Source organism: Pseudomonas sp. Irchel s3f10, assembly GCF_900187515.1.
Taxonomy (GTDB): domain Bacteria; phylum Pseudomonadota; class Gammaproteobacteria; order Pseudomonadales; family Pseudomonadaceae; genus Aquipseudomonas; species Aquipseudomonas tensinigenes.
Genome location: NZ_FYDZ01000001.1, coordinates 281,347 through 395,524 on the forward strand (window position 1 = coordinate 281,347; position 114,178 = coordinate 395,524).

102 protein-coding genes and 1 pseudogene (1 of these 103 cut by a window edge) are annotated in these 114,178 nt (G+C 60.1%); 46 read left to right on the forward strand and 57 right to left on the reverse strand.

The window, feature by feature from the left end; all coding sequences use genetic code 11:
- On the reverse strand, positions 1-176 hold the start of the coding sequence (locus tag CKW17_RS01325; RefSeq protein ID WP_095118360.1) for an Hcp family type VI secretion system effector. Its footprint begins 325 nt before the window's first position; 176 of the gene's 501 nt are visible here — the first part of the coding sequence; its start codon is at positions 174-176; its stop codon lies off the left edge, out of view.
- A gap of 261 nt (positions 177-437) precedes the next feature.
- Positions 438-869 (reverse strand): hypothetical protein, encoded by a 432-nt coding sequence (locus tag CKW17_RS01330; RefSeq protein ID WP_095118361.1) that lies wholly within the window; start codon positions 867-869, stop codon positions 438-440.
- A gap of 166 nt (positions 870-1,035) precedes the next feature.
- On the opposite strand from CKW17_RS01330, the gene CKW17_RS01335 reads away from it, so the two are divergent.
- The 4 genes from CKW17_RS01335 (at position 1,036) to CKW17_RS01350 (ending at position 3,743) form a co-directional block, all read left to right on the forward strand.
- Complete coding sequence (locus CKW17_RS01335; protein WP_095118362.1) at positions 1,036-1,425, forward strand: hypothetical protein; 390 nt, start codon at positions 1,036-1,038, stop codon at positions 1,423-1,425.
- A 15-nt stretch (positions 1,426-1,440) separates the two neighbouring features.
- Positions 1,441-1,863 carry an HD domain-containing protein gene (locus tag CKW17_RS01340; RefSeq protein ID WP_095118363.1) on the forward strand — a complete coding sequence of 141 codons (423 nt, stop codon included), beginning with the start codon at positions 1,441-1,443 and terminating at the stop codon, positions 1,861-1,863.
- Between the two features lie 129 nt (positions 1,864-1,992).
- On the forward strand, positions 1,993-3,012 hold the full coding sequence (locus tag CKW17_RS01345) for an AbrB family transcriptional regulator (protein ID WP_095118364.1): 1,020 nt from the start codon (positions 1,993-1,995) through the stop codon (positions 3,010-3,012).
- Positions 3,013-3,296: 284 nt separating this feature from the next.
- Positions 3,297-3,743, forward strand: coding sequence for a YMGG-like glycine zipper-containing protein (locus CKW17_RS01350; protein WP_095118365.1), 447 nt, complete (start codon positions 3,297-3,299; stop codon positions 3,741-3,743).
- On the opposite strand, the gene CKW17_RS01355 is transcribed toward CKW17_RS01350, so the two are convergent.
- From CKW17_RS01355 to CKW17_RS01365, 3 genes are read right to left on the reverse strand one after another with little or no spacing between them, the layout of a single operon-like run.
- Entirely contained in the window at positions 3,728-4,753 is a 1,026-nt protein-coding gene (locus CKW17_RS01355) for a DUF2955 domain-containing protein (RefSeq protein ID WP_095118366.1), read from the reverse strand. The two genes, CKW17_RS01350 and CKW17_RS01355, sit on opposite strands and share 16 nt — an antisense overlap.
- A complete protein-coding gene (locus CKW17_RS01360; protein WP_095118367.1) occupies positions 4,743-5,867 on the reverse strand; it encodes an HlyD family secretion protein in 1,125 nt (374 codons plus the stop codon). The genes CKW17_RS01355 and CKW17_RS01360 overlap by 11 nt, the downstream gene beginning before the upstream one ends.
- A complete protein-coding gene (locus CKW17_RS01365) occupies positions 5,860-7,413 on the reverse strand; it encodes an efflux transporter outer membrane subunit (RefSeq protein WP_256586176.1) in 1,554 nt (517 codons plus the stop codon). The genes CKW17_RS01360 and CKW17_RS01365 overlap by 8 nt, the downstream gene beginning before the upstream one ends.
- Before the next feature lie 121 nt (positions 7,414-7,534).
- On the opposite strand from CKW17_RS01365, the gene CKW17_RS01370 reads away from it, so the two are divergent.
- Positions 7,535-8,053, forward strand: coding sequence for a transporter suffix domain-containing protein (locus CKW17_RS01370; protein WP_016982834.1), 519 nt, complete (start codon positions 7,535-7,537; stop codon positions 8,051-8,053).
- A gap of 65 nt (positions 8,054-8,118) precedes the next feature.
- On the opposite strand, the gene CKW17_RS01375 is transcribed toward CKW17_RS01370, so the two are convergent.
- Positions 8,119-8,895, reverse strand: coding sequence for an NAD(P)H-dependent oxidoreductase (locus CKW17_RS01375; RefSeq protein WP_095118368.1), 777 nt, complete (start codon positions 8,893-8,895; stop codon positions 8,119-8,121).
- 85 nt (positions 8,896-8,980) lie between these two features.
- On the opposite strand from CKW17_RS01375, the gene CKW17_RS01380 reads away from it, so the two are divergent.
- Together CKW17_RS01380 and CKW17_RS01390 are read left to right on the forward strand one after the other, a co-directional pair.
- Positions 8,981-9,874 carry a LysR family transcriptional regulator gene (locus tag CKW17_RS01380; RefSeq protein ID WP_256586178.1) on the forward strand — a complete coding sequence of 298 codons (894 nt, stop codon included), beginning with the start codon at positions 8,981-8,983 and terminating at the stop codon, positions 9,872-9,874.
- A gap of 254 nt (positions 9,875-10,128) precedes the next feature.
- Positions 10,129-10,914, forward strand: coding sequence for a DeoR/GlpR family DNA-binding transcription regulator (locus CKW17_RS01390; protein WP_095118370.1), 786 nt, complete (start codon positions 10,129-10,131; stop codon positions 10,912-10,914).
- 174 nt (positions 10,915-11,088) lie between these two features.
- Here the strand turns inward: CKW17_RS01390 and CKW17_RS01400 are convergent, their stop codons facing one another.
- From CKW17_RS01400 to CKW17_RS01435, 8 genes are all read right to left on the reverse strand, one after another.
- Positions 11,089-12,372: an FAD-binding oxidoreductase gene (locus CKW17_RS01400; RefSeq protein WP_095118372.1), complete on the reverse strand. Its 1,284-nt coding sequence runs from the start codon at positions 12,370-12,372 to the stop codon at positions 11,089-11,091.
- 146 nt (positions 12,373-12,518) lie between these two features.
- Complete coding sequence (locus tag CKW17_RS01405) at positions 12,519-13,883, reverse strand: glutamine synthetase family protein (protein ID WP_095118373.1); 1,365 nt, start codon at positions 13,881-13,883, stop codon at positions 12,519-12,521.
- A gap of 408 nt (positions 13,884-14,291) precedes the next feature.
- A complete protein-coding gene (gene chrA / locus CKW17_RS01410) occupies positions 14,292-15,635 on the reverse strand; it encodes a chromate efflux transporter (protein ID WP_095118374.1) in 1,344 nt (447 codons plus the stop codon).
- Between the two features lie 314 nt (positions 15,636-15,949).
- Entirely contained in the window at positions 15,950-16,411 is a 462-nt protein-coding gene (moaE, locus tag CKW17_RS01415; RefSeq protein ID WP_095118375.1) for a molybdopterin synthase catalytic subunit MoaE, read from the reverse strand.
- Between the two features lie 3 nt (positions 16,412-16,414).
- A complete protein-coding gene (locus CKW17_RS01420) occupies positions 16,415-16,666 on the reverse strand; it encodes a MoaD/ThiS family protein (RefSeq protein ID WP_095118376.1) in 252 nt (83 codons plus the stop codon).
- The gene (moaC, locus tag CKW17_RS01425) at positions 16,663-17,148 is read right to left on the reverse strand and encodes a cyclic pyranopterin monophosphate synthase MoaC (protein ID WP_007918944.1); all 486 of its coding nucleotides are present in this window, start codon (positions 17,146-17,148) and stop codon (positions 16,663-16,665) included. The genes CKW17_RS01420 and moaC overlap by 4 nt, the downstream gene beginning before the upstream one ends.
- Positions 17,145-17,990: a formate dehydrogenase accessory sulfurtransferase FdhD gene (fdhD, locus tag CKW17_RS01430; protein ID WP_095118377.1), complete on the reverse strand. Its 846-nt coding sequence runs from the start codon at positions 17,988-17,990 to the stop codon at positions 17,145-17,147. Before fdhD ends, moaC begins: the two co-directional genes overlap by 4 nt.
- Before the next feature lie 216 nt (positions 17,991-18,206).
- A complete protein-coding gene (locus tag CKW17_RS01435; protein ID WP_095118378.1) occupies positions 18,207-19,106 on the reverse strand; it encodes a LysR family transcriptional regulator in 900 nt (299 codons plus the stop codon).
- Between the two features lie 289 nt (positions 19,107-19,395).
- On the opposite strand from CKW17_RS01435, the gene moaB reads away from it, so the two are divergent.
- Both moaB and glp read left to right on the forward strand, forming a co-directional pair.
- Positions 19,396-19,935, forward strand: coding sequence for a molybdenum cofactor biosynthesis protein B (moaB, locus tag CKW17_RS01440; protein WP_095118379.1), 540 nt, complete (start codon positions 19,396-19,398; stop codon positions 19,933-19,935).
- Positions 19,932-21,137 (forward strand): gephyrin-like molybdotransferase Glp, encoded by a 1,206-nt coding sequence (gene glp, locus CKW17_RS01445; RefSeq protein ID WP_095118380.1) that lies wholly within the window; start codon positions 19,932-19,934, stop codon positions 21,135-21,137. Before moaB ends, glp begins: the two co-directional genes overlap by 4 nt.
- Before the next feature lie 404 nt (positions 21,138-21,541).
- Here glp and CKW17_RS01455 read toward each other — a convergent pair whose 3' ends face one another.
- Positions 21,542-22,438, reverse strand: coding sequence for a bestrophin family protein (locus CKW17_RS01455; RefSeq protein WP_095118381.1), 897 nt, complete (start codon positions 22,436-22,438; stop codon positions 21,542-21,544).
- 36 nt (positions 22,439-22,474) lie between these two features.
- Positions 22,475-23,473, reverse strand: a complete 999-nt coding sequence (gene moaA, locus CKW17_RS01460) for a GTP 3',8-cyclase MoaA (RefSeq protein WP_095118382.1) — start codon at positions 23,471-23,473, stop codon at positions 22,475-22,477.
- A gap of 354 nt (positions 23,474-23,827) precedes the next feature.
- Here moaA and CKW17_RS01465 point away from each other — a divergent pair, with 354 nt between their 5' ends.
- From CKW17_RS01465 to CKW17_RS01480, 4 genes are all read left to right on the forward strand, one after another.
- Positions 23,828-26,152 carry an FdhF/YdeP family oxidoreductase gene (locus CKW17_RS01465; RefSeq protein WP_095118383.1) on the forward strand — a complete coding sequence of 775 codons (2,325 nt, stop codon included), beginning with the start codon at positions 23,828-23,830 and terminating at the stop codon, positions 26,150-26,152.
- 106 nt (positions 26,153-26,258) lie between these two features.
- The gene (locus CKW17_RS01470; protein ID WP_095119010.1) at positions 26,259-27,662 is read left to right on the forward strand and encodes a cytochrome ubiquinol oxidase subunit I; all 1,404 of its coding nucleotides are present in this window, start codon (positions 26,259-26,261) and stop codon (positions 27,660-27,662) included.
- Between the two features lie 3 nt (positions 27,663-27,665).
- A complete protein-coding gene (gene cydB / locus CKW17_RS01475) occupies positions 27,666-28,682 on the forward strand; it encodes a cytochrome d ubiquinol oxidase subunit II (RefSeq protein ID WP_095118384.1) in 1,017 nt (338 codons plus the stop codon).
- Positions 28,669-28,824: a DUF2474 family protein gene (locus tag CKW17_RS01480; RefSeq protein WP_095118385.1), complete on the forward strand. Its 156-nt coding sequence runs from the start codon at positions 28,669-28,671 to the stop codon at positions 28,822-28,824. The genes cydB and CKW17_RS01480 overlap by 14 nt, the downstream gene beginning before the upstream one ends.
- 588 nt (positions 28,825-29,412) lie before the next feature.
- Here the strand turns inward: CKW17_RS01480 and CKW17_RS01485 are convergent.
- Positions 29,413-30,264: a CAP domain-containing protein gene (locus CKW17_RS01485; RefSeq protein WP_095118386.1), complete on the reverse strand. Its 852-nt coding sequence runs from the start codon at positions 30,262-30,264 to the stop codon at positions 29,413-29,415.
- Positions 30,265-30,463: 199 nt separating this feature from the next.
- Here CKW17_RS01485 and CKW17_RS01490 point away from each other — a divergent pair, with 199 nt between their 5' ends.
- Positions 30,464-31,084, forward strand: a complete 621-nt coding sequence (locus CKW17_RS01490; protein ID WP_095118387.1) for a cell wall hydrolase — start codon at positions 30,464-30,466, stop codon at positions 31,082-31,084.
- Here the strand turns inward: CKW17_RS01490 and CKW17_RS01495 are convergent.
- The gene (locus CKW17_RS01495; protein WP_095118388.1) at positions 31,081-31,968 is read right to left on the reverse strand and encodes a LysR family transcriptional regulator; all 888 of its coding nucleotides are present in this window, start codon (positions 31,966-31,968) and stop codon (positions 31,081-31,083) included. The two genes, CKW17_RS01490 and CKW17_RS01495, sit on opposite strands and share 4 nt — an antisense overlap.
- Before the next feature lie 103 nt (positions 31,969-32,071).
- On the opposite strand from CKW17_RS01495, the gene CKW17_RS01500 reads away from it, so the two are divergent.
- Positions 32,072-33,484, forward strand: a complete 1,413-nt coding sequence (locus CKW17_RS01500) for an MFS transporter (protein WP_095118389.1) — start codon at positions 32,072-32,074, stop codon at positions 33,482-33,484.
- 321 nt (positions 33,485-33,805) lie between these two features.
- Here the strand turns inward: CKW17_RS01500 and CKW17_RS01505 are convergent, their stop codons facing one another.
- The 4 genes from CKW17_RS01505 to CKW17_RS01520 all read right to left on the reverse strand — a co-directional run bounded on the left by CKW17_RS01505 (position 33,806) and on the right by CKW17_RS01520 (position 37,089).
- The gene (locus CKW17_RS01505) at positions 33,806-35,212 is read right to left on the reverse strand and encodes a heavy metal sensor histidine kinase (protein WP_095118390.1); all 1,407 of its coding nucleotides are present in this window, start codon (positions 35,210-35,212) and stop codon (positions 33,806-33,808) included.
- Positions 35,209-35,880 carry a heavy metal response regulator transcription factor gene (locus tag CKW17_RS01510; protein WP_016985270.1) on the reverse strand — a complete coding sequence of 224 codons (672 nt, stop codon included), beginning with the start codon at positions 35,878-35,880 and terminating at the stop codon, positions 35,209-35,211. The genes CKW17_RS01505 and CKW17_RS01510 overlap by 4 nt, the downstream gene beginning before the upstream one ends.
- A 9-nt stretch (positions 35,881-35,889) precedes the next feature.
- The gene (locus CKW17_RS01515; protein ID WP_095118391.1) at positions 35,890-36,147 is read right to left on the reverse strand and encodes a DUF2790 domain-containing protein; all 258 of its coding nucleotides are present in this window, start codon (positions 36,145-36,147) and stop codon (positions 35,890-35,892) included.
- 231 nt (positions 36,148-36,378) lie between these two features.
- Positions 36,379-37,089, reverse strand: coding sequence for a murein L,D-transpeptidase catalytic domain family protein (locus CKW17_RS01520; protein ID WP_095118392.1), 711 nt, complete (start codon positions 37,087-37,089; stop codon positions 36,379-36,381).
- 151 nt (positions 37,090-37,240) lie between these two features.
- On the opposite strand from CKW17_RS01520, the gene CKW17_RS01525 reads away from it, so the two are divergent.
- Positions 37,241-38,857, forward strand: a complete 1,617-nt coding sequence (locus CKW17_RS01525; RefSeq protein WP_095118393.1) for a murein L,D-transpeptidase — start codon at positions 37,241-37,243, stop codon at positions 38,855-38,857.
- 3 nt (positions 38,858-38,860) lie between these two features.
- On the opposite strand, the gene CKW17_RS01530 is transcribed toward CKW17_RS01525, so the two are convergent.
- From CKW17_RS01530 to CKW17_RS01545, 4 genes are all read right to left on the reverse strand, one after another.
- Positions 38,861-39,376 (reverse strand): DoxX family protein, encoded by a 516-nt coding sequence (locus CKW17_RS01530; RefSeq protein WP_095118394.1) that lies wholly within the window; start codon positions 39,374-39,376, stop codon positions 38,861-38,863.
- 352 nt (positions 39,377-39,728) lie between these two features.
- Complete coding sequence (locus tag CKW17_RS01535) at positions 39,729-40,358, reverse strand: DNA-3-methyladenine glycosylase (RefSeq protein WP_095118395.1); 630 nt, start codon at positions 40,356-40,358, stop codon at positions 39,729-39,731.
- Position 40,359: 1 nt separating this feature from the next.
- Entirely contained in the window at positions 40,360-41,157 is a 798-nt protein-coding gene (locus tag CKW17_RS01540) for an isocitrate lyase/phosphoenolpyruvate mutase family protein (RefSeq protein WP_095118396.1), read from the reverse strand.
- A 32-nt stretch (positions 41,158-41,189) separates the two neighbouring features.
- Entirely contained in the window at positions 41,190-42,272 is a 1,083-nt protein-coding gene (locus tag CKW17_RS01545) for a bifunctional transcriptional activator/DNA repair enzyme AdaA (RefSeq protein WP_095118397.1), read from the reverse strand.
- A 210-nt stretch (positions 42,273-42,482) separates the two neighbouring features.
- Between CKW17_RS01545 and CKW17_RS01550 the strand changes: the two genes are divergently transcribed.
- Complete coding sequence (locus tag CKW17_RS01550; RefSeq protein WP_095118398.1) at positions 42,483-42,896, forward strand: VOC family protein; 414 nt, start codon at positions 42,483-42,485, stop codon at positions 42,894-42,896.
- Here CKW17_RS01550 and CKW17_RS01555 read toward each other — a convergent pair.
- Positions 42,893-43,513, reverse strand: a complete 621-nt coding sequence (locus CKW17_RS01555) for a LysE family translocator (protein WP_095118399.1) — start codon at positions 43,511-43,513, stop codon at positions 42,893-42,895. The two genes, CKW17_RS01550 and CKW17_RS01555, sit on opposite strands and share 4 nt — an antisense overlap.
- Positions 43,514-43,788: 275 nt before the next feature.
- Here CKW17_RS01555 and CKW17_RS01560 point away from each other — a divergent pair, with 275 nt between their 5' ends.
- From CKW17_RS01560 to CKW17_RS01570, 3 genes are all read left to right on the forward strand, one after another.
- Positions 43,789-44,403 (forward strand): biliverdin-producing heme oxygenase, encoded by a 615-nt coding sequence (locus tag CKW17_RS01560; protein ID WP_095118400.1) that lies wholly within the window; start codon positions 43,789-43,791, stop codon positions 44,401-44,403.
- Entirely contained in the window at positions 44,400-46,637 is a 2,238-nt protein-coding gene (locus CKW17_RS01565) for an ATP-binding protein (RefSeq protein ID WP_095118401.1), read from the forward strand. The genes CKW17_RS01560 and CKW17_RS01565 overlap by 4 nt, the downstream gene beginning before the upstream one ends.
- Positions 46,638-46,834: 197 nt before the next feature.
- Entirely contained in the window at positions 46,835-47,422 is a 588-nt protein-coding gene (locus CKW17_RS01570) for a LysE family translocator (RefSeq protein WP_095118402.1), read from the forward strand.
- Positions 47,423-47,543: 121 nt separating this feature from the next.
- On the opposite strand, the gene CKW17_RS01575 is transcribed toward CKW17_RS01570, so the two are convergent.
- From CKW17_RS01575 to CKW17_RS01620, 10 genes and pseudogenes are all read right to left on the reverse strand, one after another.
- A complete protein-coding gene (locus tag CKW17_RS01575) occupies positions 47,544-47,852 on the reverse strand; it encodes an antibiotic biosynthesis monooxygenase (protein WP_095118403.1) in 309 nt (102 codons plus the stop codon).
- Positions 47,853-47,874: 22 nt separating this feature from the next.
- Positions 47,875-48,858, reverse strand: a complete 984-nt coding sequence (locus CKW17_RS01580) for a zinc-dependent alcohol dehydrogenase family protein (protein ID WP_095118404.1) — start codon at positions 48,856-48,858, stop codon at positions 47,875-47,877.
- 61 nt (positions 48,859-48,919) lie between these two features.
- On the reverse strand, positions 48,920-49,222 hold the full coding sequence (locus tag CKW17_RS01585; protein ID WP_077572353.1) for a helix-turn-helix transcriptional regulator: 303 nt from the start codon (positions 49,220-49,222) through the stop codon (positions 48,920-48,922).
- Between the two features lie 182 nt (positions 49,223-49,404).
- Positions 49,405-50,238, reverse strand: coding sequence for an AraC family transcriptional regulator (locus tag CKW17_RS01590; RefSeq protein ID WP_095118405.1), 834 nt, complete (start codon positions 50,236-50,238; stop codon positions 49,405-49,407).
- A gap of 35 nt (positions 50,239-50,273) precedes the next feature.
- The gene (locus tag CKW17_RS01595) at positions 50,274-50,777 is read right to left on the reverse strand and encodes a VOC family protein (RefSeq protein ID WP_095118406.1); all 504 of its coding nucleotides are present in this window, start codon (positions 50,775-50,777) and stop codon (positions 50,274-50,276) included.
- A gap of 93 nt (positions 50,778-50,870) precedes the next feature.
- The gene (locus tag CKW17_RS01600; protein WP_095118407.1) at positions 50,871-53,291 is read right to left on the reverse strand and encodes a TonB-dependent receptor; all 2,421 of its coding nucleotides are present in this window, start codon (positions 53,289-53,291) and stop codon (positions 50,871-50,873) included.
- 88 nt (positions 53,292-53,379) lie between these two features.
- Entirely contained in the window at positions 53,380-54,345 is a 966-nt protein-coding gene (locus tag CKW17_RS01605) for a FecR domain-containing protein (protein WP_095118408.1), read from the reverse strand.
- A 4-nt stretch (positions 54,346-54,349) separates the two neighbouring features.
- The gene (locus tag CKW17_RS01610) at positions 54,350-54,874 is read right to left on the reverse strand and encodes a sigma-70 family RNA polymerase sigma factor (protein WP_095118409.1); all 525 of its coding nucleotides are present in this window, start codon (positions 54,872-54,874) and stop codon (positions 54,350-54,352) included.
- A 417-nt stretch (positions 54,875-55,291) separates the two neighbouring features.
- Complete coding sequence (locus CKW17_RS01615; RefSeq protein WP_095118410.1) at positions 55,292-55,960, reverse strand: bifunctional 2-polyprenyl-6-hydroxyphenol methylase/3-demethylubiquinol 3-O-methyltransferase UbiG; 669 nt, start codon at positions 55,958-55,960, stop codon at positions 55,292-55,294.
- A gap of 228 nt (positions 55,961-56,188) precedes the next feature.
- Positions 56,189-56,543 (reverse strand): annotated as a pseudogene (locus CKW17_RS01620) (DUF6124 family protein).
- A gap of 553 nt (positions 56,544-57,096) precedes the next feature.
- Here CKW17_RS01620 and CKW17_RS30290 point away from each other — a divergent pair.
- From CKW17_RS30290 to CKW17_RS01630, 3 genes are read left to right on the forward strand one after another with little or no spacing between them, the layout of a single operon-like run.
- Complete coding sequence (locus CKW17_RS30290) at positions 57,097-57,243, forward strand: hypothetical protein (RefSeq protein WP_162835975.1); 147 nt, start codon at positions 57,097-57,099, stop codon at positions 57,241-57,243.
- A gap of 6 nt (positions 57,244-57,249) precedes the next feature.
- On the forward strand, positions 57,250-57,669 hold the full coding sequence (locus tag CKW17_RS01625; RefSeq protein ID WP_095118411.1) for a type II toxin-antitoxin system YafO family toxin: 420 nt from the start codon (positions 57,250-57,252) through the stop codon (positions 57,667-57,669).
- Positions 57,670-57,696: 27 nt separating this feature from the next.
- Positions 57,697-58,089, forward strand: coding sequence for a GFA family protein (locus CKW17_RS01630; protein WP_095118412.1), 393 nt, complete (start codon positions 57,697-57,699; stop codon positions 58,087-58,089).
- A 144-nt stretch (positions 58,090-58,233) separates the two neighbouring features.
- Here CKW17_RS01630 and CKW17_RS01635 read toward each other — a convergent pair whose 3' ends face one another.
- Complete coding sequence (locus CKW17_RS01635; protein ID WP_095118413.1) at positions 58,234-59,064, reverse strand: alpha/beta fold hydrolase; 831 nt, start codon at positions 59,062-59,064, stop codon at positions 58,234-58,236.
- A gap of 266 nt (positions 59,065-59,330) precedes the next feature.
- On the opposite strand from CKW17_RS01635, the gene CKW17_RS01640 reads away from it, so the two are divergent.
- The 5 genes from CKW17_RS01640 to CKW17_RS01660 all read left to right on the forward strand — a co-directional run bounded on the left by CKW17_RS01640 (position 59,331) and on the right by CKW17_RS01660 (position 66,855).
- Positions 59,331-59,786, forward strand: a complete 456-nt coding sequence (locus CKW17_RS01640; RefSeq protein WP_003224136.1) for a (2Fe-2S)-binding protein — start codon at positions 59,331-59,333, stop codon at positions 59,784-59,786.
- A 22-nt stretch (positions 59,787-59,808) separates the two neighbouring features.
- Entirely contained in the window at positions 59,809-61,971 is a 2,163-nt protein-coding gene (locus tag CKW17_RS01645; RefSeq protein ID WP_095118414.1) for a xanthine dehydrogenase family protein molybdopterin-binding subunit, read from the forward strand.
- Position 61,972: 1 nt separating this feature from the next.
- Positions 61,973-62,551: a hypothetical protein gene (locus CKW17_RS01650; RefSeq protein WP_095118415.1), complete on the forward strand. Its 579-nt coding sequence runs from the start codon at positions 61,973-61,975 to the stop codon at positions 62,549-62,551.
- A gap of 131 nt (positions 62,552-62,682) precedes the next feature.
- Positions 62,683-65,580, forward strand: a complete 2,898-nt coding sequence (locus tag CKW17_RS01655) for a hypothetical protein (protein ID WP_095118416.1) — start codon at positions 62,683-62,685, stop codon at positions 65,578-65,580.
- Positions 65,581-65,889: 309 nt separating this feature from the next.
- Positions 65,890-66,855, forward strand: coding sequence for a diguanylate cyclase (locus CKW17_RS01660; RefSeq protein ID WP_095118417.1), 966 nt, complete (start codon positions 65,890-65,892; stop codon positions 66,853-66,855).
- Between the two features lie 304 nt (positions 66,856-67,159).
- Here CKW17_RS01660 and fabI read toward each other — a convergent pair whose 3' ends face one another.
- The 8 genes from fabI to gloB all read right to left on the reverse strand — a co-directional run bounded on the left by fabI (position 67,160) and on the right by gloB (position 78,024).
- Positions 67,160-67,954, reverse strand: coding sequence for an enoyl-ACP reductase FabI (gene fabI, locus CKW17_RS01665; RefSeq protein WP_007910591.1), 795 nt, complete (start codon positions 67,952-67,954; stop codon positions 67,160-67,162).
- 19 nt (positions 67,955-67,973) lie between these two features.
- Entirely contained in the window at positions 67,974-69,584 is a 1,611-nt protein-coding gene (locus CKW17_RS01670) for an ABC transporter ATP-binding protein (protein ID WP_095118418.1), read from the reverse strand.
- Position 69,585: 1 nt separating this feature from the next.
- Positions 69,586-70,605: an ABC transporter permease gene (locus CKW17_RS01675; RefSeq protein ID WP_007910587.1), complete on the reverse strand. Its 1,020-nt coding sequence runs from the start codon at positions 70,603-70,605 to the stop codon at positions 69,586-69,588.
- A 1-nt stretch (position 70,606) separates the two neighbouring features.
- Entirely contained in the window at positions 70,607-71,680 is a 1,074-nt protein-coding gene (locus CKW17_RS01680; protein ID WP_007910584.1) for a microcin C ABC transporter permease YejB, read from the reverse strand.
- Between the two features lie 4 nt (positions 71,681-71,684).
- Positions 71,685-73,526 carry an extracellular solute-binding protein gene (locus tag CKW17_RS01685; RefSeq protein ID WP_095118419.1) on the reverse strand — a complete coding sequence of 614 codons (1,842 nt, stop codon included), beginning with the start codon at positions 73,524-73,526 and terminating at the stop codon, positions 71,685-71,687.
- The gene (locus tag CKW17_RS01690; RefSeq protein ID WP_095118420.1) at positions 73,523-75,355 is read right to left on the reverse strand and encodes an extracellular solute-binding protein; all 1,833 of its coding nucleotides are present in this window, start codon (positions 75,353-75,355) and stop codon (positions 73,523-73,525) included. The genes CKW17_RS01685 and CKW17_RS01690 overlap by 4 nt, the downstream gene beginning before the upstream one ends.
- A gap of 338 nt (positions 75,356-75,693) precedes the next feature.
- On the reverse strand, positions 75,694-77,157 hold the full coding sequence (locus tag CKW17_RS01695; RefSeq protein ID WP_007910577.1) for a transglycosylase SLT domain-containing protein: 1,464 nt from the start codon (positions 77,155-77,157) through the stop codon (positions 75,694-75,696).
- Between the two features lie 99 nt (positions 77,158-77,256).
- Positions 77,257-78,024, reverse strand: a complete 768-nt coding sequence (gene gloB, locus CKW17_RS01700; RefSeq protein ID WP_095119011.1) for a hydroxyacylglutathione hydrolase — start codon at positions 78,022-78,024, stop codon at positions 77,257-77,259.
- Between the two features lie 66 nt (positions 78,025-78,090).
- Between gloB and CKW17_RS01705 the strand changes: the two genes are divergently transcribed.
- From CKW17_RS01705 to CKW17_RS01725, 5 genes are all read left to right on the forward strand, one after another.
- A complete protein-coding gene (locus CKW17_RS01705; RefSeq protein ID WP_038366031.1) occupies positions 78,091-78,849 on the forward strand; it encodes a class I SAM-dependent methyltransferase in 759 nt (252 codons plus the stop codon).
- 90 nt (positions 78,850-78,939) lie between these two features.
- Positions 78,940-79,410: a ribonuclease HI gene (rnhA, locus tag CKW17_RS01710; protein ID WP_007910572.1), complete on the forward strand. Its 471-nt coding sequence runs from the start codon at positions 78,940-78,942 to the stop codon at positions 79,408-79,410.
- 203 nt (positions 79,411-79,613) lie between these two features.
- Positions 79,614-80,372 carry a DNA polymerase III subunit epsilon gene (dnaQ, locus tag CKW17_RS01715; RefSeq protein ID WP_095118421.1) on the forward strand — a complete coding sequence of 253 codons (759 nt, stop codon included), beginning with the start codon at positions 79,614-79,616 and terminating at the stop codon, positions 80,370-80,372.
- Positions 80,373-80,561: 189 nt separating this feature from the next.
- Positions 80,562-82,817: an Orn/Lys/Arg decarboxylase N-terminal domain-containing protein gene (locus tag CKW17_RS01720; RefSeq protein WP_095118422.1), complete on the forward strand. Its 2,256-nt coding sequence runs from the start codon at positions 80,562-80,564 to the stop codon at positions 82,815-82,817.
- 14 nt (positions 82,818-82,831) lie between these two features.
- Entirely contained in the window at positions 82,832-83,446 is a 615-nt protein-coding gene (locus CKW17_RS01725) for a GNAT family N-acetyltransferase (protein WP_095118423.1), read from the forward strand.
- Here CKW17_RS01725 and CKW17_RS01730 read toward each other — a convergent pair.
- Both CKW17_RS01730 and CKW17_RS01735 read right to left on the reverse strand, forming a co-directional pair.
- Entirely contained in the window at positions 83,412-84,305 is an 894-nt protein-coding gene (locus CKW17_RS01730) for a LysR substrate-binding domain-containing protein (protein WP_095118424.1), read from the reverse strand. The genes CKW17_RS01725 and CKW17_RS01730 overlap by 35 nt on opposite strands.
- 85 nt (positions 84,306-84,390) lie before the next feature.
- A complete protein-coding gene (locus CKW17_RS01735; protein ID WP_095118425.1) occupies positions 84,391-84,621 on the reverse strand; it encodes a hypothetical protein in 231 nt (76 codons plus the stop codon).
- Positions 84,622-84,805: 184 nt separating this feature from the next.
- Between CKW17_RS01735 and CKW17_RS01740 the strand changes: the two genes are divergently transcribed.
- Entirely contained in the window at positions 84,806-85,363 is a 558-nt protein-coding gene (locus tag CKW17_RS01740; protein ID WP_038366013.1) for an NADPH-dependent FMN reductase, read from the forward strand.
- 153 nt (positions 85,364-85,516) lie between these two features.
- Positions 85,517-86,800 (forward strand): arsenic transporter, encoded by a 1,284-nt coding sequence (locus tag CKW17_RS01745; RefSeq protein ID WP_095118426.1) that lies wholly within the window; start codon positions 85,517-85,519, stop codon positions 86,798-86,800.
- Between the two features lie 104 nt (positions 86,801-86,904).
- Here the strand turns inward: CKW17_RS01745 and CKW17_RS01750 are convergent, their stop codons facing one another.
- The gene (locus CKW17_RS01750) at positions 86,905-87,855 is read right to left on the reverse strand and encodes a DUF1853 family protein (protein WP_095118427.1); all 951 of its coding nucleotides are present in this window, start codon (positions 87,853-87,855) and stop codon (positions 86,905-86,907) included.
- 115 nt (positions 87,856-87,970) lie between these two features.
- Between CKW17_RS01750 and CKW17_RS01755 the strand changes: the two genes are divergently transcribed.
- The 6 genes from CKW17_RS01755 to pepN are packed head-to-tail and all read left to right on the forward strand — an operon-like array spanning position 87,971 to position 94,486.
- Positions 87,971-88,861: an NAD(+) kinase gene (locus tag CKW17_RS01755; RefSeq protein WP_003224174.1), complete on the forward strand. Its 891-nt coding sequence runs from the start codon at positions 87,971-87,973 to the stop codon at positions 88,859-88,861.
- Positions 88,861-89,832: a metallophosphoesterase gene (locus CKW17_RS01760; protein WP_007919225.1), complete on the forward strand. Its 972-nt coding sequence runs from the start codon at positions 88,861-88,863 to the stop codon at positions 89,830-89,832. The genes CKW17_RS01755 and CKW17_RS01760 overlap by 1 nt, the downstream gene beginning before the upstream one ends.
- On the forward strand, positions 89,829-90,698 hold the full coding sequence (locus CKW17_RS01765) for a rhomboid family intramembrane serine protease (RefSeq protein WP_095118428.1): 870 nt from the start codon (positions 89,829-89,831) through the stop codon (positions 90,696-90,698). The genes CKW17_RS01760 and CKW17_RS01765 overlap by 4 nt, the downstream gene beginning before the upstream one ends.
- Before the next feature lie 32 nt (positions 90,699-90,730).
- Positions 90,731-90,991 carry a YeaC family protein gene (locus CKW17_RS01770; RefSeq protein ID WP_007919229.1) on the forward strand — a complete coding sequence of 87 codons (261 nt, stop codon included), beginning with the start codon at positions 90,731-90,733 and terminating at the stop codon, positions 90,989-90,991.
- On the forward strand, positions 90,988-91,818 hold the full coding sequence (locus CKW17_RS01775) for a DUF2797 domain-containing protein (protein ID WP_095118429.1): 831 nt from the start codon (positions 90,988-90,990) through the stop codon (positions 91,816-91,818). Before CKW17_RS01770 ends, CKW17_RS01775 begins: the two co-directional genes overlap by 4 nt.
- A 10-nt stretch (positions 91,819-91,828) precedes the next feature.
- The gene (pepN, locus tag CKW17_RS01780; RefSeq protein ID WP_095118430.1) at positions 91,829-94,486 is read left to right on the forward strand and encodes an aminopeptidase N; all 2,658 of its coding nucleotides are present in this window, start codon (positions 91,829-91,831) and stop codon (positions 94,484-94,486) included.
- A gap of 283 nt (positions 94,487-94,769) precedes the next feature.
- Here the strand turns inward: pepN and katG are convergent, their stop codons facing one another.
- Complete coding sequence (katG, locus tag CKW17_RS01785; protein ID WP_095118431.1) at positions 94,770-97,040, reverse strand: catalase/peroxidase HPI; 2,271 nt, start codon at positions 97,038-97,040, stop codon at positions 94,770-94,772.
- 272 nt (positions 97,041-97,312) lie between these two features.
- Here katG and CKW17_RS01790 point away from each other — a divergent pair, with 272 nt between their 5' ends.
- A complete protein-coding gene (locus CKW17_RS01790) occupies positions 97,313-97,726 on the forward strand; it encodes a hypothetical protein (protein WP_095118432.1) in 414 nt (137 codons plus the stop codon).
- A gap of 68 nt (positions 97,727-97,794) precedes the next feature.
- Here CKW17_RS01790 and CKW17_RS01795 read toward each other — a convergent pair whose 3' ends face one another.
- The gene (locus CKW17_RS01795) at positions 97,795-100,005 is read right to left on the reverse strand and encodes an LTA synthase family protein (protein ID WP_095118433.1); all 2,211 of its coding nucleotides are present in this window, start codon (positions 100,003-100,005) and stop codon (positions 97,795-97,797) included.
- 418 nt (positions 100,006-100,423) lie between these two features.
- Between CKW17_RS01795 and CKW17_RS01800 the strand changes: the two genes are divergently transcribed.
- Both CKW17_RS01800 and CKW17_RS01805 read left to right on the forward strand, forming a co-directional pair.
- Positions 100,424-101,440: an ABC transporter substrate-binding protein gene (locus tag CKW17_RS01800; RefSeq protein ID WP_038365959.1), complete on the forward strand. Its 1,017-nt coding sequence runs from the start codon at positions 100,424-100,426 to the stop codon at positions 101,438-101,440.
- 116 nt (positions 101,441-101,556) lie between these two features.
- The gene (locus tag CKW17_RS01805) at positions 101,557-102,261 is read left to right on the forward strand and encodes a hypothetical protein (protein ID WP_095118434.1); all 705 of its coding nucleotides are present in this window, start codon (positions 101,557-101,559) and stop codon (positions 102,259-102,261) included.
- Between the two features lie 26 nt (positions 102,262-102,287).
- Here the strand turns inward: CKW17_RS01805 and CKW17_RS01810 are convergent, their stop codons facing one another.
- Both CKW17_RS01810 and CKW17_RS01815 read right to left on the reverse strand, forming a co-directional pair.
- On the reverse strand, positions 102,288-102,494 hold the full coding sequence (locus tag CKW17_RS01810; protein WP_095118435.1) for a helix-turn-helix transcriptional regulator: 207 nt from the start codon (positions 102,492-102,494) through the stop codon (positions 102,288-102,290).
- Complete coding sequence (locus tag CKW17_RS01815; RefSeq protein ID WP_095118436.1) at positions 102,491-102,865, reverse strand: hypothetical protein; 375 nt, start codon at positions 102,863-102,865, stop codon at positions 102,491-102,493. The genes CKW17_RS01810 and CKW17_RS01815 overlap by 4 nt, the downstream gene beginning before the upstream one ends.
- 234 nt (positions 102,866-103,099) lie before the next feature.
- On the opposite strand from CKW17_RS01815, the gene CKW17_RS01820 reads away from it, so the two are divergent.
- Positions 103,100-103,597, forward strand: a complete 498-nt coding sequence (locus tag CKW17_RS01820; RefSeq protein ID WP_095118437.1) for a hypothetical protein — start codon at positions 103,100-103,102, stop codon at positions 103,595-103,597.
- Between the two features lie 79 nt (positions 103,598-103,676).
- Here CKW17_RS01820 and CKW17_RS01825 read toward each other — a convergent pair whose 3' ends face one another.
- The 4 genes from CKW17_RS01825 to CKW17_RS01840 form a co-directional block, all read right to left on the reverse strand.
- Positions 103,677-104,156 carry a copper chaperone PCu(A)C gene (locus tag CKW17_RS01825; protein ID WP_095118438.1) on the reverse strand — a complete coding sequence of 160 codons (480 nt, stop codon included), beginning with the start codon at positions 104,154-104,156 and terminating at the stop codon, positions 103,677-103,679.
- Positions 104,156-104,761 carry an SCO family protein gene (locus CKW17_RS01830; protein WP_008079652.1) on the reverse strand — a complete coding sequence of 202 codons (606 nt, stop codon included), beginning with the start codon at positions 104,759-104,761 and terminating at the stop codon, positions 104,156-104,158. The genes CKW17_RS01825 and CKW17_RS01830 overlap by 1 nt, the downstream gene beginning before the upstream one ends.
- A gap of 157 nt (positions 104,762-104,918) precedes the next feature.
- Entirely contained in the window at positions 104,919-106,313 is a 1,395-nt protein-coding gene (locus CKW17_RS01835; protein ID WP_095118439.1) for an efflux transporter outer membrane subunit, read from the reverse strand.
- Positions 106,314-106,346: 33 nt separating this feature from the next.
- Positions 106,347-107,141 (reverse strand): helix-turn-helix transcriptional regulator, encoded by a 795-nt coding sequence (locus CKW17_RS01840; protein WP_095118440.1) that lies wholly within the window; start codon positions 107,139-107,141, stop codon positions 106,347-106,349.
- A 477-nt stretch (positions 107,142-107,618) separates the two neighbouring features.
- Between CKW17_RS01840 and CKW17_RS01845 the strand changes: the two genes are divergently transcribed.
- Positions 107,619-114,029: a non-ribosomal peptide synthetase gene (locus CKW17_RS01845; protein ID WP_095118441.1), complete on the forward strand. Its 6,411-nt coding sequence runs from the start codon at positions 107,619-107,621 to the stop codon at positions 114,027-114,029.
- The last annotated feature ends 149 nt before the right edge of the window (positions 114,030-114,178 follow it).

The following is a 114,178-nucleotide window of genomic DNA, read 5'->3' on the forward strand; positions in this document are numbered from 1 at the left end:
TCGGCGCCAACGCCACCGTCATTGCCGGTGGTCATGTTGTGTGAGTAGGCCAGCACCATGATTTCATCCTGATGGCCCAACTGGCATTTATTGCCGATTGAGCTAGTGTCGGAACATCCGGCGGAGATCAGCCCTTGTCGGTTTCCGGTAATGCTCATGTAACTGTGATTGGCCATGGATGCTCTGCTTTATTAGAAAATTGGTTTTGTCTGCAGAGTAACCGCCAACTAAGCCACGGCCGAGAGGCAGCATTTCAGAGTTCTTGAAACTCAGACACGTCTTACAGGAGCAGCGGAAGTCAGGAAGTGAATGTTCTGAAGTGCCAACAAAGTTACGACCGAAGGTAGCAGTGGTGGTTAATGGATAGCGCGCACTAAAAAGCCCGGTCTTTTGCCCCGGGCTTTCCTTTGCATATTGCCAACGCGGATATCAAACGTTTACTTGGTCGTCCAATGCCCACCGCCACTTTCACAATCAATCTTCGCCTGCCCCAGATTTTCCGCACCGTAGTAATACGTGGTGACCTGCGCGCCATCCTGAACATTCAACGCCTTGGCGTTTTTGTCCTTGCTGGTGGAGTGCGGGTTGGCCAGGGACTCCTGAGTGAGGGTGGCGATGCAGGTGGCTTGATAGTGGTCGTCGCACTGCTGGACCTTTTTCTTGACGGCGTTGACCATGTCTTTGCTTTCATTGCTGCACGACCAGTCGATGGAGTTGACGGGCATGCCCTCGTATTCGTAACAGCTATGGCCGGACACGGTGGGCACGGAGGCGCTGGAGGAGCGGGTCTCGACGTCGCAGCCTTCGGCCATGACGCAGGTGGGGATGACGCAGAAGGTGGCGAGCAGAAGCAGGAATCGAATGTTCATCGGGCTTTCCTCTTCGATGGCGCCGGTTCTGATCAATGATGGGGCGCTTATGGTTTCGAGATTGCGCAGGGGAAGGAGGTTCCATCAGGTTTTTGATTTGCGCTGTTCGCGTAGACTGCGAAACAATCGGATACATCTAGCGCCCCCAAGGATTGGAATATTGCCCATGATCGAGATCGGCGGTCGCAACAACGCCCCCACGCCACAGCACAACACCCACGACGTCTACTTCTTCAGCATCGACTTGACCCGAGCGGCGACGCCTTTTTGTTTCGAGCAATCGATTGGTGGCGGGCACGCCGAGCAGGGCGGTGCGCGCTGGTTGGCGCTGGATGAGCTGGAGGCCTGGCCCGGTGACTGGCGTGAGCATTTGAAGAAGTCTGACTGTGCCTGGGTCGCTGAGTTGATCGATGCACATCCTGGTGCGGATCAAGTGACATTGGTGTCGATGATTCTCCAGCGTCACTCCGCGCCCGCGAAGCCAGTCGGTCGCTTGAAGTCCATTGCCGCTTGGCTCAAACGCAATATCCACGTCGGCGGCCGGTATGGCGTTTAACCCGAGGAAACTTCTATGACTCAAACATTGGAACGCGCTATCGCCATCGCCGCAACCGCCCACGCCGGGCAGCTCGACAAGGGTGGTGCGCCGTACATTCTGCATCCGCTGAAAGTCATGCTGCGCATGAACACGCTGGAAGAACGCATCGTCGCCGTGCTGCACGATGTGGTCGAGGATTGTGGGATCAGCCTCGATGATTTGCGCAAAGAAGGTTTCAGCGAAGACGTGCTGACGGCGATTGAGTCGGTGACCAAAGTGCCCGGCGAATCCTATGAAGACTTCGTCGATCGCGCCGCACAGAACCCGATCGGTCGGGTGGTCAAGTTGGCGGATCTGGAAGAGAACAGCGACCTGTCGCGGATTGCCTCGCCGAGTTGGGAGGATCTTGAGCGGATCGAGAAGTATCGGCGCGCGATTGGACGGTTGCGCTCATAAAACTGCGCAATCCCCATGTAGGAGCTGCCGAAGGCTGCGATCTTTTGATCTTTTTAAGAGCAAGATCAAAAGATCGCAGCCTTCGGCAGCTCCTACAGGGGATCGAGCTTAATTGCCAGGAAGGCATCTATGAAACCCATTCTCTGTTTGTTGATCGCCGCCGGGTTTGGCGCGGTGTTGCAGTCCCTCGGCGTGCCTCACGGTTTGCTGTTGGGCTCGATTCTTGTCACTGCATTGGTCGCCACTAAATCAGGTTTCGCCCCCGTGACGCCTTATGGCCTGGGCTACATACAGGTGGCGCTGGGCATCGCCACGGGGCTGATGTTCGAAGCGTGGGACAGCGCGACGGCATCGGCCATGTTGCCCAGCCTTGGCGTATTGCTGCTGTGTTTGATCGTGCAGATTACGTTGGCCGCGCTGTGGCTGACGCGCGGGGCAGGGTGGAATCGCACTGATGCATTGTTGGCGGTATACCCGGGCGCATTGGCAGCGGTTTTCGATCTGCTGGAGTCAGAAAAGGCATCGAGCAAAGTCATCATCGTGCACTTGATGCGGCTGTTGCTGATCACCGTGTTGGTGAGCTTTTTGATTCCGGGACAGGCATCGGTGGCGGTGATTGAAAGCGCTCCGTTGACGACCGGGATGGCACTGACCGTGTTTGCGGTGATCGGCTTGAGTGTGGTGCTTGGACGCTTGCTGCTGGTGATCGGCGTACCGGCGCCGTTTATGCTCACGGCGATCATCATCACGGCGGTTTTTGTCAAAGCAGGATGGCTGCACAGCTTCCACATGCCGGATTGGAGTTTGAATCTGGCTTCACTGATTCTGGGTGTACGAATCGGCTCGCGATTTCAGGGATTGGGCGTCAAGGAGTTGGGCCGGCATGGTCGCACGGCGCTGGTTTCGGTCGGGTTGATGATCGTGGTCGCGGCGGCGTTTGCCGAAGTGGCGGCGCGGTTGTTGGACAGTGATCCGCTGTCGCTGTGGCTGGCGTATATGCCGGGGGCGATCGAAACGATTGCAATCGTCGCGTTCGCGGGAGGGCTGAATGTGGTGTTTATTCTGACCCATCATTTGGCGCGGATGGTGCTGCTGCATTTTGCTCCGGCGTTGTTGGTGCAGGTGCGGCGGGTGCGGGAAACTTCCTGATTTGGATTGTGTCAGCTCAATCGATCCCCCTCACCCCAGCCCTCTCCCGGAGGGAGAGGGAGCCGACCGTGGTGTTTTGCGCGATGCATCGACCTGAACGACCTTATTGATTATGGATTCACTACAAGGAATTTCACGTCGGCGTACTACTTGAATATCCCGCAATCAGTTCCCTCTCCCCCGGGAGAGGGCTAGGGTGAGGGGGGCGCTTGATTCAACACCATGAACTACACTCCCTCATTACCCCGCAACACCGCCAACCCCAGGCCCCGCCGGAGGTAACGATGAATCGCCTAACGCCCATCGCGCTGATGATCGCTGCCCTGTACATCACTCAAGCCAGCGCCGAATCCATCGTCCCGCTCAAAGGTCAGACCTCCCAGCAAACCCAGATCGACATCAACGACTGCCACTCCATCGCCTCGACTTCAACGACGTCCACACCGCAAACCGGCGGCCGTCTCAAGGGCGCCGCTGTCGGTGCCGCCGCCGGAGCCGCAGGTTCTGAAGTCCGCGGTCGTCAACACGACGAGGTTTACGACCGCGTCGACGATGATCGCAAGCAGGATTACCGACAGAACCGTGCGCAGCAAACCGCCGCGGCCGGTGCGGTAGTCGGTGGCTCTCGACAGCGGCAAGAGCGGCGCGCGCAGAGCAAAACCGATGCAGCGGCCAGTTCCAGTGCCTACACCGGGTGTTTGCAAGGACGCGGCTATCAGGTCACGCCTTGACGGCGAGTTCTGTGCCCGTGGAGCAGGTGCATCATCAAAACGCCGTAAAGCGTTACCAGGATAAACAGGGCCATGCGCACGGCAAATGCTGTGTAGACGTCTTTGCCTGCCGCGCTGTCCTGCACCGATTGGCCGAGCAGGATGATCATTGTTATCAGGGTGTTGAGCCAGAACCCCGGGCTGAATTGCGTCGGGCTGAGGCGATAGAGTTTGCGCGCCAGCCATAGCCCGATCAGCAACATCCACAGGAAGAACATCCACAAGTGCACGAAAAGGCTTAATCCGCACCACACCAGCACCGCCAATACGCCGGCGAGCAGGGTCGAACCGACCAGTTCGCGCCCCGCGTGATGAGTGTTTGTCGTGGAGCTTTGTTGGCCGAGGCTGACGGCTTTGAGGATGATCGGCATGTAGCTGGCCGGGTCGCTCAGGGCCAGCAAAAAGGTCGGCAGCACGATCAGCGTGGCGCGCAGGGCCACGCGCGGTACCTCGTCGGCGGGCATGGCGGGCGGCTTGGGTGGGACGGGGCTGTTTGCCGGTTCCGGGAATAATGCGTGGCTGACGCCAACCACCGCGACTGCCAGCAACAGGCCTTTGACCAACGCACCAATCACCGCTATCGCCAGATCGAATTCAGCGAACCCGGCGGCGGAGATCATGGTCATGCCGATCACCAGAAAGGTCACGATCAGCGGGTTGCCGCCGCGCAAACCAAAGCGGAACACCAGAAACAAACCGACGCCAATCAACAGCACGCCGCTCACCGGGTAGTAACGCAGCAGCGGCATCAGCAGCAGGCCGATGCTGGTGGTCAACGCGGCGACCAGCGCCAACACGATCGCGCCTTTCAGCGGTAACGGTCGGGGCAGGCTGGCCAGCAGCAGCACCGCCAACACCGGCGAGATAAACGCCAGCGGCAGCGCCAGCGCATAACTGGCGGCGGTGCACAGCGCCGTGCCGAACGCCAGGCGCAAGGCCCGTTGCGCTGGGACGCTGCGTTCAGTAGGCATACGACAGCCAGCTCATCAAGCCGACAAACAAACGGCCCAACGGATTGAGCGGATTGCCCTCGGTGGGAAAGGCCATGACTTCAGCCTGGCCGCCGGCACGGATCGCGCGACTGTCGATCAGGCGTTTCTTCGCCTCTGGCGTGAACTCGATGATCACCGGGAAACGCTGCGCCGGCCGTAACCAGTCGCGGCTGTTCTGAATGCTTGGCAGGGTGCCCGGCGCGGGTGTCTGGCCGACGCTGACGCCATAACCGACGCTGCGCACCCGCCCATCAAGTACTGCGCCGGGCAACGCGTCGAGGACGATGGCCACCGGCGTTCCGGGTTGCACACGGCCAAGGTTGTTTTCGGTGAGGTCGGCGCTGATCCATACGTCGTGGATGGCAATCAAGGTCATCACCGGGCTGCCGGCTGCAGTGAACAGGCCGACGTCGGTGCGCAGGTCAGTGATCAATCCGGCCGAACGCGCACCGATGCGGGTGTTGGCCAGGTCCAGTTCGGCCTTGGCCAGTGCCGAAGCGGCGCTGCGCAATTGCGCGTTGGTCTCGGTGTTGCCACCTTCCTGTTCCTGGGCGCGTTGCACCTCGGCACGGGCGGCGGCGACTTGGGCGACGGCTTGTTCGCGGTTGGCCCGAGACACTTCCAGCAAGCGTACGGAGACGGTGCCGGGATCCTGTTTGTACAGGCCCTCAAGACGTTGATTGTCCTGCCGCGCCTTGAGTTCGTTGGCTTGCGCGGCACGCAACGAAGCCTGCGCCGAGGCGATACCGGCGGTGCTGGCGCCGACTTGCCGACGGGTTGATTCCAGATCGGCTTTGGCGCGATCTACAGCGATTTGCAGCGGCTGCGGATCGAGTTCGAAGAGGATGTCACCCGCCTTTACGTCCTGATTGTTGCGCACGTTGACGCGGATCACCCGACCGGCGACTTCGGCAGCGACCGGAATCACGAAAGCGCTGACCCGCGCCTGCTGGGTGTAGGGCGTGTAGCGGTCGGCGAGCAGATACCAGGCCAGGCTCAGTACGATCAGCAACAGCACCCAGCGGATGCCTTTTTTTGCCGGATCGGGCTGGGCAGGCGCGGGGGCCGGGGCGGGTGGCGCGGCTTCAGTCATGACGGGTTACCTGCGATGGGAGGGGATACGCCGGTTGGGCGGGCGGCGCGTTGAGCAGGCCGCCCCAATCAGTGCGCTGTTGCATCTGTTGCCGGGTCGGCTCATCGACCTGCGGGGCATTGCTTTGCCAACCGCCACCAAGGGCTTTGTACAGCGCGATCAGGTTGCTCACGGCGTTGCTGCGGCTGACCAGATAGTTGTCCTGCAATTCCAGCAGTGCGCGTTGCGCATCGAGTACCCGCTGAAAGTCCGAATAGCCTTCGCGGTATTGCGTGTTGGCGAGCACCAGCGAGCGCCGCGCCGCACCTTCGGCTTCACGCAGAATGCGTTCGCGCTCCAACGCTTTACTCAGGCCGCTGGCGGCATCGTCAGCCTCGCGTGCGGCCTGGCGAACCTTATCGCGGTAGGCCTCGATCAGTTGCTGCAAACGCGCGTCCTGGACCCGCACGTTGTTGCGGATGCGCCCGTAATCGAAGATGTTCCAGCGCAGGCTCGGGCCGCCGATCAGGTCGAAGCTGCGCGGAGTGGCGCCGAGGGTATCGCTCGACCAGACGATGCTGCCGAGTAAGGTCAGCGACGGGTACAGATCGGTTTCGGCGACCCCGACCAGCGCCGATTGCGCGGCGACATTCAGTTCCGCCGCACGCACGTCCGGGCGGCGCAGCAGCAGGTTGGCCGGAACGTCCTGCAGTACGGCGCGATCGGTCAACGGGATCAGCCCGGTTTGCTCGGCCAGCAATGCTGCGCCACCGGGCGGCTGGCCAACCAGCACCGCCAGAGCGTTGCGCGTGCGCAACAGTTGATCCTCGAAGGCCGGAATGCTGCTCAGCGTGCCGAGGTATTGGGTCTTTGCCTGCTGCAGGTCGAGCTCGGCGCTCTGGCCGCTGTTGAAGAGTTTTTCGGTGATCTCGAAATTGCGTTTTTGCTGCACGGCGTTTTCCTGGGCAACGCGCAGTCGTGCCTCGGTGGTGCGCAGGGAGAAATAGGTGTCGGCGACTTGCGCGCGCAGGAGTACGAGGGCGTCCTCGTAGTTGGCCTGTGCGGCGAAATAGCTGGCGTCCGAGGATTCGATGGCGCGGCTGAAGCGGCCCCAGAAATCCAGCTCCCAACCGACATCGAACGCGGCGCTGTGCTGCCAGAAGTGCAGATCCTGTGGATTGCTGCCGCCCGACTGATGACGGTCGACATACAGGCTGTCGACCCCGACCTGTTGCAGCTGCGGGTAGCGACCGCTTTCGGCGACGCCCAGTTGGGCGCGGGCTTCGAGTACCCGCAGGCCGGCGATTTTCAGGCTGCTGTTATGTGCATCGGCGGCGGCGATCAGGCGGTCGAGTATCGGGTCGGCAAATACCTGCCACCACTGGCGCAGATCCGGTTGGGCAGCGCGTTCGCTGGCCTGCTCCAGTGCCGCGCTGTTCCACTGCTTGCTCCACGCTTCGCCCGGCGCCTGAAAGTCCGGTCCCAGGCGTACGCAGCTGCTGACACTCAAGGCGCCAAGCAACAACAGGTAACCGGGCCGCGTCAGCAGGGCTGTTGTTGAAGGCATTGCGTTATGTCCCTGACCCGCAAATATCAGTGGAGCATAGACGGCGAATTGCAAGTTGTTCAGGTGAATCTGCTGCTACGCTTTTCAGGCGTCTGCACCCCACCCAAACAGGTATAAAACCATGGAAACTGTCCAAGATCCGCTGACACCGACCCCCGCTGCCACCTGGCGCTTCAAGGTTGGCGTGGCGATCATTTGCCTGATGCTGGGCTCGTGGCTGATGGTGCCACTGGCCGCCGCCCTCGACGTGCCCGGTTCGAAAGTGGCGGCGCTGACCGGCGTGCTCTTTATCAGTAACAAGGTGCTGTTGCTGGTGGTCATCGCAGTGATGGGCAAGGCCGGGTTTGCCGAGCTCAAACGCACCATTGGCCGACATGTCTCGGGGATGCTTCCGACGCCTGTCGCCGAAGTCTCGCCGCTGCGGCATCGGGTGGGCGTAGTGATGTTTTGCCTGCCGTTGCTGTCGTCGTTTCTGGAACCGTATTTCGATAATTTCTGGCCGGGGTTGCGGCCCAATCTGTGGCAGATGCAGATGCTCGGGGATCTGATGTTCATCGGCAGCTTCTTTGTGCTGGGCGGCAATTTCTGGGACAAGGCCCATGCACTTTTTGTGCGTACGGCGAAGGTGGTGTCCGTTTGAACGTTGATTGCTAGAGCCATTGTGGCGGGGGGGATAAAACCCCTCACCACAAGGTAGGCGTGAGGTCAGCGGATGTGCGCGGCAAAGCCCACTAGATCCGGCGCAACGTGATCCTTGAGGGTCAACGCAGGAATGTCGTACTCCCCCGCGTTCTGCTGCCGAAATGCAATTGGCCGTGTACTCCATAACTCGTCCAGACGCTGGCCCAACGCCTCGGTCGTCTCGGTGAACCGCGCTTCATCCATCCGGCTGACACGATAGGTCAGGAAGGGCGGCAGCACGTCAAAACCAGGGTAGTAGAGAACGCCATGCTGGATCGGAAACAGCAGATCATCGATTGGCCCGTTGATCCCGCGCGGGGCGTAATGCGACTCCCAGCCACCGGTGGTGACCATCAACATCGCCCGTTTGCCTTTCATTTTGCCTTCGCCATAACGCTCGCCCCAGCGGCTGTCGGAGTGCTCGCCGACGCCGTAGGCAAAGCCGTAGGCATACACGCGATCGACCCAGCCTTTGAGAATCGCCGGCATGGTGAACCACCAGAGTGGAAACTGCAGGATCAGTGCATCAGCCCACAGCAGTTTTTCCTGTTCGCCAGCGATGTCGGCGGATTGAGTGCCTTCGGCGTAGGCGACCTTCGAGTCGAGGGAGGCGTGAAACGGCTTCGTCGCATCGCGTTGCGGGGCGTCATCGGCGTCAAGGGTGGCTTTCCAGTTCATCGCATAGAGATCGGAGACCTGCACGTTGTGGCCGGCGGCTTGCAGGCGCTGGACGGTAAAGTCGCGCAGCGCGCCGTTGAGGGATGTTGGTTCCGGGTGGGCGTAAACCAGTAATACGTTCATGTTGAAACTCCGTTGGCTGAGTGACAGCAGGATCGGCGTTCAACCGGTATATTGGAAATGAATGTCTGATATGTCTGGTATAGCCATGAATAATTTAAGACGGCTGGATATCAATCTTCTGTTGACCCTCGATGTGTTGCTGTCGGAGCACAACGTCACCCGCGCGGCCCAACGGTTGAATCTGTCGCAGCCTTCGGTGAGTGTGCATTTGGCCAAGCTGCGCGACATCTTCGGCGATCCGCTGCTGTTGCCCGGGCCGCGCGGCATGCGCCCGACGGCGCGCGCCGATGAGTTGCGTGAGCCGTTGCGCGAGGCACTGGAAGCGTTGGAGCGGGCGGTGGCGCCGGCCAGTGCGTTCGACCCGGCGCAGGCCACGCACACCTGGAAAATCGCCGCGACCGATTACGGCGAGTCGACGGTGGTGCTGCCGGCCCTGCGCGGTTTGCGCGAACAGGCGCCGGGCACGCGGCTGGCGGTGATCGATCTGACGCCGGCGCATTTGGTCAAACAGGCTGAGCAGGGCGTGTTCGATCTTGCGCTGCACATTAGCGAAGACGCGCCGCCGGAGTTGCACCGACGACCGTTGTTTACCGAGCGTTATGTGCTGGCCGGTCGAGTCGGGCATCCGGGATTAAAGTCTGCACCCACGCGCACAGAATTCTGCGCGCTGGAGCACGTGATGGTGTCGCGCGCGGGTGGGGGCTTTTTCGGGGTGACTGACCGGGCGCTGGCCGATATCGGGCTGATGCGCAAAGTGGTGCTGTCGGTGCCGCACTTTCTGATGGCTATGTCGGTGTTGGCCAGCACCGATCTGGTGGCGATGCTGCCGTCACGCCTGGTGCGTGGCAGCCCGGCATTGCAAGTGGTCGACGCGCCGCTGGAGGTGCCCGGTTACGAAATGGCGATGTTCTGGGGCGAACGCTCGCACCGCGATCCGGCGCACAAATGGCTGCGCGAGCATTTGCTGGCGTCGGTCTGAGACGTTGTCAGGCGTGGCCCAAGGCAATCGCAAACGACACGACGATCATGCACGCAAATGCAAAATTGAGATTCATGAGGTGTTCATCCTGAGCCTTTTAGAGTGGGGTCATTCTGAACAGGTTGAAAGCAAAGGAAAAATTCGCCTTATTGATTCCAGAGATCGAAACAATCGATACCCCGTCGGTTTGTGTTTGTTCGGGGCTTTCGCTACTCTCGCAAAACCTGCAACTACAAGCATAAACAGGCATAACCATGCACGATCACTCCGCGGCTGAACTGCCATCCCTGCGCCGGCAGAAAATCCTTTTACTGCTCGAACGCGACGGCAAAGTCATGGCGTCCGAGTTGAGCCAACACTTCGCGGTGTCCGAGGACACGATTCGCCGTGACCTGTCCGAACTGGACAATGCCGGGCTGGTGCAGCGCGTGCACGGCGGGGCTTTGCCGCGTCCGAAGGATTCCGGAAAGGATTACTTCACGCGGCTGGACGAGACGGATGAGGTCAAGATCCGTTTGGCGCAAAGAGCGGCGCAGGAGATTGAGGACGGGCAGATTGTGCTGTTCGATTCCGGCTCGACTACGCTACAAGTGGCGCGCTCGTTGCGTGCTGATATCAGCATCACGGCGGTGACCGCTTCGCCGATGACGGCGATTGCCTTGTCCGAATTCAAGGCAGTGAAAGTGATTCTCGCTGGCGGCCAGCTGAATCCACGGACGATGGCGGCGGGTGGGCATGAGGCGCTGCGTTTGCTCGCAGGGATCAGGGCGGATCTGGCGATTACCGGGGTCTGTGCGATTCATCCGGAGGTGGGGATCACCTCGCTGCATTTCGATGAAGTGCCGGTGAAGCAGGCGATGCTTGATGGCGCCGGGCGGGTGATTGCGGTGACTTCGGCGGACAAGTTGGGAGCGGTGGAACCGTTTGTGGTGGCGCCGTGTTCGCGCCTGCATACGCTGATTACCGAGCGGCATGTGGCGTCGGGGAGTGTCGAGGATTATCGGCGGTTGGGGATTGTGGTGGAGCAGTTGCCGGATTGAGGTTTTGTGGTGTGTTTGATGGCCTCATCGCGAGCAGGCTCGCTCCCACAATGGATCTTCAGTGAATCGATGACCCTGTAGGAGCTGCCGAAGGCTGCGATCTTTTGATTTTGATTTTTAAAAACAAGATCAAAAGATCGCAGCCTTCGGCAGCTCCTACAACTGGAGGGTGTGTCAGCGAAGTCGCTCAAGCATCTGGTAATACCACATCCCCGCCGCCAACAATGGATTGCCCAACAAATCCCCCATCGGCACGCGAATGTGCTGGCACTGGGCAAACGTATCGAACTGCTCCATCTGCCCGGTGATCGCCCGACTCATGATTTCGCCCATGATGTGTGTCGTCGCGATGCCGTGGCCCGAATAGCCCTGGCAATACCAGACGTTGTCCGAGAGCTTGCCCAGTTGCGGAATGCGGTTGATGACGATGCCCATCGCGCAGCTCCACTGGTAATCGATCTGCACACCTTTGAGCGCCGGAAAGGTCTGCTCAATGCACGGGCGCAGTTCGGCGGCGATGTCCCGTGAATCCTTGCCGCTGTAGTTGGCACCGCCGCCGAACAACAGGCGGCCGTCGGCGGTGAGGCGGTAGTAGTCGAGGACGAAGCGGCAGTCGTACACCGCGAGGTCTTCGGGGTTGATCTGTTTTGCCAGATCGCCCAGCGGCGCGGTGGTGACGATGCCGCCCATGGCCGGGAAAATCTTGCCCTTGAGCTGCCCCGGTTCGAGCTTGTGGTAGACGTCGCCGGCGAGCATCACCTGATTGGCATCGATCTGCCCGTGAGCCGTGCGCACACCGGGCGTAGCGCCGTGAATGATCTCCAGCACTTCGCTGTTTTCGAAGATCAATGCGCCCAGGCTTTCCGCCGCTAGGGCCTCGCCGATGCACAGGTTGAGCGGGTGTAGATGCATGTTGCGGGTATTCTTGATTGCGCCGTGGTAGAGGTCGCTTTGCAGCAGATCACGCACCTGACTGCGGTCCAGCAGGCTGACCTTATCACCCAGTCCGCGGCGCACGGCTTCTTCGTAATCGTTGCGCAGATCGGTCATGTGACTGGGCTTGTACGCGGCGTGTAAGTGGCCGTGTTTGAGGTCGCATTGAATGCCGTACTTCTCGACGCGTTGCTGGATGATTTCATGCCCGCGCCAGCGCAGGTGCCAGATGAAATCATCGACCTCATCGCCGAGTTTCGGGCGCATCTGTTTGCGCATCGCGCCGTCGCCGGAGAGGCTGCCGGTGACTTGTCCGCCGTTGCGCCCGGTGGCGCCCCAGCCGATCTTGTGGCTTTCGACGATGGCGACTCTCAGGCCTTTTTCGGCGAGTTCGACAGCGGTGGCAACGCCGGTGAAACCGCCGCCGATGATCACCACGTCGACAGTGTGCCGGCCTTGCAGGGTCGGGTAGTTGGTGTCCTGGTTTAGGGTCGCGGTGTAGTAGGAATTGCAGCGTTCGGTCATGTCAGTGTCCACACAAATTCTTCGGTTGTACGCGGTCCCTGTAGGAGTGAGCCTGCTCGCGATAGCGGTGTGTCATTCACAGATGATTTGACTGACATGGCCTCATCGCGAGCAGGCTCACTCCTACAGGGGGTAGTGGTGAGTCTTCAGGCCTCGGTGAGATACCAACGCCAATCCTGCTCACCCACCTCAGCCATGAACTGCCGGTACTCGGCACGTTTCACCGCCAGATACACCCCGAGAAATTCCTGCCCCAAGGAATCCCGTGCCCACACCGAATTCTCCAGCGCCTGCAGCGAGGTCAGCCAATCGGTCGGCAGTAACTCCTTCGCCTGCGCATAACCATTGCCTTCAACCGGCGCACCCGGATCAAGGTCTTCACGAATGCCGCGATGAATCCCGGCAAGGATCGCCGCCGCTGCCAGATACGGGTTGGCATCGGCGCCGCAGATGCGGTGTTCGATGTGCCGGGTGTTGGCCGGGCCGCCCGGGACGCGCAGGCTGACGGTGCGGTTGTCGACGCCCCAGGTCGGCGCCAGCGGTGCATAGCTGTTGGCCTGAAAGCGTCGATACGAGTTGGCGTTAGGGCAGAACAGCAGCAGCGAATCGAGCAAGGATGCGAGCATGCCGCCAATCGCCGTGCGCAGCAGCGGCGTGCCGGCCGGGTCTTCGGAGGCAAACAGATTGTGTCCCGCGCCATCGGCCAGACTGACATGCATGTGCATGCCGGTGCCGGCCAGATCATCGAACGGCTTGGCCATGAAGGTCGCCTGCATGCCGTGCTTGTGGGCGATGGCTTTGACCAGCCGTTTGTAACGCACGGCCTGGTCCATCGCCTCCAGCGCATCACCGTGTTCAAGGGTGATTTCCACCTGGCCCGGCGCGTATTCGGAAATCGCCGTGCGCGCCGGAATGCCGTGCAGTTTGCAGGCGCCGTAGAGGTCGGCGAGGAACGGTTCGATCTGTTCCAGCTCACGCAAACCGTACACCTGAGTGTGTCGCGGTCGACCACCGTCAGCGTCCAGCGCCGGTTGTGGGCGGCCGTTGTGGTCGCGTTTGGCGTCGAGCAGATAGAACTCCAGTTCGCAGGCCATCACTGGGTGATAACCCTCGGCCTTGAGGTCGTCGATGACCTTGATCAGCAGGTGGCGTGGGTCAGCGATGCTCGCCGGCATGCCCTCGGTCGGGTGCATGCTCACCTGCACGGCGGCGGTCGGAATCTGCCGCCATGGCAGGCGCACCAGGCTGCCTTCCAGCGGGTAGGCGCGGCAGTCGATATCGCCGACGTCCCAGACCAGACCGGAGTTCTCGACGTCTTCACCCTGCACGGTCAGACCGAGAATAGTGCTCGGCAGCGGCCGGCCGCTTTCGTACACAGCGAGCAGTTCTTCGCGGTGCAACAGCTTGCCGCGCGGCACGCCGTTGGCGTCGAGGATGAACAGTTCGACCATGTCGATATCGGGGTTCTGTTCAAGGAACAGGCGTGCGTCTTCGATGGCTGCGAATTTCATAATCAATCACTCACGATGGCGCCGCATAGGCGCGCAGATTCGGGCCGGACACGACGCAGCAATAGGCGTGGCTGTCCTGGCAGGGATATCAAGAAGCAGGGGGCTGTCGCGGTTCTTTAACGGACGCGATCAGACAGACCGGGCGATATCCGGCGGGCGTGCGGAGTGACGCAGCTTGGAACGGCGCAGGGCCATGGGGAGATTGACGATACGATTCATACGCCGCCCCTGTGAGATAGGGCGCGCAGAGTAGAGACGTTCAACGATTTTCGTTGTTGTGGTGACGTACTCATAACGCGTGTTTCCGTTGGCGGAAAACGTCGGTGGCGGGCTGACCCGCCGACCGGTGTGCCCGGATAGTAAGGGGGAATTCGCGGGCGTGTAAACGGGAGATTCGCAGGCCAGGGTTCAGCGCATCAGGTGAAAGCCCAGCCCGGCGAGGGCGCAAACGATCAACACACTGATCACACCGCGCTTGAAAACGAACAGCGCCAGCGCCGCTGCAACCGCCAACATCAGCGAAAACAGATCCAGCGCCCCGGTAAAACCGTTCGGCCACATTACGTGATAGGCGAAAAAACACGCCAGATTCACAATCACCCCGACCACGGCAGCGGTGATTGCCGTCAGCGGTGCGGTGAACTTCAGTTCGTTGTGCGTCGATTCCACCAATGGCCCGCCGGCCAGAATGAACAGAAACGAGGGCAGGAAGGTGAACCAGGTCACCAGGGTTGCTGCCAGCGCGCCGGCGGTAAACGCATGTTCGGGGCCGAACGTCGGTTGCATGTAGGCACCGACGAAACCGACAAACGCCACCACCATGATCAGCGGGCCGGGGGTGGTTTCGCCGAGGGCGAGGCCGTCGATCATCTGTGTTGGCGTCAACCAGGCGTAATGCCCGACGGCGCCCTGATAGACGTAAGGCAGCACCGCGTAAGCGCCACCAAAGGTAAGCAGCGCGGCTTTGGTGAAGAACCAGGCCATTTGCGTGAAGGTGCCGTCCCAGCCGAACAATGCTGTCAACAACGCCATCGGTAAACACCAGAGCACTGCGCCGATCAACCCCAGGCGCAGCAGCTTCGGCAGGCTGAAACGGGCGTGTTCCGGCGCCGGCGTATCGTCGTCGATCAACGCCGGACCGAAGGATTTTTCGCTGTTGCGCGCACCACCGTTGCTGAACCGCTGCGGGGCGAAACGTCCACCCAGGTAGCCGATCAGCGCGGCCCCGAGAACAATCAAAGGGAAGGGCACGTTGAAGGCGAAAATCGCCACGAACGACGCCCCGGCAATCGCCCACAGCCAAGCATTCTTCAAAGCACGCGAGCCGATGCGATGCGCGGCGTGCAGCACTATCGCGGTGATCGCCGGTTTGATCCCGTAAAACACCCCGGCCACCGCAGGTACATCACCGAAAGCGACGTACAGCCACGACAAGCCAATCAGAATGAACAACGACGGCAACACAAACAGCGCACCGGCGATGACACCGCCCCAAGTGCGATGCAGCAGCCAGCCGATGTAAGTCGCCAATTGCTGAGCTTCGGGGCCGGGCAGCAACATGCAGTAGTTGAGCGCGTGCAGAAAACGCTTTTCAGAGATCCAGCGCCGGCGCTCGACCAGCTCCTGATGCATGATCGCGATCTGCCCGGCCGGCCCGCCGAAACCGATGCAGCCGAGTTTCAGCCAGAAGCGCCAGGCCTGGCGCAGGGTGACGGGATCGGGGCGGGGCAGGTTGTTCGGCGCTGTGCTCAAGCGAGACTCCGGGCTGAATACTGGCGGAGTGGCTATCTAATCAGACTTTCAACCCTCACCCCAGCCCTCTCCCAGAGGGAGAGGGGGCCGACCGAGTTGTCTTGCGTTATCCATCGACCTGAAGGATTGAGTCGATTATGGATTTGATGGTCACCCGAAGGGGCTGATCGAGGTGTCTGCCGTTCTCCATGACCGGAAAGATCCCATCGATTATGGATTCACCACAACTCCTTCACGTCGGCGTACTTCTGCAATATCCCCCAATCAGTCCCCTCTCCCTCGGGGAGAGGGCTAGGGTGAGGGGCTTTTGCTTTTCAGGCATGCGCCAGACTCCAGCGCAACGCCGCATTTTGATCACTCTCCCGCGCCTCGACCCAATGCGCACCCTGCGCCGTGGTCTCACGCTTCCAGAACGGCGCGCGGGTCTTGAGCACGTCCATGATGAACGCGCAGGCCTCGAACGCCATGTGCCGATGCTTGCTGCTGACCCCGACAAACACGATCGGCTCACTCACCGCCAACGCGCCGACCCGATGCACAATCTCCACCCCCAACAGCGGCCAGCGCTCGCGGGCCTCCTCGGCGATCTGCTCGAGGGCTTTTTCGGTCATGCCCGGATAGTGCTCAAGAAACAGTTCACTCACACTCTGACCAATATTCAGATCACGCACATAACCAATGAAATTCACCACCGCGCCCACCCGTGGATTGCGCGCGTGCAGATCAGCAGTCAGTTCGCCGACATCAAAGCTTTTGTGCTGGACTCGAATAGCCATCGATCAACCCCCGGTCACAGGCGGAAAAAACGCGATTTCATCAAAATCCTCAATCACCTGACTCGGCTGACACAGCTCCTGATTCACCGCGCACATCAGGTTGCCGGCGCCGAGCACTTCACGCCACAGATCGCCGCGCTGCATGAGCATTTGCCGCACGTCTTCCACGCTGCCCAAAACCTCAGTCAGCGGAATCTTTTCACCGCCCAGATTCAACCGGTCACGGTAGCTGGCGAAGTAGTTGATCAGGATCATTGCGCGTCCTCCCATTGAAAGTGCCCCGAGCGTCCGCCCTGTTTGCTGAGCAGACGGATATCGCCAATAACCATCGCCCGGTCCACCGCTTTGCACATGTCGTAAATGGTCAGCGCAGCAACGCTGGCGGCGGTCAACGCTTCGAGTTCGACGCCGGTCTGGCCGGTGAGCCGGCAAGTGCTGGTGATCTGCACGCGATCCGGTTCGCAGGCCGTGAGTTCGACGTGAATCGAACTGAGCAGCAACGCATGACACAGCGGGATCAGCTCGTGGGTACGTTTGGCGGCCTGGATGCCGGCGATCCGCGCCACCGCGAAGACATCACCTTTCGGATGACCGTTGGCCTGAATCATCTGCAGGGTTTGCGGGCGCATCTGCACCCAGGCTTGCGCACTGGCTTCGCGGCGGGTCGCAGCTTTGTCGCTGACGTCGACCATGTTGGCGCGGCCCTGATCGTCGAGGTGGGTGAGGGTGTGGCTCATGCGGAAATCTCCTGGATCGGGCTGTAAATTCGTGGGGCGTTGCGGTGCGGCACATGGATCAGATTGAGTCGATGCTTGAGCGCCCAACGCACGGTCAACGCGGTAGGCGCGGACAGACTGACGAGGGTGCCGAGGCGTGCGCGCACGGCTTTGTGGATCAGTTCGAGGCTGCAACGGCTGGTGACCACGACGAAGCCTTCAGCCGCATCGATGGCGTCGATCTGCATCGCGCCGATCAGCTTGTCGAGGGCGTTGTGGCGGCCGATGTCTTCGCGGCACAGCAGCGCTTCACCGTCGGCGCCGAAGTACAGCGCGGCGTGCAGGGCGCCGCTGCTGCGCGCCAGTTGCTGGGACTGTTCGATGCGTTGGCGAATGCCGTCGAAATGCTCTGCTGGCGGCAGTGCCGACGGTTGCAGAATTTGCAGTTGCGGCAGCGCCTGCTCCAGCGCTTCGACGCCGCAGATACCGCAGCCGCTGGTGCCGGTCATTTGCCGACGATGATCCTTCAAGGCCCAGAACGCCCGGCTGGAAATCTGCACATCGGCCTGACAGGCCTGATCGAAATGCGTGAGGCGGATATCGTAGATCTCGTCGACGCTGTCGATGATCGCGTTGCTCAGGCTGAAGCCACGGATGAAGTCTTCGAGGTTGCCGGGCGAGACCATCATCACTGCCTGGCTCAGGCCGTTGTAGGTGATGGCGAGGGCGATTTCCGCGGCCAGCGCGGCGTGGGAGATGGCGGCGTCGGGCAGGTATTCGCGAAACGCCACCTGCGCCGGTTGCGGGGCGGGAGCGTTGGGTTCGCTGGTGGATTCTGTGATGGTTTCGACTTGGCAGAGCATCTTGAAAGTCCCGAGGCGCTGAAGAGTGTTCAGGCTACGGGGGCGTTAAAAATGCGTCCAATCGCTTGTTCCGATGTGGTGATTGTTTTGGTCGATCAATCAGGATTTGTATCGACTGTTCGGGCCTCTTCGCGAGCAAGCTCGCTCCCACAGGGGAATGCATTTCAATTGTGGGAGCGAGCTTGCTCGCGAAGGCGGTCTGACATCCAACATCAATTATTCAGCGGGAACTTCTACCCCAAACAACTTCCGCGCCTCGGCAAAACACTTCTCGGCAATCGCCGACCGCGGTTCGGTCTTGCGCATCACCAGCCCCAATGGCGCGAGCACGCTGGCATCCGGCAATTGCATGAACGACAGGTGCTCGATCGGCTCTTCCAGGCCACTGTCCAGCGGCATGATCGCGCAGCAGAAGCCTTGGTGAATCGCCTGCAACAGCTGATAGGTCGAATCGCTTTCCATGATCGGCTGCGGGCTGAGGCCACGGCTGCGGAAGCTCAAATCGATGGATTTACGGTAATGCATGCCGGCGGTGATCATCCCCAGCGGTAGCTCGGCGGCGTCTTCCCAGCTCATTTCCGAGCCTTCGAAATGAAAGTGGCGGTTGTCGTAGAGCAGGCCGACACGGGTTTCACCAATCTCGAAAAACTCGAAATAGTTCGGGTTGACGTGATCGAGGTAGCACACGCCCAAGTCCAGTTGGTTGTTGCCCAGACCGGCGATGATCTCGTCGGAGCTGAGCGACGACAGGCTGAATTTCAACTCCGGATAAGTGGCGGACAAACCCTGAATGTAATTGACCGGGTTGAAGCTGCTTAGCGGCACCAGACCCAGACGCAAACTACCGACCAGTTGCCCGCGACACGCCGCCGCTTCGGCGAACAGACCGTCGTGAGCTGCCAGCAAGGTGCGCGCCCAGGCCAGCACACGCTCGCCAGCCTGGGTGAAACCTTCAAAGCGCTGGCCACGGTTGACCAGCACCAGATCCAGCTCGTCTTCGAGATTGCGCAGGCGCATCGACAGCGTCGGCTGGGTGATGTGGCAGCGTGCGGCGGCCTGGCCGAAGTGTCGGGTTTCGTCCAGCGCGATCAGGAACTTGAGTTGTTTGATGTCCACGATGGCACCTGCTCGATGGGAAATTTTTGATTGAGTATTGACGCAGATGCGCAAGGCGCACGAAAAGTGCAGGGTGCGACGATCTCATCTGGACGGATATTCGTCCAATCGGAACTGTTTAAGGGCCAATCGATCAGCTCTATCAGGCCCGATTCTGCTGGCGTCTGGCGAGGTGAAAAGCACCGATAGAGCGGGTCGATAATGTGGTTGGCCAGAGTGATTAGACAGTACTGATAAGTGGCACTTAGGCTGCTCGGCAATGTTGATTGACTGCTGCCGGAGAACTGCCATGAGCGCCAAAGCCGATGCCCTGTTTGTCCCCCTGAATATTGCCGTGCTGACGGTCAGCGATACGCGCGATTACGCCAGCGATACGTCCGGCCAGTTGCTGGTCAGTCGGTTGCTGGAGGCTGGTCATACGCTGAGCGAGCGCAACTTGCTGAAGGACGATCTGTACAAGATCCGCGCTCAGGTAGCGAACTGGATCGCCGACGAAGGCATTCAGGTGGTGCTGATCACTGGCGGCACGGGTTTCACCGGTCGCGACAGCACGCCGGAAGCGGTGGCTTGCTTGTTTGATAAGCAGATTGACGGCTTCGGCGAGTTGTTCCGGGCGATTTCGATTTTGGATATCGGTACGTCCACCGTGCAAAGCCGCGCGCTGGCCGGGTTGTCGAACGGCACGCTGGTGTGCTGCCTGCCGGGTTCGACTGGCGCTTGCCGCACGGCGTGGGAAGGCATTCTTGCCGAGCAACTCGATAACCGTCATCGCCCGTGCAACTTCGTCCCGCACCTGAAAGCCGCGCAAGCCTGCGGGCCACGCGGATGAGCAAGACACCGCTGATGCCGGTCGAGGATGCCCTCGACCAGTTGCTCGGCATGGCCAATGAGCAACGTCTGGCCGACAGCGAACTGCTGGCGCTCGACGATGCGCGTGGACGGGTGTTGGCCAGTGATCTGGTGGCGACACTCGACTTGCCGCCGTGGCCGAACAGCGCCATGGACGGTTACGCGCTCAATCTCGCCGATCTGCACCGACAGCCGTTGAAGGTCTCGCAAAAGGTTTACGCCGGGCAGGCACCGGACACGTTGCTGCCCGGCACCTGCGCACGGATCTTTACCGGCGCACCGCTGCCGCCCGGCGCCACCTGCGTCGAGATGCAGGAGAACGTCGAAGTGCTGGAGGACGGTCGCGTGCGCTTCTTGCAGCCGCTGAAGGCGGGGCAGAACATCCGCGCGCAAGGTCAGGAAAATCGCGTCGGCGACATCCTGCTGCGCGCCGGCAAACGCCTTGGACCGTTCGAACTGGCAGTCGCCGCCGGGCAAGGGCTGGCGCAACTGCACGTGGTGCGTCGCCCGCGGGTGGCGCTGCTGTCGACCGGTGACGAATTGGTCGAGCCGGGCCAGCCGTTGCGTCCCGGCAGCATTTACAACAGCAACCGCGTGTTGCTCGGCCACTGGTTGCGGGAGTTGGGCTGCGAAGTGATCGACGCCGGGATCCTCCCGGATCGACCAGCGCAGACGCGGCTTAAGCTTGAGCAGCTGCAAGTGAGCGCTGATCTGATTCTGACCACGGGTGGCGTATCTGCCGGTGATGCCGATTGCCTCGGGCAAGTGCTGCGTGACAGCGGTAAACCGTTGTTGTGGAAACTGGCGATCAAGCCTGGCAAACCGCTGACCGTGGGCCATTTCGGCACGGTGCCGGTGATTGGTTTGCCGGGCAATCCGACGTCGGCGCTGGTGACGTTCGGATTGTTGGCGCGGCCGTATTTGCTGCGCATTCAAGGTGTGGAAGATGTCATGCCATTGAGTTTTACGGTCAACGCGGGTTTCGATTGGCACAAGGCGGGCAGCCGTCGTGAATACCTGCGGGTGAAGCTGGAAGCAGGGCACGCAGTGCTTTATCCCAATCAAAGCTCCGGCGTCCTGCTCGGCGCCACCTGGGCCGATGGCCTGGTGGAAATCCCCGAGCACAGCACGCACAACCTCGGCGACCCGCTGCGCTTTATTCCGTTCAACGAACTGTTCTGACCTCAACACCAATCAAACAGTGGGAACGAGCCTGCTCGCGAAGGCGAAGTGTCAGTCAACATTGATTTTGGCTGATAGGGCCCCTTCGCGAGCAGGCTCGCTCCCACAATGGATTTGGCGCTCATCAATATCCGGGTGTGAATGCAAAACCTGTAGGAGTGAGCCTGCTCGCGATGACGGAGGGTCAGTCGACGAAGATGTTGACTGGGCCGCCGCCATCGCGAGCAGGCTCACTCCTACAGTGGTTTTGTGGTGGTCATCAATATCCGCGGTGTACGCGAACCCTGTGGGAGCGAGCCTGCTCGCGAATGCGGAGTGTCAGTCAACATCGATGTTGGCTGACAGGGCCCCTTCGCGAGCAGGCTCGCTCCCACAGGGTTTCGGGGTGTCTGGAGAGCTACGGATCAGCTCAGCACATAGTCCACCGGCTTCAGCGCCGGCGGCACTTCGGCGCCCAGTTCGGCGAGGATGTCGCGCTCGATGGTGCGCACCAGCGCATCGGTCGGCAGGTCGTTTTCGTCGCGGCCGAACGGGTCTTCCAGCTCATCGGCAATCGCATCCAGGCCAAAGAACGTGTAGCTGACAATCGCCGTGAACAGCGGCGTCAGCCAGCCCAGCGGCTCTGCCATGGCAAACGGCAACAGGATGCAGAACAGATAAATCGTCCGGTGCAACAGCAGTGTGTAAGGAAACGGCAGGGGCGTGGTTTTGATCCGTTCGCACACGGCTTGCGCCTGGGTCAGGCTGGTCAGGTGATTGGCCAGCAACATGTAGCGCCACTCAGTCAGCTCACCGCTCTGATGCAGATCGGAACACTGCTGGCCGATCGTTTGCAGAATGCGCCCGCTGTAATCCGGCGTATCTGGATCAGGTTTCGGCGTGATCCATTGGCTGCTCGCATCGGCCTCGCTTTCTTTACGCAACCGCGCGTTCAACGCATGAGCAAAACCACAAAGATTGAGCAGCAACGGTTTACGCTCGGCGGACTCGCGAATCACATGGGTTTCGCGAATCACCGAGCGAATGTGCACGATCACTTCGCCCCAAGCCTTGCGCGCTTCATACCAACGGTCATAACAGGCGTTGTTGCGAAAATTCATGAAGATCGACAGCGACAAACCCAACAACGTAAACGGCGTGGCGTTGACCTTGGTGAAGTTGCTCGGATGAAGGATTTCCACCAGCACGATGGCCGAAGCCAGCAGGGTGACCATCAACGTGCGCAGGGCGATGCGCTTGGCAATCGAACCCTTGAGGGTGAAGAGAATGGCGAACTGGTTGACCTTGGGTCTGATGATCATGCTGTGCGGTTCCGATAACCGATGAAACTGGCGGGATCAGCCGCCGGTCATGTTCATGAAGCGCACGACCTGAACATCATCGTTCACTTCGAAATTATGTCGATACGGCTTGAGTTTCATCGCCTCGACGATAGCTTTCTCCAGCCGCTGCGGTTGCCCCGGATGCGCACGCAGCACCGCTTTCAGATCCACCGAATGCTCGTTACCCAGACACAGTAGCAGGCGCCCTTCGACGGTGAGCCGCACGCGGTTGCAGGTGCCACAAAAGTTGTGGCTGTGCGGCGAGATAAACCCCAGGCGAATCTCCGGCGCCTCGGCCAGCCGCCAGTAGCGCGACGGGCCTTGCGTCGATTCCGCCGAGTCGATCAAGGTGTAGCGTTCGGCAATCTTTTCCCGCACTTGCGCGCTGGAGAAAAACGACTCGGCGCGGCTGTGTTCACTGATGATCCCCAGCGGCATCTCTTCGATGAAAGAGACGTCGAGCTGACGATCAATGGCGAAGCTGACCAGATCATTGATCTCTTGATCATTACGGCCCTGCATCACCACGACGTTGAGTTTAGTGCGAGTAAAACCGGCCTTGCGCGCGGCATCGATGCCTTTGATCACTTGCGCCAGATCGCCGGTGCGGGTCATTTGTTTGAAGCGCTGCGGATCGAGGCTGTCGAGGCTGATGTTCAGGCGTTTGACCCCGGCGTCGAACAGCGGCGCGGCGAGTTTGCCCAGTTGTGAGCCGTTGGTGGTCATGCACAGTTCGCGTAGCCCGGGCAGGGCGGCGATCTGCTCGCACAACTTGACCACGCCCGGACGGATCAGCGGCTCGCCCCCGGTGAGGCGAATCTTGCGCGTGCCGAGCGCCACAAAGCTCTGTGCCAGTTGATAGATCTCTTCCAGCGTGAGGATTTTTTGCCGTGGCAGAAACTGCATGTCTTCGGCCATGCAATAGACGCAGCGGAAGTCGCAGCGGTCGGTCACCGACATGCGCAGATAGTCGACGCGGCGGTTGTAACCATCGATCAAGACACGCTCTGACATGACAGCCTCGCAGGAATGAAAACCCCGGTTGAAGGAGTTTGGTCAGCGCAGGTTATGGCTAACTTCAAGTGCCGTCCAATCACTGTTAATGAACAGCTGATTGATTCCGTCGATGATGAGTTATTTTGCGCAAAAAGTTGCTTCGTTAGTTTCGCAAGGCCCTGTAAGTAAAGGGTTTTAATCCGTGATAGATGCTTTCGATAAGGCAGTCATTAATAGCGATTAGACAATGTTTTGTAACGGTTCATATCCTTGCCCCGGCAAACCCAACGACCACTTTGCAACCTTGAAAGTCGGCCGTCGCTGTTTAACCGAATCAGGTTCATGCCTGTGTGCATCGTCATGGAGAGTCCCATGTCACAAGTCGACCGTTACAAACCCTACAAAGGCGCCGCTGCCGGTTGGGGCGCTGTCATCAGCCTGACCAAGAGCTGGCTGGGCAGTGAAAACGCCCTGAAAAACATTCGGGCCATGCTCAAGACCAACCAGAACGGCGGCTTCGACTGCCCGGGTTGCGCCTGGGGCGAAGCGCCGGGCGCGAGCATGTTGAAGTTCTGCGAGAACGGCGCGAAAGCGGTGAACTGGGAAGCGACCGGGCGCTTGGTCGACCCGGCGTTCTTCAACAAGTACACAGTGTCGAGCCTGGCCGAGCAGAGCGACTACTGGCTGGAGTATCAGGGCCGTCTGACCCACCCGATGCGCTATGACGCGCGGGTCGACCGCTATGTGGAAATCAGCTGGGAAGATGCGTTCGCGCTGATCGCTGATCACCTGAAAAACCTCAAATCGCCGCACGAGGCCGAGTTCTACACCTCCGGCCGTGCGAGCAATGAAGCGGCGTTTCTCTATCAATTGTTCGTCCGCGCGTTCGGCACCAACAACTTCCCCGACTGCTCGAACATGTGCCATGAAGCCAGTGCGGTGAGCATGATCGAGACCCTCGGCGTCGGTAAAGGCACTGTCGTTTACGAAGATCTGCATCACGCCGACGCGATTTTCGTCATCGGCCAGAACCCCGGCACCAACCACCCGCGCATGCTCGAACCGCTGCGTGAAGCGGTGAAACGTGGCGCCCAAGTGGTGTGCATCAATCCGCTGAAAGAGCGTGGCCTGGAGCGTTTCCAGAACCCGCAGAACCCGCTGGAAATGCTCAGCAACGGCTGGGAAGCGACCAACACTGCGTACTTCCGCCCGGCGCTGGGTGGTGACATGGCAATGATTCGCGGCATGGTCAAATTCCTCCTGCAGTGGGAACGCGAAGCGCAGGCAACGGGCGGCGAACCGGTGTTCGATCATGCGTTCATTGCCGAGCACACCACAGGGCTCGACAGCTATCTGGCTGAAGTCGAGGCGACAAGTTGGGAGCACATTCTCGAGCAGTCCGGCGTGCCGTTGCATGACATCGAACTGGCCGCGCGCATGTATGGCCGCGCCAAAAGCGTGATCATGTGCTGGGCCATGGGCCTGACCCAACACGTGCACTCGGTGGCGACCCTGCAGGAAGTCATCAACCTGCAACTGCTGCGCGGCAACGTCGGCCGTCCGGGCGCGGGGCTGTCGCCGGTGCGCGGCCACAGTAACGTGCAGGGCGACCGCACCATGGGCATCAACGAGCTGGCGCCGAAAGACTTGATGGACGCGCTGGAAAAACGCTTCAACTTCGACGTGCCGCGCATGCACGGGCACAACACGGTGATGGCGATCGGCGCCATGGAACGTGGCGAAGCCAAGGTGTTCATCGGTCTGGGCGGCAACTTTGCCCAAGCCACGCCGGACACCCCGCGCACCCACGCCGCGATGCGCAAACTCGATCTGACCGTGCATATCGCGACCAAGCTCAACCGCAGCCATTTGGTCACCGGTCGCGACGCGCTGATTCTGCCGTGCCTCGGGCGTACCGACATCGATATCCAGGCTGAAGGCCCGCAAGGCGTAACCGTCGAAGACACGTTCAGCATGGTGCATTTGTCGTTCGGTCAGTTGAAGCCGAAGTCGGCGCAGTTGAAATCCGAGCCGGCGATCATTGCCGGGATCGCCGCCGCGACGTTGGGCAAGCATCCGATCGATTGGGAGTGGGTGGTGGGGGACTACGGGCGCATCCGCAACCTGATTGCCGATGTGATTCCGGGCTTCGAAAACTTCAATGAAAAACTGCTGATTCCGGGTGGCTTCCACCTCGGTAACGACGCTTCGGATCGGGTCTGGAACACCGCCAGCGGCAAGGCCCAGTTCACCCCGTGCGTGCTGCCCGAGCACTTGATCAGCGAAGGTGTGCGCAATCTCCCGGTGAAACCGCATCTGATTCTGCAAACCATGCGTTCCCACGATCAGTACAACACCACGCTGTATGGCCTCGATGACCGTTATCGCGGTGTTTACGGCATGCGCGATGTGATCTTCGCCAACGAGCAGGACATCCAGCGCCTGGGTTTCGAGCCGGGGCAGAAGGTTGATCTGGTAGCGCTGTGGGACGACGAACGTGAACGTCGGGTCAGCGGTTTTACTTTGATCGCCTACGACATTCCGGCAGGGCAGGCAGCGGCGTACTACCCGGAAACCAATCCGCTGGTGCCGCTGGAAAGTTACGGCGACCGAACCTACACGCCGACTTCCAAATTCGTGGCGATCCGCCTCGAAGCCGCGAAGGTCAGCAACCTGATTCCGTCGTCGGTGGCGTAATCCGCAACCTATAAAAACCATAGCAATTTGACTGGCTGCAGGCGTTCGCGCCTGGCGGTGGCCCGGGTTTGTGCTGCCGCTTTTCAGCCTGGATGAGGACATCATCATGTTCAATCTGGAGGCACTGGACCTGGCGCGCATTCAATTCGCGTTTACGGTTTCGTTCCACATTATTTTCCCGGCGATCACCATCGGCCTGGCGAGTTTCCTCGCGGTACTCGAAGGCCTTTGGCTGAAAACCCGCAACGACACGTACCGCGATCTCTACCATTTCTGGTCGAAGATTTTCGCGGTCAATTTTGGCATGGGCGTGGTTTCGGGACTGGTCATGGCGTATCAGTTCGGCACCAACTGGAGCGGCTTCTCGGATTTTGCCGGGAGCATCACCGGGCCGTTGCTGACCTATGAAGTGCTGACCGCGTTCTTCCTTGAGGCCGGGTTCCTCGGGGTCATGCTGTTCGGCTGGAACCGGGTTGGCCGTGGCCTGCACTTCTTCGCCACGGTGATGGTCGCGATCGGTACGTTGATTTCGACCTTCTGGATTCTCGCGTCCAACAGCTGGATGCAGACGCCGCAGGGCTTCGAAATCGTTGACGGGCGAGTGATGCCGCTGGACTGGCTGGCGATCGTGTTCAACCCGTCATTCCCGTTCCGTTTGGCGCACATGGCGATTGCCGCTTTTGTGGCGACGTCGTTCTTCGTCGGTGCGTCGGCTGCCTGGCATTTGCTGCGCGGCAATAACACGGCGCCGGTGCGCAAGATGTTTTCCATGGCGTTGTGGATGGCCCTGATCGTTGCGCCGATTCAAGCGGTGGTCGGTGACGCCCATGGCTTGAACACGCTGGAACATCAACCGGCAAAAATCGCCGCCATCGAAGGCCACTGGGAGAACGCCGACAACGGCCCGACGCCGCTGGTGCTGTTCGGCATCCCGGACATGGACGCGGAGAAGACCAAGTATGCGCTGGAGATTCCCTATCTCGGCAGCCTGATCCTCACTCACAGCCTCGACAAGCAGATCCCGGCGCTGAAGAGCTTCCCTAAAGAAGACCGGCCGAATTCGACCGTGATTTTCTGGAGCTTCCGCGTCATGGCCGGGTTGGGGATGTTGATGATCCTCGTCGGTTTGCTGGGGCTGGCGTTGCGCCGGGGCGGCAAGCTTTATCAGCATCGCGGCTTCCAGCGTCTGGTGTTGCTGATGGGGCCGAGCGGCTTGATTGCGCTGCTGGCCGGTTGGATTACCACGGAAGTCGGGCGTCAGCCGTGGGTGGTTTATGGTTTGTTGCGCACCCATGACGCGGCGTCGCATCACTCGGTGGCGCAGATGAGCACGTCGCTGGCGCTGTTCGTGGTGATCTATTTCACCGTGTTCAGCGTGGGCATCGGCTACATGATGAAACTGGTGAAAAAAGGCCCGCAGCCGCACCACGAACATCCGCCTGCGGGCGATGAATTGCAGACGCCGCGTCGACCGATTTCGGCGGCTATCGCCCCTATGAAGGAGCATTGAGTCATGGGTATTCAAGGTATCGATCTCTCGTTGATCTGGGGAGTGATCATCGCCTTCGGGGTGATGATGTATGTGATCATGGACGGCTTCGATCTGGGCCTGGGGATTCTGTTTCCGCTGATTCCGGACGAGCAGGAACGCGATGTGATGATGAACACCGTCGCCCCGGTCTGGGACGGTAACGAGACGTGGCTGGTGCTCGGTGGCGCGGCGTTGTATGGCGCGTTTCCGCTGGCGTACGGGGTGATTCTCGAGGCGTTGTATCTGCCGCTGATCTTCATGCTTTGCGGTTTGATTTTCCGCGGCGTGGCGTTCGAGTTTCGCTTCAAGTCGTCGCCGCAAAAACGCCATTGGTGGGACAAGGCGTTTATCGGTGGTTCGCTGCTGGCGACGTTCTTCCAAGGCGTGGTGATCGGCGCGTATGTGTCCGGGATTCCGGTGGTCGATCGGCAGTTTGCCGGTGGCGGTCTGGACTGGTTGGCGCCGTTTCCGCTGGTGTGTGGCGTGGGTCTGGTGATTGCATACGCGTTGCTTGGCAGCACGTGGTTGCTGGTCAAGACCGAAGGCATGCTTGAGTCGCGGATGCGTCTGTTCACCCGGCCGCTGGCCTTGCTGTTGATGGCGATGGTGCTGGTGATTGGCGTGTGGACCCTGCAACTGCATCCCGAGCTGGCAGTGCGTTGGTCGACGCACGGGCATCTGCAGGTGTTCGCCGGGTTGGTGGTGTTGGCGTTGCTGGCGCTGTTCGGGCTGCTGCGCACGTTGCGTCAGCGGCATACGCACTGGCCGTTCGTGTTCACCCTGGTGCTGATGCTGCTCGGTTACATCGGCCTGGCGCTGAGCATCTGGCCGAACATCATCCCGCCGTCGGTAAGCATCTGGGCCGCCGCGTCACCACCGTCGAGCCAGTTGTTCGCGCTGATCGGCGCACTGTTCATCCTGCCGGTGATCCTGATGTACACCTTCTGGAGCTACTACGTATTCCGCGGCAAAGTGAGGATTGGCGATGGCTACCATTGATTCGCGAGAAGTGAAATCCAGCCGCTGGTACAAGCGTCTGGGCTGGCTGTTGTTGATCTGGCTGGGCAGTGTGGTGTCGCTGGCGGTTGTCGCCAGTGTGCTGAAACTGGCGATGTATGCCGCGGGGATGAGAACCCACTGACCCCAAAAAAACCGGAGCCTGGCTCCGGTTTTTTATTGCCGCCGATCTTGAGGTCACTGACTACCCCCTGTAGGCCTTCGCCTGCTCGCGATGGCGTCAGGTCAGACAACATTGATGTTGAATGTACTGGCCCCATCGCGAGCAGGCTCACTCCTACAGGGATTTGTGGTGGTTGGAGAATATGTAAACACCGCCGAACACTGTGGGAGCGAGCCTGCTCGCGAAGGCGTCATGTCAGACAATGTTGATGTTGAATGTAACGGCCTCTTCGCGAGCAGGCTCGCTCCCACATTTGATCTCGGTTCGGCCGAAGATCTACTGATCAACCCAATCCCCTGTGGGAGCGAGCCTGCTCGCGAAGGCGGCAGGTCAGACAACGTTGATGTTGAAGGTAACGGCCTCTTCGCGAGCAGGCTCGCTCCCACATTTGATCGCGGTTCGGCCGAAGATTTACTGATCAACTCAATCCCCTGTGGGAGCGAGCTTGCTCGCGATGGCGGTGGGTCAGACAACATTGATGTTGAAGGTAATGGCCTCTTCGCGAGCAAGCTCGCTCCCACAGGTATTGTGGTGTTTTTGCGATTGGGTTTACTGCGCGCCGAACATCGCGGTCCAGTAGATCCCGGCGCTGCTTTTCGGGTCGGTCGCGTAGGCGGCGCCGAGTTCCTGGTATTGCGGGTTCATCAGGTTGGCGCAGTGGCCGGGGCTGGCGAGCCAGCCTTCGACGACTTTGTGCACGGTGTCCTGGCCAGCGGCGATGTTTTCGCCGACCAGTTGGCCGCTGTAACCGGCGAGTTCTGCGCGATCGCCCGGGGTGCGGCCGTCGCGGTCCTTGTGGTCGAGGTAATTGTTGTTGGCCATGTCGCGGCTGTGATCCTGGGCGATCGTGCCCAGCGTCGCGTTCCAGGCCAGCGGTGCGGCAGCGGCGAACGCCTGACCGCCACACTGACGGGCCTGACTGCGGGCGACGTTGAGTTCACTGAGCAATTTCTGCCCTTCACTTTGTGCATCACCGAGCTTGGCCGACAGCAGCGGCCGTGCCAATACGATGCGCCAGTCACGGTCATCGCGGCTGACACCGACATCGACGAACTGCGGATCCAGCACCACCTGACAGAAACTTTCCTGAATCGCTTTCATCGCCGATGCCGCATCACGCGGGCCGTTGAGCGTGATCGCCTGCACATTGACCATCGGATAACTGGCGCTGGCCATGGCTTGTTGCAGATCGACAGCACCGGTGGCGCGTAATCTCAGACGCGGATCGGCCGACAGCGGCGGCAGTTCATTCGACGCCTGACTGCCGCAACGCTGCGGCTGGCTGCGATAGCTGTTGATCGACTCGATCAATTGCGACTCATCGCTGGCCAGCGCCGGGATGGCAAACACTACGCCCACGGACAACGCGGCAAGACGCAAAACGGATGGCATGAAGCGCATGGAAATCTCCCTTGAGCTGAATGCGCCCATGATGCGCGAAACGCCCCCGGTGAGTGCAATGTCTTTTTTCTTCATTCAGCGGTTTTTCTGCGCAACTTTGCCTCTGGATTTGCCGTCTACACTCACCGAAGGCCCCGGAAACCGGGTGTCTCCCCGACGTAACACCTTGCCCGTATCGGGCGCTGCCGGAAGAACAGACATGGGATTGAAAGGCTGGGCGGGTTGTCTCGTATTCACCCTGTTGGCAGGCTCTGCATGGGCCACCGATCAGGCCCCGATCAAAGCGAAGGCTGAAGAAAAAGCCCAAGTGCTGGAAGAAAAAGCGGCGGACAAAGTCAGTACCGCACCGGCACCGAAAGCCGAAGCCATCACCCCGACCGAAGTGCAGGCGGTCGACCCGGCCGGCGCGGCGCCGCTGGATGATCCGATCACTTGCCTGGCGCGTAGTATCTACTGGGAAGCCAAAGGCAAAGACACGCCGGAAATGGAAGCGGTGGCCAGTGTGGTGATGAATCGCCTCGGCCACGAAGGCTTCCCCGACACGGTATGCGCTGTCGTCAAACAAGGCTCGGAAACCAAGAGCTGCCAGTTTTCCTGGTGGTGCGACGGGCGTCCGGATCAGGTCAAGGAAGATGCCGAATACACGCTGGCCAAGGATATCGCTCGCAAAGCGCTGAACCGCCAACTCAAGGATCGCACCAACGGCGCGCTGTATTTCCACGACCGCAATGTGCATCCGAGCTGGGCCAAGGAATACCGCAGAACCGCTGAAACGAAAAAATTCCTCTTCTACAAACCTGCTGGTGGCGACGCGCGTTAAGCGCAGACCTGCCGCACACATTCGCGCAACCAGCGATGCGCCGGGTCGGCATCCATGCGCGGGTGCCAGAGCATCGACACACTGATGTCCGGCATCGCGAAGGGCAGGGCGAAGCTGTGCAGACCGGTGCGCAGTTTGCTGGTGTGCCGCTGCGGTACCGTGGCGATCAGGTCGGATTCGCGCACCAGCGTCAGCGCCGCCGAGAATCCACCGAATGAAGTGACGATGTCTCGTGTCAGGCCGAGTGCGAGTAACGCTTCGTCGACCGGGCCGCTGCTGCGTCCGCGCCGTGAGATAAGAATGTGCTCGCCGCCAGCGAAGCGTTTGCTAGTGATTTTCCCCGTGCTCAAGGCATGCCCCTCACGCACCACACCGATCCATTGATCCTGAAACAGGATGCGGCTGTGCAGCGTCGGGTCGGTGCTGTCGTCGACCACGCCGGTTTCCAGATCGACGCGACCTTCTCGCAGCGGCGTGCTGTCCTTGTCGGCTTTCTGCACAAAGCGCAGACGCACGCCGGGTGCTTCTTCGGCGATCCGCGCGAGCAGGGCGGCGGCAAAGGTTTCGACGAAGCCGTCGGTGTTGCGCAGGGTGAAGGTGCGTTGCAAGCGGCCGGGGTCGAGCACTTCGGCAGGGCGTAAAACCGCCTCGGCTTCCTGCACTAGATGACTGACCCGCTCGCGCAATTCGAGTGCGCGCGGCGTCGGTACCAAGCCACGACCCGCGCGCACCAGCAACGGATCGCCAGTGGTTTCGCGCAGACGGGCGAGGGCGCGGCTCATGGCCGAAGGGCTCAAGCGCAGGCATTTGGCGGCGCGGGCGACGCTACCTTCACGCAATAACACGTCGAGGGTGATCAGCAGGTTCAGGTCCGGCGCAGTCATGACATGGCGTTCCATGCAGGTATTGAGTGCAAAGCTTGCGTCTTGCGCCGCGTGTTGTCGAGGCTCAGGCTATGACGCATCACCTTTGCGTTGCGAGCCGTCCATGCCCCGAGAACCCCTGAGCACTCCCGCCCGCTGGGCGCTGACCAGTCTGGCCCTGTCGATGTTGATGCCATCGCTGGACACCAGCATCGCCAACGCCGGGTTGCCAATTCTGGCGACGGCGTTCGATGCGACGTTTCAGCAAGTGCAATGGATCGTGCTCGCTTACCTGCTGGCAATCACCACTTTGATTGTCAGTGTCGGACGTCTGGGCGATGGCTTCGGTCGACGTAGACTGCTGTTGATCGGGATCGGTATTTTCACCAGCGCCTCGTTGGCTTGCGCATTGGCTCCGGGACTCGGTTGGCTGATTGGCGCACGGGCGGTGCAAGGCGTTGGCGCGGCGATCATGTTTGCCTTGACGGTGGCGTTGGTGGCCGATGCGGTACCCAAGGCGCGGGCGGGCAGTGCGATGGGCTTGCTGGCGACGATGTCGGCGACGGGCACCAGTCTTGGGCCGTCGCTGGGTGGGTTGTTGATGACGCATGTCGGCTGGCAGGCAATTTTTCTGCTCAACGTGCCGTTGGGCATGCTCAATGCGTGGCTGGTGTACCGCTATTTGCCGGCGGATCGGGCAGCAGGGCGGCGCATGGCGTTCGATTATTCTGGCAGCGCGGTGCTGGTTTTCACGCTGGCAGCCTATGCGCTGGCAATGACGCTCGAAGGTTTCACGTTGCCGTTGTTGCTGGCCAGCCTGTGCGGACTCGGGTTGTTCGTCGTGGTCGAGAAGAAGGCCAAGGCGCCGCTGATTCGCTTGTCACTGTTCGCTGACCGGCGATTGAGCAGCAGCCTGGCGCTGACCCTGCTGGTGACAACCGTGATGATGACCACGCTGGTGGTGGGACCGTTTTACCTGCATCGGGGCTTGGGTCTCAGCAGCACAATGGTCGGAGTGGCGTTATCGATCGGACCGTTGTTGTCCGCAATGAGTGGGGTACCGGCGGGACGTTTGGTGGATCGCTTCGGTGCGCGACGAATCGTGCCGGGCGCTTTGCTCGGGATGGCCGGCGGTTGCAGCTTGCTGGCACTGTTGCCGATGAGTCTGGGGTTGCCCGCCTATTTGCTGCCGATTGCAGTGGTTGCCATCGGCTATGCGCTGTTTCAGGCGGCGAACAACACCGGGTTGATGGCCGGAGTGCGTCAGGATCAACGCGGTGTGGTCTCGGCGATGCTCGGGCTGGCGCGCAACCTCGGCTTGATCACCGGGGCAGCGGTGATGGGCGCGGTGTTTGCGCTGGCGGCGGGGGATCCGACGCAAGCCCCTGCAACCGCCATTGCCAGCGGCCTGCACATTACTTTTGGCGTTGCGGTGGCGTTGATGCTCATGGCGTTGATCATCAGCCGAGCGCAATTCAACTGTAGGAGCGAGCCTGCTCGCGAAGAGGCCGGCACAGCCAACATCTCCAATGACTGACACTCCGCATTCGCGAGCAGGCTCGCTCCCACAGGGGATCGGGTTAATCAGTAGATCTTCAGCCGAACCTAGATCAAGTGTGGGAGCGAGCCTGCTCGCGAAGAGGCCGGCACAGCCAACATCTCCAATGACTGACACTCCGCTTTCGCGAGCAGGCTCGCTCCCACAGTGAATCGGGTTGATCAGTAGGTCTTCGGCCGAACCGAGATCAAGTGTGGGAGTGAGCCTGCTCGCGAAGAGGCCGGCAGAGGTAACATCTCCGGTGACTGACACTCCGCTTTCGCGAGCAAGCTCGCTCCCACAGGGGAAAAGTGGTGATGTTCAGTCCCGAGATTGCCGGGCGGGGAAGAACAGTTCGAAGCAGGTGATGCCATCGACATTGCTGACGCTGTAGCGGCCCTGATGCAACTGCATGATGGTCGCGACAATCGACAGGCCGAGGCCATTGGATTGCGCCGAGCGCTCGCGTGACTGGTCGACCCGGTAGAAGCGTTCGAACAACCGCGCCAAGTGTTCAGGGGCAATGGTTGTGCCGTGGTTGCTTACCCGCAGGTAGCTGCCGTCCGCCTCGGCAATCGCTTCCACCTGCACCGTCGAATCCGCCGCACCGTACTTGATCGCATTGGCACACAGGTTGGCTAGCGCGCGCCTTAATAGCATCGGCTCGGCCCAGATCACACCGCTGCCACGGGCCTCGATACTCACCCCTACATCAGCCGCCAATCCTTCAAAGTAATCGGCAATGCGCTGCATCTCATCCGCCGCATCCAGCTCCTGGCGCTGACTCAAGGCACCGGCCGGATCGGTGCGCGCCAGAAACAGCATGTTGTCGAGCATCCGCGTCAGGCGTTCCAGTTCTTCGACGTTGGAGGCGAGCAACTGCTGATAGGCCTCGATGCTACGGTGCTGCTGCAGCGCGACCTGGGTTTCGCCGAGCAGGTTATTGATCGGCGTGCGCAGTTCATGAGCCATATCGGTGGACACCTGACTCAATTGCGCAAAACCCGTGGCGAGGCGGTCAAGCATGGCATTGAACGCTTCGATCATCGGCTGCAATTCTCGTGGCGCACCGCTGCTGGCGAGGCGTTCGCCGAGGTTGCCGACGCCGATACCGTGGGCGTGTTTCGCCAGTCGCCGCAATGGCAACAATCCGCGATACACCAGCAGACAACCCACCACCGCCAGTAACAGCGCCGCCAGCGAGGCGAGGCCATAAACACTCAAACGGTAATTGGCGAGCATCGCCGTGCGCTCGCTCATCAGGCGCCCGGTGGTGACTTGCAGATTGCCCAGCTCACCGGAATCGATACTCGCTGCCACCGCCGAAAACGGCACACCGTCGACACTCGGCAGGTGCTGCACGTCTTTCAGCGTCATCGCCTGGTCGATGGGCACCGCCGGCAACGTCGGCGTGTTCAGATTGCCCGGGTTGACCACCAGCAGCGGCGGTTGCCCCGGTGCGCCGATGGTCAGCAGAGCTTCGCGGTTGCCGAGCATGTTCTGGAACAGCGCCGGTTTGTTCTTGATCAGCTCCAGGGTGTTGCTGTCGTTGAGGAAGCTGCGCAACTGATCGACGCGACTGACCAGCGCGATGTCATCACGGCGGATCAACTGTTGCTCCAGTTCGTTGTACAGCGCGGCACCAAGCCCGGCCAGGGAGGCGAAGGCGAGCAGGGCGAACACCAGCGCCAGACGCAGGGTCAGCGAATGCGGGCGATGGGCACTCATGGCTGCGTATCGAAGCGATAGCCGATGCCGCGCACGCTGTGGATCAGCTTGAGCTGGAACGGGTCATCGATTTTCGCCCGCAAGCGGCGCACGGCGACATCGACGACGTTGGTGTCGCTGTCGAAATTCATGTCCCACACCCGTGAGGCGATCAGCGAACGCGCCAACACCTGCCCGGTATGCGTGGCGAACAATTGCAACAACGCAAACTCCTTATTGGTCAGGGTGATGCGCACCCCGGCGCGCGTCACACGGCGCTTGAGCACGTCGATCTGCAGGTCGGCCACTTGCAGTTGTTCGTCTTCATGGATCGGCCCGCGCCGGGTCAGGGTGCGCAGGCGCGCCACCAGTTCGGCGAAGGAAAACGGCTTGATCAGGTAATCGTCGGCACCCAGTTCCAGGCCTTTGACGCGGTCGGCGATGTCATCGCGGGCGGTGAGGAACAGCACCGGCGTGTCGGCTTCCTTGCGCAACCGGCGCAGGACTTCCCAGCCATCCATTTTCGGCATCATCACATCGAGCACGATCACATCGAAACTGTGTTCCAGCGCCAGGTGCAGACCGTCGGCACCGTCGCGGGCGAGGCTGACGCTGTAACCCAGTTCCTGCAAACCGTTGAGCAAGTAATTGCCCGCCTTGGGTTCGTCTTCGACAACCAGAATATTCATCGATCAGTCTCAATGGTCATTGATGCAGCCGCTGCCTTGTACCTGATAGTCCAGCACATGTTCGCGGCCCTGATGGTCGAGGTAATTCAATTGCGCCGGGACCACGCCACACGCTTGTGAAATATCGGTGCTGGACAGGACTTTGTCGACATCCAGATGGACGTAGAAGCCGGATTTGTCATGAATCACGGCGGTGTCGGGCAGGTTCGCGGCGAACACGCTGCCGGTGGCGAGGAGGGCGGTGAAGGCGAGCAGGAGGCTTTTCATGGTCAGTCACTCAGTGGTCAAAGTTGATCGGCATTGGCGCCGGGACAACTTCAGGCTACCGAGCGATCCGCACGGCAAACCGACAGCTGAATGACAAAGTTGTAATGAAAGTGACTGCGAATCTCCCTGTAGGAGCTGCCGAAAGCTGCGATCTTTTGATCTTGCTTCTAAAAGTCAAAGTCAAAAGATCGCAGCCTTCGGCAGCTCCTACAGGGAATTTGTGGTGGTCGTTCAGCTCGCGTGGGTATTGAGAATGCTCGCCACTTGCTGCGGCTGGCAGTTCAGATACGGCGAGGACTTCAGCCAGCGCTGATCCGGGTACCACGAAAACATGAACTGGCCATTCTTCAACCGGTCGATCACCTGTTTGGCAATCTGTGGCCGTACCGCCGGGCAGCCCTGGCTGCGGCCGATGCGCCCCTGTTTCTTGCTCCACAACGGATTCACATAACTGGCGGCGTGAATGACGATGGCGCGATCGCGGGCCATGTCATTGAAGCCTGGCTCCAGACCGTCCATGCGCAGCGAATAACCGTGGGTGCCGCTGTAGCTTTCCTGAGTGCGGAACAGGCCGAGGCTGGACTGGTAGCTGCCTTCGACATTGGAAAACTGCGTAGCGAAGTTTTCCCCGGAGTTGGAACCGTGGGCCACCAGATCGCGCAGCACCAGTTTCTTTTTGCTGAGGTCGAAGATCCACAGTCGGCGTTCGGTGGACGGTTGCGAATAGTCGATGATCGCCAGGTGGCGGGACGGCTTCGCACCGTTGTTGACCGCGCATTGCATGGCGCTCAATGCACCTTTCAGCGCTTGGGGATTGAGTTCTGGCGCGGCGTGCGCGAGGCTGGTGAAGAGAACCGGCGATGGTTTGCCGGCGGCAAAAACGGGACTGGTCACGACGAGAGCGGTGGCAGTCAACAGAAGTCGGCGCAAAAACGTCAACATTTTATAAAGAGTCCTCACTTGCTACTTATTTGGCACTTTGGCTCCTGACTCCCAGTCAATACCCGCAAGCCCGTCGATCGAGCCTGACTCTCAAGCGCACCTGATGTAAGGTTGGCCATCATCTGGACGGCCATGGATTGGAGTAAAGCAGTTGTTCAAAAAGTACGCATGCTACTTGAGCATTTGTTTGCTCGCTGCGCCGTTTGTCGCTTGTGCCGATGAGCCGTTGCCGCCGCTGGAGACATTGCCAACGCCACCGGCCGAGATGCCGGTCGAGCCGCAAAGTCCGTTGCAGGCTGTAATGATCAGTCTGCCGCAGTCGTGCCCGGCGATTGCCGCACAGCTCAACGGCCCGGCGCTGACGCAATTGCAGGCGTTCTACCAGCAGCAGGACTGGATGCCGGTGTGGGCGAGTGAATCTGCTCGATTGCCGATGTTGCAGGCACAATTACAGTTATTGGCCGATGATGGTCTCAATCCAAAACGCTATCCGGTCGCGACCACGGCGCCGCAGGATGGCGAGTTGTGTGCCGACATCGACATCAGTCGCAACTATCTCCAGGCCCTGCAGGATTTGCACTACGGTCTCCTGCTGCAATCGCACTTTGAACCGCTGTGGCATGCCGACGCCACCCCGCGCGACCGTCAGGCGGAATTGTTGGCCATCGCCGTACCGGGCATGCATGACATTCCCGCTGCGTTCGACCTGGCGCGGCCGCGTCTGGCGCAATATCAGGATCTGCGTCAGCTGTACGCGGCGCAACGGCTCAAAGCCTTGCCGCAATGGCAATCGGTGGGCAGCGGGCCGCTGCTGCGCCCGGACATGGAAGACAAACGCGTGCCGGAACTGGCTCAGCGTCTGTACAGCGAAGGCTATCTGACTCAGATCATTGCTACGCCCGGCAATGCGTATGATGGCGTTCTGGTCGACGCGGTGAAGAGTTTTCAGGCCAACCATTCGCTCCAGGCTGATGGCGTGGTCGGACCGGGGACGATTGCCGAACTCAACATCACTCCACTGACCCGCCGTGAACAACTGCGGGTCAACCTCGAACGTTTCCGCTGGATGTCCCAGGACATGGAACCCAATGGCCTGCTGGTCAACGTTGCCGCTGCCGAGCTGACGCTGTATCAGGGCGGCGTGCCGGTGTGGCAGACGCGTACTCAGGTGGGTCGCGCGGAACGCCAGACCCCGTTGCTGAAGTCCCGTGTCACGCGCCTGACCCTGAATCCGACCTGGACCGTGCCGCCGACCATCTGGAAGGAGGACAAACTGCCGGAGATCCGCAAGGACCAGACCTTCCTCAGCCGCCAGAACCTGCAAGTGCTCGACGCCAACGGTCAACCGCTGGCGGCGGCGGATATCGACTGGGACAACCCCGGCAACATCATGCTGCGTCAGGACGCCGGGCCGCGTAATCCGTTGGGGCAAATGGTCATCCGCTTCCCCAATCCGTTCTCGGTGTACCTGCACGACACGCCGAGCAAGGCACTGTTCGAAAAAGGCCCGCGGGCCTTCAGCTCCGGTTGCGTGCGCGTCGAGCACCCGATGCAACTGCGCGATCTGCTGCTGACCCCGGCGGAAAAGGCCCGCACCGAAACCCTGCTGGCCACCGGCACCACCCACGAATTTCGCTTGTCGGCGCCGGTGCCGATCCTGATGACTTACTGGACGGCACAGGTCGACAGCGCTGGCCATGTGCGCTATTCGCCGGACATCTACAGTCGCGACAGCGCCTTGCTCGTCGGGCTTGATCGCGCGCATTGAGCCTCAGCGAGCGTGGCGGTGCCAGAACACCTGCGCCAGCCACGCATCGATGCTCAACTTGCCAGCGCCGGCGAACACCAGTGGTATCAGCGCCGCAAGGTAAATCGCCGGCAACTTGAAGTTGCCAAAGCCTTTATTGGTGATCGCATAACCCTGCGCCAGCTCGCTCAGCGACGACCAGTCGGCGGGCCAGTGCACCGCGGCGGTGGCGACGACGGTGACCACGATCAGCGAGATCGCCGAGATTCGTGTGCCGACACCGACCAGGATCGCTAGCGCACAGATCAGCTCGGCCCACATCGACAGTTCCCAGTTCAGCGTTGCCGGGAGGCGATCGAAGGGGAAGGGGAATTTGTCCTGGATGTCTTCGAACCAGTTCTGCCCGTTGAATTTCTCCAGCCCGGACTCGAAGAATTCCCAGGCGATGAACAGGCGCAGGGTCAGAGGCGCGAGCCACGTGCCGGCGCGGTCGAGGTTCAGGTGCAGGTGTTTGACGGCGCTTGAAAGGGTGGTAGTCATGGTGCAGCTCCGGTGAATTGAGTGAAATCGACCGGGGTATTTCAGCGTCGGGGTGTATCGGGGATGTGTCGGCGGGGTGGGGGATTGTGCGTTGGGTGTGTCTGAGGCTTCGGGGTATACAGTGCGATACAGTCAAAAGCCCCTCACCCTAACCCTCTCCCGGAGGGAGAGGGGACTGACCGAGGTGTCTTGTGCCATCCATCGACCTGAAAGATCCAGTCGATTATGGATCCAGGTTTTGGCGATCATGGATTCACAGACGCTATTTCGATCATGGATTCACAGGCGTTATTTCAAGTCGGCGTAAATCTCCAATCTCCCCCAATCGGTCCCCTCTCCCTCGGGGAGAGGGCTAGGGTGAGGGCAGCAGTTTCGGCACCCGCCACAAATACCACGCCGCCACCGTCCGATAAGGCCGCCACGCCAACCCAATCTCAACCATCTGCCTGCGCGTAGGCTGTACCTCCAGCCCCTTCAACCGCCGATAACCCTCGCGCACACCAAAATCATCCGCCGGCAAAATATCCATGCGCTCCAGGCTGTAGATCAACAACATCTCCACCGTCCAGCGACCCACCCCGCGCAAACTGACCAGGCGCTCAATCAACGCCTCATCGTCCATCGCCAGCGCCGTGGCGTAATCCGGTACTACGCCATCCAGCGTCGCCTGGGCAATCCCCTGAATCGTCGCGATCTTGCCTGCGGAAAACCCGCAACTGCGCATGCGCTCGAAATCCGTCGCCAGAATCTGCTCGGGACGAGGAAACGTCTGACCCGCAAACAACCCCACCAAGCGCCCGACAATCGCATCGCCGGCCTTGGCATGCAGTTGCTGATAAGCAATCGCCCGCACCAGCGACTCGTATGGATCGCGCGCCGGATGCGGTTGATGCAGGCATGGGCCGACCGCAGCAATGTGACGCTGCCAGTCCGGGTCGAGCGCAGCCAGAAACTCGCTGGCCGCTTGATAGGCATCAGGCATGTTATTTCAGCAAGCCGTTGACTTCGCCGTAGGTGAAGGCCTTGAGATCGTGGGTGTCGAGTTTGCCGCTGGCCAGAAAGCTTTTCACCAGCCCACCCATCGCGCCATAGAGGAATTCGGCAATGCCGGAACCCGCGCTCAAGCGGCGCACGCCCAGCGCTTGCAGTTCTTCAGGCGAAGGCAGGCAAGCGAAACCAAGGACATTGACTGGCAGCGCAGTGCCCTTGCAGATGGCCTCGATTTCATAGGCCGACGTGACGCCCGCCGCGAACAAGCCATCGGCGCCCGCCGCTTGATACAGCGCCGCCCGATGCAGGGTTTCGGCGACGCGATCTTCGGCCGGGACGAGGCTTTTCAGATAGACATCGGTGCGCGCATTGATGAACAGTTGCACATCGCGTTTGCCGGCAACCTGTCGCGCCACTTCGATCTTGCGCGCGAGCAATTCAGGATCCGCAGAACCATCCTCGATATTGATGCCGACGGCACCCGCCGCGATCACCGCATCGAGCACTTCGGCCACGCGCCCGAGGTCATCGGAATACCCGGCCTCGACATCCACGGTCAACGGAATGCTGATCACCCGGGCGATAGATTCCACCGTCGCCACCAGCCGTTCAAGGGGCAGGGCGTTGCCGTCCGGATACCCGTGGGCCCAGGCCACCGCCGCACTGCTGGTGGCCACGGCTTTACCGCCCAAGTGCTCGACCAGTCGCGCACCGGTGGCGTCGGCGACATTGGTCAGAATCAACAGGCCTTGCTGGTGCAACTGGTGAAACTGCGTAGCGAGCACGTTCATCAAAAATCCTTCTTGTCAGTTGATGAGGTTGGTCAGAATGCCAGTTGTCGGGTGAGCTGCACGGCGGCGTTTTCCAGCCGCAGCAGAAACGCTTTGCGCGGCTGCCCACCACCATAGCCGGTCAGCGAGCCATCCGCGCCGATCACGCGATGGCAGGGCACCACAATCGATAACCGATTGTGACCGTTGGCCAGACCGACCGCGCGACTGGCGCCGGGTTTGCCCAAACTGGCGGCGATGGCGCCGTATGTACTGGTGTGACCGTAGGGGATTTGCAGCAACGCTGACCAGACCTGCCGGGCAAACTCGCTGCCGGGCAAGTGCAGCGGCACAGTAAAGGTGTTCAGCTTGGCGGCGAAATACTGCGCCAGTTGCTGCTCGATCTGCTGCAAATGCGCGTTGTGCCCCGGCGCGACCGCGTAGCCGTAGCGATTCTGTAACTCTTCGACTTCGCGGGTCAGCGCCGGGCGATCGAGAAACTCCAGCAACACCAGGCCACGCCGTTCGGCCATGGCGATCATCGGCCCCAGCGGCGTGGTCAGCCGGGTGAACAGCAGTGGTTCACTCTGGGCGACGCGGCCCGGGGTGATGTGGAACGACTTCTGAAAGGCATCGCGAAAACCACTCAGTGACTCATAGCCCGAATCAAACGCGGCATGATCAATCGAGGTGCCTTGCTTGATCCCGCCCAGCGCCATGCCCAAGCGCCGGGTGCGCAACCAGGCATGGAAGGTCATGCCGAAATGCTGCTTGAACCAGCGCCGCAGCTTCAGCGGCTCGATACCTTCGGCGAGCAGTTGCGCATCGCTCCAACGCATCTCCGGGTCGGTCTCCACGGCTTTGAGTAAACGCTGCACCCAGTCCGGCGCAATGGCGGCGGCGTCCAGCGGTTTGCAGCGCAGGCAGGCGCGATAGCCCGCCGACAGGCAGTCATCGGCCTGGGCGAAGAACTCGACGTTCTCCGGTTTCGGCTTGCGCGCCGTGCAACTGGGACGGCAGAAGATCCCGGTGGTTTTCACGGCCGTGAAGAACACGCCTTCATAGGCAGTGTCGCGTTCGAGCATGGCGCGAACCATTTCGGCGTGGGGCGGCAGGACAGCGGTTTGTATGTTCATGGCTCGAGAGTAAAACCAGTTTGTCGATGGCTCCACCGAAAAATCGACAGTGAATTTTCAAATCCTCTGAACTACCGTGTAGGAGCTGCCGCAGGCTGCGATCTTGATCGTTCCCACGCTCTGCGTGGGAATGCAGCCCGGGACGCTCCGCGTCCCAAAATCCTAGATCGCCGCTATCGGCAGCTCCTACCGTTTGTTGAGGTGTGCCCGATGCATCCATTTTCCATCCAACACATTGATCACATCGTCCTGCGCGTCACGGATCTGCAGCGCAGCATCGACTTCTACAACCAGGTCTTCGGTGCCGAGGTGGTCAAGCGCAACGAACCGCTGGGTCTGATACACCTGCGCGCCGGCACGTCGATGATCGACCTCGTCGACCTGCAAGGCGAACTCGGCCGCAAGGGCGGCGGAGCGGCCGGTACCGAGCGGCGCAACGTCGATCACTTCTGCCTGCGTATCGAACCGTTTGATGAAGTGGCGCTCATTACACACTTGCAATCACACGGACTGAGCGTCGAAAAAGCCGCCCGCCGCTTCGGTGCCGAGGGCTACGGCTTGTCACTGTATTGCTTCGACCCGGACGGCAATCAGGTCGAACTCAAAGGCCCCTCCGAGGCTTAAGCGCGTTTGGCCATCAACAGCACCGAAGCCGCTGCCGACAGCAGGCCTGCGCAGCAACGATTGAAGATCCGTTTGCCGCGCGGCTCGGCGAACCAGCGGCGCATGTGCAGGCCCATCCAGGCGTAGGCGCTGATGGCGATCCATTCCAGCAGCAGAAACATCACGCCCAGCACCGCAAACTGCGCCGGCACCGGGCGCGCCGGGTCGACGAATTGCGGCAAAAACGCAGTAAACAGAAGGATCGCTTTCGGATTACCCGCCGCCACCAGAAACTCCTGCCGTGCCAACGCAAAGAAACCAACGGTCGCGCCCGTTACCTGCTGCTCGGCCTCGGGATTGGCCCGCCACAACTGCCAGGCCAGATACAACAGATACGCCGCGCCAACGATCTTGATCGCATGGAACAGCCATTCCGAGGTCTGTAACACCACCGACAGGCCCGCACCGGCCAGCGCAATCATCCCGGCGAATGCCAGAATCCGCCCGATGCCCGCCGTGCAGGCGCGGCGAAAGCCATAACGCGTGGCGTTGCTGACCGACAGCAGATTGTTTGGTCCGGGGGCCATGTTCAGGGCGAAACAGGCCGGAAGAAACAGGATGAGCGTGGCGAGATCCATGGCGGCACTCCAGTAACGAGAACGATATTTTTATCACAGCCCCCACGCGCCCAGACCCATACAGTCACGCAGCGCTGTCGCGGTACAGCGCCCGGCGCTGTTGGGCATCGCGGTCGAACTTTTTGCAGATGCCTTCACTCTGTATCAGTCATAGGGAGATGGTTTCGTCAGAAAAAACTATCCATCCGGTCAGAAACGGCGATAGCCGTGTAAAATTTCGCCGACGTTGCACCCACCCCGTTTGGCCCCAGGCGGCCCCACCAAGAGCGATCTACATGCAAGCAAAGGCCCGTGAAGTTTATGTGCCACCGGTGCTGCAAGATCTGCGAGCCGGCACTGCCGAACTGCACATCGCACTGGAAAAACGCCTTCCTTTTTTCTCCGATGCTCTCGATACGCAGGCTTTTGTGCGGCTGATGCAGGCTTATTACGGCTTCTATCTGCCGCTGGAAAACGCCTTGCTACGCAGCGATGCAATTCCTGCCGATTTTGAACTGACGCCTCGTCTCAAAACGCCAACCCTGCGCGCCGACCTGCTAGCCCTGGGCGTATCTGCCGCAGCGCTGCAAAGCCTGCCGCAGTGCGAGCAGTTGCCGCTCATCGACTCAAGCGCTGCCTGCCTTGGCGTGCTCTACGTCCTCGAAGGCGCGACGCTCGGCGGGCAGATTCTGCGCCGCGAAATCTCTTCACGATTAGGCCTGGAAGCCAATAACGGCGCGGCCTTTCTCGATATCTACGGCGCCGCCACGGGTCGGCGCTGGCGTGACTTCGTCGAATACCTCGGCAGTCGACCAATGAGCGCCGCCGAGCGCGGCGCTGTCGTCACCGCCGCACAAACCACATTCAGCTGTTTCGAGCGCTGGCTCGAAAGCCGGGAGGTACTGGCATGAACCCGCAAGACAAAGAAGCCTTTGAAGAACTGCTGGCCAACTGTGCCGACGAGCCGATTCGTTTCCCCGGTGCGATCCAGCCCCACGGCTTGCTGCTGACACTGAGCGAACCTGAGCTGACGATCATTCAGGTCAGCGCCAACGTCGACCCCCTGCTGGCCCGGGAGCCGCAGAGCCTGATCGGCGAGCCGCTGGAAAGCCTGATCGGCGACGCCGAAGCGGTACAAGTGCGCGAAGCCTTGCTGCAACCGTCGCTGTCAGACTTGCAGCCGCTGCGCTTCAAGCTCAACGGCACCGCGTTCGAGGGCCTGCTGCATCGGCATCAGGGCGTGCTGATTCTGGAGCTGGAAATCCACGTCGAAAACTTCCAGCCACGCAACGTCGCCGGCAACCAGACCCATCTGGGGCGCATGCTCCAGCGTCTGCAAGCGGCAACCACGTTGCAGGCGCTGTACGACATCAGCGTCAAGGAAATCCAGGCCATGACCGGTTACGACCGGGTGCTGATCTATCGTTTCGAGGAGGAGGGCCACGGTCAGGTCATCGCCGAAGCCTCCGACCCGTCGATGGAAGTGTTCAATGGCCTGTTCTTCCCGGCGTCGGACATTCCCGAGCAGGCGCGCGAGCTGTATCGCACCAATTGGCTGCGGATCATCCCCAATGCCGACTACCAACCGGTGCCGCTGCTGCCAAAGCTGCGCCCGGACACTGACACGCCGCTGGACCTGAGTTTTGCCACGCTGCGCAGCGTGTCGCCGATCCATTGTCAGTACATGAAGAACATGGGCGTGTTGTCGTCGATGAGCATTTCCCTGCTCAAGGGTGACAAGCTTTGGGGCCTGATCAGCTGCGGCAATCGTCAACCACTGCACGTGCCGCACGAATTGCGCGCGGCGTGCCAGACCATCGGCCAGGTGCTGTCGCTGCAGATCAGCGCCATGGAAGCGCTGGAGATCAGCCGCCAGCGTGAAGAGAAAGTCGAGGCGTTGGCGCTGCTCAATCAAGCGATGATCGACTCGCCGCAGAATGTCTTCGACGGCCTCGCCAACCAACCGCAAACCCTGATGGCGCTGACCAATGCCGGTGGCATTGCAATCATCGAAGACAAACAACTGCACCGTTACGGCAACTGCCCGGAGCCGGAAGAAATCCGCGCCTTGCACAAGTGGTTGCAGGACAGCGGCGAGGCGGTGTTTGCCAGTCATCACCTGGCCAGCGTTTACCCGCCGGCGGCGCAGTTCCAGCAGGTGGCCAGTGGCGTGCTCGCCATGAGCCTGCCGAAACCGGTGGACAACGGCGTGTTCTGGTTCCGCCCCGAGGTCAAGGAAAACATCAACTGGAGCGGCGATCCGCGCAAGCCGCTGGACCTGGAAAACTCCGACGCCGGCCTGCGTTTGCGCCCGCGCACCTCGTTTGAAATCTGGAAAGTCGAGATGGCCGGGATCTCCACCAAGTGGAGCCACGGTGATCTGTTCGCCGCCAACGATCTACGGCGTTCGGCACTGGAAAATGATCTGGCGCGGCAAGTGCGTCGTGAGCAGGAAGCGGTGCGCGCCCGCGATGAATTGGTGGCGGTGGTATCCCACGATCTTCGTAACCCGATGACCGTGATTTCAATGCTCTGCGGCATGATGCAGAAGGCCTTCAGCTCCGACGGTCCGCACACTTCGCGGCGGATCTCCACGGCCATCGACACCATGCAACAGGCTGCCGGCCGCATGAACACGCTGCTGGAGGACTTGCTCGACACCTCGAAAATCGACGCCGGGCGCTACTCCATCACCCCGCAGAAACTCGACGTCGGCCAGATGTTCGAGGAGGCGCAGGCGCTGCTCGCACCGCTGGCGCTGGACAAGGACATCAGCATTTCCTTCGACGCCGATCCTGATTTGCGCATTCATGCCGACCCGGAGCGGCTGTTTCAGGTGCTGTCGAATCTGGTTGGCAATGCCATCAAGTTCACCCCGCGACTGGGTACGGTGGGCGTGCATGCCACGTCTGTTGGCAATGACATCGTCTTCACCGTACGCGACAGCGGCGAAGGCATTCCCAAGGAGCATCTGCCGCACGTGTTCGACCGTTACTGGACGGTGAAAGAGGGCAACCCGACCGGCACTGGTCTCGGTTTGTACATCACCCAAGGCATCGTCGAAGCCCACGGCGGGCGGATCTTCGCCGAGAGCGAACCGGGGCAGGGCAGCGAGTTCCGCTTCACCGTGCCGCGTTTGGACTGAACGTCGATTTTCATGTGGGAGCGAGCCTGCTCGCGAATGGGGTTGTTCTGTCAATGCAACATTGAATGATCCACCGCTTTCGCGAGCAGGCTCGCTCCCACAGGGGATTTGTGTCGTAAGGGGCATTTTCTTCAATACCCAGGATCGGGCGCTCGATACCGTGAGCACCTTGTTCCTCGATTTGAAGCAGGTGTGCGATGAGTCTGATTGTTTCCATGGCGGCGTTTGCGCTGGCAGCGTCGATCACGCCGGGGCCGGTGAACATTGTGGCGTTGAGTTCCGGGGCGCAGTTCGGTTTTCGCGCCAGTCAGCGGCATGTCGCCGGGGCCACGTTAGGGTTTGTGTTGCTGCTGGTGCTGATGGGGTTGGGTCTGCACGAGGTGCTCAAGCTCTGGCCATTCATGACCCGCGTGGTGCAACTGGCCGGCGTGGCGTTTCTGCTGTTCATGGCGTGGAAACTGGCCGTGGATGACGGGCAATTGAATGCCCGTGAATCAGGGCGGGCGCCGTCGATGCTGTACGGCGCGGTGATGCAGTGGCTTAACCCGAAAGCCTGGCTGGCCTGCGTCGCGGGTATGGGCGCGTTTGTCGCCGATGGCGAGGCGCAGCTGGTGTGGCAGTTTGCGGCGGTGTATCTGGTGATCTGTTACCTGTCGGTGGGCTGCTGGGTGTATGCCGGGACGTTTTTGCGTGGGTATTTGAGTAATGCGGCGGGGATGCGCTGGTTCAATCGGAGCATGGCGGGGTTGTTGACCGTCAGCGCGATATACCTGCTGCTACCGTGAACCCTGTAGGAGTGAGCCTGCTCGCGATAGCGATCTATCAGTCAATATAAATGTCGACTGATAGACCGCTATCGCGAGCAGGCTCACTCCTACAATGGATCACGGGTAGCCGAGAGATTGATTAGTTGAACGGCTGCTGAAACGCGCCACCTTCCATGTGCCAGACCTTCGGCTCCTCTGAAAAATATTCCTCCAGCCCCAGCATGAACAGCCGGTGGTCCTCACTCGCTTCAAACCCCGGCGTGTGATCCTCAAGGGATTGCCAGCGCACAATCAAATTGAACACCTCAGGCGTTTCAATTCCCTGCGCAAGCAAGTGCCCGCCGTAACCCTTGGCGCGTTTGAGCAACGGCTCGACCTCAGCAAACGCCTGCCGGAAGGCTTCGGTTTTCCCTGTGTGAACGGGCAGTAAAGCAATCTCATAAATCATGATGTTCTCCTCGGGACTGATTTCAGCGATTGGCGAGTTCGGACGATGGCGCGACAGCAATCGCGATCTTCCCTTGAACGCCGTTGTTGGGCGTTTCCAGCAAGGCATGGGCGAGCCCGATGTCGGCCAGCGAATAGACAGCGCCGACGTGCGGGCGGAATTGACCGTTCGCGATCAATGCGCTCAACTCATCGAGCTTGCCGCGGTTTTGCCGGGTGAACACGAAGTGATAACTGGCGTTCTTGCCCCAGGCCTGAATCAGGTTCTGTGGCTGGGCAAGGTCGACAATCGATACCACGCGGCCAAGCTGTGCGAGGGCGTCCGGGCTGCGTGTCAGCGTATTGCCGCCGATGGTGTCGAAGACGACATCGACGCCGCGGCCCTCGGTTTCGCGCAGGATCGCCTCGACGTAATCTTCCTTTTCGTAGTCGATCAGCACATCGGCACCCATGCGCCGTGCGAACTCGAAATTGCCTTCACGCACGGTGGTGAAGACCTTCGCGCCGATGGCTTTGGCCAGCTGGATTGCGACATGACCGACGCCACCCGCGCCGCCGTGGATCAGAATGCTCTCGCCGACTCTGAGCGCCGCCCGCACGACCAGCGCTTCCCACGCCGTGCCGCCAACCAGGCTCAGGCTTGCCGCTTCAAGGTGGCTGAGCGCGGCAGGCTTCTTGCCGACAATGTTTTCGGCCGCAACGTGGTACTCGGCATAACTGCCCGGGCCGGCAAATATTTGCGGGGTGTACCAGACTTCGTCACCCGGCACGAACGCCGTCACCCCCGGCCCGACGGCTTCGACAACGCCAGAAACGTCGTGGCCGGTAATGGCGGGGAGGGGCACCAGATCGGCATAGTCGCCACGGCGAACCTGATAATCCAGCGGGTTGATGGAGGTGGCGTGCACCCGTACCAGGACTTCGCCCGCTTGTGGCACTGGCTTGGGTACGTCGCGCAGTTCGAACGATTGCGCGCCGCCAAATGAAGTAAGGATCATCGCTTTCATTGCATTGCCTCGTTTCGGTAAAAAGGGATATCGGGAATTCTCGATATCATGGGGTAAAAAATTACAGCTCGCTGCCGATGATCTCGGCCAGCGCACTGATCGCTGCTTCGTTGCGTTTGTAGTAAGTCCACTGGCCGATGCGCCTGACTTCCACCAGGCCGGCGCGTTGCAGCGTCGCCAGGTAATCGGACACCGTCGACTGCGACAGCCCGACGCCTTCCTGAATACTGCTGACGCAAACACCCACCGTATGCACGTCACCCTCATCCTGCGGAGGAAAGTGTTTCTCGGGATCCTTCAGGCCTTTGAGGATTTCCAGGCGTGTGCGGTTCGAGAGGGCTTTGAAGATTTCGAGTAGTTCCATGCCGCGACGATATCGGAATTTACCGATATGTCAATATCTGAATGTGTTGGCCAGAGTCTGACCCTGTGGGAGCGAGCCTGCTCGCGAAAGCGCTGGCACAGTCAATATCCCCGTGACTGATACACCGCTTTCGCGAGCAGGCTCGCTCCCACAGGGGGCAGTGTCGAGTTTCAGATGAAGTGTCAGCCGCGATATTGGCCGGGCGTGGCCGCCAGATGCTGCTTGAATGCTCGCTGAAAATGCGCTTGATCGGCAAACCCTGCCTCAAGCGCCACATCGGCAATCAACTGGCCACTGCGCAAACGCTCGCGGGCAAACTGGATGCGCTGGTTGACCAGAAACGCGTGGGGCGTCATGCCGTAATGCTGTTTGAAGGCGCGGATCAGGTACGACGGCGACAGTTGTGCCGCCGTGCAGATGTCGTCGAGGTTCAGCAGCTCGGTGCAGTGTTCGCGGATGAAATCCGCAGCACGTTCCAGTTTGAAATTCGGTTCGCGCAGCGAGGGGCCGGCAGGGTTGAGGTGCAGTTGCAGGTCACTGAAGAATTCCACTGCCGCGCTTTGCTTGCGCAAGACATCCTGTTGCTCGTCGACCAGTACGTCGTAAAGCGCGATCAGGTCGCGAAACAATCCTGCGTCCTGCAGATGCGTGTCGGAAAACCGCCGAAACTCGAGTTCGGCACTGAACCCCAACTGATGCTGCAAATCCGTCAGCCACGGTGTCTCGACGTAGAGCATCAAGTACGACCAAGGCTGGTCATCAATCGGATTGCACGCATGCACATCGCCCGGATTCATCAGCACCACCGTGCCCGCCGCGATATCGAACTGCGCCTGTTCATGCACATACGTGCTGCGCCCGGCGGTGATCGCGCCAATGGAAAAATGCGCGTGGGAATGCCGGGCGTAGCAGACCTCGCGGCCATCGGCGATCGCCCGCGCTTCAATGAACGGCAGCGCCGCGTCACGCCAGAAACGCGGGGCTTGTTCAGGGTTCTTGGCGGCAGCGTGTTTCATCGTTGTTATTCCCGGCAGGCCAGGGCGCCAGTGTATTAGCTCTGGCCGGCAAAGGCCCGTTCGAGTTCGGCAATGTCGAGTTTTTTCATCGTGAACATGGCCTGCATCGCTCGCTGCGATTTGCTGGTGTCGGCATCCAGCATCATGTGCATGAACGCCACCGGAACGATCTGCCATGACACGCCAAATTTGTCCTTGAGCCAGCCACATTGCTGGGCTTCGACAGGGCCACCCTCGGACAGATTGCCCCAGAAGTGGTCGACTTCTTCCTGATTCTGGCAATTGACCTGAAACGAGATCGCCTCGCTGAACTTGAACAGCGGCCCACCGTTGAGGCCGGTGAAGGTCTGGCCATCGAGTTCGAAACTGACGGTCATCACCGCACCTTCCGGCTTGCCGTGAAATTCCTGGCCGACCTTGCTGTAGTGGGTCAGGCCGGTGATTTTCGAGTGATCGAAGATCGAGCAATAGAACTTCGCAGCGGCTTCGGCCTGATCGTCGAACCACAGGCAGGGCGTGAGTTTCTGAAAGCGTTGCATGGCAGTCATCCTCGGCAGGTTAGACACGCTGGATTAACAGCGTAGTCAGTCCCTGGTCGATTGCCGGTGCCGTAGATCGACAAGTTACCGGGGTCAGAAATCCCAGCGCGCCGTCAGTTGCAGGTTGCGCGGTTCGCCGTAGAAACCGGTGCCGAAGTTGCCTAGACCGGTGTAATAGGTCTTATCGAACAGGTTCTTGACGTTGAGCGAAGTGCTCAGGTGTTCGTTGAAGCGATAGCGCGCCATCGCGTCGACCAGGAAGTAACTGTCCTGCGTGATGCGCACGTTCTGCTCGGTGCCGGGCTGGAACACTTCGCCGAAAAATTCGCTCTGCCAGCTGACACCGCCACCCAGAGTCATGTTTTGCCAGACGCCGGGCAGGCGATAACTGCTGAATATCCGCACCAATTGCTCTGGCGCGGTGGTTTGCAGGATCGAGGCGTACACCGGATCACCCTTGGCATCGCGGGTGTGGTTATAGGCGTAGCCGGCGGAGAGATTCCAGCCGTCGGCGATTTCTCCGGCCAGTTCGAACTCGAAGCCTTTGGTCGTCGCGCCTTGCACGGCCCGGTACACCGCCTGATTGTCGAAGCCGCTGACCTGTTCGGCGATGTTGTCCTGCTCGATGCGGAACACGGCAAAACTGGCGTTGAGCCGGCCGTCGAAGTATTCGGCTTTTATCCCCGCTTCGTAGCTATCGCCCTGCACCGGGTCGAGTATCTGGCCCGTGGCGTCTTTGCTCAATTGCGGTTGATAGATGCGCGTGTAACTGGTGTAGAGCGAGTACGTGTCATCGAGGTCGTAGACCACACCGGCATACGGTGTGACCACCCCGGTCTGGCGATAGCCGTCGCGGACATTGGCCGTATTCGGGTCGCTGTAATCGAGATGGTCGCTGGCGCTGAAATCACTGACGCGTGCGCCGAGGATCAGTGCCAGATCGTCGCTGACCCTGAAGCGCGTCGAGAGGTATGCGCCGGTCTGGCCTTGGCGGATGGCGTCCGTGCCGATCTGCGGGATATCCGGTTTGGCGAACTCGCCATGCCAGTCGAAAATGCTGCTGCTCAACGGCGGATAGACTGAGCCGTAGACCGGGTTGTCCTGGCGCGTGCTCATCGACATGAAACCGACGAGCACCTGATGCTCGCGACCGAACAGGCTGAACGGTCCGCCGAGGTTGAGATCGACATTGTCTTGCACCTCGTCGCCCTTGAATTTGCCCATGTAGAGGAACATGCCGTCGCCGCTCAGCGGGTCCGGATTGCCGCCGCTGGCCGAGCCGAGCAGGGTGTCGTGCTCGCGGTGTTTGCGGTCGTAGCTGATTTTCAGCGCCCAGTCGTTCTGCAGTTGCCGGGTGACGGCGGCAAACAAGGTCTGGTTGATAAAGTCGCGGCGACTCCAGTCTGTGGCCGGGTTGAACGAGCGCGAGAAATTCGTCCGCGAACCGTCGCTGTAGAACATCGGAAAACCGGTCCAGGTGGCACCGCGTGAGCGGGTGTTCTGTTGATCGAAACCAACGGTCAACAGAGTGTCCGGGTTTAGATCGGCTTCGACGATGGCGTAGGCGATGTCCTTGCTGTTCTGGTAGTGATCGGCGTAAGCGCTGCGTTCCTGATGGACGCCGACGAAGCGTGCGCGCAGGTTGTCGTTCAGCGGCCCTGCGATGTCGAATTCGCTGCGGTAGTTGTCCCACGAACCGACGCTGGCGCTGAGTGAGGCTTTGAACAAGGGCGTCGGGCGTTTGCGGATCAGGTTGACCGTGGCCGACGGGTCGCCCGAGCCGGTCGTCAGGCCCGTGGCACCCTTGATGATTTCGACGCGGTCGAAGGTCGCCATGTCGGTGCTGGTGGTGCCGTAGTCGTAGACGCCGTCGTAGTCGGTGTTGACGCCGTCGTACTGGAAATTGCTGATCGGTGCGCCACGGCTGGAAAACTCCCAGCGCTCGCTGTCGTAGTTCTGCACGCTGATGCCCGGCGCGCGGCGCAGCACGTCGGCGATGCCGTTGGCGCCCTGATCGTCGAGTTGCTGGCGGGTGATCACCGTGACCGATTGCGGGGTGTCGCGCAGGGACAGCGGCCGGCCGGTGGCGGAGGCGCTGAGGCCGGTGGTGTAGGCGTGAGTGTCTTCGGTGATGGCGCCGAGGGTTTTGGCGCTGATGGTGGTGGCGTCCAGTTGCAATGGATCTGCAGAAGCGGTGTCACGCAGGACATAACCGCCGCCGCTCAGGCGCTGCGCTTGCAGGCCGCTGCCCTTGAGGAGGATTTGCAAGGCCTGTTGTGGGGTGTAATCGCCGCTTAGACCGGCGCTGTGTTTGTCTGCCGCCAGATCATTGTGCCCGGCGATAAACACACCGCTCTGTTCGGCGAAGCGGTTGAGTGCGGTGACCAAGGAGCCGGGAGCCACTGCGTAATGCTGCTTCTGCACATCTGCCAGCGCCATCGACACGCACAACCCCGGCACGGCGGGTGCCATGGCCAGAGCAAAACGATAGCGGGCGAGGGTGGAGCGCAACATGGAGTTCCCGGGGGCGATCAACGACGTGAGGGCTATTGAGGTTAACCGGATGAACTTGCGAAAAGGGAACCGAGAGAAGAAAAAATCTTCAGACTTTCGGCCCGACGCTGACCCACCAGTTGAAGGTTTTATCGATGTGGATCGGCAACGCCGCCTCCAGTAGGCGCAAGGCTTGATCGGTGTCCTTGAGTGGAAATGAACCCATCACCGGCAGCGCGGCCACGGCCGGATCGCAATGCAGATGCCCCGGCCGATATTGGCTAAGTTCTTCGATCAGCTCGCCGAGCGGCAGGTTATCAGCCAGCAGCACGCCCCGGCGCCAGGCTTCGCGCGCTGGATCCGCTGAGGTCGCGGTGTTCAACCGGCCTGCGCTGAATACCAGTTGCTGACCGGCCTGCACCACTTGGCTATCGCCTTGGTGGTTAGTGGCCTCAACGGCGCCCTCGTAGACATTCAGCAGCGTGTTGCGATCATTCTGACGCACGCTGAAACGCGTACCCAGTGCGCGCATCCGGCCCTGTTCGGTCTCGACCCAAAAGGTTCGGCCGAGGTCTTTCGCGGTGTCGATCAGCACTTCACCAGAGCGCAATTGCAGCAAGCGCTGACGCGCATCGAAGCGCACGTTCAACGCGCTCAAGGCGTTGAGCCAGATTCGACTGCCGTCGCTTAGCGTGGCTTCGCGGGTTTCCCCTGTGTCGGTAGAGAGATCGGCGCTCAAGCGTTCGACCGAGTCCAGCAGCGGCGTGTTGCGCCCGACCGCCCAGCCCGTCAGCCCGGTGGCCGCGAGAATCAGCAAGCCTTTTAGCGACTGACGGCGGCTGATCGAGCTGCGCGCACTGTTGCGCAGGGTGTGGCTGACGGCTTCGCTTTCGTTCTGCAATGGCGCGAAACGCTGGCCGACCCGTTCGACATAACTCCATGCGGCCTGATGCTCCGGACTTTGCGCCAGCCACGCCTGCCAACGCAGACGCTCAGGCTCGGCGACCTGTTCGTCGTGTAATCGCACGTACCAGTTCGCCGCCTGCTCAAGGCTGGCATGGCTGAGTGTGTTCATGGGCTTACTCAATCAACAGGCCATCGAGCTCAGCTTCGAGGATCGCGCAATGCATCATTGCCTGAGCCAGATACTTCTTGATCATCCGCTCGCTGACGCCGATCTGTTCGGCAATCAGCTTGTAAGGCATGCCGTGCAGTTGCGCGAGGATGAACGCCTCGCTGACCCGTTGCGGCAGGCGCTGAAGCATGGCGTCCACTTCGTGCAGGGTTTCGACGATGATCGCCTGTTGCTCGGGGGAGGGCTGCAAGGCTGGCGGGCGGCTGGCGAGGGTGTCGAGCCAGGTCTGCTCGAGTTGCCGACGGCGCCAGTGATCGACGCACAACCCCCGGGCGATGGTCGCCAGATGGGAGCGCTCATGGACTTCGCCATTGAAGGCTTGCGGGCGCTTGAGCACGCGCACGAAGGTGTCGTGGGCGAGGTCGGCGGCATCCATCGTATTGCTCAGGCGTCGACGCAATAGCTCATGCAGCCAGCGATGGTGGCTGAGGTAGAGATTTTGCACGAGCGAGGCATCGGCGACGGTCATCAGCGCAAGCGTCCAGGGCGACCGTTACCGGTCTAAATAAGAATGGGTCGCGATTAAAGCAAAAGGACGGGGAGCGCGCAAATGATATTGGTTTGCTTTTAGGTGAAGGGTTTTTGGTTTCTGGCTTGGCGTAGTCGTAATGACCAGTGATCCGCCGCCTCGCTTGATTCCTGTGAGAGCGAGCCTGCTCGCGAAGACGTTGGCACAGTCGGAGTTTATGTTGCCTGACACACCGCTTTCGCGAGCAGGCTCGCTCCCACAATGGCAGCAGGGTTTCCAGAATCTGCAGTCAACGCAAAAACCTGTGGGAGCGAGCCTGCTCGCGAAGGCGTTGGCACAGTCTGAATCTGTATTGCCTGACATACCGCTATCGCGAGCAGGCTCACTCCTACAATGGATGGTGGAAATTCTGGGAGCTCAGCGGCGCTCAGCCATCATCAGCAATGACTGTGGTACTCGGCTTTGCGGGTGTTGTGGCTCTTGCAGGCTGGCCAGTTGGAACCCGGCCATGTCCAGCGCATTAAGCCAACTCGACAGTGTGCGGAAATACCAGGGCATCGGCTGCCACTGGCCCTTGAATCCCGCGAAGGTTTCTTCGCGCCAGCCATCCTGATAATCCCCAGCCGCCACAGCCCACGGATGCAGTGTCTGAATGACTAAAACCCCGCCGGGAACAAGCAGCGTATTCATCGCCGCAAGCAACGGGATGATGTCCTGATGCAGCAATGAAAAATTGGCGCAGATCAGGTCATAGTCGCGACCGATGTCGATCTTGCCATCGACCAGGATTTCATAAGAAGCGACATGCACCTGCGCCGTCCCCGCCAGACGCGCCGCTTCAATAAGCCGCGCATCGCCATCCACACCCACCGCATCAATCCCGCGATCCGCCAGCGCCCGCAACAGCCAGCCTTCACCGCAGCCGAGGTCGAGCACACGCTGCGGCTGCCGGCTCATGATCGCCAGCAGAATCGCCTGATCGGTAACCTGCTGGCGGCTTTCGATGCCGCCGCTGCGGATCACTTCGATCCAGGCATCAGCGTTGTCGTGCCAGCTCTGCAAAAGGCTGGACTCGGGGGAGGGCATGACGGTGTCCACTGTATCGAAAACCACAGTATGGACGTTGATCGCCAGGCGAGCCTTACGCGCACCAATCGCAACCCTAAACAGTGACGTATGTTCACGGCGATTTGGATAGTAGAGAAGGTGACTGTGCGGATCAGCACGATGGCTTGATGGGTTTTGCTCATCAAGCGACGGAGGGGCGAAGCGAAAGTGAGGGGCAGGGAACCCCTCACTCATTCGGTCTGCTGACTACTGCGGTACGCGCAGCTTGTCCAGCAGCCGGTTGACCAACAGCTCGTTCAGCATGATCACCTGTTGCAGCGCCAGCAGCGGTTTGCGCTCCGGGCCGCCTATTGAGTTGGCGATGTTACCGGCCATGGAGTGGGCGTATGAAAGTGATTCGCAAGCTTCGACCAACAGGGTTTCTTCATCCAGCGTGGGGGTCGACCAGATAGACCGGGCGAAAAGGGGGCGAGCTTGGTAAAGCGCCCAGTGCTTCGGGTCGCAGGTAGTAGTCGAGGGCGCGGTCGGTTGCCTCTTTGACCTTTTGCGGGTCAAGCGCGGGGTCGTGAGGGATCGGTGGGTTGGGCGTGATTTTGAACATGGATGAAACTCCTATCGCAGTTTAAGGAGCCATCACTCTCGCTACCAAACGAGTGGGTGGTGGCCATACGCGGGTTGGTAGACCGGCTGCAATAGGAACCCGGCGCTCACGAGTGAGCCCCACGCATGACTACCATTGAACTGAGCCTCCACAAAGACACAGCACAGGGTGTTGTCACACGGCTATTACAGACGGGCTACCAAACCCGATCACTGTTTTGCAGTGACAGGCAAACGATATAGCCCGGCCCATAGCCGTGTAAGCCGGCGGATTTTGGCGTACGCGTAGGTAACGACGCAAGGTGTTGTAGGGAGGATGGCGTAACGGTTTGTGTGCTTTAAACGCGATAACCGGATGACGTTTACCAATGGGCATTGCCGAGCAATGAGATCCAAATTCAGGAGTTTTACGGACTACAATTTTGGGTGTAATGACCTACAGATCTGCAAGAATCCGCCGACTTGTCTGCCTTGAAACAAGATCCTATCGTTTGCCGGTCAAAACTTAATCACTTAAGCTGGTCAGCATGAATACACATCCTTCGGAGGCTCCGATGGCCACCACCAGAAAGACCGACAAACCTGACAAAAAGGAAGTTCGTGATGAGCTGACATTCCTTGATGTTCGGCAAGCCGCGCGTGATGGGCAGAAAGTGTTCGATAAATTTGTGATCACTGGCAGGCTACCTATTACAAAGTAGTCCTGAATGCCAGCCATCAAGATTTCTGCGCTTTTCGAACAAATCACTAACTGGCAAAACTTCGCTGCACATTTTTATAACTACAAGGTGTGCGGTGAATTACCCGGGATTTTCGGGCGTGACGAACGACTCGATCTGACCGATATGCACCATATCCACCTTGCCAGTACTTCGTCACTGCAAGCTCGATGGGCAAAAATAAATCGTCAGTATTACCGCACTGTATTGGTTGACGACGCTGATACTGACTTTTGGCTGATCTATGCCTATGACGCGTTTCGGGATGAATATCTGTTACTGACGGTCACCGGCCCGGATGCGCATAACCGAAGCGAGTGGGGCTCATTTCTGCGCAATGTGCATTGCCAGATTGTTGAGCCTTGGACGCTGGGCAGGATTGCCTTTCCCGATTTGGACGATCTGTAATTTGCAGTCGAGCAGAGGAGGTGTCACATGAATCGATTGACTGGCGGCTGCCTGTGCGGCGATGTCCGTTTCGAAGTGACAGGTCAGCCCTACCGCATCGGCATCTGCCACTGCCTCGACTGTCGCAAGCGCCATGGCGCGCTGTTCGGCACCTCGGCAATATTTCCCGAGGATACGCTGAAAGTCACCGGCGAAACCCGCGACTACAACGGGCGCTTTTTCTGCCCGCGCTGCGGCTCACCGGTGTTCACGCGTTCGGCAGATGAAGTCGAACTCAATGTCGGGTCGCTCGATGAGCCTAATCAGTTCACACCCACTTACGAACTCTGGACTATTCGGCGCGAGTCGTGGCTACCGGCGCTGCCATTGGCTCACCACTACGAGCGTGATCGCGAAAGCACAAGTCGCACAGAGGAATAATGGACGTGAGCCCAATCACATCCCCCTTGTGGGAGCGAGCCTGCTCGCGAAAGCGGTGGGTCATTCAGCTCAAGTTCAACTGACAGATTGCTTTCGCGAGCAGGCTCGCTCCCACAGGGGGGAAGTGTATGGCTGCCAATGATCTCAGCCGCGAATAAACGCCAACAGATCCGCGTTGATCGTTTCGGCCTCCGTCGTCGGCATCCCGTGCGGGAACCCCGGATACGACTTCAGCGTGCCATTGGGCAGCAACTTCGCCGACAACGGCCCCGAATCCGCATACGGCACAATCTGATCATCCTCGCCATGCATCACCAGCACCGGCACCGTGACCTTCTTCAAGTCCTCGGTGAAGTCCGTCTGCGAGAACGCGACGATCCCGTCGTAATGCGCCTTCGCCCCGCCAATCATCCCTTGCCGCCACCAGTTGGCAATAATCCCTTCCGAAGGCGTGGCCCCCGGCCGGTTATAGCCATAAAACGGCCCGGTCGGAATATCCCGATAGAACTGCGCCCGGTTCGCCGCGAGTTGCGCCTGAAAGTCATCGAATACCGACTTCGGCAGCCCGCCCGGATTGCTCTCGGTCTGCACCATCAGCGGCGGCACCGCACTGATCAGCACACCTTTGGCGACGTTGTCCTGGCCATGCCGGGCAATGTAATGAATTACCTCACCACCACCGGTCGAATGACCGACATGCACGACATTCTTCAGGCCCAGATGATTAACCACCGCCAGCGTATCGTCGGCGTAATGGTCCATATCGTGCCCGTCCCAGACCTGGCTCGAACGCCCATGCCCACGTCGATCATGGGCAACCACCCGGAAGCCTTTGCCCAGAAAAAACAGCATCTGCGCATCCCAATCGTCCGAGCTGAGCGGCCAGCCGTGGTGGAAGTGGATCACCGGCGCGTCTTTCGGGCCCCAGTCCTTGTAGAAAATCTCGACGCCGTCTTTGCTGGTGACAAATCCCATGTTCGCAACTCCAGACCAATCTGATGGATAACCCGCGCGGTAATCGCGGACCGGTTTCGCTCATGACGAGTTTTCTACTGCGCTGGCTCAGTGCGAGCCGTTATCAACTGTAGGATTAAAGTCGACATCTGCATGACCGGTGGTCGCAACGTCTGGCTTCACGCGCAAATTAGGCTTTGCTGAAAGGGATAAGCCGAGGCGCGCGTAGGCTTTGATGGCCACAGCGACGCCCCTTCAGAACACCGTGAGTCTGAGGAAAATCCCCGATGCTGACCTTGAATATCAATGGCAAGGATCAGGAGCTCGATGTCCCCGCGGACATGCCGTTGCTCTGGGTCCTGCGCGATGTCGCGCACCTGACCGGTACCAAATTCGGCTGTGGCATGGCCCAGTGCGGGGCCTGCACCGTGCACGTTGACGGCGCGCCGTTGCGCGCCTGCATCACCCCCGCAACAGCTGTGGCCCACGGCCAGAAAATCCTCACCATCGAAGGCCTGTCCACCGACGGCTCGCACCCGGTGCAACAAGCCTGGGCCGAACTCGACGTGGTGCAGTGCGGTTACTGCCAGTCGGGGCAGATCATGTCTGCCGCCGCCTTATTGGCGAAAATCCCCAAACCCACCGACAGCGATATCGATCAGGCGCTCTCCGGCAATATCTGCCGTTGCGGCACCTATCCCCGCATTCGCGCAGCGGTTAAGCGTGCATCGGAAATCGGCTGATTCAATCTGTGGGAGATAGACGATGAACAGTCCTGTATCGCGTCGGGGTTTTCTCAAAGGCAGCGCCATGTTGGGCGGCGGGTTGGTGGTGGCGTTTGTCGTCCCCGGCGGCCACAAGTTTGCCTATGCGGCGGAAAATGAAGGCAAGGTTTTCGCGCCAAATGCGTTTTTGCGCATTGCAGCGGACAACAGCGTCACCGTGTTGCTCGGGCATTCGGAAATGGGCCAGGGCATCTGGACCGGCCTGACCATGTTGATTGCCGAAGAACTGGACGCGGACTGGTCGAAGATCCGCGTTGAGCACTCGCCCGCGTCAGCTGCGGATTACGGCATGCCGGGGTTTGGCGGCATGCAGATTACCGGCGGCTCGACGTCGACGTGGATGGAGTTCGACCGTTATCGGCTGGCAGGCGCAACGGCGCGGCAGATGTTGGTGGAGGCGGCGGCGAAGCGCTTTGAAGTGGCGCCATCGACGATTCGCACCGAATCGGGCGTGGTGATCGCCGGCGACAAACGCGCGACGTACGGCGAGCTGGCGGATGCTGCCGGGCAACTGCCGGTGCCGGATCCGAAGTCGATCACCTTCAAGGAGGCCAAAGACTGGAAGGTGATTGGCAAACCGACCAAGCGCCTCGACACACCGGAGAAAATCACCGGCCGCGCCAAGTTCGGCATGGATGTGCAGTTTGAAGGCCTGATGACGGCGATGGTCGCGCGGGCACCGGTATTCGGCGCCAGCGTCAAATCCTTCGAAGGCGCCGCAGCGCTGGCGATTCCCGGTGTGCACAAGGTGCTGCAAGTGCCCAGTGGAGTCGCGGTGGTGGCCGAGCATTTCTGGGCGGCGAAGCTGGGCCGCGATGCACTGAAGGTCGATTGGGACTTGGGATCGCTTGCCGACATGAGCAGTGAAAAACTGCTGGAGAGTTTCCGCAAACTGGCGGCGACGCCGGGCACTTCCGCCACCCAGGCTGGGGACGCGAACACCAGTTTCGGCAAAGCCGCGAAGAAAATCGACGTCGAATACAGCGTGCCTTATCTGGCTCACGCGCCGATGGAACCGCTCAATTGCACGGTGAAAATCAGCGCCGGCAAATGCGAGATCTGGACCGGCACGCAATTTCAGACGCTGGATCAAATGGTCGCCGGCAAGATCACCGGGCTGAAACCGGAGCAGGTGGAAATCCACACCGAATTCCTCGGTGGCGGTTTCGGGCGCCGGGCCAATCCGACATCAGACTTTGTCGCCGAAGCCGTGCAAGTGGCGAAAGCCGCCGCGATGCCGGTGAAAACCGTGTGGGCACGGGAAGACGATATTCGCGGCGGCTATTACCGCTCGATGTACCTGCATCAGGCCCGGGTCGGCCTGGGCGCCGATGGCCTGCCGATGAGCTGGCAGCATGTGCTGGTGGGGCAGTCGATCATGGCCGGGACGATGCTTGAGGCAACAATGGTCAAGAACGGCATCGATGTGACTTCGGTCGAGGGCGTGGCCGACAGTCCCTACATCAAGGATCTGGCGCATCATCAGGTCGATCTGCATTCGCCGAAAACCGGCATCAATGTGCTGTGGCTACGTTCGGTCGGTCACACTCACACGGGTTTCGTCATGGAATCGCTGATCGATGAACTGGCGACAGCGGCGGGCAAGGATCCGGTTGAGTACCGGCGAACGCTGCTCAAGGCGCACCCGCGCCACCTCGGTGTGCTCAATCTGGCGGTGGAAAAGGCCAACTGGGGTGCGCCGCTGCCGGACGGCCATGCCCTCGGCGTTGCGGTGCACGAATCGTTCGGCAGCTATGTGGCGCAGGTCGCCGAGGTGTCGCAGGACAATCTGGCGATTCGCGTGCATCGCGTGGTCTGCGCGGTGGATTGCGGGATTGCGGTGAATCCGCAGAGCATCGCCGCGCAGATGGAATCGTGCATCACCTTTGGCCTGAGCATGGCGCTGCACAGCAAGCTCACCGTGAAGAACGGCGGTGTGGTGCAGTCCAACTATCACGATTACCAGGTACTGCGGCTCAACGAAATGCCGGTGGTCGAAGTGCATATCGTCCCCAGTAGCGAGAAACCCGGCGGCATCGGCGAGCCCGGTGTGCCGCCGACCGCCCCAGCCGTGGCCAACGCGGTGTTCGCCCTGACCGGGCAACGCCTGCGCGAGTTGCCGCTGCAACTGTCGGGGGTGTGAGATGAAACGACATCTAGTGTTGGGCACGGTGATTTTGCTGGGGCTGGGCGGTTATGCCTCGGACTTGTTTGCCGATGATCAGGAAGCGCTGAAGGCGTTCGGCACGGTGCAGAAAGTCTTTCAAAGTCCGCGCTGCCAGAACTGCCACATTCCCGGCGATTCACCGTTGCAGTTCGACGCCGGTATCCCCCATGCGATGAACGTGGTGCGCGGCATGGACGGCAAGGGCGCCGCCGGTTTGCCGTGCGCGACCTGTCACGCGGAAAACAATCCGCCGGCCAGTTACGGCCCGCATGCACCACCAGGTGCGCCGCACTGGAGCCTGCCGCCGGCGGCGCACAAAATGGCCTGGATCGGCCTGCCTCCGGACAAACTCTGCGCGATGATCAAGGACCGCTCGAGCAACGGCGATCGCGACTTTGCCGCGCTGATCAAGCACGTCAGCGAAGACAAACTGGTGCTGTGGGGCTGGAATCCAGGGGCAGGGCGCGCGCCGGTGCCAGTGCCGCACGATATTTTCGTTACGCAATTCAAGCTTTGGGCCGATGCCGGCGGGCCGTGTCCAGTATCTGGCGGCTGATGCCCAGGGTGGTACAACGCTTCGACTGCAGTTGCTACCACTCGTCGCCACCTGTCAGATCTGACAGGTGGCAGCAGCATCTTTTTCCTGTTTGATGGTTCCTGCGTTCCAGCCCGACCAGGAGCTTGCCCATGGATACCCTAAATCTGTCTGAAGAATCATCACCGGTACAACCGCTGCTGCTGAATCCGCCGGTCCTGCCCGGCTTGACAACGCCTGTTGAAGGTTACAACGGGGGTATCGGCGTCGCGGCAATCGAGGGTGGACTGCGCTTTGTAGTCAACCCTTGGCTGACGATGAGCGCCGACGATGAAGTCCGCGTTTATTGCGGTAATGAAACGGATCCGGTCTGGCGAAAAACCATTGTGCCCGGCGAGGAAAACAAGCCGGTTCGCGGCACGATCGAACCGGGGCATATCGTGCGCGGTGACCTTTATCCGTTGTTCTACTCGGTCAAGCGTGTGACTCAGATCCCGGAGGACTCGACCCCCAGGCTCAAGTTGCTGGTCAAGCTCGACCGCCCCGGCGGTTTCGATGACGATGGGAATGAGCCCGGCCATTCAGAGCTGCGTTATTCGATCCCGCAAACCATCATCGACAATGGTGTCGGCCCCGAGGAAGCCGCGGCCGGCGTGAATATCACCATCCTGCCGTACCCGTTCATGCGGGTGAACGACCGCATTCATTGCATCTGGGGTTCCAAACGCAAAATCGTGCCCGTCACCCTGCAACACGTCAATGACCCGGTCAATTACCCGCTGATTGTGCCCATTGACAAAACCATCATCGAGGAGGTCGGCGATGGCGATCGGATCAGTGTGTTCTATCAGGTGGTCGACGAGGTGGGTAACTACCCGGACGAGCGCTCGCCCTGGTCCGCCACCACCCACCTGCTGGTGGACCTCAAACAGAATCGCCTTGATCCCCCTATCGTGATCGAGGCCAATCCCGAAACCGACGTCATCGATCTGGACAAGCTAGGCGAAAACGATGTGACGGTGTGGGTCAACACCCCCGGTGGCGCATTCAAGGTCAATGACATGATTGCCCTGACCTGGATCGGCACTCCGGCCGAGGGGTCACAGGTGATTCACGGGCCGGTTGAACTACCGGTCGTTCGTGTGGGCATTGCGGTCTCCTTCGCCATACCGAATGCCAAGGTCAAAGCCATTGCCAAAGGCCGGGCTTCGATTGCCTACGTGTTGATAAGCAGCGGTAGCGCGGATCGCCCCTCAAGAAATGCAAGCGTCAGCGTCGAGGGTGACATCAGTCGGCTGCAGGCCCCGAGCGTACTCGAAGCGTCCGGCGGCCAACTGCCGGCGGATTCGCCACATGCCACGGTGTCGGTGGCCTATTACGAAGGTCGGCGTCCCGGTGATCTGATCACCATTGAATGGGAAGGCGAACGCGCCGACGGCAACAAGACCTATTACCCTATCCGCGTCATCGTCGCCAACGAGCCGGAAGGCGCGCCCATTGTGCGCAGCGTTCCGGCCAATGAAATCCTGCCGCTGGACGGTGGCTCTGTGAAAGTCCATTACACCGTGGCCAACGACGATGTGATGCTCAGCAGTGTGCGCAATTCCTTGCCGTTGAACCTGACGGTTGGCGTGGCCCAGGCTGAGCTGCAACAACCGGATGTGGTTCAGGCGGACGCCGAAAACGTGCTGCTGCCGGAGAACGCACCCGTGGGCGCCGATGTGATCGCGCCCTTCACCGGTACCTTGGCCAACGATATCGTAGGCCTGCGCTGGGTCGGATCGGCCAGCGGCGCGCATCCGCTGTATGAAATTCCCCTGAGCACACACACCGCCGGACACCCCGTGCCCTTTTTGGTGCAACCGTCGTACATTGAGGCCAATCGCGATGGCACGGTGGACGTCAGTTACTACGTCAAACGTTCGCAGGAACCAACGCGTCATTCGCGCATTCGCACCTTGAGCATTGGTGTTGCACAGCCCCGGTGGAGCGCTCCGAATGTGCTGGAGGCGCCCGCCGGGCAGCTTGATCCCAATACGCATAAAACCGGGTTCACCGTGCGGGTCGACACCGCGCCGTTGCAACAGGGCGACGGTATCGACCTGATCGTAGAGGGGCGTCTCGGTGAAGGTTCGGTTCGCCCGGAACGCCGTTATGTCTCGGGGAGCGCGCCCATCGACTTCCCGATTGCCGCACCGATTACCGGGGCCAATATCGGGCGCGAGGTAAACATTCGTTACGAGGTAATACGCGGCAGCGGGCCATCGCCTTCTGAAACCTTGCCGTTGCGTATCGGCACGTTAAACAACTTGCCGATGCCGCAACTGGAAGGTGTTGAGGGAGACTCGTTCAATCCTGCGTCCATTCGCGACACCACCCTTGTGTTGTGCAACCAATGGCCGTTTCAGTTTTACGGCGCACCGGTATGGGTGAGTTACATCGAACGCCGGAGTGATGGAACAACACGGGAAAACATTCCATCTTCGGGTACGCCGAACAATCAGATCGATGGGCTGGCCATGACGGCGCAAGTGCAGTGGTTGCGCGAATGCAGCGAAGGTTCAACGGTGAGCGTGGAACTTAGAGTTGGATTGTTTAAGACGGCAACCCTGGCGGACGCGGTGACTTGTCCGGTGCGTGTATATGGGGTGAAGATGTTGTTTGATGATTTGACGACGTTTACGGGGTATGAATTTAATGGGTGGGGGGACATGGAGCACTATCTGACAAAGATAACTAAAGAGGGTGAAGAGTATTACTTGGAGGCCCAAATTCCCAGTAATTTGATAGGTATTAGGAAGCGGTTTCCTGATCTAAGGGTTGGCGCGCATTATGAAATAAGTTTTGATTATTATTTGGTTAAACCTGCTGTAGTGACGCTCGGAGGGCTTTTGGCTGGCCAGGTTCAACAACCTATTTCATCAATTAATAAGTGGGAAGCTACTAGCTATTCTTACAAAAATCCATGGGCCGATTCGCAAGTTCGAATATCGTTCAATGCTATAGGGTCAAAAATTGACAACATTCGTTTTAGGCAGTTGTCTCCATGAGGAAAACTCAAACGAAACAGAATAAGCAACCTCAATCAAATTAAGGAATACGACTTTCATGCAGGCAGCAAAAAGGGGCTGACGGCCCCTTTATTATCAACCCATCCCATTACTGATCCGAAATGTCCTGGCGCAGTTCGCCCTGCTTCTTCGTTGCAATTCCGCTATCCACATCAGCATGACATCGAGCCAACAACTCAATCCCATCGCCGCTGCCGGCAGGCTATGTCCGGCAGTTGGCGGCTGGGAGGGTGAGGCATCGCGGATTTAGCGCTACTCTAAAGGCCATTGATGCCAATGGAGTGTGTGATGCTGGTTCCCGGAAAACCTGCCAATGAAGCGGCGCGCATCCAGGCGCTGCAGGGTCTTGACCTGCTCGACTCGGCTCCCGAGGAGCGTTTCGACCGGCTCACGCGCCTGGCCAAACGCCTGTTCAATGTGCCGATCGCCCTGGTGACGCTGGTCGACACCAATCGGCAGTGGTTCAAGTCCTGCGTGGGCCTTGAGGCCACTGAAACGTCCAGGGATGTTTCATTTTGCGGTCACGCAATACTTCAGAACGACCTGTTGCTGGTGCCCGATGCCCGCGAGGATGTGCGCTTCCATGACAACCCGCTGGTGACTGGCGCGCCGAACATTCGCTTCTACGCCGGTTACCCTTTGACCGTGCCCAACGGCAATAAAATGGGCACGTTGTGCCTGATCGACACCAAACCCCGCGACCTCGACCAGGAAGAGCGCGCGTTATTGCGGGATCTGGCGGAAATGGCCGAGCAAGAGTTGGCCGCTGTGCAGATCGCTAGCATGGATGAATTGACCTTGCTGTCCAATCGCCGCGGCTTCAAGCAACTGGCGCAGCATGCGCTGGACGCCTGCGCACGGCTGGAGCGGCCGGCGACCTTGCTGTTTTTCGACCTTAATGACTTCAAACAGATCAACGATCTGTATGGGCATGCCGAGGGTGACAGTGCGCTGAAGACTTTTGCCGATGTGCTGCGTATTGCCTTTCGCGAAAGTGACGTGGTCGGGCGGCTCGGTGGCGATGAGTTCGTTGCGCTGCTGACCGGCTCCAGCCATGTCGAAACCACGGCGATCATGGCGCGGCTCAAGGATATCCTCGAAGAGCGTAATGCCACACTGCATCGCGGGTATGCGATTCGCTTCAGCGTGGGCCAGATTGAATATGATTCGAAACGCCATGAAACAGTGGATCGCTTGCTGGCGGATGCCGATGGCGCGATGTATGCGCACAAGCAGGCTCTGAAGCGTTGCTAGCGAATGCACCGCAGATCCCCTGTAGGAGTGAGCCTGCTCGCGATAGCGTCCGCACATTCAACATCTTCATTGCCTGACCTACCGCTATCGCGAGCAGTCACTCCTACAGGGGGGCGGGTGTTTTCAAAATCCCGGTTCACCACAAATCCCTGTGGGAGCGAGCCTGCTCGCGAAAGCGCTGGGTCAGGCAATGAACAGGTGACTGAATGGACGCCTTCGCGAGTAGGCTCGCTCCCACAAGGGACAGTGTTGCAGGCATAAAAAACCCGCCAGATCGGCGGGTTTTTTATTGGCTAAGCGAAGATCACTCTTCGATGTTGCCCATGGCGGTGGTGTTGAAGCCGCCGTCGACGTACATGATTTCACCGCTGATGCCCGACGCCAGGTCGGAGCACAGGAAGGCGCCGGCGTTGCCGACTTCGTCGATGGTGACGTTGCGACGCAGCGGAGTTTGCGCTTCGTTGGCGGCCAGCATCTTGCGGAAGTTCTTGATGCCCGAGGCTGCCAGGGTACGGATCGGGCCAGCCGATACGCAGTTGACGCGGGTGCCGTCCGGGCCCAGGGAGCCGGCCAGGTAACGTACGCCAGCTTCCAGCGAAGCCTTGGCCATGCCCATCACGTTGTAGTTAGGCATGGTGCGCTCGGCGCCCAGGTACGACAGAGTCAGCAGGCTGCCGTTGCGACCTTTCATCATTTCGCGGCCGGCTTTGGCCAGGGCCACGAAGCTGTAGGCGCTGATGTCGTGAGCGATGCGGAAACCGTCACGGGTGGTGGCTTCGGTGAAGTCGCCGTCCAGTTGGTCGCCCGGGGCGAAGCCAACGGAGTGGACGATGCAGTCCAGGCCGTCCCACTTCTTGCTCAGTGCTTCGAAGACCTTGGCGATTTCTTCATCGCTGGCCACGTCGCACGGGAAGCACAGCTCAGGGCTCGAACCCCAGCCTTGGGCGAATTCTTCAACACGACCTTTCAGTTTGTCGTTCTGATAAGTGAAGGCAAGCTCAGCGCCCTCGCGATGCATGGCGGCAGCGATGCCGGATGCGATGGACAGCTTGCTGGCGACACCGACGATCAGTACGCGCTTACCGGCGAGAAAACCCATGTGTTGCTCCTCTTTCAGGTTATTGCGCAGTGGCTGGTGCCAAAAAAGCGGCTTCCAGCAACTGCTGTGTATACGGATGTTGGGGGGCGGCAAAAATACTTTGCGCGTCTCCCTGTTCGACCACTTGGCCATGCTTGACCACCATCAACTGGTGGCTCAGCGCTTTGACGACAGCCAGGTCATGGCTGATAAACAAATACGTCAGGTTGTACTTGGCTTGCAGTGAACGCAACAGCTCCACCACTTGCCGCTGCACCGTCCGGTCGAGCGCCGAAGTCGGCTCGTCCAGCAGGATCAGCGCCGGTTTCAGCACCAAAGCCCGGGCAATGGCGATTCGTTGCCGTTGCCCACCGGAAAATTCGTGGGGGTAGCGGTGCCGGGTTTCCGGATCCAGACCTACCTCCTTCAATGCCGCAATAATCGCCGATTCTTGCTCCTCGGCGGTGCCCATCTTGTGAATCCGCAGGCCTTCGCCAACGATATCGCTGACACACATGCGCGGGCTCAGGCTGCCAAACGGGTCCTGAAACACCACCTGCATCTGCCGACGCAACGGGCGAACCTCGTTCTGCGTCAGGCAGTCTAGCTGCTTGCCTTCAAAGCGGATCGCGCCTTTGCTGCCGATCAGCCGCAAAATCGCCAGACCCAGCGTGGATTTGCCGGAACCGCTTTCCCCGACAATCCCCAGAGTCTGACCCTGAGGCAGGCTGAAATTGATGCCGTCCACTGCCTTGACGTGATCCACCGTGCGCTTGAGCAGGCCTTTCTTGATCGGGAACCAGACTTTCAGGTCCTCGACTTCAAGCAGCGGCGCGCCGATTTTATTGCTCGCCGGGCCTCCGCTGGGTTCCGCGCCGAGCAATTCCCGAGTGTACGGATGCTGCGGCGAACGGAACAGCTCTGCGCACGATGCCTGTTCGACGATGCAACCGCGCTGCATGACACATACACGATGCGCAATTCTTCGCACCAGGTTCAAATCGTGACTGATCAGTAACAGCGACATGCCCAATCTGGCCTGCAATTCCTTGAGCAAATCGAGGATTTTCAGCTGAACGGTCACGTCCAGAGCGGTGGTCGGTTCGTCGGCAATCAGCAACTCCGGCTCGTTGGCTAGGGCCATGGCGATCATCACCCGTTGGCGCTGGCCGCCAGAGAGTTCGTGGGGCAGGGCCTTGAGGCGCTTGTGCGGCTCGGGGATGCCGACCATCTCCAGCAGCTCCAGCGTGCGTTTGGTCGCGACTTTGCCGGTCAGGCCCTTGTGGATGCCGAGCACTTCGTTGATCTGCTTCTCGATCGAGTGCAGCGGATTCAGCGAGGTCATCGGCTCCTGAAAGATCATCGCGATGCGGTTGCCGCGAATGTGGCGGATGGTTTTTTCGCTCAGCCCCAGCAGATTTTGCCCGGCGTAATTGATGCTGCCGGCCGGATGGCGGGCCATCGGATAGGGCAGCAGGCGCAGGATCGAATGCGCGGTCACCGATTTGCCCGAGCCGGATTCGCCGACCAGCGCGAGGGTTTCGCCACGCTTGATGTCGAAACTCACGCCTTCGACGACCCGGTGCACGCGCTCGCCGAAACCGAATTCGACGGCGAGGTCACGCACTTCGATCAGATTGTCCTGATTCATTTCACTTCCTCGGGTCGAAGGCATCGCGAGCGGACTCGCCGATAAACACCAGCAAACTCAACATCAATGCGAGCACGGCGAAGGCACTCATGCCCAGCCACGGCGCTTGCAGGTTGGATTTACCCTGGGCGACCAGTTCACCCAGCGACGGACTGCCGGCCGGCAAGCCGAAGCCGAGGAAGTCCAGCGCGGTGAGGGTGCCGATGGCGCCGGTGAGGATGAACGGCATAAACGTCATGGTCGAGACCATGGCGTTGGGCAGGATGTGGCGGAACATGATTGCGCCGTTCTGCATGCCCAACGCCCGGGCCGCGCGCACGTATTCAAGGTTGCGGCCACGGAGGAACTCGGCGCGCACCACGTCGACCAGGCTCATCCACGAGAACAGCAGCATGATCCCCAGCAGCCACCAGAAATTCGGCTGGACGAAACTGGCGAGAATGATCAGCAGATACAGCACCGGCAAACCCGACCAGATCTCCAGAAAACGCTGCCCGGCCAGATCGACCCAGCCGCCATAGAAACCCTGCAACGCACCGGCAATCACGCCGATGATCGAGCTCAATACGGTCAGCGTCAGCGCAAACAGCACCGAAATGCGGAAACCGTAAATCACCCGCGCCAGCACGTCGCGGCCTTGGTCGTCAGTGCCGAGCAGGTTGTCCGCCGAGGGTGGCGCCGGGGCCGGGACTTTCAGATCGTAGTTGATGCTCTGGTAGCTGTAGGGAATCGGCGCCCACAACACCCACGCATCCTTGGCCTTGAGCAGTTCGCGGATGTACGGGCTCTTGTAGTTGGCTTCCAGCGGGAATTCGCCGCCGAAGGCAGTTTCCGGGTAGCGCTTGATCGCCGGGAAATACCAATTGTTGTCGTAATGCACCACCAGTGGCTTGTCGTTGGCGATCAGCTCGGCGCCGAGGCTCAGGCCGAACAGGATCAGAAACAGCCACAGCGACCACCAGCCACGCTTGTTGGCCTTGAACAGTTCGAAGCGGCGGCGGTTGAGAGGGGACAGGTTCATCTCAATGCTCCCGGCTTTCGAAGTCGATGCGCGGATCGACCAGGGTGTAGGTGAGGTCGCCGATCAGTTTCACCACCAGCCCGAGCAGGGTGAAGATGAACAGGGTGCCGAACACCACCGGGTAATCGCGGTTGATTGCCGCTTCGAAACTCATCAGACCGAGGCCGTCGAGGGAGAAGATCACTTCCACCAGCAGGGAGCCGGTGAAGAAGATGCCGATGAACGCCGACGGGAAACCGGCAATCACCAACAACATGGCGTTGCGGAACACGTGACCGTAGAGCACGCGATGGCGGGTCAGGCCTTTGGCCTTGGCGGTGACCACGTACTGTTTGTTGATTTCGTCGAGGAAGCTGTTTTTGGTCAGCAGGGTCATGGTCGCGAAGTTGCCGATCACCAGCGCGGTCACTGGCAGCGCGAGGTGCCAGAAGTAATCGAGGATCTTGCCGCCAAAACTCAGTTCATCGAAGTTGTTCGAGGTCAGGCCGCGCAACGGGAACCAGTCGAGATAACTGCCGCCGGCAAACACCACGATCAGCAGGATCGCAAAGAGGAACGCCGGGATCGCATAGCCGACGATGATCGCCGAACTGGTCCACACGTCGAAGTGACTGCCGTGTCGCGTGGCCTTGGCGATCCCCAGCGGGATCGACACCAGGTACATGATCAGCGTGCTCCACAGCCCCAGCGAGATCGACACTGGCATCTTTTCCTTGATCAGGTCGATGACCTTGGCGTCGCGGAAAAAACTGTCGCCGAAATCCAGCTGCGCATAGTTCTTGACCATGATCCACAGGCGTTCCGGGGCCGATTTGTCGAACCCGTACATGTGCTCGATTTCCTTGATCAGCGCCGGGTCCAGCCCTTGCGCGCCGCGATAGGAGGAACCGGCCACCGACACCTCGGCACCGCCGCCGGCAATCCGGCTGGTGGCGCCTTCGAAGCCTTCGAGCTTGGCGATCATCTGTTCCACCGGTCCGCCGGGCGCAGCCTGGATGATCACAAAGTTGATCAGCAGAATGCCGAACAGCGTCGGGATGATCAGCAGCAGTCGCCGAAAAATATACGCCAGCATCTGATTACTCCGTGCCCACAGGGTCGGCTTGCAGTTTGGTTTCGACTTCTATCGCCGGTTTTGCGTTCGGCTTGACCCACCAGGTGTTAATCCCGATGTCGTACTTGGGCGAGACTTTCGGGTGACCGATGTGGTTCCAGTACGCCACGCGCCAGGTCTTGATGTGCCAGTTTGGGATCACGTAGTAACCCCATTGCAGCACACGGTCCAGCGCACGGGCGTGGGCCACCAGGCTTTTGCGCGAGTCGGCGTTGATCAGGTTCTCGACCAGTTGATCGACGATCGGATCCTTCAGACCCATGGTGTTACGGCTGCTGGCCTTGTCGGCGGCGGCGCTCATCCAGTATTCGCGCTGTTCGTTGCCCGGCGAGTTGGACTGCGGGAAGCTGCCGACCATCAAGTCGAAATCCCGCGAACGCACGCGGTTGATGTACTGCGAAACGTCGACGCGGCGGATTACCAGATCGATGCCGAGGTCGCTGAGGTTGCGCTTGAACGGCAGCAGTACGCGTTCGAATTCGGTCTGCGCGAGCAGGAATTCAATCACTACAGGCTTGCCCGTGGCGTCGACCATTTTGTCGTCGACGATCTTCCAGCCAGCCTCTTGCAGCAGTTGATAGGCCTCGCGCTGCTGAGCGCGGATCATGCCGCTGGCATCAGTCTTCGGGTTTTCGAAGGCTTCGCTGAACACTTGCGCCGGCAGTTTGCTGCGAAACGGCTCAAGGATCGTTCGTTGATCGGCATCGGGGAGGCCAGTGGCGGCCATTTCCGAGTTTTCGAAATAGCTGCGGGTACGGAAGTAGGCGCCGTTGAACAGTTGTTTGTTGGTCCATTCGAAGTCGAACAACAGACCGAGCGCCTGGCGCACGCGCGCGTCCTGGAACAACGGGCGGCGCAGATTGAAGACAAAACCCTGCATACCGGTCGGGTTGCTGTTGGCGATCTGTTCCTTGATCAAGCGACCTTCAGTGACAGCCGGGATGTTGTAAGCGTTGGCCCAGTTCTTTGCGGTCATTTCCAGCCAGTAATCGAACTGCCCGGCCTTCAAGGCTTCAAGGGCGACGGTGTTGTCGCGGTAGTAATCGGTGGTCATCGTGTCGAAATTGTAGAAGCCACGGTTGACCGGCAAGTCCTTGCCCCAGTAATCCTTCACCCGCTCGTAACGCACCGAACGCCCGGCCTTTACTTCGGCGACCTTGTACGGGCCGCTACCGAGCGGGATTTCCAGATTGCCTTTGGTGAAATCGCGATCAGCCCACCAGTGTTTTGGCAGCACCGGCAACTGGCCGAGGATCAGCGGCAACTCGCGGTTGTTGCTGTGCTTGAACTTGAACAGCACTTTCAGCGGGTCTTCAGCGATGACTTCGGAAACGTCGCTGTAGTAGCCGCGAAACATCGGCGAGCCTTCCTTGGTCAGCGTGTTGAAGCTGAACACCACGTCGTCCGCGCGCACCGGGTGACCGTCATGGAAACGTGCTTCGGGACGCAGGTAGAAGCGCACCCAGCTGTTGTCCGGGGCCTTTTCGATTTTGCCGGCGATCAGACCGTATTCGGTGAACGGCTCGTCGAGGCTGTGTTTGGTCAGGGTGTCGTAGATTTGCCCGATGTCATCGGCCGGCACGCCTTTGCTGATAAACGGGTTGAGGCTGTCGAAGCCGCCGAAACCGGCCTGACGGAAGATGCCGCCCTTGGGCGCGTCGGCGTTCACGTAATCGAACTGCTTGAAATCGGCCGGGTATTTCGGCGGCTCGTTGTACAGGGTCACGGCGTGTTGCGGGGCGGCGATGGCCAGCCCGGCGAACAGCAAGCCGCTGGCCTGGACGAGCAGGGCGCGGATCGGTTTCATTGATCTTTCTCCGAAGACTTCAGCCACCACGCGCTCAGACCCAGGGTGTAGGGCGGCGTGGTGACGAAGGCCAACCGGTTGCGGTAGGCCAGACGGTGATAATTGAGGTACCAGTTGGGAATGCTGTAGTGCTGCCAGAGCAGTACGCGGTCGAGCGCCTTGCCGGCGGCGACCTGTTCGTCGCGGGTGCGCGCGGCGAGCAATTGTTCGAGCAGGTGATCGACCACCGGATTGGCGATGCCCGCGTAATTCTTGCTGCCCTTGACGTTCACCTGACTGGAGTGGAAGTACTGCCACTGCTCAAGGCCTGGGCTTAAGGTCTGGTTGAGCGTCATCGAGATCATGTCGAAATCAAATTGATCGAGGCGCTGCTTGTACTGCGCCCGATCCACGGTGCGCAGGCGCGCGTCGATGCCGATGCTGTTGAGGTTCTCGATGTAGGGCTGGTACAGGCGCTCGAGGTTCGGATTGACCAGCAGAAGTTCGAACCGCAGCGGTTGGCCGTCAGCGTTTTGCAGGCGCTGACCGTTGAGCTTCCAGCCAGCTTCGGCGAGCAATGCCAAGGCTTTGCGCATGGTTTCCCGGGGAATGCCGCGCCCGTCGGTTTTTGGCAGGGTGAACGGCTCGGTGAACAGCTTGGCCGGCAATTGATCCTTGTACGGCTTGAGCATCAGCCACTCCCCCCCGACCGGCAGGCCGGAGGTTGTGAATTCACTGTTGGGGTAGTAACTGCTGGTGCGCTTGTAGGCATCGCTGAACAGCGCGCGGTTGGTCCACTCGAAGTCGAACATCAGGCCCAGCGCTTCGCGGGTTTTTACATCGGCGAAGGTGGCGCGGCGGGTGTTCATGAACAGACCCTGACTCTGGGTCGGGATCTGATGCGGGATCTGCGCCTTGATCACGTCGCCACGGCGTATCGCGGGGAAGTTGTAGCCGTTGGTCCAGTTCTTCGCCTGATGCTCGATGTAGATGTCGAACTCGCCAGCCTTGAACGCTTCGAAGGCCACGTCGCTGTCGCGGTAGAACTCGACTTCCATGCGGTCAAAGTTGTACTTGCCACGATTGACCGCCAGATCCTTGCCCCAGTAATCCTTGACCCGTTCGAAGATCAACTGCCGACCCGGCGTCACCGAAGTGATGCGGTAAGGACCGCTGCCCAGTGGCGGTTCGAAGGTGGTGGCCTTGAAGTCGCGGTCCTTCCAGTAATGCTGCGGCAGCACCGGTAACTCACCGAGGCGCAGGATCAACAGCGGATTGCCCGAGCGCTTGAGCACGAAGCGGATGCGCTGTTTGTTGAGAATGTCGACGCGCAGTACTTCTTGTAGGGCAGTGCGGTACAGCGGATGGCCGTCCTTGAGCAGCGTTCGATAGGAGAAAGCCACGTCATAAGCGGTGATCGGCGTGCCGTCGTGAAAACGCGCTTCCGGGCGCAGATTGAACACCACCCAGCTGCGATCTTCGCTGTACTCCACCGATTGCGCGATCAAGCCATAGCTCGACGCCGGTTCGTCACCGGATGGCGAATACTGACCGGTGCCGACCATCAACGGCTCGTTCAGCTCATTGATGCCGTACTGGAGGAAATTCGCTGTGGTGACCGGGCTGGTGCCCTTGAACGTGTACGGGTTGACCGTATCGAAGGTGCCGAACGCCATCACCCGCAACGTACCGCCCTTGGGCGCTTGCGGGTTGACCCAGTCGAAGTGGGTAAATCTGGCCGGGTACTTGAGCGTGCCGAACTGCGCATAACCGTGACTTTCGGTAATCGTCGCGCTTGCGGTTGAGCTCAAGGCCAGGCTGATCAGGAGCAGGAGGAGGGGACGCTTCAAGTCAGATCCGATCCAGGCGGCTTGGGCTTAGTGGGCCGTACAGTAACAGCTTGTCTGGACAGGAAAAAGATGCGGGTTAATGCAGGGTTAATCGTTTGCGCGAAGAGCCCCTCACCCTAACCCTCTCCCCGAGGGAGAGGGGACTGATCGTGGTGTCTGCGAGAGCTGCGACGACGTGCGATACCGAGTCGAACTCGGATTTTGAACAGCACGGAGATCGGCTCCCTTTCCCCCTCGCCCCCCGTGGGGGAGAGGGCTGGGGTGAGGGGGAGGGATCTAAAACACACCACAAAAACCTGATCCAAAAAAAAGCCCCTGCAAACTCAGGGGCTCTTCGATCAGTGCGGCTGATAAACCGTGAGCATCTGCCCCGGCTTCAACGCTTTACCCGCACCCGGATTCCAGCGCTTGAGATGCTGCATCTCAACGTTGAAACGCTTGGCCACGACATAAAGCGTATCGCCGCGTTTGACCTTGTACTGGGTCTGCTGCGCGCTGTCGTCCTTACCTTTGCTCTTGCTGTTGGCCGCAATCACTGTATTGACGCGCCCAGACTTGCGAGCCGGCGCACGTTTGGTGGTGTCTTGCATCACCAGCGTCTGACCAACCTTAAGGTTCTTGCCGGTCAGCTTGTTCCAGCGCTGCAGATCCTTGACTTCGACCTTGTTGGCCTTGGCGATGGAGCCGAGGTTGTCGCCACGCTTCACGCGATAAGCACGCTTGAGCTTGGCCACTTCCGATGGGTCAGCACCCTCGAACACCGGTTTCAGCGAACGCGGGCTGATCAGCTCGTCAGGTCGCATGGTCTGCAAACTGGCGGTGAGCAATTGCGCCTTCGACGTTGGCACCAGCAGATGCTGAGGACCGTCGATGGTGGTGCGTTGCTTGAAGGCCGGATTGAGCTGGAACAGTTCGTCTTCGTCGATATTGGCCACCGCAGCAACCTTCGACAGGTCCATGCGCTGGTTGATTTCGACGACCTGGAAGTACGGTTCGTTGGCGATCGGGTTGAGGTTGACGCCGTAGGCTTCCGGCGCTAGGACCACTTGCGACAATGCCAGCAGCTTCGGCACGTAGGCCTGGGTTTCCGCCGGCAGCGGCAGGTTCCAGTAGTCGGTTGGCAGGCCAAGCTTTTCGTTGCGTTCGATCGCGCGGCTGACCGTACCTTCACCAGCGTTGTATGCGGCCAGGGCCAGCAGCCAGTCGCCGTTGAACATGTCGTGCAGACGGGTCAGGTAATCCATCGCAGCGGTGGTCGAGGCGGTGATATCGCGCCGGCCATCATAGAAGCGGGTCTGACGCAGGTTGAAGTAACGCCCGGTGGAAGGAATGAATTGCCACAGCCCGACTGCATCGGCCCGGGAATAGGCCATCGGGTTGTAGGCGCTTTCAATCACTGGCAACAGGGCCAGTTCCAGCGGCATGTTGCGTTCTTCGAGGCGTTCGACGATGTAGTGAATATAGAGACTGCCGCGTTCGCCGGCATTCTCGAGAAAAGAGGGATTGCTGGCGAACCACAGGCGCTGTTGCTCGATGCGCGGGTTGACGCCGAGGCCTTCCTGCAGCTGAAAGCCCTGGCGCATGCGTTCCCAGATATCCTGAGGAACCTGTGGGCTGGGCTTTTCGGTCAGCCAGATCGGCTTCTGCTTGGCTCGCGCAGCAATGTTCGGCGTATGGGTCGCTTCAGTCTGCGGAGCATGGCTGGAACAGCCCGCCAGCGTGGCGGACACAGCCACCGCGATGGCTTGCGCCAGGCGGGTCAATGCGTCTGAATTGACGGACTTACGTATGGATGACGACATTGGCTGGAAGTAAGTTCCGGGCAAAAATGTCGGGCGATTCTAGAAAGCGCACCCCCCTAGGTCAACCATTCAGAATTTTTGTATCAAGTGCTGGGTCACTTAGAACGTATCTTTCCAGGCCCGCAGAGCCGCAAATACCTCACTCGGCGCCCGGTTTTGAGCGCCTGCCCGTTCGTCCACTTTTTGTGTAACTAATGTTTCAGTGGTACGCAAAAACGGGTTTGTGAGCTTTTCCAGAGCGAGGGTCGAGGGCAGGGTCATCACGCCGTTTTGCCGTTGCTGGGTGACTTTTTCCAGACGGGCGGCAATGTGCGGATTGCTTGGCTCGACGGCGGCGGCAAACTTCAGATTGCTCAAGGTGTATTCATGAGTGCAGTAGACCAGCGTATCTTCCGGTAACGCGGCGAGGCGGCTGAGCGAGTGGTGCATTTGCTCCGGTGTGCCTTCGAACAAACGGCCGCAACCGGCAGCGAACAGCGTGTCGCCGCAGAACAGCAGACCGTGGTGATAGTAGGCAATGTGTCCCAGGGTGTGACCGGGCACCGCATAGACGTCGAAGTCCCAGCCGAGCACGCTGACTGTGTCGTTGTCCTTGAGCGCCACATCGCGCACCGGAATGCTTTCGCTGGCCGGACCGAAGACTGTCGCACCGCTCAGCGCTTTCAGGCGTTCGACGCCGCCGACGTGATCATGGTGATGGTGGGTGATCAGGATATCGCTCAACACCCAGCTCGGATGCGCGTCAAGCCACGCCTGAACCGGCGCGGCATCGCCCGGGTCGACCACCGCGCAGCGCTGGGTGCGGTGATCCTGTAACAACCAGATGTAGTTATCGGTGAACGCGGGCAGGGCACTGATCTGTATCATCGTCGGAATTCGCCAAGCGGAAAACATTGGCGCATCTTAGTAGTTCCTGGCGCTTTGGAGAATGCGATGAGTGATAAAGCGTTCGCACAGGCTGATCCTGACTGGCTGGCCCTGATCGGTGCAGCCCGTGAATGGCTGTCCGGCCCGCTCGGGCAATTTCTGCTCGATGAAGAGCGGCGCATGCTCGAAGACGAGTTGGGCCGATTCTTTGGCGGTTATCTGGTGCATTACGGGCCATCGGCCGAAACCCCGCCGGCAGCGCCGCAAGTGCAGCGCAATGTGCGCCTCGGTGCGCCGTTGCCGGGGGTCGAGATTGTCTGCGAAGAGCAGGCCTGGCCGTTGAGCGAGCATGCCGCCGACGTGGTGGTGATGCAGCACGGTCTGGATTTCTGCCTGTCGCCCCACGGTTTGCTCCGTGAAGCGGCGAGCAGTGTGCGTCCCGGCGGGCATTTGCTGATCATCGGCATCAACCCTTGGAGCACCTGGGGCTTGCGCCATGTTTTCGCCCACGACGCCTTGCGAAAGGCGCGCTGCATCTCGCCGTCGCGGGTCGCCGACTGGCTCAATCTGCTCGGCTTTGCGCTGGAGAAACGCCGCTTCGGGTGCTATCGTCCGCCGCTCGCGTCACCCAAGTGGCAGGCCCGTCTGGCCGGCTGGGAACGCAAGGCCGGTGACTGGCAACTGTCGGGCGGCGGCTTCTATTTATTGGTTGCGCGCAAGATCGTGGTCGGGCTGCGGCCGTTACGTCAGGAACGTCGCGAGCCGATGGGCAAGCTGATTCCGCTGCCGATGGCCAAGGTCAATCGCCGGCGCATCGAACCGTAAACCTTCTTTTATTTTTGGCCGGGGATGTCCCGGCCTTGGTCATTGTCGATCCGTGATCGGCAAGACAGGCATTTTTCTGGATAGAGTGGCATGAGCGAAAGCGTTGAAAGCGTCGACACCGTAGAACTGTTCACCGACGGTGCCTGCAAGGGCAACCCCGGCCCGGGCGGCTGGGGCGCCTTGCTGGTGTGCAAGGGCGTCGAAAAGGAACTGTGGGGCGGCGAAGCCAACACCACCAATAACCGCATGGAACTGCTCGGTGCGATTCGGGGCCTCGAAGCCTTGAAGCGTCCGTGTGAAGTGCTGCTGGTGACCGACTCGCAATACGTGATGAAGGGCATCAACGAGTGGATGGCCAACTGGAAGAAGCGTGGCTGGAAAACCGCAGCGAAAGAACCCGTGAAAAACGCTGATCTGTGGAAAGAGCTGGACGAGCAGGTCAACCGCCACAAGGTCACCTGGAAATGGGTGCGTGGGCACATTGGCCATCACGGTAACGAGCGGGCGGACCAGCTGGCCAACCGTGGCGTGGATGAAGTGCGCGGTTACAAGCAGAGCTGATTTCGCTTCTGAACCGTGGTGCGGCCCTTCGCGAGCAGGGAAATGCATTCCAGATCTGATGCCCCTTCCCTGAATTGGAATGCATTCCAATGTGGGAGCGAGCCTGCTCGCGAAGGGCGCAACACGGTCCACCTGAAACACCCCACCGAGCGTGCTAATATCCGCGTTTTTTGCAAGATCGACCCGTTGAGAGCTGAACACTGATGGCCACCAGATCCGTTGTACTCGATACCGAAACCACCGGCATGCCGGTGACCGATGGTCACCGGATCATTGAAATCGGTTGTGTCGAACTGATCGGTCGGCGCCTGACGGGCCGGCATTTTCACGTTTACCTGCAACCGGATCGCGAGAGTGATGAAGGCGCCATCGGCGTTCACGGCATCACCAACGAATTCCTCGTCGGCAAACCACGCTTTGCCGAAGTCGCCGATGAGTTCTTCGAGTTCATCAAGGGCGCGCAGCTGATCATCCACAACGCGGCGTTCGACGTTGGCTTCATCAACAACGAATTCGCCTTGATGGGCCAGCAGGATCGCGCCGACATCACCCAGCACTGCTCGATCCTCGACACCCTGATGATGGCCCGGGAACGTCACCCGGGGCAGCGCAACAGCCTCGATGCCTTGTGCAAACGTTACGGTGTCGATAACTCTGGCCGTGAATTGCACGGCGCCTTGCTCGACTCGGAAATTCTCGCCGACGTCTACCTGACCATGACCGGCGGCCAGACCAGTCTGTCGCTGGCCGGCAACGCGTCGGATGGCAATGGCTCGGGTGAGGGCGCGGACAACTCGGCGACCGAGATTCGTCGCTTGCCGGCCGATCGCCAGCCTGCGCGGATCATTCGTGCGACTGAAGATGAACTGGCGGCGCATCAGGTGCGGCTGGAGATTATCGCCAAGTCTGCCGGTGGACCGGCGATGTGGACGCAGATCGCCGAAGCCGACGCGCAGGCCTGAAGATCAAGAGATTGCAGCGTGCGGCAGCTCCTACAGGGGATCACATTTCAATGTAGGAGCTGCCGCAGGCTGCGATCTTTTGCTTCTGCCGGTATGAAGCCAACTGGCCACCCTCGCCACTTTCGCTGCAACCCTCTACCCTGAGTGCATTGGCAGCTGCAAACCTGCCGCCTCAGGACACTGAGCCTCATGTACAAAGATTTGAAGTTTCCGGTGTTGATCGTCCATCGCGATATCAAGGCCGACACGGTCGCCGGTGACCGTATCCGTGGCATCGCCCGGGAGTTGGAGCAGGAAGGTTTCAATATCGTTTCGGCCATCGACTACGCCGAAGGGCGGTTGGTCGCGTCGACCCATCATGGCCTCGCGTGCATGCTGATCGCCGCCGAGGACGCCAGCACCAACTCGCACCTTTTGCAGAACATGGCTGAATTGATCGGACTGGCGCGAGTGCGGGCGCCGGATCTGCCAATCTTCGCCCTCGGCGAGCAAGTCACCCTGGAAAACGCGCCGGCCGATGCCATGGCCGAGCTCAATCAACTGCGCGGCATTCTCTATCTGTTCGAAGACACCGTGCCGTTCCTCGCCCGGCAAGTCGCCCGCGCAGCGCGCAAGTATCTGGACGGCTTGCTGCCACCGTTTTTCAAGGCGCTGGTGCAGCACACCGCCGACTCCAATTATTCCTGGCACACCCCCGGTCATGGCGGCGGTGTGGCTTATCACAAGAGTCCGGTGGGGCAGGCGTTTCACCAGTTCTTTGGCGAAAACACCTTGCGTTCGGATTTGTCGGTGTCGGTGCCGGAACTCGGTTCGCTGCTCGATCACACCGGGCCGCTCGCTGAAGCGGAAGCACGCGCGGCACGCAATTTCGGCGCCGATCACACCTTTTTCGTGATCAATGGCACCTCGACCGCCAACAAGATTGTCTGGCATTCGATGGTCGCGCGCGACGATCTGGTACTGGTCGATCGCAACTGCCACAAGTCGGTGTTGCACGCGATCATCATGACCGGCGCGATCCCGTTGTACCTGTGCCCGGAGCGTAATGAGCTGGGGATTATCGGGCCGATTCCGCTGAGCGAGTTCAGCCGCGAATCGATTCAGGCGAAGATCGATGCCAGCCCGCTGACCAAGGGCCGTGCGCCGAAAGTCAAACTCGCCGTGGTTACCAACTCGACCTACGACGGCCTCTGCTACAACGCCGAGCTGATCAAGCAAAGCCTCGGCAACAGCGTTGAGGTCCTGCATTTCGACGAAGCCTGGTACGCCTACGCGGCGTTTCACGAATTCTTCGCCGGGCGCTACGGCATGGCCACTTCGCGCAGTGACGACAGTCCGCTGGTGTTCACCACGCATTCCACGCACAAGCTGCTTGCCGCCTTCAGTCAGGCGTCGATGATTCATGTGCAGGACGGCGGTGCCCGGCAACTCGACCGCGACCGTTTCAATGAAGCGTTCATGATGCACATCTCGACCTCGCCGCAGTACAGCATCATCGCCTCACTCGATGTTGCCTCGGCGATGATGGAGGGCCCGGCCGGGCGTTCGCTGTTGCAGGAAACCTTCGATGAAGCGCTGAGCTTCCGTCGCGCGCTGGCCAATCTGCGCCAGCACATTGCCGCCGATGACTGGTGGTTTTCGATCTGGCAGCCGCCGGGCGTAGAAGGCATCGACCGCGTGCAGACCGCAGACTGGTTATTGCAGCCGGACGCCGAGTGGCACGGCTTCGGCGAAGTCAGTGACGATTACGTCTTGCTCGACCCGATCAAAGTCACGTTGGTGATGCCGGGGTTGAACGCCGGCGGTGCGCTGAGCGAGAAGGGCATCCCGGCGGCGGTGGTCAGCAAGTTTCTTTGGGAGCGTGGACTGGTTGTCGAAAAAACCGGCCTGTATTCCTTTCTGGTGCTGTTCTCGATGGGCATTACCAAAGGCAAATGGAGCACGCTGCTCACCGAATTGCTCGAATTCAAACGCAGCTACGATGCCAACGTGCGTCTGGAAACTTGCCTGCCGTGCGTGGCGCAAGAAGACACCGCGCGTTATCGCGGCATGGGCCTGCGCGATCTGTGCGATCAATTGCACGCCTGCTACCGCAGCAACGCCACAGCCAAACACCTCAAACGCATGTACACCGTGCTTCCGGAAATTGCCATGAAACCGGCTCACGCCTACGATCATCTGGTGCGCGGCGAAGTCGAGGCGGTGCCGATCGATGAGCTGGAAGGCAGGATTGCTGCGGTCATGCTAGTACCGTATCCACCGGGCATTCCATTGATCATGCCCGGTGAACGCTTCACTGAGGCGACCCGCTCGATCATTGATTACCTGAAATTTGCTCGCACGTTCGATAGCAGCTTCCCCGGTTTTGTCGCGGATGTGCATGGATTGCAGCACGAAGATGAAGGCAATGGACGGCAGTACACCGTCGATTGCGTCAAGGAATGAGGACTTTTCCCAGTATGCAACCGGTCATGAATCCGAAATACCCAGGGCTCTCGGTGCGCGTCGCCGACGAAGGCTTTGCGCCGTATATCTGGGGCAGCGACTTCAGTTTCGAGGTCGCCGCCTATGGCACCGCCGTGATTGGCCAGCCTGTCGAGCAATGGCGGGTGACGCCGATCGTGCCGTACCGCAAGTGCTACGGCATTGATCCGGAAGAGTTCAGCGCTTTCCACAACGCGCCGGACAGCGCGATTTTCATGGCCTATCTCGACGATGAGCCGGTTGGCCATCTGGTCATCAGCACCAACTGGAACGGTTTTGCGCACATCGATGAGCTGGCGGTGCATGCGCCGGCTCGGCGCCATGGTGTGGCCAAGGCGTTGCTGGATGTCGCGCAGTTCTGGAGTCGCAAGAAAAAGCTGCCGGGGATCATGCTCGAAACCCAGAACAACAACCTCGGCGCCTGTCGATTGTATGAGCGTTGTGGCTACGTGATTGGTGGCGTGGACCAGTTGCGCTATCGCGGCATTGATCCGAACACCGCCGAAGTGGCGTTGTTCTGGTATCGATTGTTCGATAATCCGCTGGAGAACTCGCTCAGCTCGCCAGCATCGCCTCGGCTTGTTCCGTGATGATTGCCAGTAACGTCTGAATCGCCGCCGACGGCGCGGCGTGCTTGAAGGTCAGCGCGTAGAGGCTGATCGGCACGGCCGGCGACAGCGGGCAGACATCCAGCCCGGCAGAGCGTGCGCCCAGTGCAGTGAACGGGTCGACGATGGCCAGGCCTTCGCCGGCCTCGACCATGCTGCGCATCATCTGATGGGTTTGTACGCGGGTCTGGATGCTCGGTGCCGGGTGCAACGCCTGGAGTTTGTTTTCCAGTGCCGGGCTCAATGGGTCCTGGCCTTCGAGGCCGACCATGGCTTGGCCAGCGAGATCCTGCAGGGACATGTATTTCTGTTTCGGCTGCAACCAGCCGTGGGGCGCGAGCAGTTGCAGCTTGCCCTGGGCCAGTGGCCGGCAATCAATGTCGGGATGTTCGGGGTCGTGCAGGCTTAGACCGAGATCACTTTCGCGCAACAACAGGCTGCGAACGATATCGCGGGTCGGCGCACTGAGCAGGCTGCACGGTGCATCCGGCAGGCGTCGGCGCAGGGCCGCGAGGCTTTGGGGCAATAATTGTTGCGCCAGCGGCGGGGTGCCGATGATGCGCAGGGGCGGGGCGAGGTATTGCTTGAGGCTGCTGGCCAGCCGTTGCACGGGTTCCAACGCTTCATAAACGTGAGCGATTTCCACCTGCAACGCCCGTGCTTCGGGCGTCGATTGCAGGCGCCCGCGCACGCTGGCGAACAGCATGAACCCCAACTGACTCTCGGCTTCGCGCAAACGCTCTTCGACCTCGGTCACCGGCAACTGCAGCCATTCGGCCGCGGTGCCCAGATGACCGGTCTGCAAGAGCGCCTGAATCACTTCGATATGACGTAAACGCATGCGTGAAGTCCATGTTCAGCAGGTGGGGTCAGTGGCTGAATCCTACCCCAAGTCTGCGCATATGACTTCTGCTCATAACGGCCAGTTATGAAGCGACGGTTGGCTCGGGTTCGCGGATCAGGGTGATGCCTGACTGAACCAGGAGAAACTCGTTCTCGTTGACCTTGTTGACGCGATCGCCAATGGCCAACTTGTAAATCGGCTCCGAGCCAGTGGAACCGTCTGCCGACGGGTTGGATTCCTGGAACTCATGCACGGAATAAACGCGGCCTTCCGCATCTCTTGCATGGAACTGACCGACCAGTACTGCTGCCATCTGCTTAGAACCTCTGGAGATAAAACGCTTGATTTGCGGCTTGGTAGACCGCCATCAAGGCCTGTAAGTTTTCCTACAGGAAAAAAATAATCAACACGCGGGAATTTACCTCGGGTGCTGGTGGAATCGTCACCGGATCATCTATAACTACGGGCTCCTCCCACGGACCATCGAGAGTTCTTCCATGAGCAATGTCTACAACGTCGCTGTAGTGGTCGGTAGCCTGCGCAAAGCTTCGATCAATCGCAAAGTCGCCCTGGCACTGGCGGAGCTGGCCCCGGCGAACCTCAAGCTTGAGATTGTCGAAATTGGCGATCTGCCACTTTATAACGAAGACATCGACGGCGATTCACCGCCGGCAGCCTACAGCACTTTTCGACAAAAAGTGGGTTCATCCGACGCGGTGCTGTTTGTCACGCCCGAATACAACCGTTCGGTGCCGGCGCCGCTGAAGAATGCCATCGACGTCGGTTCGCGGCCTTATGGCAAAGCCGTCTGGAGTGGCAAGCCGGGGGCGGTGATCAGTGTATCGCCGGGTGCCATTGGTGGTTTCGGTGCCAACCAGCATCTGCGGCAGTCGTTCGTGTTTCTCAATGTGCCGTGCATGCAGCAGCCGGAAGCGTATCTGGGCGGCGCGGGTTCGGCGTTTGACGAGGCGGGCAAGTTGAGCGAATCGGTGAAACCTTTTCTGCAGAGTTTTATCAATGCCTACGGACAATTCGTAGAGCAACACAAGAAGTAACCTGTACACGGAACAATGTAGGAGTGAGCCTGCTCGCGATAGCGGTGTGTCAGTCGACCAATTGGTAACTGACAGTCCGCTATCGCGAGCAGGCTCACTCCTACAGGTTTTGTGTTGGCTTCATAACCCCATTTCAATTTAAGGCTGTTGCGGATGCTCGCTGCGTCACTGATTTTCCTGCTGACCATTACCCTTGTCATCTGGCAGCCCAAAGGCCTCGGCGTCGGCTGGAGTGCGACGCTTGGCGCGGTGCTGGCGTTGATCTTCGGCGTTGTGCACCTGAGCGATATCCCGCTGGTGTGGCAGATCATCTGGAATGCCACTGGCACTTTCGTCGCACTGATCATCATCAGCCTGCTGCTCGACGAGGCGGGGTTCTTCAATTGGGCCGCATTGCACGTGGCGCGCTGGGGGCGCGGCAGTGGGCGCAAGCTGTTTGCCTTCATGGTGCTGCTCGGCGCGCTGGTGTCGGCGTTGTTCGCCAATGACGGTGCGGCGCTGATCCTCACGCCGATCGTGATTTCGATGTTGCTGGCGCTGCGCTTTTCCCCGGCGGCGACGCTGGCCTTCGTCATGGGCGCGGGATTTATCGCTGATACCGCGAGCCTGCCGCTGGTGGTGTCGAACCTGGTCAACATCGTCTCGGCAGACTTCTTTCACATCGGTTTCAACCGCTACGCAGCGGTGATGGTGCCGGTGAACTTTGTCAGCGTCGCGGCAACGCTGGGCATGTTGCTGTGGTTTTTCCGCCGTGACATTCCCAAGGCTTACGACCCGGAGCAGCTTGAGCATCCAGAAACCGCGATCCATGACAAAGCCACGTTTTATACGGGCTGGGCGGTGTTGGCGATCCTGTTGATCGGTTGTTTTGCGCTTGAGCCGCTGGGCATTCCGATCAGTGCGATTTCCGCCGTATGCGCCGCGCTGTTGTTGGGAATCGCCGCCCGCGGCCACAAGATTTCCACGCGCAAGGTCATGAAAGAAGCGCCTTGGCAGATCGTGATTTTCTCGCTGGGCATGTACCTGGTGGTGTATGGCCTGCGCAATGCCGGACTGACCGGGTATCTGGCCGGTTGGCTGGATGTCTTCGCCGGTCATGGTGTGTGGGGCGCAGCAATGGGCACAGGTGTGCTGACGGCGTTGCTGTCATCGATCATGAACAACTTGCCGACGGTGCTGATTGGTTTGTTGTCGATCGATGCGAGCCAGGCAAGTGGGGTGGTCAAGGAGGCGATGATTTACGCCAACGTGATTGGCAGTGACCTGGGGCCGAAGATTACCCCGATTGGCAGTCTGGCGACGTTGTTGTGGCTGCATGTGCTGGAGCGCAAGGGCATTCACATTGGCTGGGGGTATTACTTCCGGGTCGGGATTGTATTGACGGTGCCGGTGTTGTTGGTGACGTTGGCGGCTTTGGCTTTGCGGCTTTCACTTTAGACCGAGGTGACCCTATCGCGAGCAGGCTCACTCCTACAGGGGAACGCATTCCAATGTAGGAGTGAGCCTGCTCGCGATGGGGCCGGTACCAACACTACAAAAGCTCAGGCCTGGCCGGGGACATTCGGCCAAAGATCCGACACCAGAAACAACCGCTCCGCCTCTTCCCATTCCCCCCGCGCATTCTCGATCAGGCGCACCATCAGCTGCGCCGGGGCCAGCGGTTCAAGATCTTCCAGCCAGATCCGTAAATGCTCCAACGTCCAGGTCTGATCCGCCGGATAATGCGCCGGCGCCAGCCAAGCGTGGCGGGGCAGGGGTTGCCAGCGTCCGGCCGGACGTTGCGCGACAAACGCCGGCCAATCCTTCTGATGCAACCAGCTCCCGCGTAAATGCTGCGGATGCGCACCGTTCGGTGATTCAGCCTGTCCCGGCCACGGGTACAGCAAATAACCGCCCAGCCACAGTTGCGCACTGAACACCTGGATATCCAGCGCCGCCAGCACTTCGCGACTTTCCGGACGCGCCGAGATCGGCAACTGATGCTCGGCCAGATGCGCCAGTTTACGATCGAGCCGATCATGACAGCCCGGCCCCAGCCACTGCGCCGCATCACGACCGTCGCCATTCTGCGGGCCGAGATAAAGCTTGATCGCCAGCTCCAGGTGATGCACGCCATCGCGGTCACGCAGCAGCATGTCCAGTTCGCCGAGGGTGTGGCCTTCGCGGCGGATCGGCAGGTTGGCGGCGATCAGCTCGATGCCCGGTGCATGCTCCACGGCAAACTGCCACAGCCGCTCGTAATACAGGCCCAGGCGCCGTGTGCGCGCCTGCGACAACCAATGCAGCAAGCCATAACTGTCGCGGTCGAGCTGGCGCAACCAGTGTTCCAGTCGCTCTGGATCGTGCACCCAATCGCTGCCCGCCAGCGGATGACGCTGCGGCCACGGCGTGGTGGCGAGCATCGGCGGGGCGAGGATCACCCACGCCAGATCGCGCACTTCCGGGTGGCGTAATTGGTGGGGCAACTGCAGCAAGTCGGGAAATAGGATCATCTTGCGAGCATAGCCGTAAACACGAGCACACCCTTGAGGCTGAAAGGATTTTGTCTAACCGGCGCTTTCGCCCATAATCGTGCTTTTCGCGTTTTCGATTGTCCGCAGAGGTCCCATGGAGCAATTTCGTAATATCGGCATCATCGGTCGCCTGGGCAGTTCCCAGGTGCTGGATACCGTCCGCCGACTGAAACGGTTTCTGCTCGATCGTCACCTGCATGTGATCCTCGAAGACACCATCGCTGAAGTGCTGCCGGGCCACGGGCTGCAGACCTCGTCGCGCAAGATGCTCGGCGAAGTCTGCGACATGGTCATCGTCGTCGGCGGTGACGGCAGCCTGCTCGGCGCCGCGCGAGCGCTGGCCAAACACAATATTCCGGTGCTGGGGATCAACCGTGGCAGCCTCGGTTTCCTCACCGATATTCGCCCGGACGAACTGGAAGTCGAAGTCGCCAAGGTACTCGACGGCCACTATCTGGTGGAAAACCGCTTCCTGCTGCAGGCTGAAGTGCGCCGCCACGCCGAGGCCATTGGTCAGGGCGATGCGCTCAACGACGTGGTGCTGCACCCCGGCAAATCGACGCGGATGATCGAGTTCGAGTTGTACATCGACGGCCAGTTTGTCTGCAGCCAGAAGGCCGACGGCCTGATCGTCGCCACGCCGACCGGTTCCACCGCGTACGCACTGTCCGCCGGCGGGCCGATCATGCATCCCAAGCTCGATGCCATTGTGATCGTGCCGATGTACCCCCATATGTTGTCGAGCCGGCCAATTGTGGTCGATGGCAACAGTGAGCTGAAAATCGTCGTGTCGAAAAACATGCAGATTTACCCGCAAGTCTCCTGTGACGGGCAGAACCATTTCACCTGCGCGCCGGGCGACACCATCACCGTCAGCAAGAAAGCGCAGAAGCTGCGCCTGATTCACCCGCTCGATCACAACTACTACGAAGTCTGCCGCACCAAGCTCGGCTGGGGCAGCAAGCTGGGCGGTGGAGGCGACTGATGCTCGATCCCGCGCGCAGTTATGACCTGATTGGTGACGTGCACGGATGCGCCCTGACCCTCGAACACTTGCTGGACCGTCTCGGTTATCACAAGCAGGGCGGGGTCTGGCGGCATCCATCGCGCATGGCCGTGTTCGTCGGCGACATCATCGACCGTGGCCCACGCATTCGCGAAGCGCTGCACATCGTTCACGACATGGTCGAGGCCGGTCAGGCCTTGTGCATCATGGGCAACCACGAATTCAACGCGCTGGGCTGGAGCACGCCGGCGCTACCGGGCAGCGGCAAGCAGTTCGTCCGCGAACACACGCCGCGCCATGCGCGCCTGCTGCACGAAACCCTGACCCAGTTCGAAGACCATCCCGGCGACTGGCACGATTTCCAGCGCTGGTTCTATGAACTGCCGCTGTTTGTCGACGCCGGCCGCTTCCGCGTCGTCCACGCCTGCTGGGATGCCGGCCTGATCGAGCCGTTACGCGCGCTGTTCCCCAATGGCTGCATCGATGAACACTTCCTGCAGGCCTCGGCGGTGCCGGACAGCTTCGCCTGCACCGTGTTTGACCGTCTGTTGCGCGGCACCGACATGCGCCTGCCGGATGGTCTGACCATGACCAGCGGCGATGGTCTGGTGCGGTCGTTCTTCCGCACCAAGTTCTGGGAAGACGATCCGAAGACCTACGGCGATATCGTCTTTCAGCCTGATGCACTGCCAGACCCGGTGGCGCAGAAGCCGCTGACCTCCAGCGAAAAAAACAACCTGCTGCGCTACGGCGTCGACGAGCCGTTGCTGTTCGTCGGCCACTATTGGCGCAGCGGCAAACCGGCGCCGATCCGCCCGAACCTCGCGTGTCTGGATTACAGCGCGGTGCTCTACGGCAAACTGGTCGCCTATCGTCTGGATCAGGAAACCCGTCTGGATCCGCATAAATTTGTCTGGGTCGATGTCGAGCGGCCGGAGGTGCTGCAATGAGTGCGGTAGCGGTATTGCGTCTGCCGTTGGCGGTGGACTTGAGCGGTTTCGTCAAACTGCTGCAACGTATGCAGGTCCCGCATCGGGTCAGCGAAGAGGCCGGCGAACAGGTGCTGTGGGCGCCGGCGGAAATCAGCGAAGACGTGCGCTCGCTGTACGAGCGCTTCCCGGCGGGCGATCCCGATCAGCAAATGGACATCCCCGTCGCGCCGACCTTCAAGCGGCCGAGCTTTGTCGAGCAACTGAAATACGCCAAGGCCACGGGGTTTATCCTGTTGTTGTGCCTGATCGTTGGCGGGCTGACCTACCTCGGTGAGAACCTGCAAACCCTGCGCTGGCTGACCTTCCTCGATTTTCAGGTAGTTGGCGAGTACATCCATTTCACGCCGTTGGCCGACAGTCTGGCGGCGGGGCAGTGGTGGCGGCTGGTCACGCCGATGCTGATTCACTTCGGCATCCTCCACCTGGCCATGAACGGCATGTGGTACTGGGAGCTGGGCCGGCGCATCGAGTCGCGCCAGGGCAGTATCAACCTGATCGGCCTGACGCTGCTGTTCAGTCTGGTGTCCAACTACGCGCAGTTTGTCTGGAGCGGCGCGACCTTGTTCGGTGGTCTGTCCGGCGTACTTTACGGCTTGCTCGGGCATTGCTGGATCTTCCAGCTGCTGTCGCCGAACCCGGCCTATCGTCTGCCGCGTGGTGTACTGGCAATGATGCTGATCTGGTTGTTGGTGTGCATGTCCGGGCTGATCTCGGTGATCGGCTTCGGCGAAATCGCCAACGCCGCGCATGTCAGCGGGTTACTCATCGGATGCTTCACCGGTTTGTTGGGCGGTTTGTATAACCGCCGTAAACTGGCCGCCTAAAATTTCAGTAGATAAAGAGCACGGAGACCCTGATGTCCTCTTTTAACGACATGATCAACAACATTACCCCGGACATCTACGAGAGTCTGAAACTGGCCGTGGAAATCGGCAAATGGTCCGACGGTGGCAAGCTCACCGCCGAGCAGCGCGAGCTGTCGCTGCAGGCGATGATCGCCTGGGAAATCCAGAACCTGCCTGAAGACCAGCGCACCGGTTACATGGGCCCGCAGGAATGTGCGTCGAAGTCGATCGAAGTGCCGAACATCCTGTTCAAGTCGGATGCCATCCATTGATCGAGATTGGCCGCGGTGCAATCAGCAAAATGTCGGCGCGCCTGGACGGGCCGAATGTGCAATACGCGTTTCGTCTGGATGACGTCGAGGTGCCGGTCAACCCGTTGATCGGCAGCACGGTGCGTCTGGAGTACCTGGGGGCGATCCACTGCACCCATTGCGGGCGCAAGACCAAAACCAGTTTCAGTCAGGGCTATTGCTACCCGTGCATGACCAAACTGGCGCAGTGCGACCTGTGCATCATGAGCCCGGAGCGCTGCCACTATGAGGCCGGCACCTGCCGCGAGCCTGAGTGGGGCGAGAAATTCTGCATGACCGACCACGTGGTTTACCTGTCCAATTCGTCGGGGATCAAGGTTGGCATCACTCGTGCTACGCAGCTGCCGACTCGCTGGATCGATCAGGGTGCGTGTCAGGCGTTGCCGATCATGCGCGTTGCCACGCGGCAGCAGTCCGGTTTCGTTGAAGATCTGTTCCGCAGTCAAGTGGCTGACAAAACCAACTGGCGCGCGCTACTCAAAGGCGATGCGGCGGCGGTCGATCTGGCGCAGGTGCGCGATCAGCTGTTCGACAGTTGCGCCGAAGGTCTGCAAGGCCTGCAAGAGCGATTCGGCCTACAAGCTATTCAGACGATTGCCGATGTAGAACCTCTCGAAATCCGCTATCCGGTCGAGCAATACCCGGCGAAAATCGTCAGCTTCAACCTGGACAAGAACCCGATTGCCGAAGGCACGTTGTTGGGCATCAAAGGCCAGTACCTGATCTTCGATACCGGCGTGATCAATATTCGCAAGTACACGGCTTATCAGCTCGCCGTGCATCAATAAGGACCCCAGCATGCGCACCGAACAACCGAAGATGATTTACCTGAAGGACTATCAGGCGCCCGAGTACCTGATCGACGAAACACACCTGACCTTCGAGTTGTTCGAGGATCACAGCCTGGTGCACGCGCAGTTGGTCATGCGCCGCAACCCGGCACGTGGCCCGGGCTTGCCGCCGTTGGTGCTCGACGGCCAGCAGCTGGAATTGCTCTCGGTGACCCTGGCCGATAAAGAGCTTGGCGCTGCTGACTATCAATTGTCTGAAAACCATCTGACTCTGCAGCCGACCGCCGAAACCTTCACGGTCGACACCAGCGTCAAGATCCACCCGGAAACCAACACCGCACTGGAAGGCCTGTACAAGTCCGGCACGATGTTCTGCACCCAGTGCGAGGCCGAAGGTTTCCGCAAGATCACCTATTACCTCGACCGCCCGGACGTGATGAGCAAGTTCACCACCACCGTGGTCGCCGAACAGCACAGCTATCCGGTATTGCTCTCCAACGGCAATCCGATTGCCAGTGGCCCGGGCGAAGACGGCCGGCACTGGGCAACCTGGGAAGACCCGTTCATGAAGCCGGCGTACCTGTTCGCGCTGGTGGCCGGTGACTTGTGGTGCGTAGAAGACAGCTTCACCACCATGACCGACCGCAACGTTGCGCTGCGCATCTATGTCGAGCCGGAAAACATCGACAAGTGCCAGCACGCCATGACCAGCCTGAAGAAGTCGATGCGCTGGGACGAAGAGGTCTACGGTCGCGAGTACGATCTGGACATCTTCATGATCGTCGCGGTCAACGACTTCAACATGGGCGCAATGGAGAACAAAGGCCTCAACATCTTCAACTCCAGCGCCGTACTGGCCCGCGCCGAAACCGCGACCGACGCTGCACACCAGCGCGTTGAAGCAATCGTCGCCCACGAATACTTCCACAACTGGTCGGGCAACCGCGTGACCTGCCGCGACTGGTTCCAGCTGTCGCTGAAAGAAGGCTTCACCGTATTCCGTGATTCCGGCTTCTCCGCCGACATGAACTCGGCCACGGTCAAGCGCATTCAGGACGTGGCTTATCTGCGTACCCATCAGTTCGCCGAAGATGCCGGCCCGATGGCTCACGCCGTGCGCCCGGACAGCTTCATCGAGATCTCCAACTTCTACACCCTGACCGTGTACGAAAAGGGTTCGGAAGTGGTCGGCATGATCCACACCCTGCTCGGCGCCGAAGGCTTCCGTAAGGGCAGCGATCTGTACTTCGAGCGTCACGACGGTCAAGCGGTCACCTGCGACGATTTCATCAAGGCGATGGAAGATGCCAACGGCGTCGACCTGACCCAGTTCAAGCGCTGGTACAGCCAGGCCGGCACACCGCGTCTGGCCGTGAGCGAGTCGTACGACGCTGCCGCAAAAACCTACAGCCTGACCTTCCGCCAGAGCTGCCCGGAAACCCCGGACAAAGTTGAAAAACTGCCGTTCGTGATTCCGGTCGAACTCGGCCTGCTCGACAGCAAAGGCAACGAGATTGCCCTGCGCCTGAGCGGCGAAGCCACGGCGCAAGGCACCACCCGCGTGATCTCGGTAACCGAAGCCGAGCAGACCTTCACCTTCGTCGACATCGCTGAACAGCCACTGCCATCGCTGCTGCGCGGCTTCTCGGCGCCGGTGAAACTGAGCTTCCCGTACAACCGCGATCAGTTGATGTTCCTGATGCAGCATGACAGCGACGGTTTCAACCGCTGGGATGCCGGCCAGCAACTGTCGGTGCAAGTGCTGCAAGAGCTGATTGGTCAGCAGCAGAAGGGTGAGAGCTTGAAGCTCGATCCGCGTCTGGTCTCGGCACTGCGTACGGTGCTGTCGGACGAATCGCTGGATCAGGCGATGGTCGCTGAAATGCTGTCGTTGCCGGGTGAGGCGTACCTCACTGAAATCAGCGAAGTGGCGGATGTCGATGCGATCCATATCGCCCGTGAGTTCGCGCGTCAGCAACTGGCGAAAGGTCTGTTCGAAGCGCTGTGGCTGCGTTATCAAGCCAACCGTGATCTGTCGAAAAAGACCCCGTATGTGGCCGAGGCCGAGCACTTTGCTCGTCGCGCGCTGCAGAACATTGCGCTGTCGTACCTGATGCTCAGCGGCAAGCCGGAAGTACTGGCAGCGGCGCTGGAGCAGTTCGAAGCGGCCGACAACATGACCGAGCGCTTGACGGCGCTGGCGGTGTTGGTCAACTCGCCATTTGAAGAGCAGAAGGCGTTGGCGCTGGCCAGTTTCGCCGAGCACTTCAAGGACAACCCGCTGGTCATGGATCAGTGGTTCAGCGTGCAGGCCGGCAGCACCTTGCCCGGCGGTCTGGAGCGGGTGAAAGCGTTGATGCAGCACCCGGCGTTCAACATCAAGAACCCGAACAAGGTGCGTGCGCTGGTCGGTGCATTTGCCGGGCAGAACCTGATCAACTTCCACGCGGCGGATGGCTCCGGCTATCGCTTCCTCGCGGATCTGGTCATCGAGCTGAACGGCTTCAACCCGCAGATTGCTTCTCGCCAATTGGCACCGCTGACTCGCTGGCGCAAATATGACGATGCGCGTCAGGCGTTGATGAAGGGCGAGCTGGAGCGGATTCGGGCGTCGGGGCAGTTGTCGAGTGATGTGTATGAGGTGGTGAGCAAGAGCTTGGCTTGATGGTGTGTTGGAGTCGGTGTTCCAGCTTTGGACCGGCCCTCACCCTAACCCTCTCCCAGTGGGAGAGGGGACTGACCGAGGTGTCTTTGCGCTATACGCCGACCTGAAAGTCCGGAGTCGAACTCAGGATCTGAAAAGCACGAAGATCGGCTCCCTTTCCCCCTCGCCCCCCTGGGGGAGAGGGCTGGGGTGAGGGGGTAGGGTTCACGCATCACCACAAAACCCAAGCCGTACACACAAAAAACGCCGCATTAAAAAATGCGGCGTTTTTATCTACCGAAAATTACTTCAAATCAAACCGATCCAGATTCGTCACCTTCGTCCAAGCCGCGACAAAGTCCTTAACAAACTGCTCCTTGGCATCCGAACTGGCATACACCTCAGCCAGCGCCCTTAATTGCGCATTGGAACCAAACACCAGATCAACCCGCGTCGCCGTCCACTTCACGCTGCCGGTTTTACGGTCGCGCCCCTCGAACTCATCCGCATCTCTCGAAGTTGGTTTCCACTCCACCCCCATGTCCAGCAGGTTGGTGAAGAAGTCATTGGTCAGCGCCTCGGTCTGCGAGGTGAACACGCCATGCCGGGTCTGCCCGACGTTGGTGTTCAACACCCGCAAACCACCCAGCAGCACAGTCATTTCCGGCGCGGTGAGGGTCAGCAGTTGTGCCTTGTCGATCAGCAGCGCCTCGGCCGACACGGTGTATTTGCCCTTGCTGTAGTTGCGGAAACCATCGGCAATCGGTTCAAGGAAGCCAAACGAGTCGACATCGGTTTGCTCTTGGCTGGCGTCCGTACGCCCTGGATTGAACGGCACGGAGACGGAGTGCCCGGCGTTTTTCGCTGCTTGCTCAATCCCGGCATTCCCCGCCAACACGATCAGGTCTGCCAGCGAGACTTTCTTGCCGGCGGCGCCGCCATTGAACTCGCCCTGAATGCCCTCAAGGGTTTGCAGCACTTTTGCCAGTTGCTCAGGCTGGTTGGCTTGCCAGAACTTTTGCGGTGCCAGACGCAGGCGACCGCCGTTGGCGCCGCCACGCTTGTCTGAACCGCGGAACGTCGAGAGTGCCGCCCAGGCGGTGGAGACCAGTTGCGACACCGACAGGCCTGAGGCGAGTACTTTGCTTTTCAGCGCTGCGGCATCGTTGTCGTCGATCAGTGGGTGAGTGACATCAGGAATCGGATCCTGCCACAGCAGTTCTTCGTTCGGCAGTTCCGGGCCGAGGTAGCGCGACAGCGGGCCCATGTCACGGTGGATCAGTTTGTACCAGGCACGGGCGAAGGCGTCGGCCAGTTGATCAGGGTTGGCGAGGAAGCGCCGGGAGATCTGCTCGTAAGCCGGGTCGAAACGCAGCGCCAGGTCGGAGGTGAGCATGGTCGGCGAAAGCTTTTTGTTCGGATCATGGGCGTGGGGAACAGTGCCGGCACCGGCGCCGTTTTTCGGAATCCACTGATGCGCACCCGCAGGACTTTTGCTCAGCTCCCACTCGAAACCGAACAGGTTTTCCAGGTAGTTGTTGCTCCACTGTGTCGGTGTGGTGGTCCAGGTCACTTCCAGGCCGCTGGTGATGGTGTCGCCACCCTTGCCGGTGCCGAACGCGTTGCGCCAGCCGAGGCCCTGTTCTTCGAGGCCGGCCGCTTCCGGTTCCGGCCCGACGTTATCGGCAGGGCCGGCGCCGTGGGTTTTACCGAAGGCGTGACCGCCGGCGATCAACGCGACGGTTTCTTCATCGTTCATGGCCATGCGGCCGAAGGTTTCGCGGATATCGTGGGCCGACGCGACCGGGTCAGGATTACCTTCCGGACCTTCGGGGTTCACGTAGATCAGGCCCATCTGCACCGCAGCCAGCGGGTTTTCCAGATTGCGTTCGCCCTGATCGGTGCGGCTTTCTTCTTTGCCGTGCAAGTCGGGCTCGGCGACCAGCGTGCCGTCACCGGGCTCCTGCATGGCGGACTTGTCTTTGCCATAGCGGCTGTCGCCACCCAGCCATTCGTGCTCGGAGCCCCAGTAGACGTCTTCGTCCGGTTCCCACACATCGGGACGGCCACCGGAGAAGCCGAAGGTCTTGAAGCCCATGGATTCCAGCGCAACGTTCCCGGTGAGAACGATCAGGTCAGCCCAGGAAATATTGCGTCCGTATTTCTGCTTGATCGGCCACAGCAGGCGGCGGGCCTTGTCGAGACTGACGTTGTCCGGCCAGCTGTTGAGCGGCGCAAAACGTTGCTGGCCGGAACCGGCGCCACCACGGCCATCAGCGGTGCGATAGGTCCCGGCGCTGTGCCAGGCCATACGGATGAAGAGGGGGCCGTAATGGCCAAAGTCGGCCGGCCACCAGTCCTGGGAGTCGGTCATCAGCGCGTTGAGGTCTTGTTTCAGGGCTTGAAAGTCGAGGCTCTTGAAGGCTTTGGCGTAGTCGAAATCCTTGCCCAGCGGGTCGGACTTGGGCGAATGCTGGCTGAGAATTTTCAGGTTGAGTTGATTCGGCCACCAGTCACGGTTCGTCGTACCACCACCGGCGGCGTGGTTGAACGGGCATTTCGATTCGTTTGCCATGTTCGGGTCCTTATCAGGTCTGCTACGGCCGGCTCGTGCCGACTTCGGACTAGTAAGGCTAGACCCGACTTGGGAAGTCAGCTAATAGGCCGACTATTGGAGGCTGATAGGCAAAGTCTTTCGCGTGTTAACTAAATGTTATCTGGCGGGTTTTTTATTTCTTATTGATATAAAAAACTGTCATTTATGACAGTAGATCAGAAAGAACGTGCGCGCCTAACGTAGCAGTGTTTCAAATACAAAATTAACTATGAGAGCGTTGAGGAGAATATATGGACCGTAATCAGATTGAGGCACGTATGAAGTCGTTGTTGGAAACTAAAGGAAATGCTGGAGGGTTTATTTATGCGGAGGTAAGTAATGGGCTGATTTATGCGACCGCCGATGTGGATTTTGAGGTCTTATCCGACGTTTGTCACATTCTCTCGGTTGCTGACTCCGAAAACACTGCGTGGATGAGTTTTCCCCTATCTGTAGTGGGTAATGGGCCTCATAAGATAGAGCTGCCCTTGCCCTATCATTTGGATTTTTGGTGGATTAAGTCTGGCAATGTTTCTTACCGTTCCATCCATGGTTTCGCGACTTATACTTTGAGTGATGATCGCAATACGATTCATGGAGTTATTGATCTCGTACTTGGGGACGGCATAACAATGGTTGGCGGGTTTTATGTTACGAGAGCTTAGTTAGGAGCCTGCGGGGTGCCGCCATTTGGCACCCCGCTCTTATATAGAGTGCTCAGGAAAACATTTGCTCAGCTGGCTTGCTCTTCATCAAATAGCGGAGATTCATCCAAAGTGTCCTCCTGCCCCGGCAATTCCGTGATCACACTGAAATCCGTCACCTCAACCGCGCCCAGCCCATAACCCAGCAAATGGAAAGAAAACGCTTTGCGCTCTTGCGGGTTGTCGAAGCTGAAGTTCATTTCCAATGGCTGCTCGGCGGTTGCGACCATCTCCTGTGGCAAACCGATCTGCACGTCCTGTTCAAACTCCTTGGCCTTGAGCTGAATGTACGCCGCCTGCTGCGGATCGACTGAACGTACGGTCAGGCGCACGCGGGTGTGCGAGCCTTTGGGCATTTCCAGGTACTGCGCGCCGATCAAATTGTCGGCCCAGTCATCGTTGATCTGCGCTTGCAGCGGGATGACGTTGGTGCTGCCGAACTGATAGCGGTGATTGAGCGGCGTGCGCAGCAGCGACAGGTCGAGGGCGTTGGCGCGAGCAGCGATCTGCCGGGCCGGGTGGCCGCTGTAGTTGCCTTTGTATTTGGCGCTTTCGGCGATGAAACCGGCGCTCTCGTAATAGCGGCAGCGGCGCGGCATGTCGCACTCGGAGAAGATCCCCTGACCGTTGTGATAACGCAGCTTGCCGTTGGTGAACGACATGATTTCGCGACCGGTATCGTAGTCGCGAAACAGTGAGCGGCCGCTCAGTGCGGTGGGTACCGGCAAGTCGAAATAGTCGAGGATCGAGGCGCTCAGATCGACGTGGCCGTAAACCCCAGCATTCAGGCGCGGCAGTTGTTCATGCTCCGGCGCCAGGGTCAGATTGAAGCCCCACGACGAGGCCAGTCGCACGCCGTCGATGCCGTGGGATTCGTCCGAGGTGATCACCACCAGCGTGTCTTTCAGAACGCCCTGGCGTTCGAGGCCGTTGAGAAACTGCTCCAGCGCATCGTCGAGATAACCGACGGCCGCCTGTTTTGGCGTTTCGTAGCGCTCCAGATATTCCTCGGGCGCGGAGTACGGCTGATGGGTGCCGACGGTCAGCAACGTCAGCATCCAAGGCTTTTTCTGCTTTTTCAGTTGGCCGACATAGTCCAGCGCGCCTTCGAAAAACGCCTTGTCATCCTTGCCCCACGGGAACTCCAGGTAGTTGCTGTTGGTAAACCATTCCAGACCATGAGTCGCATCGAAACCGATGTGCGGCATGATCTTGTCTTTGGCCATGAAACGCAGCCCGGCACCTTGCAGATAGTGCGTGCTGAAGCCGTGCTCACGCAGTTGCGCCGGCAGACAGGCCTGATTGCGCTCGTTGAGGGTGAGCATCTCCACGCCTTTGGGCGTGCCGTTGTTGAGTTTGTCGTAATCGCCGCAAAGCATCGCATACAGACCGCGAATGGTCTGGTGCGTGTGCAGCACGTAATCCGGAGTGTTCATGCCGCGCTCGGCCCAGCGGCTGAGGTTGGGCATCAGGTCTTCCTGATAATGGCTGCCGATGGCCTCGCGGTTGGCGCGGATATAGGCGCCGGGGATGCCCTCCAGGGCGATGACCAGCACATTGCGCGCTTGCCCCGGTGCGGCCAGCAGTTTCTGCCCATTGAGGTCGACATCGGTGAGCCCGGCCATGGCCGGCGCTGGTTCTTCGACATCACCGTCCAGCCATTCCTCGCCCAGAATCTGCAGATCAGCAACTTCAGTGGCCAGCAACTGGTGCGGCAGGTTGTACTGGCGCCACGGATCGGCTTCGCTCGGCCACAGGTTCTGCGCGCCCCAGTGCGCGGCGAACAGTACCAGCGGCGCACCCCAGACAGCGCGGGGCAGGGGCGGACGCGGCATGCCACGGCCAGCAAATTGGGCCAGCAGCCACAACACCAGAGCCAGCAGCAAGGTGATACCCAGCGCCGGATGCGCCAGCCCGCCACCCGTGGAGTTCTCGACAAACTGCGGGTCGATCAGATAATGAATATCGGAAGGCGTCGGCAGACGACCGACAGCGCTGACCAGTTCAGCGGTCGCCACCGCCAGCAAACCCCAGAACAGCAATACCGGCAAGGCCAGCCACCACGCCCGGCGATGCAGCAATACCACCAACAGACTGCCAATGGCCAGGTCCGACAAATAACCCAGCGGTGCCGACCAGCCCAGTGCCGCACGCAGGCACACCGGCACAATCAGCACGAGAAAGATCAACGAAAAGAGGCGGGCATGTGGCTGCCGCAACCGGTTAAAAAGAGCGCTCACAAAAAAGACCTTCCAGCCATTAAATCGTCATAAAAGTGTGCGCGATGATACCAAGGGAGGGCTGTCTGATCGCCCTTTTAAACGCTCAACTGATGCGCTGGTACGCGGGCTTTCGAAGGTGATGGCGCGTCTGCAGCCCTGACCGGCCCTCGGGTCACACGGCAATCGACGATATTGAGGCTGGTAGATTTATTGTTTCAGGCTGTTTAACCCTTCGAGCCGCCACCGAATTCCAATGTAGAAGCTGCGGCACGCTGCGATCTTTTGATCTTGTTATCGGAACCCGGAATCAAAAGCTCTCATCCTCATTCCGCTCAACAACCCGTGCTATCGATATGCGATAAAGATATTTAATTTCTGTTTTTTATATCTATAAAGTCAGGCCTTTCAGCAAACCACCCCATGCTGCGAGGTTGTCATGGCCACACCGTTCAAACGTTCCGCACTGACTCTGTTGGCCGCTTCTCTGGCCGCGAGTGCGTTGTTCAGCACCGGCGCTCAGGCTGAAGGCAAGATCAGCATTGCCCAGCAATTCGGCATCGGTTACCTGATTCTCGATGTGGTACGCGACCAGAACCTCATCGAAAAACACGGTAAGGCGCAGGGCCTCGACATCAAGGTCGACTGGAACAGCATTTCCGGCGCCACGGCGATGAACGAAGCGCTGCTGACCGGTTCACTGGACGTGGTCTCGGCGGGCGTGCCACCCATGCTCACCGTGTGGGATCGCACCAAGGGTAAACAGAACGTCAAAGCCATCGCCGCACTGGGCTCGATGCCCAACTATTTGCTGACCAACAATCCGAACATCAAGACCCTCAAAGACTTCACTGACAAGGACCGGATTGCCGTGCCTGCTGCCGGCGTGGGCTTCCAGTCGCGTACGTTGCAGATCGAAACCGCCAAGGAATTCGGTGATGCGCAGTACAAGAAATTTGACGACATCTCAGTCAGCCTGCCGCACCCCGATGCGACCGCCGCGCTGATTGCCGGCGGCTCGGAAATCAACTCGCACTTCTCCAGCCCGCCGTTCCAGTATCAGGCGTTGCAGAATCCCAACGTGCACAAAGTGCTGAGTTCCTATGACGTGCTTGGCGGTCAAGCGACGTTTAACGTGCTGTACACCACGGAAAAATTCCACGACGAAAACCCGAAAACCTACAAGGCGTTCTACGACGCGCTGGCCGAGGCCGAGAAGATCATCAAGGCCGACAAGCCGGCGGCGGCTCAGGCGTACATTCGTGTCGAACAGTCGAAGTTGCCGTTGGCCCTGGTTGAGCAAATCGTCAAGGACCCGGAAATCGATTTCACCGTGGTGCCGCAGCGTACGTTCATCTACGCAGAGAAGCTGCAGGAGCTTGGCGTGCTGAAGAACAAGGCCGACAGCTGGAAGGATTACTTCTTTGAAGAGGCGCATGGTGGCGCGGGGAGCTAAGTGGGCGATTGATAACGAGGGGGCGTGGCGTTCTGGACAGGGAGATGGCCACTTAGTAGCATTCGCGGCTTATGGATTTCTATCCCGAACGTCGGCCGACGCATCAAGGACCCCCAATGCACAAGTTCACCCATGGCGATCTAACCGTTGACTTCACTGTGTTGAGCGGTGAAGTGGTGGGCAGCGAAAAAATGAGCGAAACCCACATCACCTCCACCGGTGGTAACGGACAAGTCAACAGCCTTGGCCAACCTGTGGCACTTCAGATCAACACTGTGTTGGTCGTCAATCATGAGTTCTGGATCAAAACGGCCGACGGCATCGAACACGATATCCAATTGCGCGGTCTCGATATTCCTCTGCGCAGCGGGCAGGACATTTCGCTGATCAGCGCCGTCAGCAACGACGGCCAGGACGTTTTGCACACTCACCTGCAAAACCAGACCTCAGCCAAGACATATCAGATTCGCGATGGCAAGGCGCTGAACATCGAACTCGAACTGTCACCGTTTCGCTGGAAGCCTTTGCTGATTGCTTTTGTCTTGTGGGTCGGCATCGGTTTCGTTTCAGGCGTACTGGGTTTTCTGGTGGGGGCGGGCTACTACATTTATCAGTGCGTCAAAGGCTCCAAGCGCAAGAAGCTGCTGATCACGGCACTGGATAGCTTTCTTGCCCAATTGAATCAGCGAGTCGAAAGCCAATATCACGCACCGCAACCTGCCCAGGCACAAGCGCCCGATCAGCCCGAGGTGCAGGCACCGACCCAGCCCGCAGCCGTGACCAGTATCAATGTGCGCAAGGCGTTGTCACGCAACGGCTGAGCCCGTCGTCGAGCCGCGTGCGACGGTCAGTCGCGCGCAGGTTCGCCATCATCAAAAATGCTTTCAATCGGCATCTCGAACGCCCGGGCAATCTGAAAAGCCAATGGCAGACTCGGGTCGTAGCGTTCGTTTTCAATCGCGTTAATCGTCTGACGTGACACGCTCAGGCGTTCAGCCAGATCGACCTGCGACCATTTGCGCTCGGCGCGCAATTCCTTGAGGCGGTTTTTCATTGGTAGCGGCGTCGCGCAATTTGCAGGCCGACAATCCACATCAGCCCCATCACCGGCCACACACACGTCCACGGAATGTGCGGAGCGCCGACGTTTTCCAGAAAACCGTAGCTGAAGGTCAACAGTGCCGAGGCGGCGAAGGCAAACCCCAAGGCTTCGAACTGGATGCGCAGATGCATTTCGTCCATGCGCCGCATGTTGCGCACGATGGCCCAGCACATCAGTCCCGCCGGAATGACCGGCGTCAGTGCGACGGCCGAGCGCAGCACGATGGGGGCGTCCATCAGGTATTGCGAGGCAATCAATGAAGCTGTCAGCACCAGCATGTAGATGATTAATGCAGCGCCCAATTCGAGGTAGTACCGGTTCATTCTTCACTTCCTATGTAAAAGACCCTTTACATGGTCGCCGAAGACTTATCCGATGTAAAGCACGCTTTCCATCATGGCTGGTAGCCTCGAACACACTCATGTCGGAGGATTTTCGCGTGGGTCTGCAGCTAAGGGTCACGCTTTCTGGACAGCGCAATAGCCACTCAGTAGCATTCGAGCCCAACGGATTATCCCTTCGCACGTCGTCCGACGTGGAACGCTCAAGGAATCGACATGCGCGACACCCCCATTGACCAAAAACGAACGATCGTGACCCAGGTCAGCGGCGAGATTCACTATGAAACCCAGATCAGTTTCAGCTCCATGTCGCTCGTCGATGGCGAAATTCGGGTGCATCGTGCTGAAGGCAATCAGCTAGACATTCCTGTGGCCGGGGCGGATTTCGCTTGGCGCATTGATCTGGATGGGGTGCATAGAGTACCGGTGACGCAGGCAGCGGTTGAACCGGAGGAACCGCTGCCTGTCGATGACAGTTTGAAGTTGTTCACCTCGAAAACCGTGTGGATCACACTGGCGCTGTGGTTCTTCGTCAGTTCGGTGTTCGGTTGGCTGGGAATTGTGGTGGCGGGCGGATATCTCGGTTACCAGTGGCGTGAGGTGGAAAAGCGCAAGGAACAGTTGGCCAAGGCAACCGTCGTTGAAGCCGTGCCCCGTTCCGGCTCGCGGATGTCACGGGAAAGCGTGCGCAGGGCTTTGGCTCGCAATCGTTAATTCGGCACAGATCAAAAACAAAAAAGGGGCGGCCTGATCATCGATCAGGCCGCCCCTTTTTTATTGCCGCTCAGTCAGATCAGTGCATTTTGCTGTGATCGTGACCTTCCATGCTGGTCAGCGCGCGCACCGGCGCTTTGACTTCGATGGTTTCTTTCTCGCCTTTGGCGTTCTCGACGGTCAGGGTCAGCGGCACGCTTTCGCCTTCTTTCAGTTGATCGGTCAGGCCCATCAGCATCACGTGGTAGCCGTTGGGATCAAGCTTCACGGCTTTGCCGGCCGGCAGCTCGACGAACTTCACCGGGCCCATGCTCATGACGTCGTTCTTCATGCTCATTTCGTGGATCTGCACGTCTCGGGCCGCGGGGGTGGCGACGCTGAGCAGCTTGCTGTCGCTGTCGGCGGTGAGGGTCATGAACGCGCCGCTGGCGGACTGGGTCGGCACGGTGGCACGGACCCAGGCATCGTCGACTTTGGTCGCTGCGGTCGCCTGGAATGCCAGACCCAGCAGAGACAGACCGATGACAGCGCGTTTGATGTGGTTCAGAACAGGTTGCATCAGCAAACCTCCATAACAGTAAGCAAATCTTCCGTGCATTGTTCTGCCGAAAGCGAGGTGGACAGACCCAGGCGCAAGCCGCCGTTGGAGTCGTAAACGTAACTGGTGGCGGTGTGCGAGATGGTGTACGTGTCGCCGGCCGGGACTTTCTCGTAGAACACGTCGAATTCCTTGGCCGTGGCTGCGGTTTCCTCGAGTGTGCCGTACAGCGCAACGAACGTCGGGTCGAAGGCTTTCATGTAGGCGTCGAGAATTTCCGGGGTGTCGCGCTCGGGATCGAGGCTGATGAAGATTACCTGCAAACGGTCGCCATCGGCACCCATCAGTTTCTTGATTTTTGCCGCGCGGGCCAGAGTGGTCGGGCAGACTGCCGGGCACTGGGTGAAACCGAAGAAGACCATCGGCATCATGCCGCGAAAGCTCGACAGCGTCATGGTTTCGCCATCGGTGTTCTTCAGTTTGAAGGTGCGCCCCATGATCTTGTTACTCAGATCCTTGCCGTACTTGTACGACAGTTGGCCGCGGGTGTCGCAGCCAGCGAGCAGGCCGAGCCCGAGCACGCCCATTCCCGCAAGCACTTTGCGGCGAGTCAACAAAGCCGTCATCTAATACCGCCTTTTGCAGCCCGTCAGTCGGCAGGACTGGCGGGGGGTTAACCGTAAAAGCGGCGCATGATACCAAACTGAGGGCAGAGGCCGGCCACGGATCGCCGCACGGCACAGGATCGAGCGACAAAAGGTGTAAGAAAAAGTGACGACGGACTCACTGCACCCGTGAATCCTCAACGCTCCAGCCACCGCCCAGCGCGGTGTACAGATTGACCTCGGCGACCAGTTGCGCGAGGCGATCGGTGATCAGACCCTGCTGCGAACTGAACAGCGAACGCTGCGCATCAAGGAACGTCAGGCTGCTGTCGACGCCATTCTGATAACGGTTCTGCGCCAGGTTGTAGTAGGTCTGCGTGGCCGCGACCAGATCGCGCTGCGCCTGCAATTGCTGCTGATAAGTGCTGCGCGCGGCGAGGCCGTCGGCGACTTCCTGAAACGCGGTTTGAATCGACTTTTCGTATTCGGCCACTGCCACATCTTTCTGCAGCTTTGAATAATCCAGACTCGCGCGCAGGCTGCCGGCATTGAAAATCGGCAGGCTGATCTGCGGCTGAAAGGTCCACGCCCCGGAACCGGCGCCGAACAATCCGGACAGGTCACGACTGGAGGTGCCGGCATTCGCCGTCAGGCTGACACTGGGGAAAAACGCCGCCCGCGCTGCGCCGATATTGGCGTTGGCGGCCTTGAGTTTGTATTCGGCCTGGAGAATGTCCGGACGCCGTTGCAGCAGATCCGATGGCAAACCGGCCGGCAGTTGTTGCACCAGATCGCTGGCCAGCGGACGGCCGGGCAGGGCGTCCGGCACCGGTGCGCCGACCAGCAAGGTCAGGCTGTTCAAGTCCTGCGCGACCTGACGCTGATAGCGCGCCAGATTGGCCCGTGAGCTGTCGACGCTGGTCTGCGCCTGCGCCTGCTCCAGCGCCGACGACTTGCCGGCCTCGCGGTTGCGGGTGGTCAGGTGCAGGCTCTGCTGATCGGCAGCGAGGGTGTCACGGGTCAGTTCCAGCAGCTCCTGATCGGCACGCCAGGTCAGGTAGGCGTTGGCGACGTTGGCCACCAGACTCAGTTCGGCACTGCGCCGCGCCTCTTCGGTCGAGAGCCAGGTCTGCAACGCCTGCTCACTGAGGCTGCGCACACGCCCGAAGAAATCCAGCTCATAGGCGCTGATGCCGAGGTTGGCCGAGTACGTCGAATTGATCAGCGCTTTGCCCTGGGTCACGCTCGGCGGCATGCGCTGGCGCAGCTCGTTGGCGTTGGCCGACACCGCCGGGAACAGGTCGGCGCGCTGAATGCGGTACTGCGCCTGGAAGGCTTCGACGTTGAGGGCCGCCACGCGCAGGTCGCGGTTGTTGACCAGCGCGCTTTCGATCAACTGTTGCAGCGCCGGGTCAGTGAACAGTGTGCGCCAGTCCTCGCTGCCCGTTGCAGCCTGCGTTGCTGTCGGATACTGCGCGGCGGTGGGGGAAGCGGGGCGCTGATACTCGGGAATCAATGAACAACCGCCCATCAGCACCGCGATGGACAGCAGGGAAAGTCGCAACGTCAACATCGAACTGCCTCATGCATTAAAAGAGCGTTGTGCTCAGGCCCCGGCCATCCATTTCGCCAGACCATGGCGGCCACTGACGCCGAGTTTGGCCGTGGCGCGCTTGAGATACGTCTCGATCGAACTGTTTTTCACCCGCAGCTTTTCCGCCATTTGCGGCACGGTGCCGCCGGTCAGCAGGCCCAGGCAGACTTCTTTCTCACGCACCGACAAGGCGATGTCGCTGAGCGCCAGGCGCTCATCGAATACTTGCGCCAGCGGAGCCTGATCCAGCTCGGCCAAGGGTTGGCGTGGCTGTTTGGCGAGGGATTGTCGGCTGATTTGCGCATGTCGTTCTATCAGCGGCAGCAGGGTGTCGGACAGGCGCTTGAGAAACGACAGCTCCGGCAGAGAAAAAACTCGCTGGGTGTGCGGACGGTAAAACGAGATGACGCAGCGGCGGTTTGAAGTGCGCGACACCAGGTTGCACTGATGCACGCTGTGCTGCGGATGACGCGGTAGCAGTGAGGCTTTCAACTGAATCAGCAACGAGTCATTCATTTCGATTATTTTCTGCAACAACGGATGATCGTCCAGTCTCTCCAGCGGATCGGGCGGGGGGAAAGTCTGCGGTAAGCCGGCACTGCCCAACGGCTTGATTTCAACCACGCTGGCCTGACGTTCATCGAGCGTCCATTCACTAAGATCGACCCGATTGACCGGCACCAACGTGTCCACCAACTGAAACATGTTCGTGGCGAAGTGATCATCGCCCGTGCTTGCGATCAGTTCCCCCAGTTGCCAATAGAAGTGCGGGTTTTCCATATTGCGAATACTGCCGGTCAGATTCATATCCTTGTCATCCCTGGTTCAGAACCCTCACTGAATCGTCTGCCGTCTCTGCAAAAACCGCCCACGCCGTCATTTCTCCTTGAACACGATCTGGAGCGGGATTTAAGCCTATGGATTTGTCCTACGTCTGTAGGGGAAAACAGGGACACAAAGTGCCACTATTTCTGATTGTTGGCGCCGGGGTTCTGACGGTGTTGAACACCGGCGTAACGGCGAGCGTGACTGTTCAGTCACGCTCAGGCCCCGGAAAACCGGCAGATGTTGATTTCTGATCGGAGGCGCTCGGGCAAATGGCGGCGCTGGTATGTGGCTTTTTTCCTACAAGCTTTTCAGTATTTCCTCTCCGAATTTTTAGACCTTGCCTGCGATAACCACGCTCATGGCGCGTATCAGGGTGTTGGTTGTCCGGGTTTCAGGTGTCATGTCGGTGGCGGGGCCGATGCTTGAATACCGGCAAAATTTCATGAGAAGGATCTTATGCAGCCTACTTCTGCCAACGTGGCGGGCGATCTGTCCGTGCCTGTCGAGACATTCGCGCTGACTGCCGCGCAACGGGATATCTGGCTGGACCAACTCAGCCGCGGTGATTCGCCGCTGTATAACATTGGCGGTTACGTCGAACTGAGCGGGCCGCTGGATCCGGCATTGCTGCAATCGGCGCTTGAATCTCTGGTGGCAGCGAATGATGCCTTGCGCATTGTTCTGTTATCGGACGTTGGTCACGACGGGCTGCCGTTGCAAGGGTTTGCGCAGGTGCTGCCGGTGGTCATGCCGGTGCATGATGTCAGCAGCCAACCTGATCCACAGTCGGCTGCCCGGACACTGGTCGAAGCGCAGATGGCGCAGGCCTTTGTGTTGAGTGGGCAAGCGTTGTTCCGCTTCAGTCTGATTCGCCTCGATCGGCACCGCCACTGGTTGGCGGCCCAGGCCCATCACTTGATCATCGATGGCTGGGCGTTCGCGCTGCTGTTCAAGTCGGTGGGCGAGATCTACAGCGCGTTGTGCCGTGGCGAGCATCCGCGCAGGGCGGCACCGTCCTATGTCGGCTTTATCGAAGATGACGCGCGCTACCATCAGTCACCTCGCTATGAGCGCGATCAACGCTACTGGCTGGACAAGTACCGCAGCCTGCCTGAACCCTTGTTGATTCCCCGTCATCGCGAACCCCTTGAGCCTGAAGCGGCGCCCAGTCGCATCCACGTCGAAGCTTTTCCTGCGTTGTTGCACGAGCGCATGAAAGACACCGCGCGGCACCTCGGCGGTTCGGCCTTTCATGTCTTGCTGGCGGCGCTGCATGTGTATTTCAGTCGTACCGCCCAGCGTGACGAGTGGGTGGTCGGCTTGCCGATTCTCAATCGCTCCGGCGCCCGCTTCAAAAGCACCTTGGGCTTGTTCACCCAGGTCAGTGCAATGCACATGGGCTTTGGCCGGGCTTTGTCATTTGGCCAATTGATCAAGGCAATCGGCGAAAGCCTGAAGCAGGATTTTCGCCATCAACGCTACCCGCTAAGCGAGATGAACCGCGCGCTGGGTCTGTTGCGTGAAGACCGAGCGCAACTGTTCGAGTTGTCGGTGTCCTACGAGCAGGACGACCATGATTATCGCTACGGTGAGGCGTCGGGACACTCGGTCAAGGTCTCCAACCAGCACGAGGCGACACCGCTGGCCCTTCACCTGCGCAGCAACCGTTACACCGACAAGGCCTGGCTGCATCTGGTGTACTCGCCGGCCTATTTCACGGCAGACGAGATGGCGTCGTTGACCGAGCGCTTGTTGCTGATACTGGAGCAAGGCCTCGAATGCCCGGCACTGGCGATCGCCGATTTCAACCTCAATAGCCCGGCAGAGCTGGCCCTGCTCGATGAGTGGAACGACACCCGTATCAGTTATCCGCAAGGCCCACTGATTCATCAGCGATTCGTATCCCGAGTGGCCGAACAACCGGACGCCGTGGTCGCGACGTATCAGGGACGAACCCTGAGCTATGCCGAACTGAACCAGCAAGCCAATGCGTTGGCTCATCATCTGCTGGGCCTCGGTGTGCGGCCGGATGACCGGGTGGCGATCGTCGCCCGCAGAGGCCTGGAGACGCTGGTCGGGCTGCTGGCGATTCTCAAGGCTGGCGCCGCTTATGTCCCGATCGACCCGGCGCATCCGCCCGAGCGCCTGAGTTATCTGCTCAGCGACAGTGCTCCGGTGGCGCTGCTGACGCAAAGCGATCTGCGTGATCGTCTGCCCGCCACAACGCTGCCGGTGATCGAGCTGGATCGGCGCGAGTGGCCGCTCGACAACTTGACCGATCCCGACGTGACGGGGTTGAACACCCACCACCTCGCCTATGTGATTTACACCTCTGGCTCCACCGGGTTGCCCAAAGGCGTGATGGTCGAGCACCGCATGCTGGGCAATCTGGTCGACTGGCACTGTGCGGCGTTTGGACTTGGCCCCGGGCAGCACACCTCAAGCCTGGCCGGCTTCGGGTTTGACGCGATGGCCTGGGAGGTGTGGCCGGCGCTGTGTGCCGGGGCAACGCTGAATTTTGCACCCGCGAGCGAAGGCAGCGAAGACATCGATGCGCTGCTTGCCTGGTGGCGTGCGCAGCCGCTGGATGTCAGCTTTCTGCCAACGCCGATTGCCGAATATGCCTTCAGCAAACAACTCGATCACCCGACCTTGCGCACCTTGCTGATCGGCGGCGATCGTCTGCGCCAGTTCAACCGTGCGCAGGGTTTTGCGGTGGTCAACAATTACGGGCCGACCGAGGCCACGGTGGTCGCCACCTCGGGGTTGATCACGCCGGGGCAGGCGTTGCACATTGGCAAACCCGTGAGCAATGCCACGACTTACCTGCTCGATGATCAGCAGCGCCCGGTGCCGATCGGCATCATCGGTGAGCTGTATGTCGGCGGCGCCGGGGTTGCCCGGGGTTACCTGAATCGTCCGGATCTGACGACCGAACGCTTCCTCGACGACCCGTTCAGTGAACAGCCGGATGCGCGTATGTATCGCACCGGCGATCTCGCCCGTTGGCGCGCCGACGGCAATCTTGAGTACATCGGTCGCAACGATGACCAGGTGAAAGTCCGCGGCGTGCGTGTCGAACTGGGCGAAATCGAAGCGGCACTCGCCAGCCATGCTGCGGTGCAGGAAGCCGTGGTGCTGGTGCGTGACGGTCAACTGTTGGCATGGTTCACCGAGCGCGAAACGCTGGACATCCTGCAACTGCATGCGCACCTGACATCGCGTTTGCCAGCCGCCATGCTGCCGGCCGCTTACATGCGCCTGGCGAGTTTGCCGCTGACCGCCAACGGCAAACTTGATCGCCAAGCGTTGCCGGCACCGGGGCCGGAAGCGCTGATCCGGCGGCAATACGAGGCGCCACAAGGTGATGTCGAAATCGCGCTGGCGCAGATCTGGGCCGAGGTCTTGCAGGTCGAACGGGTAGGGCGTCACGACCACTTCTTTGAGCTGGGCGGGCACTCGTTGTTGGCTGTGGGCTTGATCGAACGCATGCGCCAGATTGGCATGAGCAGCGATGTTCGCGTGCTGTTCAGCCAGCCGACACTGGCGGCGCTGGCAGCAGCGGAGGGCAGTGGCCGCGAAGTCGAGGTGCCGGCCAACCGCATTCCTGCCGATTGCACGCACATCACCCCTCAGATGCTGCCGCTGGTGCAACTGGATCAGGCGATGATCGAACGTATCGTCGCGACGGTGCCGGGCGGTGCCGCCAATGTGCAGGACATCTACCCGTTGGCGCCGTTGCAGGAAGGCATTCTCTATCACCACATCACCGCTGCGCAGGGCGATCCGTACCTGCTGCAATCCCTGCTGGCGTTCGACAGCCTCGAGCGGGTCGAGGCCTTCGCCGCTGCGTTGCGTCAGGTCATTGCACGGCACGACATCCTGCGTACGGCGGTGGTCTGGGAAGGGCTGACGTCACCGGTTCAGGTCGTTTGGCGCGAGGCCATTTTGCCGGTGCAGGAGGTCGAACTGGATCCTGCCCACGGCGAGATCATCGATCAATTGCACCAGCGTTTCGACGCACGGCGCTATCGCCTCGACGTCAGTCAGGCACCGCTGCTGCGCCTGATGTATGCCCGTGATCCTGCGCACAACCGGGTGGTTGGCATCCTGCTGTTCCATCACCTGGCGATGGATCACATCGCGCTGGAGGCCATGCGCGAAGAAATCCACGCCTGCCTGTCCGGGAGCGCCGAACCGCTGGCGGCACCGGTGCCATACCGCAACTATGTGGCGCAGACGCGATTGGGTGTCAGTGAACAGGAGCATGAAGCGTTTTTCCGCCAGATGCTCGCTGACATCGATGAGCCGACCTTGCCCTTCGCTTTGCAGAATGTGCAGGGTGATGGCAGCAACATCGAAGAAGCTGGGCAAACCCTGACGAGCGATCTGTATCAACGTCTGCAACAGCAGGCGCGTCTGGCTGGCGTCAGCGTCGCCAGCCTGATCCACCTCGCCTGGGCGCAAGTATTGGCGGCGACATCCGGCCAGCACAGCGTGGTGTTCGGCACGGTGTTGATGGGGCGCATGCAGGGCGGCGCGGGTGCCGACCGGGCATTGGGGGTGTTCATCAACACCTTGCCGCTGCGGGTCGATGTCGGCGAAGGCGCGCGCGCAGCGGTGAAATCCACCCATGCCCGCCTGACTGCGTTGCTCGCCCATGAACACGCCTCTTTGGCGCTCGCTCAACGGTGCAGTGGCGTTGCTGCGCCAGCACCGTTGTTCAGCGCTTTGCTCAACTATCGGCACAGCGATGATGTCGAGCAAAAAACTTCCCGGCAAACCTGGCAGGGCATCGAGACGCTGGCCAACGAGGAACGCACCAATTACCCGTTTACCCTGAGTGTCGATGACCTCGGCACAGGCTTGCGCCTGACCACCCGAACTTTGTCGAACATCGGCGCGCAACGGATTTGCAGTTATGTGCAGTCGGCGCTGAACGGTTTGGTCGAAGCGCTGGAGACCACGCCGCAGCGGCCGCTGAATAGCCTGCCGTTGTTACCACCGGAAGAACTGCAACGGTTGCTGATCGAGTTCAACGCCACCGCCGTCGACTGCCCGATGGACCAGCCACTTCAGGCGCTGTTTGAACAACAGGTGCAGCGCAAACCGGATGCCATTGCCGTGCAATTTGCCGAGCAGCGCCTGACCTATCGCGAGCTGAACGAGCAGGCCAACCGCTTGGCCCATCATCTGCGCGGGCTCGGCGTGCAGCCGGATTCGCGAGTCGCAATCTGCGTCGAGCGCGGGCCGGAACTGGTGATCGGTCTGCTGGGCATTCTCAAGGCGGGCGGTGCCTATGTGCCGCTCGATCCGGATTATCCGCTGCAACGCCTGAACTACATGTTGCAGGACAGCGCACCGGTCGCGCTGCTGGTGCACGCGGCGACGCGTGATCTGCTCGGCGAGCCCGGCGTGCCGCTGATCGATCTCGACCTCGGCACCTGGCAGGACCAGCCGCACGACAATCCGCAGGTACCGGGTCTCGGCGCGACGAATCTGGCCTACATGATCTACACCTCCGGCTCCACCGGCACGCCGAAGGGCGTGATGATCGAGCACCGCAGTGCCTGCAACATGGTGCACTGGGGCTCGCAGTTGTCACCGCCCAGCGAACACGGGGCGTTGCTGCAAAAGGCCCCGTACAGTTTCGACAGTTCGGTGTGGGAGATCTTCTGGCCACTGTGCTCGGGCATGCGCCTGGTGCTGGCGCGGGCCGATGGCAATCGCGATTCGGCGTATGTCACGCAAGTGATCCGCGAGCAGAACATCACGGTGGTCAAGTTCGTGCCGGCGTTGTTGCAGCAGTTCATCGAACAGGACGACGTCAGCCAGTGCACTAGCCTCACCGACGTGCTTAACGGTGGCGGCGAGTTGACCGTCGCGCTGGCCCGGCAAGTGCGCGAGCGCCTGCCGTGGGTGCGCCTGCATAACGTCTACGGGCCGACCGAAACCACGGTCGACAGCAGCGGCTGGACGCTGGAGCCCGGCGAGCCGGTGCCGCAGACGCTGGTGCCGATCGGCAAGGCCCTGAGCAATACGCGGCTGTATGTCCTTGATGCCTTTGATCAGCCTGTGCCGCTTGGCGTCAGTGGGCATTTGCACATTGGTGGAGTGGGCGTGGCGCGCGGCTATCTGGGCCTGCCGCAATTGCAGGCCGAACGCTTTATCGACAGCCCGTTCGTGGCCGGTGACCGCTTGTATCGCACTGGGGATCTGGTGCGTTACGGCGCCGATGGCAACCTCGAATTCCTCGGTCGCAATGACTTCCAGGTCAAGCTGCGCGGGGTTCGTCTTGAGCTGGGCGAGATTGAAGCGCGGCTGCTTGAACACCCGGCGATCCGTGAAGCGGTGGTGCTGGTGCGCGATGAGCGGCTGGTGGCTTATTACAGCGTGCGTGCCGAGCAGGCTGCACCGACGCTTGAAGCGTTGCGCGCGCATGTGCTGGCGCGATTGCCGGAGTTCATGGTGCCCGCTGCCTACGTGATGCTGGCGGCGTTGCCTTTGACGCCCAACGACAAAATCGATCGCAAGGCGTTGCCGGAACCGGGGGCGGAGGCACTGCTCAGCCGTCCCTACGAGGCACCCGAAGGTGACGTGGAAAGTGCTTTGGCGCAGATCTGGGCGCAGGTGCTCAAGGTCGAGCAGGTCGGGCGGCACGACAACTTCTTCGAGCTGGGCGGGCATTCGTTGCTGGCGGTGAGTCTGGTCGCGCGCATGCGTCTGGCCGGCCTGCATGTCGATGCGCGCACGCTGTTCAGCCAGCCGACACTGGCGGCGCTGGCGGCACAGACCTCGCGACAGGCCAAGCAGGTCGAGATCGCCCAGACCACCATCCCCAACCTCAACCGTAAACGCCGCCTCTGACGGCGACCACAAACCCTGTAGGAGTGAGCCTGCTCGCGATGGCGTCAGGTCAGGCGATATGTTCGTGACTGACACACCGCAATCGCGAGCAGGCTCACTCCTACAGGGGCCGGTTGTGTGGCCCAGATCCTATATGGCTTGTCCCCGCT

What these genes read in the sequence shown, in the direction of transcription:
- CKW17_RS01650 (WP_095118415.1), top strand. Translation starts at nt 61,973, where the DNA reads ATGAAACGACATCTAGTGTTGGGCACGGTGATTTTGCTGGGGCTGGGC.
- CKW17_RS01505 (WP_095118390.1), bottom strand. Translation starts at nt 35,212, where the DNA reads ATGAGTGCCCATCGCCCGCATTCGCTGACCCTGCGTCTGGCGCTGGTG.
- CKW17_RS01360 (WP_095118367.1), bottom strand. Translation starts at nt 5,867, where the DNA reads ATGACTGAAGCCGCGCCACCCGCCCCGGCCCCCGCGCCTGCCCAGCCC.
- CKW17_RS01800 (WP_038365959.1), top strand. Translation starts at nt 100,424, where the DNA reads ATGGCCACACCGTTCAAACGTTCCGCACTGACTCTGTTGGCCGCTTCT.
- CKW17_RS01830 (WP_008079652.1), bottom strand. Translation starts at nt 104,761, where the DNA reads ATGACGGCTTTGTTGACTCGCCGCAAAGTGCTTGCGGGAATGGGCGTG.
- moaB (WP_095118379.1), top strand. Translation starts at nt 19,396, where the DNA reads ATGAGCGCCAAAGCCGATGCCCTGTTTGTCCCCCTGAATATTGCCGTG.
- CKW17_RS01390 (WP_095118370.1), top strand. Translation starts at nt 10,129, where the DNA reads ATGCACGATCACTCCGCGGCTGAACTGCCATCCCTGCGCCGGCAGAAA.
- CKW17_RS01735 (WP_095118425.1), bottom strand. Translation starts at nt 84,621, where the DNA reads ATGGCAGCAGTACTGGTCGGTCAGTTCCATGCAAGAGATGCGGAAGGC.
- CKW17_RS01845 (WP_095118441.1), top strand. Translation starts at nt 107,619, where the DNA reads ATGCAGCCTACTTCTGCCAACGTGGCGGGCGATCTGTCCGTGCCTGTC.
- CKW17_RS01535 (WP_095118395.1), bottom strand. Translation starts at nt 40,358, where the DNA reads ATGCCTGATGCCTATCAAGCGGCCAGCGAGTTTCTGGCTGCGCTCGAC.
- CKW17_RS01330 (WP_095118361.1), bottom strand. Translation starts at nt 869, where the DNA reads ATGAACATTCGATTCCTGCTTCTGCTCGCCACCTTCTGCGTCATCCCC.
- CKW17_RS01570 (WP_095118402.1), top strand. Translation starts at nt 46,835, where the DNA reads ATGAGTCTGATTGTTTCCATGGCGGCGTTTGCGCTGGCAGCGTCGATC.
- CKW17_RS01680 (WP_007910584.1), bottom strand. Translation starts at nt 71,680, where the DNA reads ATGCTGGCGTATATTTTTCGGCGACTGCTGCTGATCATCCCGACGCTG.
- katG (WP_095118431.1), bottom strand. Translation starts at nt 97,040, where the DNA reads ATGGCAAACGAATCGAAATGCCCGTTCAACCACGCCGCCGGTGGTGGT.
- CKW17_RS01750 (WP_095118427.1), bottom strand. Translation starts at nt 87,855, where the DNA reads ATGATCCTATTTCCCGACTTGCTGCAGTTGCCCCACCAATTACGCCAC.
- moaC (WP_007918944.1), bottom strand. Translation starts at nt 17,148, where the DNA reads ATGAGCCACACCCTCACCCACCTCGACGATCAGGGCCGCGCCAACATG.
- CKW17_RS01370 (WP_016982834.1), top strand. Translation starts at nt 7,535, where the DNA reads ATGGAAACTGTCCAAGATCCGCTGACACCGACCCCCGCTGCCACCTGG.
- CKW17_RS01820 (WP_095118437.1), top strand. Translation starts at nt 103,100, where the DNA reads ATGCGCGACACCCCCATTGACCAAAAACGAACGATCGTGACCCAGGTC.
- CKW17_RS01670 (WP_095118418.1), bottom strand. Translation starts at nt 69,584, where the DNA reads ATGAATCAGGACAATCTGATCGAAGTGCGTGACCTCGCCGTCGAATTC.
- CKW17_RS01615 (WP_095118410.1), bottom strand. Translation starts at nt 55,960, where the DNA reads ATGCCCTCCCCCGAGTCCAGCCTTTTGCAGAGCTGGCACGACAACGCT.
- fabI (WP_007910591.1), bottom strand. Translation starts at nt 67,954, where the DNA reads ATGGGTTTTCTCGCCGGTAAGCGCGTACTGATCGTCGGTGTCGCCAGC.
- CKW17_RS01455 (WP_095118381.1), bottom strand. Translation starts at nt 22,438, where the DNA reads ATGATCATCAGACCCAAGGTCAACCAGTTCGCCATTCTCTTCACCCTC.
- CKW17_RS01540 (WP_095118396.1), bottom strand. Translation starts at nt 41,157, where the DNA reads ATGAACGTGCTCGCTACGCAGTTTCACCAGTTGCACCAGCAAGGCCTG.
- CKW17_RS01770 (WP_007919229.1), top strand. Translation starts at nt 90,731, where the DNA reads ATGTCCTCTTTTAACGACATGATCAACAACATTACCCCGGACATCTAC.
- CKW17_RS01380 (WP_256586178.1), top strand. Translation starts at nt 8,981, where the DNA reads ATGAATAATTTAAGACGGCTGGATATCAATCTTCTGTTGACCCTCGAT.
- CKW17_RS01810 (WP_095118435.1), bottom strand. Translation starts at nt 102,494, where the DNA reads ATGAAAAACCGCCTCAAGGAATTGCGCGCCGAGCGCAAATGGTCGCAG.
- CKW17_RS01335 (WP_095118362.1), top strand. Translation starts at nt 1,036, where the DNA reads ATGATCGAGATCGGCGGTCGCAACAACGCCCCCACGCCACAGCACAAC.
- pepN (WP_095118430.1), top strand. Translation starts at nt 91,829, where the DNA reads ATGCGCACCGAACAACCGAAGATGATTTACCTGAAGGACTATCAGGCG.
- CKW17_RS01545 (WP_095118397.1), bottom strand. Translation starts at nt 42,272, where the DNA reads ATGAACATACAAACCGCTGTCCTGCCGCCCCACGCCGAAATGGTTCGC.
- CKW17_RS01635 (WP_095118413.1), bottom strand. Translation starts at nt 59,064, where the DNA reads ATGGGATTTGTCACCAGCAAAGACGGCGTCGAGATTTTCTACAAGGAC.
- CKW17_RS01495 (WP_095118388.1), bottom strand. Translation starts at nt 31,968, where the DNA reads ATGACTGCGCCGGACCTGAACCTGCTGATCACCCTCGACGTGTTATTG.
- rnhA (WP_007910572.1), top strand. Translation starts at nt 78,940, where the DNA reads ATGAGCGAAAGCGTTGAAAGCGTCGACACCGTAGAACTGTTCACCGAC.
- CKW17_RS01660 (WP_095118417.1), top strand. Translation starts at nt 65,890, where the DNA reads ATGCTGGTTCCCGGAAAACCTGCCAATGAAGCGGCGCGCATCCAGGCG.
- CKW17_RS01765 (WP_095118428.1), top strand. Translation starts at nt 89,829, where the DNA reads ATGAGTGCGGTAGCGGTATTGCGTCTGCCGTTGGCGGTGGACTTGAGC.
- CKW17_RS01625 (WP_095118411.1), top strand. Translation starts at nt 57,250, where the DNA reads ATGCCAGCCATCAAGATTTCTGCGCTTTTCGAACAAATCACTAACTGG.
- gloB (WP_095119011.1), bottom strand. Translation starts at nt 78,024, where the DNA reads ATGATACAGATCAGTGCCCTGCCCGCGTTCACCGATAACTACATCTGG.
- CKW17_RS01485 (WP_095118386.1), bottom strand. Translation starts at nt 30,264, where the DNA reads ATGCGCTTCATGCCATCCGTTTTGCGTCTTGCCGCGTTGTCCGTGGGC.
- moaE (WP_095118375.1), bottom strand. Translation starts at nt 16,411, where the DNA reads ATGGCTATTCGAGTCCAGCACAAAAGCTTTGATGTCGGCGAACTGACT.
- CKW17_RS01695 (WP_007910577.1), bottom strand. Translation starts at nt 77,157, where the DNA reads ATGTCGTCATCCATACGTAAGTCCGTCAATTCAGACGCATTGACCCGC.
- CKW17_RS01585 (WP_077572353.1), bottom strand. Translation starts at nt 49,222, where the DNA reads ATGGAACTACTCGAAATCTTCAAAGCCCTCTCGAACCGCACACGCCTG.
- glp (WP_095118380.1), top strand. Translation starts at nt 19,932, where the DNA reads ATGAGCAAGACACCGCTGATGCCGGTCGAGGATGCCCTCGACCAGTTG.
- CKW17_RS01645 (WP_095118414.1), top strand. Translation starts at nt 59,809, where the DNA reads ATGAACAGTCCTGTATCGCGTCGGGGTTTTCTCAAAGGCAGCGCCATG.
- CKW17_RS01520 (WP_095118392.1), bottom strand. Translation starts at nt 37,089, where the DNA reads ATGTTGACGTTTTTGCGCCGACTTCTGTTGACTGCCACCGCTCTCGTC.
- CKW17_RS01555 (WP_095118399.1), bottom strand. Translation starts at nt 43,513, where the DNA reads ATGGATCTCGCCACGCTCATCCTGTTTCTTCCGGCCTGTTTCGCCCTG.
- CKW17_RS01420 (WP_095118376.1), bottom strand. Translation starts at nt 16,666, where the DNA reads ATGATCCTGATCAACTACTTCGCCAGCTACCGTGACCGGTTGAATCTG.
- CKW17_RS01675 (WP_007910587.1), bottom strand. Translation starts at nt 70,605, where the DNA reads ATGAACCTGTCCCCTCTCAACCGCCGCCGCTTCGAACTGTTCAAGGCC.
- CKW17_RS01595 (WP_095118406.1), bottom strand. Translation starts at nt 50,777, where the DNA reads ATGCAACGCTTTCAGAAACTCACGCCCTGCCTGTGGTTCGACGATCAG.
- CKW17_RS01590 (WP_095118405.1), bottom strand. Translation starts at nt 50,238, where the DNA reads ATGAAACACGCTGCCGCCAAGAACCCTGAACAAGCCCCGCGTTTCTGG.
- CKW17_RS01500 (WP_095118389.1), top strand. Translation starts at nt 32,072, where the DNA reads ATGCCCCGAGAACCCCTGAGCACTCCCGCCCGCTGGGCGCTGACCAGT.
- CKW17_RS01465 (WP_095118383.1), top strand. Translation starts at nt 23,828, where the DNA reads ATGTCACAAGTCGACCGTTACAAACCCTACAAAGGCGCCGCTGCCGGT.
- CKW17_RS01575 (WP_095118403.1), bottom strand. Translation starts at nt 47,852, where the DNA reads ATGATTTATGAGATTGCTTTACTGCCCGTTCACACAGGGAAAACCGAA.
- CKW17_RS01470 (WP_095119010.1), top strand. Translation starts at nt 26,259, where the DNA reads ATGTTCAATCTGGAGGCACTGGACCTGGCGCGCATTCAATTCGCGTTT.
- moaA (WP_095118382.1), bottom strand. Translation starts at nt 23,473, where the DNA reads ATGTCAGAGCGTGTCTTGATCGATGGTTACAACCGCCGCGTCGACTAT.
- CKW17_RS01375 (WP_095118368.1), bottom strand. Translation starts at nt 8,895, where the DNA reads ATGAACGTATTACTGGTTTACGCCCACCCGGAACCAACATCCCTCAAC.
- CKW17_RS01490 (WP_095118387.1), top strand. Translation starts at nt 30,464, where the DNA reads ATGGGATTGAAAGGCTGGGCGGGTTGTCTCGTATTCACCCTGTTGGCA.
- dnaQ (WP_095118421.1), top strand. Translation starts at nt 79,614, where the DNA reads ATGGCCACCAGATCCGTTGTACTCGATACCGAAACCACCGGCATGCCG.
- CKW17_RS01580 (WP_095118404.1), bottom strand. Translation starts at nt 48,858, where the DNA reads ATGAAAGCGATGATCCTTACTTCATTTGGCGGCGCGCAATCGTTCGAA.
- CKW17_RS01565 (WP_095118401.1), top strand. Translation starts at nt 44,400, where the DNA reads ATGAACCCGCAAGACAAAGAAGCCTTTGAAGAACTGCTGGCCAACTGT.
- CKW17_RS01350 (WP_095118365.1), top strand. Translation starts at nt 3,297, where the DNA reads ATGAATCGCCTAACGCCCATCGCGCTGATGATCGCTGCCCTGTACATC.
- CKW17_RS01720 (WP_095118422.1), top strand. Translation starts at nt 80,562, where the DNA reads ATGTACAAAGATTTGAAGTTTCCGGTGTTGATCGTCCATCGCGATATC.
- CKW17_RS01400 (WP_095118372.1), bottom strand. Translation starts at nt 12,372, where the DNA reads ATGACCGAACGCTGCAATTCCTACTACACCGCGACCCTAAACCAGGAC.
- CKW17_RS01825 (WP_095118438.1), bottom strand. Translation starts at nt 104,156, where the DNA reads ATGCAACCTGTTCTGAACCACATCAAACGCGCTGTCATCGGTCTGTCT.
- CKW17_RS01740 (WP_038366013.1), top strand. Translation starts at nt 84,806, where the DNA reads ATGAGCAATGTCTACAACGTCGCTGTAGTGGTCGGTAGCCTGCGCAAA.
- CKW17_RS01630 (WP_095118412.1), top strand. Translation starts at nt 57,697, where the DNA reads ATGAATCGATTGACTGGCGGCTGCCTGTGCGGCGATGTCCGTTTCGAA.
- CKW17_RS01760 (WP_007919225.1), top strand. Translation starts at nt 88,861, where the DNA reads ATGCTCGATCCCGCGCGCAGTTATGACCTGATTGGTGACGTGCACGGA.
- CKW17_RS01835 (WP_095118439.1), bottom strand. Translation starts at nt 106,313, where the DNA reads ATGTTGACGTTGCGACTTTCCCTGCTGTCCATCGCGGTGCTGATGGGC.
- CKW17_RS01355 (WP_095118366.1), bottom strand. Translation starts at nt 4,753, where the DNA reads ATGCCTACTGAACGCAGCGTCCCAGCGCAACGGGCCTTGCGCCTGGCG.
- CKW17_RS01605 (WP_095118408.1), bottom strand. Translation starts at nt 54,345, where the DNA reads ATGAACACACTCAGCCATGCCAGCCTTGAGCAGGCGGCGAACTGGTAC.
- CKW17_RS01365 (WP_256586176.1), bottom strand. Translation starts at nt 7,413, where the DNA reads ATGCCTTCAACAACAGCCCTGCTGACGCGGCCCGGTTACCTGTTGTTG.
- CKW17_RS01405 (WP_095118373.1), bottom strand. Translation starts at nt 13,883, where the DNA reads ATGAAATTCGCAGCCATCGAAGACGCACGCCTGTTCCTTGAACAGAAC.
- CKW17_RS01745 (WP_095118426.1), top strand. Translation starts at nt 85,517, where the DNA reads ATGCTCGCTGCGTCACTGATTTTCCTGCTGACCATTACCCTTGTCATC.
- CKW17_RS01840 (WP_095118440.1), bottom strand. Translation starts at nt 107,141, where the DNA reads ATGAATCTGACCGGCAGTATTCGCAATATGGAAAACCCGCACTTCTAT.
- CKW17_RS01600 (WP_095118407.1), bottom strand. Translation starts at nt 53,291, where the DNA reads ATGTTGCGCTCCACCCTCGCCCGCTATCGTTTTGCTCTGGCCATGGCA.
- CKW17_RS01510 (WP_016985270.1), bottom strand. Translation starts at nt 35,880, where the DNA reads ATGAATATTCTGGTTGTCGAAGACGAACCCAAGGCGGGCAATTACTTG.
- CKW17_RS01685 (WP_095118419.1), bottom strand. Translation starts at nt 73,526, where the DNA reads ATGAAACCGATCCGCGCCCTGCTCGTCCAGGCCAGCGGCTTGCTGTTC.
- CKW17_RS01730 (WP_095118424.1), bottom strand. Translation starts at nt 84,305, where the DNA reads ATGCGTTTACGTCATATCGAAGTGATTCAGGCGCTCTTGCAGACCGGT.
- CKW17_RS01550 (WP_095118398.1), top strand. Translation starts at nt 42,483, where the DNA reads ATGCATCCATTTTCCATCCAACACATTGATCACATCGTCCTGCGCGTC.
- CKW17_RS01515 (WP_095118391.1), bottom strand. Translation starts at nt 36,147, where the DNA reads ATGAAAAGCCTCCTGCTCGCCTTCACCGCCCTCCTCGCCACCGGCAGC.
- CKW17_RS01560 (WP_095118400.1), top strand. Translation starts at nt 43,789, where the DNA reads ATGCAAGCAAAGGCCCGTGAAGTTTATGTGCCACCGGTGCTGCAAGAT.
- CKW17_RS01805 (WP_095118434.1), top strand. Translation starts at nt 101,557, where the DNA reads ATGCACAAGTTCACCCATGGCGATCTAACCGTTGACTTCACTGTGTTG.
- fdhD (WP_095118377.1), bottom strand. Translation starts at nt 17,990, where the DNA reads ATGCTCTGCCAAGTCGAAACCATCACAGAATCCACCAGCGAACCCAAC.
- CKW17_RS01655 (WP_095118416.1), top strand. Translation starts at nt 62,683, where the DNA reads ATGGATACCCTAAATCTGTCTGAAGAATCATCACCGGTACAACCGCTG.
- CKW17_RS01345 (WP_095118364.1), top strand. Translation starts at nt 1,993, where the DNA reads ATGAAACCCATTCTCTGTTTGTTGATCGCCGCCGGGTTTGGCGCGGTG.
- CKW17_RS01610 (WP_095118409.1), bottom strand. Translation starts at nt 54,874, where the DNA reads ATGACCGTCGCCGATGCCTCGCTCGTGCAAAATCTCTACCTCAGCCAC.
- CKW17_RS01755 (WP_003224174.1), top strand. Translation starts at nt 87,971, where the DNA reads ATGGAGCAATTTCGTAATATCGGCATCATCGGTCGCCTGGGCAGTTCC.
- CKW17_RS01725 (WP_095118423.1), top strand. Translation starts at nt 82,832, where the DNA reads ATGCAACCGGTCATGAATCCGAAATACCCAGGGCTCTCGGTGCGCGTC.
- CKW17_RS30290 (WP_162835975.1), top strand. Translation starts at nt 57,097, where the DNA reads ATGGCCACCACCAGAAAGACCGACAAACCTGACAAAAAGGAAGTTCGT.
- CKW17_RS01640 (WP_003224136.1), top strand. Translation starts at nt 59,331, where the DNA reads ATGCTGACCTTGAATATCAATGGCAAGGATCAGGAGCTCGATGTCCCC.
- CKW17_RS01340 (WP_095118363.1), top strand. Translation starts at nt 1,441, where the DNA reads ATGACTCAAACATTGGAACGCGCTATCGCCATCGCCGCAACCGCCCAC.
- CKW17_RS01530 (WP_095118394.1), bottom strand. Translation starts at nt 39,376, where the DNA reads ATGACTACCACCCTTTCAAGCGCCGTCAAACACCTGCACCTGAACCTC.
- CKW17_RS01790 (WP_095118432.1), top strand. Translation starts at nt 97,313, where the DNA reads ATGGACCGTAATCAGATTGAGGCACGTATGAAGTCGTTGTTGGAAACT.
- cydB (WP_095118384.1), top strand. Translation starts at nt 27,666, where the DNA reads ATGGGTATTCAAGGTATCGATCTCTCGTTGATCTGGGGAGTGATCATC.
- CKW17_RS01480 (WP_095118385.1), top strand. Translation starts at nt 28,669, where the DNA reads ATGGCTACCATTGATTCGCGAGAAGTGAAATCCAGCCGCTGGTACAAG.
- CKW17_RS01815 (WP_095118436.1), bottom strand. Translation starts at nt 102,865, where the DNA reads ATGAACCGGTACTACCTCGAATTGGGCGCTGCATTAATCATCTACATG.
- CKW17_RS01705 (WP_038366031.1), top strand. Translation starts at nt 78,091, where the DNA reads ATGAGTGATAAAGCGTTCGCACAGGCTGATCCTGACTGGCTGGCCCTG.